Origin of the sequence: Duganella callida, from assembly GCF_004614165.1 — a bacterium.
Classification (GTDB): domain Bacteria; phylum Pseudomonadota; class Gammaproteobacteria; order Burkholderiales; family Burkholderiaceae_D; genus Rugamonas; species Rugamonas callida.
This window is the reverse complement of record NZ_SPVG01000237.1, coordinates 1-103,508: the sequence shown is the minus strand read 5'-3', so window position 1 is coordinate 103,508 and position 103,508 is coordinate 1. Positions and strand designations below refer to the sequence as shown.

The window sequence follows — 103,508 nt, the reverse complement described above, 5'->3', positions numbered from 1 at the left end:
GCCGGTACGCTGAGCATCGATGCCAGCGCGCCGACGCCGGCGCCCCTCAACGCCGCGCTGCGCCTCGGCACCGCTGTCGCCCCCAACGGCGACACGCTGGGCGCCAACGCGCGCTACCTGACCCGCAACGGCGCCCCGTGGCTGCCGGTGATGGGCGAATTCCACTACAGCCGCACGCCGGCGTCGATGTGGGAAGCGGAGCTGCGCAAAATGAAGGCGGCCGGCATCGACATCGTCGCCAGCTACGTGATGTGGAACCACCACGAGGAAGTCGAGGGCAGGTTCGACTGGTCCGGCAACCGCGACCTGCGCCACTTCATCCAGCTGGCGCGCAAGGCGGGGCTGGACGTGGTGGTGCGCGTCGGTCCGTGGGCGCACGCGGAAGTGCGCTACGGCGGCATCCCGGACTGGGTGGTCAACGCCATGCCCACCCGCTCCAACGATCCGCAGTACATGGTGTTCGTCGAACGCCTGTACCAGCAGATCGGCGCGCAGCTGAAAGGCCAGCTGTGGAAGGATGGCGGCAACGTCATCGGCATCCAGCTGGAAAACGAATACAACATCGATGGTCCCGGCAAGGGCGTGGCCCACATCGCCGCGCTTAAAAAGCTGGCGCTGAAGGCGGGCATGGATGTGCCCTACTACACCGTCACCGGCTGGGACGGCACCATCTATCCGAGCGGCGAAGTGACGCCGGTGTTCGGCGGCTATCCCGACGAGCCGTGGGGCGTCAGCACCAAAGAACTGCCGCCCAAAGAGACCTACGCGTTCCGTTTCGACACCCGCGTCAGCGGCGACCTGGGTGCGCAGACCGCCGCCCACGCGCCCGGCACGGCGGAGACGGACAAGGAAGTCACCCCATTCCTCGGCGCCGAATATGGCGCCGGCCTGCCCTTCATGTACCGCCGCCGCACGGTGGTGTCGGCCGACGATATCGCCGCCATGCTGCCGGTGCAGCTGGGCTCCGGCGTCAACCTGATGGGCTACTACATGTTCCATGGCGGCCGCAATCCGCTGAGCCTCGGCGGCAGCGGCATGGAGGAAAGCACCCTCAGCGGCGGCTACAACGACACCACCATGATCAGCTACGACTTCCAGGCCCCGCTCGGCCCGGACGGCCAGCAGCGCAAGGTGCTGGAAAAGCTGCGTCCTTATCATTTGTTCGTGCACGCCTTCGGTTCGCGCCTGGCACCGATGACCGTGCGTAAGCCGGCCGTTTCGCCGGCCAAGCCGGACGATCTGGCCAGCGCGCGTTTTGCCGTGCGCAGCGAGGGCGAGCGTGGCTTCCTGTTCGTGAACAACCACGTGCGCCAGTATCCGATGGCGGCGCAGAAGGCCACCCAGTTCGCCGTCAGGCTGCCTGGCCAGAACATCACCTTGCCGAGCAAACCGGTGGACATTGCCGATGGCGCCTATTTCATCTGGCCGCTGAACCTGGATCTGGACGGCACCAATCTGCACTACGCCACCGCCCAGCCGGTGACGATGCTGGATCAGGGCAAGGCTGGCGTGGTGGCGGTGTTCGCCGCCAGCGCCGGCGTGCCGGTCGAACTGTCGTTCGACGCCGGCGCACGCGTGGCCGGTCCGGGCGCACAGATCGCGTCGGCCGATGGCCATACGCTGGTCACCGGCATCCAGCCTGGCAGCGGCGCGGCACTGACCGTGCAGCGCGATGGCAGGCGCCCGCTGACCATCGTGGTGCTGAGGCCTGAACAATCGCAGCAACTGAGCGTGGTCACGCTGGGCGGCCAGCAACGCCTGCTGCTCAGCGGCGAACAAGCCTATGTCGATGGCAACGCGCTGCAACTGCGCTCGGTCGGCGACAACAAGTTCCGCTTCGCCGTCTACCCGGCGTTGGCGACTCCGCCGAAGGCCACCACCACCGGCGCGGCCTGGACCGCCATTGCAGCCCACGCGGCGGAGACGAAGGGCAAGCCTGGCGGCGCGGCCGCTGGCGGCGGCGCCGTAACAGCCACGGTCGCCCTGCAGTCGGCAGGCAACGACGGCATGTTCCAGGTTTTTGAAGCCACGCTGCCCGCGCACACGCTGCAAGCCTCCGTCACGCGGACGCGCAATGCCCAGGACGCGGCGCCCATCGTCATCGGCGGCACCGCCAAGGCGGCGATCCAGCCGCTGCCCGAAAACTTCAAGGCCGCCGCCGCATGGCAGATCAACGTCCCGCGCGAGCAGCTGAAAGGCCTGGACGACGCCCTGCTGCAGATCGACTTCGTCGGCGACATCGGCCGCCTTTATTCCGGCACGCGCATGCTGGACGACTGGTACTACAGCGGCTATCAATGGCAGTTCGGCCTGAAACAGCAGGCCGCATCGCTGGACCAGCCGCTGACCGTGTCCGTGCTGCCGTTGCGCGCCGATGCGCCCATCTACCTGCCGAAAGAAGCGCGCCCCGACTTTCAGGGTAATCGGCAGATCGCTACCGTGCGCGGCGTCAGCCTGATTCCAGTGTATCAATTACGTATCACCCCATAAAAAAACATGCATACCATGATGGAGACTCATAATGAAACGTACTTTGATCGCAGCAGCGGCGCTGTGTGCCGCTGCCTTGGCACATGCGGCTGATCCGGTAAAAATCGGCTTCCTCGTCAAGCAGGCGGAGGAGCCGTGGTTCCAGGACGAATGGCGCTATGCGGAAGTCGCCGCCAAGGAGAAAGGCTTCACGCTGGTGAAGATCGGCATCCCCAACGGCGAAAAGACCATGGCCGCCATCGACAATCTGGCGGCGCAGAAGGCGCAAGGTTTCGTCATCTGCGCGCCGGACGTCAAACTGGGCAAGGCGATCGAGCGCGCCGCCAAACGCAACAACCTGAAAGTGGTTTCAGTCGATGACCGTCTGCTGGACGGCAGCGGCAAACCGATCGAGTCCATCCCGCACATGGGCATTTCGGGCTACCAGATCGGCAAGCAGGTCGGCGAAGGCATCATCGCCGAAATCAAGGCGCGTAAATGGAATATGGCGGAAGTGGGCGCGATCCGCGTCGCCTACGACCAGCTGCCGACCGGTAAGGAACGCACCACCGGCGCGATCGATGCGCTGAAGGCCGGCGGCTTCCCGGCCGCGAACATCATCGATGCGCCGCAAGCCAAGACCGATACTGAAAATGCCTTCAACGCCGCCAATATCGCGCTGACCAAGAACGCCAGGTTCAAACACTGGGTGGCGGTTGGCCTCAACGACGAAGCGGTACTGGGCGCCGTGCGCGCCGCCGAGGGACGCGGCATCAAGGCCGACAGCATGATCGGCATCGGCATCGGCGGCGCCAAGGCAGCCGAAAATGAACTGAACAAACCCCAGCCGACCGGCTTCTTCGGCACCGTGATGATCAGCGCGAAGGAACACGGCTACCAGACTTCCGTCAATCTGTACAACTGGATCACCGGCAAAGCCACACCGCCGGCTGAAGTCCTCACCAAAGGGATGTTGATGACCCGCGCCAATCAGGCCGAGGTCCGCAAAGCGATGGGCCAGTGATCATGGCCGCATATCTGGAGTTCGACCAGGTCTGCAAATTCTTCCCCGGCGTGAAGGCGCTGAACGGCGTGAGCTTTTCTGCCCACGCCGGCCAGGTGCACGGCCTGCTGGGCGAGAATGGGGCCGGCAAATCGACGCTGCTGAAAATTCTTGGCGGCCAATACAAGCCGGATGGCGGGCGGTTGCTGGTCGATGGCAGGGAGCGTCATTTCCACAGTTCCAAGGAAGCCATCGCCGCCGGCATCGCCATCATTCACCAGGAACTGCAGTATGTGCCCGAGCTGACCGTGGCGGAAAACGTGCTGCTGGGCCGCATGCCGACCCGCTTCGGCTTCCTGGACAAGCAGAAAGCGCACCGCATCGTGGCGGAGAAACTGGCCGCGATTGGCGTCGATCTGTCGCCGTCCGCCAAACTGGCCGACCTGTCGATCGCGCAGCGGCAGATGGTGGAGATCTGCAAGGCGATCATGCAGGATGCGCAGGTGATCGCCTTCGACGAACCCACGTCCTCGCTGTCGCACCGCGAAACGGAAATCCTGTTCCGCCTCGTAAAAGAGCTGCGCGACGACGGCCGCACGCTGATCTATATTTCGCACCGTCTCGAAGAACTGTATGAGCTGTGCGACGCCTGCACCATCTTCCGCGACGGCCGCAAGATCGTCACCCACGAGGTGATGGCCGACGTGCCGCGCGAACGCCTGATCAGCGACATGGTGGGCCGCGAGCTGACCGATATCTACGATTACCGCGAACGTCCACGCCGCGAAGCGCGACTGCAGGTGCAAGGTCTGAATGGCAAGCATGTCAAAGGGCCGCAAAGCTTTGTCGTGCATGGCGGCGAGGTGCTGGGTTTCTTTGGTCTGGTCGGCGCCGGACGCAGCGAGTTGATGCGATTGCTGTACAACGCCGATACGCGCAGCGGCGGCACCGTGCTGCTGGACGGCGTGCCGGTTCCCGCCGGCGCTCCGGCGGATGCGATTGCCGCCGGCATCGTGCTGTGTCCCGAGGACCGCAAGGAGCAAGGCATACTGGCTACGGCATCGGTGGCGGAGAACATCAACATCAGCGTGCGCCGCAACGATCTGCGCGGCGGCGTGTTCCTGCGCCACAAGCGCGAGGCGGCGCTGGCCGACGAATTCATCGCCCGCCTGCGCATCAAGACGCCCAACCGTCGGCAGGAAATCCGCCTGCTCTCGGGCGGTAATCAGCAGAAGGTGATCCTGGCGCGCTGGCTGGCGGAGCCGGGACTGAAGGTGCTGATACTCGATGAGCCCACGCGCGGCATCGACGTCGGCGCCAAGAACGACATCTACCGCATCATCCATGACGTGGCGGAACGCGGCTGCTGCGTGATCGTGATTTCCAGCGAGCTGCCGGAAGTGCTGGGCATCTCGGACCGGGTGATCGTCATGCGCGAAGGGACAATCTGCGGCGAACTGCCGCGCGCGCAGGCCACCGAAACGGAAGTGCTGCGCCTCGCCCTGCCCGATGCTGCCGTGCCTGCGCCCACTGCCGGCATCGCGCCCGCCACAGCGGCCGTGACTTCGCCGCCCGTTGCCGTGGGCACGCGAACCGCTGGCGCGCCGCCTGCTCCGTCAGCGGCCACCAACACAGAACCACCAGCCCAACCTACACGGAGCATCGCATGAGCGCCTCACAACTGAATCCTTCGGCCGCGCCGGCGGCGCCGCTGGTATCGCGTCAATGGCTGTCTGAATACAGCATGCCGCTGGCTTACTTGGTGCTGTTCGCCATCCTGTCGGCCACGGTGGAGAACTTCTTCTCCGTGACCAACGTCGTCGGCCTGATGCTGTCGGTGGCGCAGATCGGCATGGTCGCCTGCACCATGATGCTGTGCCTGGCCTCGCGCGACTTCGACCTGTCGGTCGGCTCGACCATCGCCTTCGCCGGCGTGCTGGGCGCCATCGTGCTGGAACAGAGCGGCAGCGTGCTGGTGGCCGTCGGCGCCGGCCTGGGCGCCGGTGCCCTGATCGGCGCGCTGAACGGCGTGCTGATCGCCTACCTGCGCGTGAACGCCCTGATCGCCACCCTGGCCACCATGCTGATGGTGCGCGGCCTCGCCTTCATCGTCTCCAAGGGCCAGGCGGTCGGCATCAACGACGACAGCTTCATCGACTTCGGCGACAGCCGCCTGTTCGGCCTGCCGCTGCCGGTGCTGGTGGCCGGCTGCTGCTTCATCGTGTTCGGCATCCTGCTGAACCAGACCGTCTTTGGCCGCAACACGCTGGCCATCGGCGGCAACCCGGAAGCGGCGCGCCTGGCCGGCGTGCGCGTCGAGCGTCTGCGGGTGTGGATCTTTCTGCTGCAGGGCGTGGTCACCGCGATGGCGGGCCTGATCCTGGCGTCGCGCATCACCAGCGGCCAGCCGAATGCCGCCCAGGGTTTTGAACTGGACGTGATCTCGGCCTGCGTGCTGGGCGGCGTCTCGCTCCAGGGCGGCAAGGCGCGCATCTTCGGTGTCCTGATCGGGGTACTGATCATGGGCACGGTGGAAAACGTCATGAACCTGCTGGACGTCGACGCCTTCTACCAGTACCTGATGCGCGGTGTGATCCTGCTGCTGGCGGTGCTGCTCGACCAGCTGAAAACCCGCGGCGAACGTCGCTAAGGCCGAGCGTCAGGCCTGGGCCGGCAGACGCCGCCGGCGCGTCCGGTTCGCGCGCAGCACGCGCGCATGTTCCTGGTGGCCGATGGCGAAATGCCTGAGCGTCGCCACCGCCGCCAGGGATCCCAGCGTCGGCACGCCGAACGCCAGCAACTTCATGCCGTGCACCACGGCTTCGGCTTGCGCGACACCGGGGACATAGCCGATCTGGCTCAGCCCCCAGCCGATCACCGCCGATGACGCCGCGCTGCCCGATTTCAGTATCACCAGCACCGTGGCGAAAGTGGCGGTCTCGCGTCGTTCGCGGTGCCGGAATTCGGCGAAGTCGACGACGTCGGCCAGTATTCCCCACGGCAGCATGAACACGCCGCCAAAACCGATGCCCGTCAGCGCCACCGCCACCGTCAACAGCAAGCTGTCCTGCCCGGCCATGGCAAACACCAGTATGCCGAAGACACCGAGTGTATGACTGGCCGCCAGCAAATGGGTCTTGTCGTGGAAACGAATCAGATACATCCACAGGCCCGCGCCGGCGAACTGGCCCAGCGTCAGCATGAACAGGGCCTGGCCGGCAAAGGCGGGCCGGTTCAGCGCGTAGGTGGCGATGTACAGCATCATCTTGCCGAAGATCGGCGTGGCAAAACCGGTCACCACGGCGATGACCGCCATGGCGGCAAACAGCCGATCCAGCCGGGGCAGGAACACGGCGCGCACCTTGCGCGGCGCGACAGCGCCTTCTTCCCTCGACGACCACGCGGCGAACAACATGGCCGCGCAGAACAGCAAGCCGCCTGTCATGGCCATTCTCGACAGCAGCGCCGGTTCGGCATGCTGGCCGGCCGTGCCGACAAACGGCACCACCACCGTCGCGATCACCACGCTGGCGCCGGAACTGAACACCGTGCGGTAGCCGGAAGCGCGTCCGCGCGCGCGGCTGTCGCTGGCCACGCGCGCCAGCAGGCTGTTATGCGGCACGTCGATCACCGCGTAAGCGGCGCGGAAAAACAGCACGGCCGCCGCGATCACCGCCAGGTTCGCCCGTCCCAGCAAGGGCAGGCTGTAGATCAGGGCAAACGCCAGCGCGCAGGGCAGCGCCCCCAGCGCGATCAGGCGGCGATAGGCGATGCCCCGGTTCAGGGCCCACGTCGCCAGCAGGCCGGCGCTCAGGTCGAGCAACAGGTCGCCGACGAACACTACGGCCATCAACACGCTGACCCTGTGCGCGGGGACGCCCAGCAGGTCGGTCAGCAGAAACAGCAACGTGACATCGATGCTGCCCAGTAACAGGTTCTTACCGAAATTCCCCGTCGAATAACCGATCAGATGGCGATCCTGTTTCAGCAGCTGGAGATAACGGGGCATGGCGACGCGCTACCAGAACGCGACCGCGGTGGACGCGTGGATCGGCAGCAGCGCCGCGCCCAGCGCGATCGAACTGCCGCCGAGCCGCGACACGCGAATGTCCGACGCCGGCCGGTGCTCGGGCCAGCGCAGCTGGCCACGGTTCAACCGCGCCGCCAGCCGTACCATGATCGATTCCGGCAGCGGACTGGAAAAAATGATCTCGCCCGGATCGAACCACGAGATGGCGCTGTTGACCACCGACTCCAGCTGCCCGGCGGCGCGCTCCAGCCAATGCTCGATCAGCGCTTCTTGGCCGACCGTGACTTCGTCGAAGTTGGCGACCGACTCGATGGCGCATCCCGCCGCGCGCAGCACCGACATGAGATCCATGGTCGTGGGACGCGGCTGGTCCATCGGATACAGGCCGCCGATGTCGCCGAAACCGCCGAATTCCCCTTTCAGCAAGCGGCCATCCTCGATCACGCCGGCACCGATGCCATAGCCGAGCAGCAGCACCACCACCGTCGAGGAACGGCGTACCGTGTCGTTCAGGTAGTACTCCGCCAAGGCGGAGACGTTGGCATCGTTCTCCAGCATGGTCGGCAGGCCGAGCGCCTCATCCAGTATCTGGCGCAGCGGCACATTGCGCCAGCCCGGCAGATCGTTGACGATGTTCCAGCGGTCGCCATCGCGTCCGCGCGGCGGTCCGGGCAAGCCGACGCCGACACCGAGAAAGCGTCCGCCCAGCAGCTTGTGCCTGACCGACAGTTCGGTGATGCGCTGCTCCAGCAAGCGCGCAAACGCCAGTGGATCGGGCGCGCCCACCTCCTCGCTGGTCAGCGAGATGATGCCGCCGGCGTAATCGACCAGGGCGATTTCCAGCACGCCCTTGTGCACCGTCGCCCCCACCGCGAAGCCGCCGTTGGCCGAAATCGCCAGCGGCACGATCGGCCGTCCGCGTCCGCCGGCATCGGTCGAGGCCTGTTCTTCCACCAGCCCGAGACTGATCAGGTTGCGCGACAGCTTGGTCAGCGCGGAATTGCTGACCTGTAGCGCCAACGATAGCTCGGTACGCGGCGTCGGCCCCTTGGTCCGCAAATGCCACAACAAACGTTTTTCTTCCGAAGAGAGTTTTAATCGCGCAATTTTCATACAAACGCTATCAAATAGACAATTCCTGTCACATAATTGTCATATTCTATTTATTTTTCAAGTAATAAATAATTATACGCAAATCCCGGCCATATACTCGCCGCCAGTTGCTTACCCTTATCCACACTGGAGAAATCGATGAGTACGAAAAAGCAGACGCTCGCCCACGCCATCGGCGTATTGTGCGCCGTGGCCAGCCCGGCGTTCGCCCAGCAAGCCGCCGCGCCGGCAGCACCCGTTGCCGAGAGCGGCGAGGTGGAAAGCGTGGTGGTGACCGGCTCGGCCCGTCCGCAGCGGCGCTTCGACGTGTCGTACGCGGTGAATGCGCTGTCGCAGAACGAGGTGCAGAAACTGGCGCCGCAGAACATTGCGGACCTGCTGGGCAAGCTGCCCGGCATCCAGGTCGAAGCCACTGGCGGCGAGGTGCAGAACATCACCCGCGTGCGCGGCATCCCGACCGACGACGGCCTGGCCCTGTTCCAGCAGGATGGCCTGCCGCTGTTCACCGAAATCAACGGCTTCTTCTTCCGTGGCGACAGCCTGAACCGCTATGACCTGATGACCAAAACCGTGGAAGTGGTGCGCGGCGGTCCGGCGCCGATCTACGCCAGCCAGGCGGCGGCCATCGTCAACAGCAGCACCGTCACCGGCACCGACCAGACCAGGGGCAAGGCCCAGGTCACGCTCGGCACCACCGGCCTGGCCCGGCTCGACCTCTACCAGTCCGGCAAGATCGATGACAAGACTTTCTACGCGATCGGCGGCTTCATCCGCCAGGACGACGGCCACCGCGACAACGGCTTCCCCAACGACAAGGGCGGCCAGATCCGCGGCAACATCAAGCGCGTGCTGGAGAACGGCACCCTGACCGTCAGCGGCAACTATCTCAACGACCACAACACGTTCTATCTGCCGATCCCGATTGCCGATCCGCGCAATCCCGCGCTCTCGCTGGACAAATACATCGATTATTTCGACGGCACCATGAATTCGCCGGCGCTGCGCAATGTACCGATGAAGTACCGCGACGGCAGCGGCAATCTCGTCACCGATACGCGCGACCTGGCCAATGGCCGCCATCTGGAATTCGGCAATCTCGGCGTCAGCTACGAAGGCGAGATCGGCAAGTGGCTGCTGTCGGCCAAGGCCGGCGCCACCAAGGGTTCGCTGGACTTCGACGCGTTCTATTCCACCTCCAACCCGGCCGACGCCACCACATTTGCCAACGGTTTTCTGGGCGCGGCGAAGGCGGCGTTCGGCGCGGTCGATCATTTCGGTTACGCCATCGCCGGCAGTAACGGCGCGCAGGTCTACCATCCGGCCACGGCGTCCGGCCTGGTGATGCAGGCGCAGTACCGCGCTGCCGGTTCGGATTTCTATTCGAATCAGGCCGACATCAACGTCACCCGCAACTTCGAGACCGGCATGGGCAACCACGACGTCAAGCTCGGCGTCTACCTGAGCGGCTACGGCCAGACCAGCAAGTCGGTCTACAACGACATGCTGATCGAAGTACAGGGCAAGCCGCGCACGCTGGACCTGATCGCCTATTCCGCCTCCGGCGCAGTGCTGGGCTCGGTCACCGACAACGGCGTACTGCGCTACACCACCACGCTGAACCAGGGCGACGTCGACGCGCGCATGGGCGCCTTCTACTTCAACGACACCTGGGAAGTCTCGGACCGCCTGCGCCTCGATGGCGGCGTGCGGCGCGAACGTTATCACTACGACGGCTATGCACTGCTGACCAACCAGGTCAACCTCGGCGACGCCAGGACGCTGGCCGACGACACCACCCGCGCCTTCACCGGCGGCGTGCAGGCGCACAGGTACAACGTCAGCACCGTCAACTGGACGCTGGGCGCCAACTACGATTTCACCAAACAGCTGGGCGCCTATGCGCGCGCCTCGCACCTGGAAGTGCCGCCGTCGATGCAGGTGGCGGCGTCGGTCGATCCGCTGGTGCTGAAGACCAAGGCCAACCAGTTCGAAGCGGGCTTCAAGGCCACCATGGGCCGCTCGTATTTGTACGTCACCGGTTTCTACACCCAGTTCAATCCGCTCAACGCCTCGTTTGTGGCTTTCAATCCGGCCACCGGCCGCAACGACCAGACCGTGCCCTTCTTCGGCAAGGCCATCGTGCGCGGCGCCGAGCTGGATGGCGCGATGTATCTGACAGAGCGCTTCTACATCAATGGTTCGCTGACGGTACAGGACCCCGAGTACCGCGATTTCGTCAACGCCACGGGCGCCGATCCGTCCAAGGTGGTGGGCAACCAGATCATCCGCGAGCCCAAGGTGTTCGGCAACCTGCGTCCCAACTACAACTTCAGCATCGGCAACAACCTGGTCGAGCTGTACGGCAGCTATGCCTACACCGGCAAGCGCTATGTCGACTTCTTCCAGGCCACCGCGCTGCCCGCCTATCATTCGATCGGCGCCGGCGTCTCGGTTACCCACGGCGACTGGAAGGTGCAGCTGAGCGGCGATAATCTGACCAACGCCAAGGGTCTGACCGAAGGCAATACCCGTACCGACACGCTGGCCGGCCAAGGCAGCCAGGAGGCCATCTATGGCCGTCCGGTGTTCGGCCGCAGCTTCCGACTGGTGGCAAGCAAAGCATGGTAAATCCTATGATCAAGAAAACGATAGTGGCACTGTCCCTCCTCGCCTCGCTGCCGGGCGGCGCCGCGCCGGTACGCGACCAGCATTGGTCGCTGATCGCCAACCAGCTGTTCCCGGCGCTGACCGACCTGGGCAATGCGCACGCCGCCGTCGGCATCCTGTCCGAACGCCGTGCCCGCATGGACGCCTGCAAGGAAGCGCCAGCCTGCGTGCTCAACGCCGGCCTGTGGAGCAACAAGGAAATCGACGACCTGGCGGCGGCCGCCGCCAAGGCGCCCGCCAACGCCTGGCGCAAAGCCGCGCTGGCCGACGACGGCGTCAAGGCGCAGGTCAGCCGCGAGCTGCGCGGCCTGAACAGCATCATCCAGGTGTATGGCCTCGGGGCGGCCCCGCGCTATCCGCTGATCGACGGTCCGGTCGATGCGGCCGGCAGTCAGCGCTTCCATGCCACCGTGACCGATGCGGTGTGGCTGGCCAGGGCCGGCGCCGACGATCCGGCGTTGGCGCTGGACGCCAGCCTGCCGCTGGCCGTGGCGCTGCTGGACGCCAACGACCGCGACGACGCGGTCGCCTTCGAGCCGCTCGACATGACCCACAACGGTGCTGCGCTCGGCCGCGCCGGCATCATCGACTGGAAGCTGTTCCCCTACACGGCCATCATCATTCCGGGCATCGGGCCGGAAGTGCCGGGCATGGCGCTGAGCGCGCGCGGCAAGCTCAATGTGCGCATGGCGGCCAAACGCTTTGCCGAAGGCGCGGCGCCGTTCATCATCTTCAGCGGCGCCTCGGTGCATCCGAAAGGCACGCGCTTCGTGGAGGCGGTGGAAATGCGCCGCGCCCTGATCGAACGCTACGGCGTACCGGCCGAGTCCATCATCATCGAGCCCTACGCCCGGCACACCACCACCAACCTGCGCAATGTGACGCGGCGACTGGCGGCGCTGGGCGCACCGCTGGAGCGCGACACGCTGATCATCACCAACACCAGCCAGAGCAGCTATATCGAAAGCGCGGAGTTCGCGGCGCGCAATCTGAAAGAGCTGGGCTATGCGCCCGGCGCGGTCGGCAAGCGCCTGTCGCCCACCGAGCTGACCTTCCGGCCATCCGCCAAATCGCTGCGCATCGACCCGGCCGACCCGCTGGACCCCTGATCGCGTCCCGCCGCCGGGCGCAAGCCGCCCGGCTGTAGTCATATCTGCATCATTTCCGCGCTTTTTGATGTTTCACAAGCTTGTGCTCCTTGAAATGCCCCAAGGTCGTCCCTATAATTGGCACTCGTTAGGGAAGAGTGCTAACAGCTCGCCCAACTACCAACATACTGTACCATTGTTAAAAAATTAAGGAGTTTTGTATGAACCTTCGCCCTTTGAACGATCGCGTAATCGTCAAACGCCTCGACCAGGAAACCAAAACTGCGTCCGGCCTGATCATCCCTGATGCGGCTGCCGAGAAGCCGGATCAAGGTGAGGTACTGGCGGTTGGCAATGGCAAGATCCTGGACGACGGCAAGGTCCGTCCTCTGGATGTCAAAGCAGGCGACCGCGTCCTGTTCGGCAAATACGCCGGCCAGACCGTCAAGATCGACGGCCAGGAACTGCTGGTCATGCGCGAAGAAGACATCATGGCGATCGTCACCCAGTAAGCACTGGCTGAACCGATCCCGACATAACACCCTCAAGGAGTAAATAACATGGCAGCTAAAGAAGTAATCTTCGGCGACGCAGCGCGCGCCAAAATGGTTGAAGGCGTCAACATCCTGGCCAACGCGGTTAAAGTCACCCTGGGCCCGAAAGGCCGCAACGTGGTGCTGGAGCGTTCGTTCGGCGCCCCGACCGTCACCAAGGACGGCGTCTCGGTCGCCAAGGAAGTCGAACTGAAAGACAAGCTGCAGAACATGGGCGCGCAGATGGTCAAGGAAGTCGCTTCCAAGACCTCGGACAACGCCGGTGACGGCACCACCACCGCAACCGTGCTGGCCCAGGCGCTGGTGCGCGAAGGCATGAAGTTCGTGGCCGCCGGCATGAACCCGATGGACCTGAAGCGCGGCATCGACAAGGCCGTGGCCGCTACCGTCGAGCAGATCGCCGCCATCGCCCGTCCATGCACCACCTCGAAAGAGATCGCCCAGGTTGGCTCGATCTCGGCCAACTCGGATTCGTCGATCGGCGACCGCATCGCTGAAGCGATGGAAAAGGTCGGCAAGGAAGGCGTGATCACCGTGGAAGACGGCAAGTCGCTGAACGACGAGCTGGACATCGTGGAAGGCATGCAGTTCGACCGCGGCTACCTGTCGCCGTACTTCATCAACAACCAGGACAAGCAGGTTGCCGCGCTGGACAACCCGTTCGTTCTGCTGTGCGACAAGAAAATCTCGAACATCCGCGACCTGCTGCCGATCCTGGAACAGATCGCCAAGTCGGGCCGTCCACTGCTGATCATCGCTGAAGACATCGAAGGCGAAGCGCTGGCCACCCTGGTGGTCAACAACATCCGCGGCATCCTGAAGACCGTGGCCGTGAAAGCCCCAGGCTTCGGCGACCGTCGCAAAGCCATGCTGGAAGACATCGCCATCCTGACCGGCGGCCAGGTTGTTGCTGAAGAAGTCGGCCTGACCCTGGAAAAAGTGACCCTGGAAGAACTGGGCCAAGCCAAGCGTATCGAAGTCGGCAAGGAAAACACCATCGTCATCGACGGCGCCGGCCAGGCTGCCGCGATCGAGGCGCGCGTCAAGCAGATCCGCGTGCAGATCGAAGAAGCGACCTCGGACTACGACCGTGAAAAACTGCAAGAGCGCGTGGCCAAGCTGGCCGGCGGCGTGGCAGTGATCAAGGTTGGCGCAGCCACCGAAGTCGAAATGAAGGAGAAGAAAGCCCGTGTCGAAGACGCCCTGCACGCTACCCGCGCCGCAGTGGAAGAAGGCATCGTGCCAGGCGGCGGCGTGGCCCTGCTGCGCGCCCGCGCCCAGATCAAGTCGCTGAAGGGCGACAACGCCGACCAGGACGCCGGCATCAAGATCGTGCTGCGCGCCATGGAAGAACCTCTGCGCATGATCGTGCAGAACGCCGGCGAAGAATCGTCGGTGGTGGTGAACGCGGTGCTGGCAGGCGAAGGCAACTTCGGCTACAACGCCTCGAACGGCACCTACGGCGACATGGTGGAAATGGGCGTGCTGGACCCAGCCAAAGTGACCCGTTCGGCGCTGCAAAACGCCGCGTCGATCGCCGGCCTGATGCTGACCACCGACTGCATGATCGCTGAAGTGGTCGAAGACAAGCCAGCCGGCGGTATGGGTGGCATGGGCGGTATGGGTGGCATGGGCGGCATGGACGGCATGATGTAATTCGCCGCGTCAGCTTCGCTGCCAGAAGAGCCAGCTTCCTCGGGAGCTGGCTTTTCTATTTCCGCCACCTACGGCAAAGCAGCGCCGGTCTCTGCCAACGCAGCCGTGAGGCCGGAGGTGTCGTGGCTCTTTTTCGCGGCATAGATTTCTCGGTCAATCCGGCCAAATAGAACTGTATAGCGATCGCGTGTCTGCTGAGGCAAATGATCAAGATCGGCCCGCTCCGTTTCTTCTATTTCCGCCAGAATTTTGCGGCCGAGAGCAATGACTTCCGGCTCCAGCCCACGAAAAAGATAGTCATAGTAAATCTGCCGTTTCCAGTGCTTGGGCAGCTCCGACTGCTCCAGCATCAGTACGCTATAGCCTAGCGCGTTCATCGCAATTTCGCTGGGGGCAGATTCAATGGCTTTGAAGATCTTCATCGCAAATCCTTTCATAGTTCGATCGCATCGAATAGTCTGCGCGGCAGGCGTTCGATGACGTATTCTTCGGACAGCAAACCCGCACGGTTTCGTACGTCGACTCGCTTCAATAACCCTGACACAGGTCCTACTGGTATGACCAGCAAAAGCGGACGAAATTCCCTGCAATGCGCCAGAATCGAAAAATCAATGATCTCATCGTATTCGTAATGATTAATCAATCCGGCATCGAAGTTTGATTTTGCTCCTACTCGAATTCCCAATCGATTCTTTTCGATCTTTGCGGAATGCAGGTCGCCGGCATCGACCTCCTTTTTGAGATTCCAGTAGATTTCGCGCGGACTGGCGGTCGGCGGGATGGCGTTCGGCAGGCTGAGCCGGGATGAGGGGTCGAAGTACGGCGCGCACCAGACGTAGTGGAGACCGCCATAGAAGCGCTGGCAGATTTCGTAGCACAACCAGGTGCAGCACGAATAGTAGATTTTCTTGGTGTTCATTTCTGCAGACCTCAGGGTACGCAGAAATCTTAGACCGCCCGGCTGCGCGCCCGGGCGGCTTTCAGTGACGAAGTTTGCGCGGGATCAAAGCGGATCAGGCGTCGTGATACTCCGCTTCAATTTCTTCGCGCCGCGGGGCATCGGCGATGTGCAGGATCAGGGTTTGCTGGAGCTCGTGCGCGGGGTGGGCGGCGCGGTGCCGGGCGAACCAGAACACTTCATCCAGGTCGTCATCCTCGTGCGAGGTGATCAGGACTTTCTGCTCGTCGGGTATGTCTTCGTAATTGACGGCTTCGAGCGCGGCATCGTCGATCGCTTCGCGCCACGCTTCGGCATCCTTGCCCCAGGCCAGCGCGTACTGGCAACCTTCGGCGATCAGCCAGCGGCTGATGTCCCACATCATGGTTTCGTGGACCTCGGCCTCGGCAATGATGATGGCTTTGAATTGACGCAATCCTTCCAGTGCGGGTAATTCGCTGTCGGGAGTCAGATGCAGGTATTTGAGATGGGACATGATCGGGGACGAGAATGCGTTGAATCACGCATTCTCGCCGGATCAGGCCGGATCGGCAAGTCAGCCGAAACGGGCGGCCGGCAGGCCAGGGACGTCGACGCGCACCGAGAACACGGCACCGGTCAGCGGATGGGCCGCCAGTTGCTCCGGCGTGTTGTCTTCGCGCGCGGTGGTGATGAACAGGGTTTTCAGATCGTCGCCGCCGAAGGTGCAGGAGGCGGGATTGCGCACCGGCACCGGGATGGTCTCCAGCAGCTCGCCGGCCGGCGAATAGCGGCAGACACGCGCGCCGCCCCATTGCGCGATCCAGACACAGCCTTCGCTGTCCACCGTCATGCCGTCCGGCGAGCCTTCGCCCTCGCCGAACTGGCGCCAGACGCGCGGCTCGCCCAGCTGACCATCGGCCGACAGCGGATAGGCGTAGGTGCGGCCCTCGAAACTGTCGGTGTGGTACATGGTCGCGCCGTCCAGGCTGAAGGTCGGGCCATTGCAGATGTGGTAGCCCTGGTCGGCCACGTGCAGCGAGTGATCGGTGTCCAGGCGGAACAGCTTGCCCACCGCCTGGGCGTAATCGGTGTTGTGCATGGAGCCGGCCCAGATGCGGCCGGCACTGTCGACCTTGGCATCGTTCATGCGCAGGCCGCTGCCGTCGGCAAACGGACGGTGCAGGTATTCGATGCGCAGCTCCGGTTCCAGCCACACGCGCGCGATGCCGTCGCGCAGGCCGGCCATGAAGCCGTCGCCGTCGCGGCGTGCGATCAGCCAGCAGATGTAGTCCGGCATCGCCCAGCTGCAGCGCTGGCCGCTCACCACATCCTGCGCGTGCAGGGTCTGGTTCTTCAGATCGACAAAGTACAGGCGGTTTTGTTCCGCCACCCACAGCGGGCCTTCGCCCAGCTGCGCGTTCACTTCCCACAGGCATTGCACGTCATATTTATTCATCTTGAGATTCCCCGGTTGCAGACGGCCGCTATCATACGGCCAAAGTGCGCCAGGTGCCGACGAAAGTGGCGGCGCGCTCGGCCAGCTCGTCCAGTGTCACGCCCGGCGTGTACAGGTTGCTGCCGATGCCGAAACCGGTCGCGCCCGCCTTGACCCAGCCGGCCATGGTGTCCGGCGTGACGCCGCCCACCGGCCACACCGGCGTGCCGGACGGCAGCACACTCTTCAGCGCCTTCAGGCCGCCGTGGCCGACCTGCTCGGCCGGGAACAGTTTCAGCGCGTGCGCGCCGGCATCCAGCGCGGCAAACGCTTCGGTCGGGGTGACGACGCCGGGCGCGCAATACATGCCGAGGTCGGCGGCGCGGCGGATCACGGCCGGCACGCAATTCGGCGACACCAGCAGGCGGCCGCCGGCTTCGAACACCGCATCGACGTGGTCGACGTTGAGCATGGTGCCGCCGCCCAGCAGCGTGCCGGGCAGCGCCAGCTGGTCGATCAGCGCGATCGCTTCCAGCGCGCCCGGACGGTTGAGCGGCACTTCCAGCGCGCGGAAACCGGCATGGTGCAGCACCTTGGCGACATCGACCGCCTCGGCGGGGTTCAGGCCGCGCAGGATGGCGACCAACGGTGTAGCGGGATGGGAAATAGTCATGATCAAGCCTGCTGAATGAATTGGGAAATCGCGGTGCAATACACGCGATGCGGATCGAGCACCTCGCACTTCAAGCCGAAATACCCGGCGGCGACGGCATAGCGCGCGGCCAGCGCCGGCGAGCCGATCACGGCGATGCCCTGCCCTTCGGCCGCGCGCGCGGCGGCGGCAAATTCGGCGCCGATCAGCAGGCCGCTGACGGTGGCCGCCGCCTGCTCGGCCGGGGCCGACTTCGACACCACGCCGGCGCGCACGCGGAACAAGGTGTTCGACAACGGTTCATGGCGGGCCGCCTGCTTCAGACCGGCAGCAAAGCCCTCCGCCTGCTTGCTGTCGCCGCTCATCATGGCCGACAGCGTGCCGCCGGCCGACAGCATGGCAAACAGCTCGCCGGTCATGAAGGTGGCGAACGACTGGATCACGCCATCGCGCAGCAGCACCCACTTGCTGTGCGTGCCGGGTAGCACCAGCCAGCCGTCGCGGTGGCCGAGCGCCACCGCTCCCAGCAATTGCGTCTCCTCGCCGCGCATGACATCGGCGCCCGCCTCGCCGCGGTAGCAATAGCCGGGCACGATGCGCGCGCGGCCGGCCCAGGCCGGATCGGCGACGCTGGCCAGGTGCCGCGGCAACTGCTCCAGCGGCACCGCGGCGTCCAGATACGGCACTTCCTGCCAGCCCGAGGCGCTGCCGACCATGCCGGACAGGATCACCGGCACCCCGGCGCCCAGTTGCATGGCGTCGAGCACGCCGGCCAGCGAGGCGCCGAACCGGTCGCGTCCGCCCACGGCCAGCATGCCCTGGTCATCGTCATGCTCGGCCAGGCAGGCGCCGTGTTGATCCACCAGATAGGCGCGCCGGTTGCTGGTGCCCCAATCCACTCCCAAAATATGCTTGTTCACTAGGCGGTTCCTTTGCTGAAGCTGCAACGATGGTAAGCAAAAGCCACTTCAACAGCCAATGAATTATCTCGTCCAATTAATATCAAAATAGTATAGGAACACCACAATCCCATACCGTTTCAACAATAAAACCCGGGTGAAAAGTTGCCCCGGGGTTGCCTTTGGTTTAGTATTGGCCGACACGAAAATCGTCCCCGACATCCCCCATGGAATCAAGCAAGCAGGCCCCCCGCAAACTGGTCATCGCCGGCCTCGCGCTGACCGTGATCGCGCTCGGTGCGGCCGCCTATTTAGCCACAACTTCGGCGCCGCAGGCGCAAAGAACGATCAAGGTGCCGGTGGCGTCGGCGCCGGCCAGCGCCAGTGCATCGGCCTCCGCCGTGAAAGCGCCGCCGCTCCAGGCCAGACACAAGGACGAGAAGATCACCGATCCGGCGCCGCCGGGCGAACCGCCAGCGGTACGCAGCAAGGAACAGGGCGCGGCCGCGCTGATGGCCCTGCCGGAACTGCAAGCCTGGTCGGCCATCATCGAAAAGAACTCCAACGGCAAGGCGCACGGCGGCCTGCTCGAATACGATCCGACGCCGCGCAAGCTCAACGGCAAGACCTATTGGCAGTTCAGCTTCGTGGAAAACACCGCCGAGTCGGCGATGCGCTGGGAAAGCTTCCTGGTCTCCGCCAACGATGACGAGATCCTGGTGGAAGATGCCAGCAGCGATGAAGTGATCAGCCTGGCGCGCTGGCGGCGCGAGAAGCATCCTTCCAAGCGCACCGCCATCGACAATTAAGCCGGCTTCACCGTACTGACGGGTATGGCCTTGGGCGCGGTGCCGCGTACCAGCCCTATCCACAACGCCGTCAGCACCGCCAGCGCGGCGGCGATCCAGCCGTTCAGGCCGTAGCCGTCGATGTGGCCGGACGCCTGCGTATGCAGCGTCAGCCCGCCCAGCAGCGCGCCGAGGCCGGTGCCGACCTGCTGGATCGCCGAGTTCGCGCTGAGGAAAGCGCCACGGCGCGCTGGGTCCGGCACCGTGGTCAGCAGCGCCTGCATCGGGATGGTGCGGCCCGAGGCCAGCACCATGAAGAACGGGAAGAACAGGATCACGCCCCACAGCGGGATCACCGGCATGTGGCTGATGAACAGCACCGGCAGGATGAACAGCAGCGACAGCAACCGATACACCTTATGTGCGCCGGCGCGGTCCGACCACTTGCCGATCATGCGCGCGGTGAAAAAGGTCGCGATGCCGCCGGCCAGGTACACATACGTGATCTGCGCCGGCTGCAGCCCGACATTGTTCACCAGCACGGGCGAGATGAATGGGATCACCAGCATGCCGGTCATCATGTTGATGGCCGACAGCAGGAAAGCTTTCAGATGATTCGGCACCTTGTACAGGCCGATCAGATTCGGCAGCACCGCCGACAGCGGCACGCGGTTGGCCAGATGTCCGTCCAGCGCCGGCAGCACGCGCGCGGCCAGCAGCAGGATAGGCAGCGAGCACAGCACCAGAATATAGAACGGCGACGCCCAGCCGTAATGCGCGGCCAGCATCACGCCGGTCGGCACGCCGGCCACCGAGGCCATGCTGAACGAGGTCATCACCACACCGGTGGCGGCGCCGCGGCGGTTGGCCGGGATCAGGTCGCCGATGATGGCCATGACGATGGCGCCAAGGATGCCGCCGGTCAGCCCGGCGAACGCACGCGACAGCACCAGCACATGGAAATTCGGCGCGGCCGCGCACGCCAGATTGGACAAGGTGAACAGCGCGAACACCGTCAGCAGCAGCTTGCGGCGGTCGAAGCGGTCGATGTACATGGCGGCGGCCAGGCCGGAAATGCCGGCGCACCAGGCATACGCCGACACCGCGCCCGACACCGCGGCCGGTTCGATGCCGAAGGCGCGCATCAGCTGCGGCGCCAGCGGCATCATCACCATGAAGTCCATGATCACCGTGAACTGCGTCAGCGCCAGCAGCCACAGCACCAGGCGCTCGCGCGCCGGCGTCAAGGGAAACGTGCCGCTCATTATTTCAGCGCCTGGATATCAGCGGCGGCCTGACGCAGGATGGCGCGGATCTGCTCCAGCCGTTGCGGATCGTGCTGGCTGGCGCGGGCCTGCTCGATGGCGGCCAGCTTCAGCTCATGCATCACGTTGCGCAGATCTTCGCGATACTCATCCGGATCGGCCAGGCGCGCCAGAATGGCATCGACGAACTGGCGGTTCTCGGCCAGGAAAGCCTCGCCCTCCGGCGTGATGGTGTGCAGTTTCTTGTTGCCGTCGGCCGACGCGGTGACGTGGCCCATGTCCAGCAGCAAGGCCAGCAGCGGATAGATGGCGCCGGGGCTGGGCGAATAGCCGCCGCCCGAGCGCTGCTCGAGGTCCTTGATGATCTCGTAACCGTGCCGCGGCTTTTCCGCGATCAGCTGCAGCACCACGTAGCGCATGGCGCCGGCATCGAACATTTTCGGCCCACGGCCGCGCGGACCGTGGCCCGGGCCGCCATGATGGTGATGATGGCCGTGCGGCCCGTGTGGATGATGATGACCAGGCATGACAAACTCCTTAAGATATATCGAATTAAGATATATCTTAAATCATTCCGCTCGGACTTCAAGTAGCGATTTGTAACAGCCTGGACATTCTTCAGCCGTCGAGATGGGAGATCAGCAGGCGGCGGCTGTCGGCGTCGCCTTTGGCGTTTTTATGTTCGACCACCAGTTGCGCGTTTTGCGCGTCCAGCGAGATGCCGACCGACAGGATGTCGATCAGCAGCAGCTGCAGGATGCGCGAGATCATCGACAGGAAGGTGGTGCTGTCTTCGGTGTGGTCCACCGCCAGGCAGACGCTGGCCTTCTTCGCCAGCGGCGAGTTGCTGGAGGTGATGGCGATGACGTCGGCGCCGGCCGCACGGGCCACGTCCACCGCGTCCAGCAGGTCCGGCAGCTTGCCGGAGTTGGAGATGGCGATCACCACGTCGCCCGGCTTCAGCAGCTCGGCCGCCAGATTCAGCAGGTGCGAATCGCCATACGCGGAAGTCGGGATGCGGAAGCGGAAGAATTTGTGCTGGCCGTCCAGCGCCACCACGCGCGAATTGCCCATCGCGTAGAACTCCACCCGCTTGGCCTTGGAGACCAGCGCGATGGCCTTGTCGAGCGAGCGCACATCGAGCTGGTCGCGGAATTTCAGGATCGCCGAGACGGTGTTGTCGATCACCTTGGCGCTCAGGTCGTGCGTGCTGTCGCTGACGCGCACCTGGCTGTGGCGTACCGGAATGGCGCCGGTCAGGCTGCTGGCGAATTTCAGCTTGAAGTCGGCCAGGCCCTGGAAGCCCAGCGAACGGCAGAAGCGGATCACGGTCGGCTGGCTGACTTCCGCCAGCCGCGCGATGTCGGCGATCGGCTCGTTCAGCACCAGGCGCGGCTGCTCCAGCACCAGCTGCGCCACGCGCTGCTCGGCCGGCGTCAGTTCGTGGCGCAGATGCTGTACGCGCTCCATCAGCGTGTTGGCGCCGCTGCGCCCGCGCAGGTGTTCGGACAGGATCGTCGCCACACCGTAGAACGCCGGATTCGGCGTGGTGATCACGTAAGTCGGGATCTCCGACAGGTAGCTGGTGAAACGACCCTTGGCCTCGAAGCGCGCGCGGAACGGCGAGCTGGCGAACCAGTCGCCCAGGCGCGGCACGATGCCGCCGCCGATGAACATGCCGCCGAAGGCGCCCAGCGTCACCGCCAGGTTGGCGGTGGCGCCGCCCAGCATGGCGCAGAAGCACTCCAGCACTTCCATGCACAGCGGGTCTTTGTCGGTCAGCGCGCCGGCGATGATTTCCTGCGACGTCAGGTCGCGCACCTGGCGGCCATTGCGCTTGGCGATGGCGCGGTAGATGATTTCCATGCCGGGCCCGGAGATCAGGCGCTCGGTCGAGACGTGCGACCAGGTCTGCCAGGCATACTGCAGGATCGCGTATTCGCGCTCGTCGGCCGGGGCGAAGTTGGTGTGGCCGCCTTCCGAGCCGAGGGTGACGAAACCGTCCACGGTCGGGATCACGCCGGAGACACCGAGGCCGGTGCCGGGACCGAGCACGCCGATCACCGAGTTGGTGGCCGGCTTGCCGCCGCCCACCTGCATCAGGTCCGCCGGCTTCAGACCGGGCAGCGACATCGCCAGCGCGGTGAAGTCGTTCACCACCAGCAGCGTGTGCAGGCCCAGCGCGCGGCGCACCTCGTCGGTGGAGAATTCCCAGTCGCGGTTGGTCATGCGGATGTAGTCGCCGCTGACCGGGTTGGCCACCGCCAGCGCCGCGTGATTCAGGTTCACGCCGGCGTGGTCGGCCAGATAGGAGCGCAGCATGGCCACGATGTCGGGGAAGTCGTCGCACTTCAGCACGCGCACGGCGCGGAACTCGCCGGGGGCGGTCTGCAAGGCGAAGCGGGCATGGGTGGCGCCAATGTCGGCCAGCAGGCGCGGGCCGTCGGCAAAGGCGGAACGATTCAGTTTGTGATCCACTTCAGCTTGTTTCATCGTCGGTTCAGTCAAAACAGTTGGCGGAAGCATACCCGAAATACGTGGTGCCCAGAAGAAGGAAACGATGCATATCGTTTCCTTCGTGCGGCATTTTTACGCCGCGTAGCCGAACCAGGCGCCGTAGGCAGGCAGCATCACCTTGCCATCGGCGGCGCTGCCCGGCAGGCCATAGCCTTGCAGCTGCTCGGCGCCGGCGCTGTGCGGCAGATCGACGGTCTGCGCTTCGCCACTCAGGTTGAACACGGCGATGATGCTGCGCACACCGGCCAGGTCGCGGCGCAGCGCCAGCACCTGGTCCTGCGTGTCGTAGAAGGCGATGTCGCCGCGCTGCAACTGCGGTTGCTGACGGCGCCAGGCGATGAAGCTGCGCGCAAACTGCAGCGACGATGCCGCGTCCCGTTCCTGCACCGATGCCGCTTTCGCCAGGTGGTCGGGCGATACCGGCAGCCACGGCTTGCCGCTGGTGAAGCCGCCGTTGGCGCCGTCGGTCCAGGCGATCGGCGTGCGGCAGCCATCGCGGCCCTTGAATTCCGGCCAGAAGGTGATGCCATACGGGTCCTGCAGCAGTTCGTAAGGCACGTCCGCCTCGGCGAACGCCAGCTCGTCGCCCTGGTACAGACACGGCGTGCCCTTCAGCGACAGCTGCATCGCCAGCACCAGCTTGGCGAACGCCTGCGGCGCCGTCGGGCCGCCCCAGCGCGACGCCACGCGCTGCACGTCGTGATTGCCGACCGACCAGGAGGCCCAGCCGCCCTTGACCCGTTCTTCGAAATTCTCGACCTGCTTGCGGATGTAGTGCGAGGAGCACTGCGGCACCAGCAGGTTGAAGCTGTAGGCCATGTGCAGCTTGTCGCCGTCGGCGGTGTATTCGGCCATGACGGCCAGCGAATCGTCGGCGCCGACCTCGCCGATCGACACCGCCTGATATTCGTTCAGCAGCGCGCGCAGCCTTTGCAGGAAGGCCAGGTTCTCCGGGCGGCTCTTGTCGTAGATGTGGGCCTGCATGCCGTACGGGTTCACATCCGACACGGTGGCGGTATCGCGCACGGTGGCCGGCGGATTGCTGCGCAGTTGCTGGTCGTGGAAGTGGAAGTTGCAGGCGTCCAGACGGATGCCGTCGACGCCACGCTCCAGCCAGAACCGCAGCGCATCGAGGTGCGCCTGCTGCACTTCCGGGTTATGGAAGTTGAGCTGCGGCTGGCTGACCAGGAAATTATGTAAATAGTATTGACGGCGGCGCGTGTCCCACTGCCACGACGAGCCGCCGAACACCGACATCCAGTTGTTCGGCGGGTTGCCGTCCGGCGCGGGATCGGACCAGACGTACCAGTCGGCCTTGGGGTTATCCCGGCTGGCGCGGCTCTCCTTGAACCAGGCATGATCTTCCGCAGTATGCGCCATCACCTGATCGATCATGATCTTCAGGCCCAGGCCGTGCGCCTTGGCGATCAGGGCGTCGAAGTCGGCCAGGGTGCCGAACAGCGGATCGACGTCGCAATAATCGGCAATGTCGTAGCCGAAGTCCTTCATCGGCGACTTGAAGAAAGGCGAAATCCAGACGATGTCCACGCCCAGCGATGCGATATAGTCCAGCTTGGCCGCAATCCCCGGCAAGTCGCCCACGCCGTCGCCGTTGCTGTCCATGTAGCTGCGCGGGTACACCTGGTAAATGATGGCGTCGCGGTACCAGTCGGGGGAATGCGGGGTCACTTGAGTAAGTTGCTTGGTCATAAGAAAATCCGGGGGTTGGCAGGTTTGTAGAGAATATACAATACGAAAACAGTTTTTTCAATCAAGTGCCAGTATAACGATTACGTCCAATTATCGTTAATAAACAAAGGCTTATGGATTTTTATCGAAATTCATCGGCCAAAAAATAGTAGTCAAACTACACACCACAGGAGTAGAACGAGTGAGCAACAACGGCAATGGGGCGATGCCCCGGCAAATCCCCTACATCATCGCCAACGAAGGCTGCGAACGCTTCAGCTTCTACGGCATGCGCAACATCCTGACGCCTTTCCTGCTCAGTACCCTGCTGCTGTTCATTCCCCAGGCCGACCGCGCGACCGAGGCCAAGCACGTGTTCCACACCTTCGTGATCGGCGTCTACTTCTTCCCGCTGCTGGGCGGCTGGATCGCCGACCGTTTCTGGGGCAAGTACAAGACCGTGTTCTGGTTCAGCCTGATCTATGTGGCCGGCCATGCCTGCCTGGCCATCTTCGAGCACAATCTCGAGGGCTTCTACCTGGGACTGGCGCTGATCGCCTTCGGCTCGGGCGGCATCAAGCCGCTGGTGGTGTCCTTCGTTGGCGACCAGTTCGACCAGACCAACAAGAACCGCGCCAAGGTGGTATTCGACGCCTTCTACTGGATCATCAATTTCGGCTCCTTCTTCGCCTCGCTGCTGATGCCGGTGTTCCTGCGCGATTACGGCCCGGCGGTGGCGTTCGGCATTCCGGGCGTGCTGATGGCGATTGCCACGCTGGTGTTCTGGCTGGGCCGCGACAAATACGTGCACGTGCCGCCGGCGGCGCCGAATCCCGATTCCTTCAGCAGCGTGGCCCGCAGCGCCCTGCTGGCGCGCGCGCCTGGCCAGGCGCGGCCCGGCCTGAGCGTGGCCGTGATCGGCGCCGTCGGCGCGCTGGCCTCGCTGTGCATGACGCCATCCTGGGGTTTCGTCATCGCCGCCTGCACGGCGCTGGTGCTGCTGCTGGCATTCGGCGGCATCGGCGTCGCGATGCAGCTGGAACGGGCGCGCGGCGCGCATACCGACGCGGCGGTGGAAGGCGTGCGCTCGGTACTGCGCGTGCTGATCGTGTTCGCGCTGATCACGCCATTCTGGTCGCTGTTCGACCAGAAGGCATCGACCTGGATCGTGCAGGCGAATTCGATGGAAAGCCCGCTGCTGTCGCTCTTCGGCTGGGATTTCAGGCTGCTGCCGGCGCAGATGCAGGCGGTGAATCCCATCCTGGTGATGCTGCTGATCCCCTTTAATAACTTCGCCCTGTTCCCGCTGATGCGCGCGGTCGGCATCACGCCAACGCCGCTGCGCCGCATGGGACTGGGCATCGCGTTGTCGGCATCGGCCTGGGTGGTGATCGGCATGATCCAGCTGTGGATGGACGGCGGCGACAAGGTATCCATCCTGTGGCAGCTGCTGCCCTACGTGCTGCTGACGCTGGGCGAAGTGCTGGTCTCGGCCACCGGCCTGGAATTCGCCTACAGCCAGGCGCCGGCCTCGATGAAAGGCATCATCCTGAGCTTCTGGTACCTGGCGGTCACCGTGGGCAACCTGTGGGTGCTGATCGTGAACTCAGGCGTGAAAAACGAGGTGGTGGTCGGCTGGATCGCCAACAGCGGACTGAGTGCGATCGCCTTCCAGATGTTCTTCTTCGCCGCCTTCGCCGCCGTGGTCGCAGCCGTCTTCGGGCTGTACGCCTTGCGCTACAAGATGGTGGATAACTACCGGAGCGCCGCTACCTGATCGCCTTTTCCCAATAGCCGACGTTCAGCCAGCGTTCGAACTTGTAGCCCACCTCGCGGAATTCGGCGACCTTTTCGAAGCCCATCTTTTCATGCAGGGCGACGCTGGCGGCATTGGGCAACGCGATGCCGCCGATGACCAGATGGTAGCCGCCGGCGGCCAGCCGTTCCAGCAACGCCGCGTACAGCGCCGTGCCGCGCCCCTTGCCCGCCGCATCGGGCGCCAGGTAGACGCTGCTCTCGACCGAAAAACGGTAGGCGTGGCGCACCCGCCACTTGGTGGCGTACGCATAGCCAAGCACCGCGCCATCCCGCTCCAGCACCAGCCAGGGCAGACCGCCGGCCTGCACGTCGGCGATGCGCTGCGCCATCTCGGCCGCGGTGACCGCGCTTTCCTCGAACGTGATGGTGGTGGTGAGGATGTAGTGGTTATAGATGGCCACGATGGCCCCGGCGTCGCCGGCGCCGGCTTCGCGTATCTGCATCTGTGCTCCTGTCGATCAGATTTTCCTGATGGTGCGGTCGATGGCTTTCATCTGCCGCTCATTGCGTTCGCTGTACCGGTCGGTCAGGTAATCGGCTCTGCCGCGCAGCAGTAACGTCATTTTGAACAACTCCTCCATGACATCGACCACGCGGTCGTAGTAAGCGGAAGCGCGCATGCGCCCGTGCTCGTCGAACTCCTTGTACGCCATCGGCACCGACGACTGATTGGGGATGGTGAACATGCGCATCCATCGCCCCAGCAGGCGCAGCGTGTTGACCACATTAAAGGACTGCGAGCCGCCGCATACCTGCATCACCGCCAGCGCGCGCCCCTGGCTGGGACGGATGGCGCCCATCTCCAGCGGAATCCAGTCGATCTGGTTCTTCATCACTGCCGTGATCGCGCCGTGACGCTCCGGACTGCACCAGACCTGGCCTTCCGACCACAGGCACAGCTCGCGCAGCTCGGCCACCTTGGGGTGATCCTCCGCCACGCTGCCGACCATGGGCAGCTCGGTGGGATCGAAGATCTTCACATCGGCGCCGAAGTGACGCAGGATGCGCGCCGCCTCCTCGGTCAGATAGCGGCTGAACGAGCGCTCGCGCAGGGAGCCGTACAGCATCAGGATGCGCGGCGGATGGTCCATGTCGCCGTTTTCCGCGAGCTTCGCCAGGGTAGGCAGGTCGAGTTGTGCGGGATCGATATTCGGTAGATCGGGAATCTGTTCCATCGCTTGTCGTCATTTCAAGAATAATTGAATCAATGCTAGCACGCGCTGCGCAAAGTATCAAAACTACAGTTTCTGGAGTACCATAGCCGGCAATTTCACCGCAAAAATGCGGCTTTGTGTAACTGCACTACTTTTCTGGAAGAAGATATGAGGGTCTGGCGCGCTGCTCGGCAGGTTTCTTTGGGGGGCGCGCTGGCGCTGACTTGTGTGGCCGCGGCGGCGGCGCCTTCACTGGCCGACTGCGATGGCGCCTACGCCACCGTCCTGCAGCCGGCGGATGCCGGCGCCGATGCCCGCGCGTACTGGCTGAATGGCCGCATCATCAAATGGCCGGGCGCCGGGGACGATGGCGTCTACAAGCTGTATTACTCCGCCAGTGCCCGGCTGCGCGCCGAAGTGGGCGCGCGCGTGGCCGGTGCGGACGGCTCGCTTGCGCTGGCGCGCTTCAGCGGCGCGCTGCCTGCGGAGGTGGCGCAGCGCTTCAGGTATGTCGCCAACGGCGCGCTGCTGGCGGTCGTTGACCCCGTCCGCGTCCCCGCCGCGTTGATGCGGCAGGTGCTGATCGTCCGCGAAGCAGAAGACGGCACGGTGCTGGACGCATCCGGGTTGCAGATCGCCGGCGCGCTGGACGACATCTATGCCGGCGCCGCGCGGACCGATGACCTGGGCGTCAGCGTCGGCGTACGCGATGCGGGCTTCAAACTGTGGGCGCCGACCGCGCAGCACGTCGCGCTGTGCACCTACGCCAGCGGCACCGGCAAGGCGGCCGCCATCACCCCGATGACACGCGACGACGCCACCGGCGTCTGGTCCGCGCGCGCCGGGCGGGACGGCCAGTATTATCAGTACCTGATCGACGTGGTCGCGCCGACTGCCGGCCTGGTACGCAACCTGGTCACCGATCCGTATTCGGTCAGCCTGACCACTGACTCGAAGCGCAGCTACATCGCTGATCTGGACGCGGCAAAACTCAAGCCGTCCGGCTGGGACAAGACGCCTTCGCCGGACAAGGTCGCCGCGCAAACCGACATGACGGTCTACGAACTGCACGTACGCGACTTCTCGATCAACGACAACACCGTCAGTCCGGCCCATCGCGGCAAATACAGCGCATTCACGGAAGCCGGTTCCAACGGCATGCGGCATCTGGCCGCGCTGAGCAAGGCCGGCATGACCGACATCCACCTGCTGCCGGTGTACGACATCGGCAGCGTGCCGGAACAAGGCTGCGTGGTCCCGCGGATCTCGGCGTCCGCGCCGGACAGCGAGCAACCGCAAGCGGCCGTGGAACAGACCCGGCTCACCGATTGCTACAACTGGGGCTACGACCCATTCCACTACAACGCACCGGAAGGCAGCTACAGCACCGATCCCGCCGATGGCGCGAAGCGCATCATCGAATTCCGCCAGATGGTACAGGCCCTGCACAAGACCGGCCTGCGCGTCGGCATGGACGTGGTCTACAACCACACCTTCATCGCCGGACAAAACGAGAAATCGGTGCTGGACCGCATCGTCCCCGGCTACTACCATCGCCTGAATGCCAAAGGCGATATCGAAAAATCCACCTGCTGCTACAACACCGCCACCGAAAACCTCATGATGGGCAAGCTGATGGTGGACTCGGTCGCGCAATGGGCGAAGCAATACAAGATCGACTCCTTCCGCTTCGACCTGATGGGCCACCAGCCGCGCGCGGTGATGGAGCAACTGCAGGCGCGAGCCGACCGCGCCGCCGGTAAACACATCAACCTGATCGGCGAAGGCTGGAACTTCGGCGAAGTGGCGGACGGCGCGCGCTTCGTACAGGCGTCGCAACTGTCGCTGAACGGCAGCGGCATCGGCACCTTCAGCGACCGCGCGCGCGACGCCGTGCGTGGCGGTGGCGCCGGCGACAGCGGCCGACAGCTGATCACCGAACAAGGCTACATCAATGGCCTGGTCTACGACGCCAACGAGCAGGCCGGCCAGCGTCCGTTGCAAGACCTGCTGCACGCCTCGGACATGGTGAAGGCCGGCCTGGCGGGCACCATCCGCAGCTACCCGCTGCCCACCGCCGACGGCCGCACCGTGCCATTGCAGGACATCGTCTACGGCGGCAACCAGCCGGCCGGCTATGCCAGCGAACCGGGTGAAGCGGTCAACTACGTCGAAAACCACGACAACCAGACCCTGTACGACATCAACGCCTTCAAACTGCCGCAGACCGCCAGCGCACGCGAACGCGCCCAGGTGCAGATGCTGGGCGCCGCGATCAACGCCTTCAGCCAGGGCGTGGCCTACTTCCACGCCGGCTTCGACATCCTGCGTTCCAAGTCGCTGGACCGCAACAGCTTCGAATCGGGCGACTGGTTCAACCGTCTGGACTGGAGCTATCAGGACAACTACTACGGCACCGGTCTGCCGCCAGCTGCCGACAACGGCAAGGACTACGGGCTGATCAAGCCACTGCTGACAAACGCCAACATCAAACCGGCGCCGGCGGACATCGCCTGGTCGCGCGACGTGTTCCGCGACCTGCTGGCGATCCGCGCCAGCAGCACCCTGTTCCGCCTGCGCACGGCGGAAGACATCCGCCAGCGCCTGCGCTTCTACAACAACGGGCCGCGGCAGGTGGCGACACTGATCGTCGCTCACATCGACGGCAAAGGCTACGCCGGCGCGCGCTTCAAATCGGTCACCTACCTGATCAACGTCGACAAGGCCATGCGGCGGATCACCGTGGCGGAAGAAAAAAACCGCAATTACCAGCTGCACCCGGTCCAGGCCAGCATGGCCGCAGCGGACAAACGCTTGACCCGCGAAGCCAGGTACGACAAAACCAGCGGAAGCTTCACCATTCCGGCACGGAGCGCGGTCGTTTTCGTCGAAAATTGATGCTATCTTTTTGGCTCCGGGTTTCCCGATGGAGCCAACATGAGAATATCGTTTATATCGATACTGCTGATACTGAGCGCCTGCGGCGGCGGCAACTACACTGCCCAGGCCAACCGCGCGCCGGTGGCGGACGCCGGCGCGGCGCAAAGCGTCGCCGCCGGCACCTCGATCCGGCTGGCCGGCAGCGGCAGCGATGCGGACCAGGACATCGTCAGCTATGCCTGGACCCTGAGCAAACCCACCGGCAGTGGCGCCTCCCTGCTCAACTACCACGTCGCCACCCCGACCTTCTTTGCCGACCTGCCGGGCGAGTACGTCGCCACGCTGATCGTCAACGACGGCAAACTCGATAGCGCGCCTTCTTCGGTCACCATCACCGCGCACTAATCCGGGGTCAGTTCTGCCAATCGCACACGAGCTCTGCCGTAAGCTCGCTTACGGCAGAGCTCGTGTGCGATTGGCAGAACTGACCCCGGATTTTGCTACACTGGGTGGTCGCCAGCCACCATCACTCAGGACATGAAACTGCACACGCTCGCACTACCGGCTTTGCTGATCGCCCTCGGCGCCTCGGCGCAACCGCTGAAAGATCCGGTCGAATGGATCAATCCCCTGATGGGTACCGCGAGCAAGCCCGATCTCTCCAACGGTAATACGTATCCCACCATCGCGCTGCCATGGGGGATGAATTTCTGGACGCCGCAGACCGGCAAGATGGGCAACGGCTGGGCCTATACCTACGACGCCGACAAGATCCGCGGCTTCAAACAGACCCACCAGCCTTCGCCATGGATGAACGACTACGGTCAGTTCGCCATCATGCCGGTCACCGGCAAGCTGCGCTTCACCCAGGACGAGCGCGCCAGCTGGTTCTCGCACAAGGCGGAAACCGCCAAACCTTACTATTACAGCGTCTACCTGGCCGATGCCGACGTCACCACCGAGATCGCGCCGACCGAACGCGCCGCGCAATTCCGCTTCACCTGGCCGAAAACCGATCAGGCGTATGTGGTGGTGGACGCCTACGACAAGGGTTCCTACATCAAGGTGCTGCCGGAGCAACGCAAGATCGTCGGTTACAGCACCCGCTATGCGCGCGGCCCGCTGCCGAAGAACTTCAAGAACTACTTCGTCATCACCTTCGACAAGCCGTTCGCCTCGGCACGGATCTGGAGCGGCGACAAGCTGGTGGAAGGCGTTACCGAACTGGCCAGCGACCATAGCGGCGCGGTGGTCGGCTTCAAGACCGAAAAGGGCGAACAGGTCGGGATGCGCGTGGCCTCTTCCTTCATCAGCGCGGAGCAGGCGGAACTCAACCTGCGGCGCGAGCTGGCCGACGACAGCTTCGACACCACCGCACGGAAGGGCAAGGACATCTGGAACAAGACGCTGAGCCGCATCAGCGTCGAAGGCGGCAGCGTCGATCAGACCCGCACCTTTTATTCGAGTCTGTACCGCATGCTGTTCTTCCCGAACAAGCTGTACGAGATCGACGCCGACAACCGGATCGTCCACTGGAGCCCCTACAACGGCCAGATCCTGCCCGGCTACATGTACGCCGGCACCGGCTTCTGGGACACCTTCCGCGCGCTGTATCCGTTCCTGAACCTGATGTACCCGTCGATCAACCGCGAGATGCAGGCTGGCCTGGTCAACGACTTCAAGGAAGGCGGCTGGCTGCCGGAATGGTCCAGCCCCGGCCTGGCCAATGTCATGATCGGCAATAACTCGGCCTCGGTGGTGGCGGAAGCTTACATCAAGGGCCTGCGCGGCTACGACATCGAGACGCTGTGGCAGGCGCTCAAGCACGGCGCCGACAACGAAGGGCCGATGGACGCCGTGGGCCGCAAGGGCGTCAAGTACTACAACGAACTTGGTTACGTCCCCTACGACGTCAAGATCAACGAGAACGCCGCACGCACGCTGGAATATGCCTATGACGATTTCGCCATCTACCAGCTGGGCACGGCGCTGGGCAAGCCGGAATCGGAAATCGCCATCTACCGGCAGCGTGCCATGAACTATAAAAACCTGTTCGATCCGGAGACTGGCCTGATGCGCGGCAAGAACCGGGACGGCAGCTTCCAGTCACCGTTCAATCCCTTCAAATGGGGCGACGCTTTCACGGAGGGGAACAGCTGGCATTACACCTGGTCCGTGTTCCATGACGTGCAGGGCCTGATCCAGCTGATGGGCGGCCGTGAACAATTCGTCGCCAAGCTGGATCAGGTGTTCACGCTGCCGCCGACCTTCGATGAAAGCTACTACGGTGAAGTGATCCACGAAATCCGCGAAATGCAGATCGCGAACATGGGGCAGTATGCGCACGGCAATCAGCCCATCCAGCACATGATCTACCTGTACGGCTACGCCGGCGCGCCGTGGAAGACCCAGTACTGGGTGCGCGAAACCATGAACCGGCTGTACAAGGCCACGCCGGACGGCTACTGCGGCGACGAGGACAACGGCCAGACCTCGGCCTGGTACGTATTCTCGGCGTTGGGCTTCTACCCGGTCACGCCGGCCGTGCCGCAATACGCGCTGGGCGCGCCGCTGTTCAAAAAAGCCACGCTGCACCTGGAGAACGGCAAGACCGTCACCATCAACGCGCCCGCCAACAGCGACAGCCAGCGCTATGTCGGCACGCTCAGGGTGAACGGCAAACCGTACGCGCACAACTGGCTCGATCACGCCGTGCTGCTGAAGGGTGCGGTGCTGGACTTTGGCATGCGCGATCAGCCCGACCGGCAGCGCGGCACGGCGCCGGCTGACGCGCCCTACTCGCTGTCGAAATAAGGCAATGACTATGAGCACGATTGGATTCATTATTCGCCAATGAATCCAGTCTCGTGGTATTATCGGATTTCCATTTGGAAACTAATTTAATTTTTCCACAACATAGCGAGCCCTGCCCCGCTCACTTCATTCGCCAGTGCCCCGCCCCGCATTGCACCCTGAACTGCTTTCGGACCGCACATGACGCACAGCCAACTCAAAGAAGCGCGCCGCCTCGACGCGCTATACAAGCTCAATCTGCTCGATACGCCGCCCAGCGAAGCGTTCGACCGCATCACGCGCATGGCGGCCAGTCTGTTCAAGCTGCCGATTGCCGCCGTCTCGCTGACCGATGCCAACCGCCAATGGTTCAAATCGCGCGTCGGTGTTGAACATGACACCATCCCGCGCATGCGTGCGCCCTGCGGCCAGGTGGCCGACAGCAGCGAGGTGCTGGTGATTCCCGATCTGCTGCGGGACGATAGCTACCGCGACAGCCTGCTGGCAGAAAGCGGCATCCGCTACTATGCCGGCGCTCCGCTGACCACCATCGACGGCCACTGCCTGGGGGCGATGTGCGTGCTGGGCACCGAGCCGCGCGACACCACGCCGGAGGAGCTGACCGCGCTGTGCGATCTGGCCGGCATGGTGATGGCGCAGATCGAACTGCAACACGCGCTGGGCCGCGTCGATGCGGTCAGCGGCCTGCCCAACCGCCTGCAATTCATCGAGGACTTCCAGGATCTCCAGCTGGACGCGGCCGATGGCGAACAGCGCCTGGCGGTGCTGATCAACCTGGCCTCGCTGGACCAGCTGGCCCATGCCGCGCGCGCGATGAAATCCTCTTATCTCGACGACTTGGTGACCGACGGCGCGCGCTGGCTGCGCGCCGAAATCGCACCGGCTCAACGCATCTATCACGTGGCGACCGCGCAGTTCATGCTGCTGTCGCCGGCGGGCGAATCGCTGGAGAGCTGGCTGCCGCGCGTGGAGGCGAAGATGCAGGTGGCGCTGGCCTTCGCCAAGACGCGCTACGTGGCCACGCCATCGGCCGGCGTGGTGCCGTTCGACGTCGGCCACGACGAGGCGCTGTCGGTGCTGCGCAAGGCGCGCAGCGCCGCGCAGGATGCGTTCGACAGTCCTACCCACGTGGCGGTGTATTCGCAGGTGGAAGACGTGCTGTATCAGCGCCGCTTCAACCTGCTCAACGATTTCGGCGAAGCGCTGGACAGTCCCGGGCAACTGCGCCTGGTGTTCCAGCCGCGCGTGGATGTCGCCAACGGCCGCTGCATCGGCGCCGAAGCGCTGCTGCGCTGGTGCCATCCGCTGCTGGGCGCCGTCGGCCCGGGGGAGTTCATTCCCATCGTCGAACGCTCCGGCCTGGCGCAAAAAACCACGGCCTGGGTACTGGACGAGGCGCTGCGCCACCAGCGCGCCTGGCGCGACGCCGGCCTGCAGCTGCAGATGTCGGTCAATGTCTCGGCGGCGAATCTGACCGAGCCTGGCTTCGTCGCCGGCGTGGCGGCCGCGCTGGCGCGCCACGAACTGCCCGCCGATTGCCTGGAGCTGGAAATCACCGAAAGCGCCATCATGGCCCATCCGGTCAGGGCCCATGCGACGTTGGCGGAAATCGCCAGGCTGGGCGTGGGCCTGGCGATCGACGATTTCGGCACCGGCTACAGCAGCCTGTCCTACCTGCAGAAGATGCCGGCCGACGTGGTGAAGATCGATCAATCCTTCATCCGCAACCTGGAGAGCGACACGCGCCAGCAGGCGCTGGTGACGGCCATGATCACACTGTCGCAGGACCTGGGGCACCGCGTGGTGGCCGAAGGGGTGGAGACCGCGGCGGTGCTGGACTTCCTGCGCCGCGCCGGCTGCGAGGAAGCGCAGGGCTACCTGTTCGCAGCCCCGCTGGAGGCGGACGCCTTCTCCGCTTACTCCTGCCCGATCAGCACCAGCGCATTGCGCGTGCCGAAGTTGACCGTGCCGCCGCGCACCACCGCCACCTTGCCGCTGTAGTAGTCCTTCACCTTCTGGCCGTTGGCGAACACGCCGTGCAGGTTGATGACGGTCGGCTTGTCGGTCGGCAGATCGAGCGCCACCACCACCTTGTCGTGGATGTCGCCCTGATCATAGGTGCGTTTGAAGACGTAAGGTTTGGCTTGCAATTGCTGGTGCACGCCGGCGCCCACCGAAACATGGGCCTTGCGGAACTGGCCCAGTCTGGCCCAGTGCGCGCGCACGTCGGCAATCTTGTAGCCGTCGCGTTCCGCATTGTCGGCCAGCTCGTTCCAGTTCATGAAAGAGCGTAGTTTGGCGTCGCCGCTGGCTTGCGCGATATCGAGCTTGCGCGCGGTTTCGTCGCCGTAGTAGATCTGCGCCGCGCCTGGCGCCAGCAGCAGCTTGGTGGCGCTTTCGAACGGCTTTCTGCGCGACGCATCGAAGGGCGCGCCATCGTCGTGCGAGTCCAGATAGTTCAGCACCGATACGCCGTTCAGACGGCCGCCGTGCAGGGCGTTGGAATAGCTGCTGAACAGCGTCTCGTAATCCTTCTCCGCATCCTTGACCAGGCCGAAGTTGATCATGCTGTTGAAGCCGGCCAGATAGTAGTTGACGCTCTGGCCGCCGCCCAGGTCATGGTACAGACCATCGCCGATGCGGTAGTTGTAGACTTCCGCGGTCGAATAGAACTTGTCGTCGCCGAGCTTCTTGTCCGGATTGGCCTTCTTCCAGTCCTCGTAGGCCAGCGCGGCTTCCTTCAGCAGTTCTTTCCACACCTTGGACTCCACGTGCTTGACAGTGTCGGCACGGAAGCCGTCCACGCCGTACTTGCGGATCCAGTCGGTGTGCCACTTGATCAGGTAGTAGCGCGGCGCACGCGGATAGCCGGTGCGGGCGAAGAAGTCGTTGAGGCTCTTGACCTCTTCCTCGAAACGGCCTTCGCGCTGCCATTTGGCCGCCAGCCGCTCCGGCAGCTCGACCGGCGTATCGCTCTCGGTCAGGAAGTCCGGCAGGTTCTTCACCAGCGTGCATTCGACCGTGGTTTTGGCGTCCTTGTAGGTGCATTGCGGCGCAGTGCGCACCCAGTCCTTGGGCCATACCGGGTCATCTTCGGTCACCGGGCCGGTGTGGTTCATCACCACGTCCAGCAGCACGCGGATGCCGTGCGCATGCGCGGCGTCGACCAGGTTGCGGAAATCGTTGGCGGTGCCGAGGTTGGCGTCGACGGCGGTGAAGTCGGACGCCCAGTAACCGTGGAAGCCGTAGGATCGGCCGGTGCCCTCGTCGGTGCCGTCGTGGATCTGCTCCACCGGTGGCGTGATCCACAATGCGGTCACGCCCAGGCTGTCGAAATAGCCGTCGTTGATCTTGTTGATCACGCCGGCCAGATCGCCGCCCATGAAACCGCGCAGCGGCGCCGCGTCGGCCTTGCGGTCGTAGGCCAGATCGTTGCCGGTGAATGCATTGTTGAAGCGGTCCGTCAGCAGGAAATAGACTGTCGCGTTCTCCCACAGGAAGGGCCTGGGTTTGTTTGCCGCCGGCGCCGCGGCCGGCGCCGCGCTTGCGCCGGCGGCCGTGCCCAGCGCCATCGCCAGGGTCAATGCGAGGGAAGTCAATTTCATGCTGTCGTCCTTATCGTTATGTGGTCACGGTGGGGTGGGCGCGGCCGGTCCAGTCGGCGATGCCCGCGACCTGTTCGGCGATCAGTATCAATGCCGACAGGGCCTGCTGGGTGGGCAGGTGATGGTACTTGGGATCCGGCTCGTAGCGCTCGAGGTAGACGCGCAGCGTCGCGCCCTCGGTGCCGGTGCCGGACAAACGGAACACGATGCGCGAACCGTTGGTCATCACGATGCGGATGCCCTGCTGCTTCGACACCGAGCCGTCGACCGGATCGGTGTATTCGAAATCGTCGGCGAAATCGACCACGTAGTGGCCCAGATCCTGGCCGGCCAGCGTCGCCAGCTTGATACGCAGGGAGGCCATCAGCTCGTTGGCGGCCTTGGTGTCCACCGCTTCGTAGTCGTGACGCGAGTAGTAGTTGCGGCCGAAGCGCTGCCAGTGGGCGCTGACCAGCTCCTCCACCGATTTGCCCGTCGCGGCCAGCAGGTTAAGCCAGAACAGCACCGCCCACACCCCATCCTTCTCGCGGATGTGGTCCGAGCCGGTGCCGTAGCTCTCCTCGCCGCACAGCGTGGCCTTGCCGGCGTCCAGCAGGTTGCCGAAGAACTTCCAGCCGGTCGGGGTTTCGAAGCACGGGATGCCCAGCGCCTCGGCCACGCGGTCGGCCGCGCGCGAGGTCGGCATGGAACGGGCGATGCCCGCCAGCCCCTTGCGGTAGCCCGGCGCCACGGTCGCATTCGCGGCCAGCACCGCCAGGCTGTCGGAAGGCGTGACGGCGAACTTGCGGCCGACGATCATGTTGCGGTCGCCATCGCCATCCGAAGCCGCGCCGAAGTCGGGCGCGTTGTCGGCGTCCATCAGCGCGATCAGCTCGGCGGCGTTGACCGGATTCGGGTCGGGATGATGACCGCCGAAATCCTCCAGCGGCACAGCGTTGATCACGGTGCCGGCCGGCGCGCCCAGCTGGCCTTCGATGATGGCCTTGGCGTAAGGACCGGAGACGGCGTGCATGCCGTCGAAGCACATGCGGAAGCCGCCGGCGAACAGCTTGCGGATGGCGTCGAAATCGAACAGTTCCTGCATCAGTTCCGCGTAGTCGGCCACGGAGTCGATCACTTCGACTTCCATCGCTTCGATGCGCGCGGCGCCGATGCGATTCAGGTCGATATCGGCGGCGTCGCTGATGCGGTACTGCTTGATGTTGCCGGTGTGCTGGTAGATCGCCTCGGTGATGCTCTCCGGCGCCGGGCCGCCGTTGGCGATGTTGTACTTGATGCCGAAATCGCCGTCCGCGCCGCCGGGATTATGGCTGGCCGACAGCACGATCCCACCCAGCGCACCGCGCTTGCGGATCACGCAGCTGACCGCCGGCGTGGACAAAATGCCGCCCTGCCCCACCAGCACCTTGGCAAAGCCGTGCGCCGCCGCCATGCGCAGGATGGTCTGCACGGCCACGCGGTTGTGATAGCGGCCATCGCCGCCGAGCACCAGCGTCTTGCCGCCGCAGTCGCCCAGCGTATCGAATACGCTCTGCACGAAATTCTCGAGGTAATGCGGCTGCTGGAAGACCGTGACCTTCTTGCGCAGCCCGGAAGTGCCCGGGCGCTGGCCCGGGAAGGGGGTGGTGCCGACCGTCTGAATGCTCATGTTCGCTCCGAAAATTAAAGATATGCTGCGACGTTTTTACCTGTTCCGGCAAATCCGCGTCGCACAAATAACTTGTCTCGCGAACAATCTTACATCAGCGCCCCGCTTCGTCCCGCACGGTCAGCGTCAGAACGCCGGCCACGATCATGCACAAGCCGCCCAGCATCAGGGTTTTCACGGTATGGCCGTCGAACCAGTGCCTGGTCACGAAGCCCAGCAGCAGGCCGCTGACGATCTGCGGGATGACGATGAAGAAGTTGAACACGCCCATGTAGTAGCCCATACGGTTGGCCGGCAGCGCACCGGCCAGGATCGCGTACGGCATGGTCAGGATCGAGGCCCAGGCGATGCCGACGCCGATCATCGGAATGTACAGGGTTTGCAGATCGTGGATCAGGTAGACGCTGAACAGGCTGACGCCACCGATCACCAGGCAGACCAGGTGCACGAACTTGCGGCTGGTGGCGCGCGCGAACACCGGCAGCACGAAGGCCGCCAGCGCCGAGACGCCGCTGTACACGGCGAACATCACACCGGTGTGGTTGCCCGCTTCCTGGAACGCCGCCGATTGCGCGTCGGTGGTGCCGAAGACGTTTTCGCCGATGGCGTTGGTGGTGTAGATCCACATTGCGAACAGCGCGATCCAGGTGAAGAACTGGACCACGGCCAGCTGCATCATGGTCTTCGGCATTTTGCCGAAGCCGCTGAAGATCTCCGTCAGCGCATGGCCGAGGCCCTTGCTGCGCTGCTGCTGGGCGCGGAAGGCTTCCAGATCGTCGGGCGGCGCCTCCTTCGCCGTCAGCACGGTCCACAGCACGGCGACGAAATAGATCGCGCCGCCGGCGTAGAAGGAATAACGCACGGTGTCCGGGATCGCGCCGGCCACCGGTACGTTGTTCACGCCCAGGTGGGCGAAAATGGTCGGCAGCAGCGAGGCGATCACCGCGCCCCAGCCGATGAAAAAGGTCTGCATCGCGAAGCCGGCGGTCTGCTGCGACGGTCCGAGCTTGTCGCCGACGAAGGCGCGGAATGGTTCCATCGACACGTTGATCGCGCCATCCATCAGCCACAGCACGGCAACCGCCATCCACAGCGCGGCGGAATTCGGCATCAGGAACAGCGCCAGCGACGCCAGCAGCGCGCCGACGAAGAAGAACGGGCGGCGGCGGCCCCAGGTCGGGTGCCAGGTGTTGTCGCTCAGGTAGCCGATGATCGGCTGCACCAGCAGGCCGGTGACCGGCGCCGCCAGCCAGAACAGGGACAGATCGTCGGGATTGGCGCCCAGCGTGGAAAAGATACGGCTGGTGTTGGCATTTTGCAGCGCGAAACCGAACTGGATGCCGAAGAAGCCAAAGCTCATATTCCACAACTGCCAGAACGACAGGAGGGGCTTGTTGCTGGAAGAGTGCATGCTGCGCGTCCCGAGTTATAAATTTGTAGCAAAATAACACGCGCCCCTGGACGTGTCAATCGTGGATCTTCCTAGTAAAATGAAGGAAAAAGGCGCCAGAGAACGCCATGAATGTAGTCAAATGTAGCCAAACAACAGAATTTAAAACGATCACTGAGACTCTTACCCACATGACAAGCAATTCCCTCCTGAAACTGGCGGCCCTGCCCCTGGCGCTGCTGGCAGTTTACCCGGCGCAGGCGCGCAAGTTTGAAGCCGTCAGCGAGCGTGACGGCCAGCTCGAAGTCCGCACCAGCGACGGCAGTTACCTGATCAAGCCCTACTCGGCCGGCATCATCGAGACCACCTTTGTGCCGAAGGGAGAAAGCGCCGATCCGGCCTCGCACGCCGTGGTGCTGGCACCGGCCGCCGTCAAGACCACGCTGAAGCAAAAGGCCGGGGCGATCGAATATGCCACACCGGGTCTCAGCGTCACCATCACCAAGTCGCCGTTCAGGATCGCGTATGCCTACAAAGGCAAACCGCTGATCGCCGAAAAGCGCGGCTACGTCCATGTGCAAGACGATCCCGCCGCCGGCAGCAAGGACATCAACAAAGGCGAGGCGCGCGAACTGGAAGCCATCGAGTTCGCGCTCGACAAGGACGAAGCCTTGTACGGCGCCGGCTCGCGCGCGGTCGGCATGAACCGCCGCGGCCACCGCTTCACCCTGTACAACAAGGCCAACTACGGCTACGGCGACCGTTCGGAACTGATGGGTTACACCATGCCGATCGCGCTGTCGTCCAAAATGTACGCCATCCATTTCGACAATCCGCAGACCGGCTACCTCGACTTCGACAGCCGCAAGGACAACAGCCTGACCTACGAAGCGATCGGCGGCCGCAAGACCTACCAGGTGATCGCCGGCGACAGCTGGGAAGATGTGATCGGCAACTACACCGCCCTCACCGGCAGACAACCCTTGCCGCCGCGCTGGGCCTTCGGCAATTTCGCCATGCGCTTCGGCTACCACAACGAAAAGGAAGCGCGCGACACCGTCAACAAATTCATCGCCGACGACATCCCGCTGGACGCGGTGGTGTTCGATCTGTACTGGTTCGGCAAAGAAGTCAAAGGCACCATGGGCAACCTGGCTTGGGACAAGGACAGCTTCCCCAACCCGGAAGCCATGATCGCCGACTTCAAGGCCAAAGGCGTGCAGACGGTGGTGATTACCGAGCCGTTTGTGGTCGACACCTCCAAACGCTGGCAGGAAGCGGTGGATAAAAAAGTGCTGGGCACCGACGCCGACGGCAAACCGCTGGCCTACGACTTCTTCTTCGGCCACACCGGCCTGATCGACATCTTCAGCCCGCAGGGAAAACGCTGGTTCTGGGACATCTACAAAGGCTTGCGCCAGCAGGGCGTGACCGGCGTCTGGGGCGATCTGGGCGAGCCCGAAGTGCACCCGACCGCGCTGCATCACGCGACCGGCACGGCGGACCAGGTACACAACATCTACGGCCACCAATGGGCGCGGCTGGTGGCGGAAGGCTACCGGCAGGACTTTCCGGCCGAACGCCCCTTCATCCTGATGCGCGCGGGCTATTCGGGCACGCAGCGTTACGGCATCATCCCATGGTCGGGCGACGTCGACCGCGGCTGGGGCGGACTGCAGTCGCAGCCGGAGATCGCGCTGCAGATGGGCATGCAGGGCGTCGGCTACATGCACTCCGACCTGGGCGGCTTCGCCAACCCGGTGCTGGACAATGAACTGTACCGGCGCTGGCTGCAGTATGGCGTATTCCAGCCGATCTTCCGTCCGCACGCGCAGGAAGAAGTGCCGTCCGAGCCGGTCTACCGCGAAGACCAGACCAAGGCCATGGCGCGCGCGGCGATCCGCCTGCGCTACCGCCTGCTGCCCTACAACTACACCCTCGGTTTCGACAACAACCAGCGCGGCTTGCCGCTGATGCGTCCCATGCTGTACGAAGAACCGGGCAACGCCAAGGTACGCGCGATGTCATCCACCTACTTGTGGGGCAAGGACTTCCTGGTGACGCCGGTGCTGAAGCAAGGCCAGACCACGGCGGAGGTCTACTTCCCGGCGCGCAGCGCATGGTTCGACTTCTACACCGGCGAACGTCAGGCGGGCGGCGCGACGCGCAGCGTGGCGCTGTCGCCGGATCACGTGCCGGTGTACGTCCGCGCGGGCGCCTTCATCCCGATGGTCAACGTGGTCCGGACCACGCGCGACTACAGCACCAAAAACCTGGAACTGCACTACTGGCACGACGCCTCGGTCGAAGCCGGCGCCGGCAAACTGTACGACGACGATGGCCTGACGGCGGGCGCCTACGAACAGGGCAAATACGAACTGCTGCGCTTCACCAGCAAGCTGCGGGACAAGACCCTGGCACTGCGGGTGGCATCGGAAATCGGCAAACAGTACCAGCGCCCCGAACGTGGTATTGCGCTCACGGTGCACAACATCGGCGCCGCGCCGTCATCGGTGCGCATCGACGGCAAGGTCGCCGTCTTCGGCTGGGACGAAAAAACCGGCCAGCTCACCATCGACCTGCCAGCCAGCGAACAAGCCAGCCGCAGCATCGACATCGCGCTGTAAAAGTCGGCTCTGACCCCGATCTTCAGATGCGGTCGAGCAGTTGCTGTTCGGCGCGGTCGCTGAGCACCAGTACCAGCTTGAGGCGCGCGCGCGTCATGCCGACAAAGAGTTTGCGCAGCACCAGCGGGCTCATTGCTTCGAAGTCGATTTCGGTGAAGATCACGGCCGGGGCGCTTTGGCCCTTGAAGCGGTAGACCGATTCCGCCAGCAGTCCGCCGTCGCGGTACTGCGGGTTGCCGAACAGGTCGTACTCGCCGGTGAACGATTTCAGCGTGTGTACGTCGCTCAGTTGGTCCAGGTGCAGGATCACCGACTTTTCGCGCCCGCGGAACGAGGCGATGGCGATGTCCTGCCGCGCGAAGCCGGCGCCCAGGCACAGCGTCACCGCGCGCCGCGTCTGCGCCAGCATGGCTTCGTCGTCGCCCTGCGGGTACACCAGTTCCTCGATGTCGGCGCCCTTGAACGGGCTACCCGCTTCCACCGGCGTCTGCGTGGCGCCGATCGCGGCCAGCATGCTGACGATCTGGCGCGGACTGCGGTAGTTGGTGTCCGAATGCAGTGTGACCCAGCCCGGCAGCGCGACGCTTTCGCGGCCGTACAGGTTCTGGTTCGGGTCTTCCAGCCAGATCGCGCGCCCGTCAGGCTTCAGCATGCGCAGCAGGATGTCGCGCCAGACTTCGGAAAAGTCCTGGCCTTCATCGACGATCAGCACGTCGCATGTCCAGTCGTCCGGCAACGGTGCGCTGCTCATCTGCGCTTCGATCCTTTCCCACACGTCCGGCGCGCCGTAGTTGGGCGTCTGTCCGCGCTGGCGCGCGTAGACGTCGCTCAGCATGTGGAAGCTGGTGACCCGGCCGCCCGGCGGCACCAGGCGTCCGATGTGGTCGGCCAACGGCCGGTTGTAGCAGACGTACAGCGGACTCAGACCCGCTTCGATGGCGGCCGTGTACTCGGCCAGCGCCAGTTGCGTCTTGCCGCTGCCGGCGGTGCCGATCACGCGCAGGCGGAACGGCGAAAATTCCAGCCGCCGCGCCCATGTCGCCAGGCCGCCGGACAGCCGCGCCACCATCTGCGCCGCGTTGCCGATCATCGAGCTGGGGTCGGGACGCAAGCTCAGCATGTTGCCGAGGAAGCGCGTCACCTTGTTGAACTGCTCGTCCGGCTTGGTATCGGCAATCGGCAGGATGTCGCGGATGATCTCGGCCAGCCGGTATTTGCTGGTGGCGTCGATGATGTGGCGCGGGTCGATGCCGGCCAGGTGCGGGTCGCGCACGATGTAGTCGGGGCAGTACAGCAGGTAGTCGATCGACAGCTCGCCGCCGAAGCGTTCGGTCAGTCCGCGGATCGAGCGCAGGATGTGGTTGGCCACCTTGACCGGCTTGCCGGCGTAGTTGCGCACCAGGCCATCCGGAGTCTCGTTGAGAAAGCCGGACTTCTGCTCGATCAGCAGCACGCGGCCGTTGGGCGCGACAATCACGAAGTCGATTTCGTCGAACACGGAGAAGCCGTTTTCGACATTGGTCCAGTGGACGCCGTGGTAGATGTGGTAAGGCGCCTCGGCCAGTGTGGCGCTTAAGTAGGCCAGCGTTTCGATCTCGCGCGCCGCGGTGCCGGTGGCGGACATCTCCCGCCAGCCGGAAGGGTGAAGATAAGCCATGAGTCCAATCTTTAGAGTGGCAGCGCATCCGCCCCGCATGAAGCAAGACCGGCGCTGCGCGAACGATAAGTAAACGTGGTGGCCGCATCGGACGACGCCACCTCCAGCGTGCCGCCATGCGAGACAGCGATTTCCGAAGCGATGAACAGGCCCAGGCCCAATCCCTGGCCGCCCTGCTCCGTGGCCGACCGCCAGAACGGCTGGAACAGCTGCGATTGGATTTCCGCCGGGATCGCCGGGCCGCTGTTGCTCACCGCCAGCTCGAACATGCCGCCGCCCTGGGTGACGCGCACCCGCACCGGCGCGCTGGCACTGCCGTGCACAATGGCGTTCTTGAGCAGATTGGATAATAACTGCACCAGGCGTGGCGCGTCGCACAACAGCTCCAGGTCGTCCGGCATCTCCTCGATGATCTGCCGGCCCGGATGCACGCTGCGCAACTCGTCGATGGCCTGCTTCAGCAGCAGTTCCAGCTTGTCTTCGCGGCGCAGCGCCAGCGCGATGCCGCCGCCCATGCGTCCGCGCGTAAAATCCGTGACGTCGTCGACCAGCGCGGCGATGCGCTGCCCGCTTCTGTACATCAAGTCCAGCAGCGGTGTCAGCGACGCCGGCGCCTTCAGCCGCAGGATCTCGACGCCATTGGTCATGGTGCTGAGTGGCGTGCGGATATCGTGGCCGAGCATGGCGATGAACTGCTCGCGCAGCCTGGCGGTTTCCGCCTGGTCGCGCAGCGCCTCCTGGCCAGCCAGCTGACGGCTGATCAGTTCCGCGAACAGCGTCAGGGTGTTGCTGGTGGCGCTGCGCGTCAGTTCGGCCTTGTCCGGGTCGAGGCCGCACAATGTGCCGAAGTACTCTCCGCCCGGCCGGTACAACGGAATCGAGAAATAGCTCTGAAAGCCGTAGATGCGCGGCGTGTGGTGATCGCAGTATTGCGTGCTGTCGCGCACCGAATCGATGATGATGGCCGCGTTGTTGTCGCGGACTTCCTCGCACAGCGTGGAGCTCACGTCCAGCGCGTCGCCGACCTTGAGGCCGAAATTCAGCTTGTCCAGCACCGCGCAGGAGTGCCAGGTATCGGCTGTCACGCGGGCGATGCACACGAAGCGCAGGCCGGTCAGCTCGGACACCGCTTGCAGTATGGTCGGCACGGCGCTGATCTTTTCGATCGCGGCGATGTCCTCGTCCAGCGTCAGTTGCATTTCATCCTCGCGATCGGCAGTTTTTACCTAGTCTACCGCAAGTTGCGCCCTAACCGAACAGGAAGCGCCGCCACCGGCTGTCGCCCGCGTGATCGGCGTAAGCCAGCCGCGCCGGCAGCGACAGCTGCCAGTGCGTCCCCCCGTCCGCGCTGGAACGGCAATCCAGCGCCGCCTGGATCTTCGCCGCGCGTTCCTTCATGCCCTTCAGGCCCCAGTGCCGTTCGCGGCCACCCGCGGCCAGCACATCGGCCGGAATGCCGCAGCCGTTGTCGCGGATGGCGATGCGCAGTCCGGCGGCGCCGTACGCCACCTCCAGCGTCACCCGCGTGGCCCGGGCGTGGCGGAAGGCGTTGGCCAGCGCTTCCCGGCCGATCGCGCTGCATTCTTCGGCGACGATGGGATGCAGCAGGCGCGGTTTGCCTACCAGGGTCGGCACAAATTCGCAGCCATGGCCCTGCAGGCGCTGCGCGCCCAGCTGCACCAGGGTGTCGAACAATTCGCCGGGATCGTCCTCCAGACGCAGCGCCTGCACCCGGTCGCGGCCTTCCTGGATGGCGGCATCGGCATGCACCAGCGCGCGCTCTATGTCGTCCTTTTCCGCCTGCGACGACAGGCGCTGGGCGGCATTGTTCACCACCAGAACCATGCCCTGCACCGATTGCAGCAGCGTGTCGTGCAGGTCGCGCGCAATGCGCTCGCGCTCATCGAGCCGTTCTTCGAACTTCGCCCGTGCCTGCCGGGTGGCGTGCAGCAGGCGCAGACGGTGCGCCAGCCAAAGCATCAGCAGCAGCAGCGCCACGATCGCGGCCTTGAACCACCAGGTCTGCACCAGTTTGGGCGCGATGTCGAAATCCAGGGTGGCGCCGGCATCGTTCCAGACGCCGTCGTTGTTCGAGGCCTGCACCTGAAAGCGATACCGGCCCGGCCCCAGGCCGGTGTAAAACGCCGCGCGCTGGTTGGTCACCTGCTGCCATTCCGCGTCGACGCCGTCCAGCCGGTAACGGAATTGCATCCGGTCGGGCATGGTCAGACTCAGCGCCGTGTAATCGATGCGGATCCGGCTGGTGCCCTTGGGCAGCGTCAGGCCGGCGGTGGCGCCGTACTCCTGATCATTCGCGCTCAGGCCGCGTATCGCCACGGGCGGCGCAAGGCGGTTGTGCAGCGGGTGTTTCGGGTCGAACCAGAAGACGCCGACGGTGGTCGTCACCCAGATTCTGCCGCGCGCGAAGACGATGTTGCGCGAGCCGCCGAATTGCGGCGCCGCACCACGCAAGCCGTCTTCATGATTCAGCGTCGCATACTGCACACGGTAGCCGGCATCTTTCAACAGCTGCCGGTGCTCCTTGTACGGAATGCGGAACACGCCGGAACCGCTGTTCAGCCAAAGGTCGCCATCGTCCGACTGGGCGATGCCGGAGGTGGCCTGGAACGGCTCGCCGCCATGCCCGACGACCTTGTGGAAACGGCCGCCGGCCAGGAAAGCCAGGCCGTTGTTACCGCCGGCCCACAGGGTTTTGCCGTCCCAGAAAAACTGGCTGACCGCCCCCAGCGAAATGCCGTCCTTCTCGTCGAACTGGCGCAGCGTGCGGCCGGTCAGTGAAAAGATGAGATTCTTGCGGGTGCCCACCCATAGCACCCCGTCGGGTGCCGTGTACATGGTGGTGTAGCCGATTTTCGGCAACTGATCGATGCCGCCGTTGAGCGTCCATTTGCCGTCCTTCAGGCGATATGGAGAGGAATGAAACACCGCCCACAGCCCGCCATCGCTGTCCATGCCCAGCGCCGGTCCCGGCGCCACGCCGGCTTTTTTTGAGGCTTCATCATCAGGCGGTGGGATCACGGTGCGCGTGAAGCCTCGCCCGCTCCGTTCGATACGCACCAGATTATCGAACGTATGCATCCAGAGCCGGCCATCACGGTCGACAAATTCGGCGGTGGAGAAACTGGTCGGCGTCGGCGTGGCGCGATCGTAGACCACCGGAGGCACGTCGGGGCCGTCGATCACCTGAAGCTCACTCCATATCTCCCCATTCTTGCCCACGGCGAGCGGCAGCGCTTCCCCCTGTGTGCTCAAGGCCGGGTACTGGGTCAGCTTGTTCTCGCGGAAGCGATCGAGACCACCGTTGGTGCCGACCCAGATGTTGCCCTCGCGATCAGCCAGAATGGCGGTGCCGGTTTCGCCACTCAAGCCGCGCTGGAAACTGAGCTGCCGCGACGGGACGTCGCCGGCGCCGGCCATCTCCACGCCGTCGCCGCGCAAGTTCCACATGCGCCCGGCGCGATCAAAAGCCATCTGGCCCGACGGCCCAGGCGCCGGACGCCATTGCTGCGCAGCCCCTCCCCGTGCCGGCGCCAGCAGCAGATGCGCGCCGCCCGCCATATGGTCGTTGGCCCAGATGCCGCCGTCAGGCGCTTCTGCCAGTCCTCCCCAGCCCCACGTCCCCGGCACCGGCTTGAAGCTGTCCGCGCCGGCGGCGCGCAGCAGGATACTGTCCGGACTGCGCAGCCAGAAACCGCCGTTGCGGTCGATCTGCATGCGGATCACGGCCGGCGGCGCGCCCAGTGCCGCCGGCGCGGCATGGAAGCCGTCCTGCTTCAGCAGGAACAGGCCGCGCGCGGTGGCGGCCCACAATTGACCGCAAGGGTCGCGGACGAAATCCCAGGTGGTGCCGTTCAGGCCACCCTTCTGCGCCGGATAGTGGCGCACCACGTGCCCCTGGCGCAACAAGGTGGCGCCGCCGTACCGGTAGCCCGCCCACAGCGAGCCGTCCGGCAGCGCCCTCAGCGCGCTGATGTCGGTGTACAACAGCTGGTCGACGCCGGCCCCGAACAGCTCGAAGCGCACGCCGTCAAAGCGATACAGACCGGTGGAGGAAGCCACCCACAGCCAGCCGTCCGGCGTTTGCGCCAGCGAGGTCACGTACGATGGCGCGCCGTCCTTGGCGAGGTAGCTGGTGTGATGCCAGGGGATCTTTTCCGCTTCCGCGGATTGCGCCTGCGACGACAGCACGCCAACAAACATCAGGAAACAAACTATCAGTCGCGTTGCGAACGGCATAAGGCTTACGGTCAAAGTAAAACTTCAATCTTAGCCGAAAACTCACTGTATCATTGTCGGCCATCGGCCCACCCGGTTCGATGAGAAGACCAAGTCCACCAAGGGAGATGTCTGTGACACCAAAAATTATCAGCACGCTGCTGGCCACCGCCCTCGCAGCCTCCAGTGCCACCGCGCTGGCCGCCCCTGTCGCCAAACCCACCGTCGCCGAGGCCGAAAAATTCCTGGCCGACGCCGACGCCCGCCTGTACAAGCTGAATACCGACAGCGCCCGCGCCGGCTGGGTGGGCTCCAACTTCATCACCGACGACACGGAAGCCATCGCCTCCTTCTTCGCCGAGCGCTATCTGGACGCCACCGGCGAACTGGCGCTGAAGGCGCGCCGCTACAACGGCCTGAAACTGTCGGCCGACGACGCGCGCAAACTCAAGCTGCTGCAGCTGTCGCTGGTATTCGCCGATCCGAAGGAACGCGAACAGTACGCCACCCTGCAGGCGGCCATGAACGGCGCCTACGGCAAGGCCAAATACTGCAGCAAGAAGGCCGACGGTTCCGACCAGTGCCTGGCGCTGGGCGAGATGGAAAAAGTCCTGGCCAACTCGCGCGACGAGGCCAAGCTGAAAGAGATGTGGCTGGGCTGGCACGCACAGTCGCCGGCGTACAAGCAGAAGTACGCCGAATACGTCGAACTGTCCAACAAGGGCGCGAAGCAGATGGGCTTCGCCGACACCGGCGCCATGTGGCGCTCGCTGTACGACATGCCGCCGGACGCTTTCGCCGCCGAGATGGAACGCCTGTGGCAGCAAGTCAAGCCGCTGTACGAATCGCTGCACACCTACACCCGCTACAAGCTGCGCCAGACCTACGGTCCGGACGTGGTGCCGCTGACCGGCCCGATCCCGTCCCACCTGTTCGGCAATATGTGGGCGCAGAACTGGAACAACCTGTATCCGCTCCTGAAGCCGGCCAGCGGCGCCAGCGCCTTCGACCTGACCAAAGTGCTGGAACAACGCAAGACCGACGCCAAACAGATGACGCAATACGCCGAGCGTTTCTACACCTCGCTGGGCATGCGCCAGCTGCCGGCATCGTTCTGGGAACGCTCGCTGCTGACCAAGCCGCGCGACCGCGACGTGGTGTGTCACGCCTCCGCCTGGACCATCGACGAGAAGGAAGATGTGCGCATCAAGATGTGCATCACGCCGACCGCCGAGGACTTCACCGTGATCCACCATGAGCTGGGGCACATCTACTACGACCTGGCCTACAGCAAGCAGCCGGCCTTCCTGTTCCACAACGGCGCCAACGACGGCTTCCATGAAGCCATCGGCGACACCATCGCGCTGTCGATCACGCCCGACTACCTGAAGAAGGTCGGCCTGATGGAGCAGGAACCGGAGAAGGATGCCGACATCGGCCAGCTGCTGGAACGCGCGCTGAGCAAGGTCGCCATCCTGCCGTTCTCGTACACCGTGGATAAATGGCGCTGGGACGTCTACGCCGGCAAGACCAAGCCGGCCGATTACGACAAGGCCTGGTGGGCGCTGCGCGAGCAGTATATGGGCGTGAAGCGTCCGGGTCCGGTGGACAGCGGCGGCTTCGACGCCGGCGCGAAATACCATGTGGCGGCCGACGTGCCGTACGCGCGCTACTTCCTGGCCGACATGCTGCAATTCCAGTTCCACCGCGCGCTGTGCCGCGAAGCCGGCTACACCGGTCCGCTGCACCGCTGCTCGATCTACGGCAACGCCAAGGCCGGCGCCAAGCTGCAGCAGATGCTGGAGATGGGCACCAGCAAGCCGTGGCCGGAAGCCTTGAAAGCCATCTCCGGCGAAGACAAGATCGACGGCAACGCGCTGCTCGAATACTTCGCGCCGCTGAAGACGTGGCTGGACCAGCAGAACGCCGCGTTCGCCGCCGCCGAGAAGAAATAACCCCCGGGGACAGACCACGATTTTGCAATTTATTGCGAAATCGTGGTCTGTCCCCAATCAGGGTGCCAATCAGGGCAGCAGGCCCGCCGCCCGGTACGCGGCCAGGGTGCTGTCGAACACCCCCACATCATCGCAGCCGCGCGCCACCAGTTGGGCGCCTTCGATTGCCGAAAATACGGCAAACGCCCATCCTTGCACTGCCTCCGCCTCCATCTTCGGCTTGCCGAGGGACAGCACACGCGCCAGCCAGCCGACGATCTGCCCGGTGAAGCGCTCCACCTCGGCCCGCACTTCCGGCGCCAAACCGGGACGCTCGGCCGCCATGATGCCTGCCATGCACATGCGGTTCTCACGCAGCAGCGTATCGCGAAACACGTCCGCATACTTCGCCACGCAGTCGCGCCAGTCGACGCCCTGCTCCAGCAGGCCGTTCAGGTATTCCATGAATTCGTCCGTGTACTGGCGCGCCAGCGCCGCGCCCAGGTCACCCTTGGTCGGAAAATAGTAATGGATGCTGGAACTCTTCACGCCCACGGCTTCCGCCAGATCGCGGAAGCTCAAGGCGTTGTAGCCCTGCGCCTGCACCATCAGCCTGGCGGCCATCATCACTTCCTGCTTCTTATCGCTTGCCATCCCGGCTCCTCAAAATTTTTACTTGACGCGGCAAATCCTCCAGACATATTATCTATCTACCGATAGATAGATAAATCCGGAAACGTCTGACTATCGGCCATTTTAATCTATCTACCGAGAGGTAGAATTTTCCAAGGCTACATATGAAGATTTACGACACCCCAGGTTTTCCCAATCCCGCCCGCATCCGCATCGTCCTGGCCGAAAAGGGACTGGAGCAACGGTTCGAATTCGTTCCCGTCGACCTGATCGCGGCGGAGCACAAGCAAGCGGCGTTTTTGGCGAAGAACCCGAGCGGCGTGGTGCCGGTGCTGGAGCTGGACGATGGCACCCACATCGCCGAATGCGTCGCCATCACCGAATACCTCGACAATCTGGATGGCGCGCCGACCCTGACCGGCAGCACGCCGCGCGAAAAAGCCCTGGTCCACATGATGCAGAAGCGCGCCGACGACTGGATGATCGATGGCATCGGCATCTACTTCCACTATGCCACACCGGGCCTGGGCGCCACGCTGCAGGCGTACAAGAGTCCCGAATGGGCGGGCCGCAAGGAATGGGGCGAGCGGCAGCTGGAAAAATTCACCAACGGCATGCGCTACTTCGACGGCGTGCTGGCCAGGACGCCCTACATCGCCGGCGACAGCTTCTCGATGGCCGACATCACCGTCTACTGCGCGCTGTTGCACGCGGCCTTCATCAACATCGGCGTCACCGACGACTACCCGGCGCTGAAAGCCTGGCAGGCAAAAGTCGCCGAACGCCCGAGCGTGAAAAACCGCAGCGGGCAATAAAGCGCTTGGCACCTCTGTCCTGGCGCAATATGGCCTGACAAAACATGGCTGACACTGGGCGGATGCCAAGAACCGCCCAACCCGCCCACTACGATTCTCCTTGGAAAACGGCATTGACGCATGCTTTCCGGGCATTTATATCGCTGTTCTTCCCAGCACTTTACACTCAGGTCGATTGCCTCGCAAAATCCATTTGCCTTGCTCACGTTGGCCCACCTGCGCACACAGCGGGCCAGGCATGCTGCTGATCGGCTCTACGCTGCGAAGCGGCAACTGACCGAATTACTGTATCAACGCGGCGGGCATAAAGAGCGCACAATCGTTATGTTCAAAGTGATCAACTGGATGATGGCCCTGCCTGAGCCCCATCAGCGGCGTTACTGGCGGGACGTCCTCAAGCTGGAGAAGGAGCGCAATATGGAATGGATCAGCCCGCCGGAACAATCGTTTATCGATGAGGGATGGCAGAAAGGCCTGAAGAAGGGTTTGAAAGAGGGTTGGGAGCAAGGATTGGAACAGGGCTTGGAACAGGGCTTGAAGCGCGGCTTGCAGTAAGGCCGGAGGGAAGGCGCGTTAACGCTGCTGGAACGGCAGCTCACACGTCGTTTCGGGCCGCTGTCGAAAACCGCCCACGACAAACTGGCCAAAGCCAGACTGGCACAGCTCGAACGCTGGAGCGATGCCCTGCCCGAAGCGCAATCGCTGACGCAGATGTTCAAATAAAAAAGGCGTCCCGCGGGACGCCTTTCCTTTCAAGCCTTAACGCTTAGAACTTGTAGTTCACGCCCGCCAGCACGGTGCGACCGTACTTCTGGTATTCCAGCTGCTGCGAACGGTCGCCGTTGTAAGTTTCGTAGGCGGCGTTGCGCAGGTTGTTCACCTGCACCAGGAAGCCCAGACCCTTCATCGGACCATTCTCGAAGGTGTAACCCAGCTGCAGGTCGATGATGTTTTCGCCGACGACATAACGCAGTGCGCGGTCGTTGGAGAAGTTGCCGATCTCGCCCACGAAGTTCGAACGACGACGCTGGCTCACGCGCGCCTCGAAACCAGCCTTCTCATAGTAAGCGGTGAAGTTGCTCACGCGCTTGGACAGGCCAGGCAGCGGGATGTTCTGTCCAATGCTGCCGCTCGGATCTTCGATGGTGATCTTGCTGTCGGTGTAAGTGGTGCTGCCGCTCACGCCGAAACCATCCAGTACCTTGCTGACCATGTTCAGCGGCAGCGATGCCGACAATTCCACACCCTTCAGGTTGCCGCCGTTGCCGTTGTATGGCGCGGTGTAGTTACCGATGGTGGTGTGCAGCGGGAAACTGGCGGCGCTGCCGACCGAACCCGGCGGGACGTAAGCGCTGAAGTCATACGACTGCGTCTGGGTGAAGATGTAGGTATCCAGCTTTTTGTAGAAACCTGCAATCGCAAAGTATGCCTTCTTGTCGAAGTATTTCTCGTACGAGATGTCGAAGGCCTTGGCGCGCCATGGGTCCAGACGGGCGTTGCCGCCGCTGCCGCCCGGCTCGCGCTTGGTGGTGTCGATGCCGAAGTCCAGCGCCGAACGCAACTGGTCCACACGCGGACGCGCCAACTGCTTGGCCAGCGCCACACGCACGGTCTGCTGGTTGTCGAAGCCGAACGCCAGGTTCATGCTTGGCAACACGTCGGTGTACTTCTTGCCGTCGTTGACCGGCTTGATGGCGCCGGTGGTGTTGTCGTACCAGCGCGATGCCGACGACTGGTCGGTGCGCTGCACCTGCACGCCGACGTTACCGCGCAGGCTGACGTCGCTGCCCAGCTCCGCTTCGATGTTGGCCTTGGCAAACGCGGTAGCGATCTTCTCGCTGACTTCCCAGGTCTTGGCAATCAGGTAGCCCTGGGTATCGGTCGGCTCGAACACCATGTACTTGTTCACCACCGCTGGCACGTTCCAGGTTGGAATGTAGCCGGCGCCGGCGAAGCCCAGATTGGCCGACTGGTAGAACAGGTCGGACGAAATCAGGGTCGGCGCACCTTTCAGGTTGATGTTGCCTTCAGGCTGGTGCTTGTTCTTGCTGCGGTCGCTGTAGTTGGCGCCGATATCGAAGCTCGAGAACGCCTTTTCCAGCATGCCCGAGGACGGGATGTTGGCGGTGATCTTCGCGCCCTTCAGCTCATCTTCCACGCTCGGCGTCTTGCCGTAACCGGAACCGTAGATGGTGTTGGTCACGTACAGGGCGTCGCGGTTGTTGTAGTCCAGGCCCGGGGTCAGCTGCGAGAAGCCGCCATTGCCATAGCCCAGCTTGACGTAATCCAGGAAGGGCGCGCCGGCGGCGTTGCTCATCTGCAGATTGTTTTCCAGGCTCAGCTCGGAGCGCTTGGCTTTCGAGTAGTTCAGGTCGGTGAACAGCGACCAGCCGTCCAGCTTGATCTCGTTGCTCCAGCCGGCAGCGCGGATATCATCCTTGCGCTTGTTGTACATGCCGCGCACCAGCGGGTAGATATTGTTGGCGGTGCCGCCGGCGATGGTGCCGCCGACCACCGTCACCGGATTGTAGATCGGATCAGGCTTGTTGCCGCCGTTCCAGCCGCTCAGGTTGATTTCGATCTGGTTCGCGGTTTCCTCATCCTTGAAGCGCGAAGCGTACACGTCGAAGGTGCTGGTCCACTGCTTGTTCGGACGGTATTGCAGCACGCCCATCAGACCATCGCGCTCGTTGCGGCCGCTCTTGGCCACGGCCTTGATGCCGTCCGAAGCGAAGGTGCCGCTCGGCAGGCCGGCGCGGTCGTCGCGCTTCCATGGCTCGTACAGGCCGGTTTCATTGTCCAGCACCGGGGTTTCCAGGTGGGCGTAGCCCAGCGCGATACCGATGGTGCGATTGGCGAACTGGTCGATATAGCTGGCGCTGAAGCGGTTGCCGGTGTCCTTGGCATTGCCGATCTTGCCCAGCGAATTCTTTTCACCGCGCGCGTTCAGCGCCACGGTGCGGCCGCTGAAGGCCAGCGGACGCACGGTCTGCAGGTCGATGGTGCCCGACAGGCCCTGGCCCACCAGGCCGGCGTCCGGGGTTTTGTACACGGTCACGGCGCCGATCAGTTCCGATGGATACTGGTCGAATTCGACGCTGCGGTTGTCGCCGGTCGAGACTTGCTCGCGGCCGTTCAGCAGGGTGGTGGAAAAGTCCGGCGACAGGCCGCGGATCGAAATCACTTGCGCGCGGCCGGCCACGCGCTGGGCGGCCAGACCTGGCAGACGGGCGATCGATTCGGCGATCGACACGTCCGGCAGCTTGCCGATATCCTCCGCCGAAATCGCTTCGACGATGGAGGTGGCGTCTTTTTTCACCGAGATCGCATCCTCGATGCCGCGGCGGATACCGGCCACGGTCACGGACATGACTTTCGGCTCATCAGCGGCGGCTGGCGCGTCGGCGCTGGTTTGCGCGAACGCAGGCACGGCGGCGGCGGCGACCAACAGGGCGCAACCGGCGGCAACCGGCTTTAACGGGAACGCAGTGTGGCTGCGCTTGCTGGCGAAGATATTCATTAATGTCCCCTCTCATGACACAAATATAAGTCCCGCTATCAGCACAACCTCATCTGGGCGCCGCGGGATCCAAGGATTACAACGTTCTAAAGACGTTCTAGAAAGAATTTTGTACTAAAACTAGATTGTGTGTCAATCAAACTTCCCCGCCACTACGTATAACTACATGCCGAGAGCGCGCCTCTCTCTACGATAAGTGCGTTCTCGTTGTATTTCGGCTACATCAAGGTGATGGAGGAAGTGTAGTAGAACTACAGTTTTGCCGTAAAAACCGCTAATTTATGTAGCGGTCCGGCATCCATCCGGCGTCCGCGGGGCCGCACAGAGCAAGGACTTTCTGGTATGAAACTGATTTTGAAGGAAAATGACAATGCCGCTGTATTTCAACTAAATTTCAAGCCGCCAGCCGGGTTTGATGCAACGGGCATTTCAGAGTATTCTCTCGCAAAATCAAAGCTCTACGCCGACCATCAAGAAAAATAAAACGGTGTAGTACGACTACCTGACTTGGAGACCACATGAATCACACCGCCGTCGCGGCGCTGCTCGCCGCCCTGCTACCCACGCTGGCCGGCGCCGCCGACTACCGCATCGATCACATGGACCCGCCGATGTGGTGGGCCGGCATGCACCATCGCGGACTGCAGCTGATGGTGCACGGCACGCGGATCGCCGACCTGGAGCCGGTGCTGGCCTACCCCGGCGTGCGCGTCGCCAGCGTCACGCGCGTCGCCAACCGCAACTACCTGTTCATCGACCTCGATATCGCGGCCGACACCCGGCCGGGCAAGCTTGACCTCGCGTTCCAGCGCAACGGCCAAACCGTCCTGCACTACGGCTACGAGCTGCTGGCCCGCGCGCCCGGCTCCGCCCAACGCGCCGGTTTCAACAGCAGCGACGCCATCTACCAGGTCATGCCCGACCGCTACGCCAACGGCGATCCGGCCAACGACAACGTCGGCGGCATGGCGGAACAGGCCGACCGCGCCGCAGCTTCGGGCCGTCACGGCGGCGACCTGCAGGGCATCGCCGATCACCTCGACTACGTGGCATCCATGGGTTTCACCATGTTGTGGCCTACGCCGCTGCTGGAATCGAATTCGCCGCGCGGTTCCTATCATGGCTACGCCACCACCGACCACTACCGCGTCGACCCGCGCTACGGCAGCAACGCCGCCTATCGCCAGTTGGTGGCGCAGGCGCGCGAAAAGCATATCGGCGTGATCCAGGACGTGGTGCTCAACCACATCGGCAGCCACCATTGGTGGATGCAGGACATGCCGATGCCGGACTGGCTGAGCTACCAGGGCAAGTTCGTGCCGACCCAGCATCACCGGGTGGCCGTGCAGGATCCATACGCAGCGCAAGAGGACAAGCGCAACTTCACCGCCGGCTGGTTCGCGCAGGGCATGCCGGACCTGAACCAGGCCAATCCCTTCGTCGCCACCTACCTGATTCAAAACAACGTCTGGTGGATAGAATACGCCGGCCTGTCCGGCCTGCGCGTGGACACCTACGGCTATTCCAACAACGACTTCCTCACGCGCTGGTCGGGCGCGCTGATGGCGGAATATCCGAAACTGAACCTGGTTGGCGAAGAATGGAGTCCGCTGATTCCGGTGGTGGCGCACTGGCAGGAGGGCAAGCGCAACACCGATGGCTATGTCTCGCACATGCCGAGCATGATGGACTTCCCGCTCAACGACGCCCTGCGCCGCGCACTGGTGGCGCCAGACGCCACGGACGCCGGACTGGTGACGCTGTACGAAACGCTGTCGCAGGATTACCTCTACCCCAATCCCGGCAACCTGGTTCTGTTCGAGGGCAACCACGATCTGTCGCGCATCTACAGCGCCCTGGAAGAAGACCAGGGCCTGTTCCGCATGGCGATGGCGGTGGTGGCGACACTGCCGCGCATCCCGCAGTTCTACGCCGGCACGGAGATCCAGATGACCAGCACCATCAAGGGTCGCGACGATGCCTCGTACCGCCGCGACTTCCCCGGCGGCTGGGCCGGCGACAAGGTCAACGCCTTCACCGGCGCCGGCCTGACGCCGAGGCAGGCCGACGCGCAGGCGTACATCCGCAAGCTGCTCAACTGGCGCAAAACCGCAACCGTCATCCATAACGGTAGACTGATGCACTACGGGCCGGAACAAAACACCTACGTCTACTTCCGCTACGGCGGCGGCAAAAAGGTGATGGTAGCCCTGAACAAAAACACCACCGACACCGTGCTGCCGACCGCGCGCTTCCACGAAATGCTGGAAGGCGTGCACGCGGGCGTGGATGTCATCACCGGACAGCGTATTTCGCTGGACGGCCAAGTCAAACTGCCGGCGCGGTCCGCGCTGATACTGGAGATCGAACCATGAAGCACCCGACCGCGCACGCGCCGCGCCGCGCCGACCGTCACCCTTCACCTCCCGCCCGCCGCGCCCTGTGCGCCGCGCTGCTGGCCATTCCCGCCCTCGGCGCGCAGGCGGCAAGCGCCAGCGCCAGTTATCCGACCTGGGACGGCAACAAGGAAACCGTCAGCTACACCACGCCCGACGCCACCGCGAAGCTGCGCAGCTACACCCAATCGACCACGCTGCGCGTGCGCGCCGAAGGAGACAAGCGCGGCAAGCAGGAAATCAGCTACCTCGAATCGTCCGGCCTGCCGACTGTCCGCAGCGGCAACCTCGCCTTCGACGCGCTGTTCGCGCTGGCGGGCAGCGAGATGAAACAGGATGCCGTCAGCGAAATCCGCGACGGCAGCTACAACGGCGGCAAGCCCATCCCCTGCGAGTGTTTCGAGACGGGTGAACTGTGGCACTACGTCTGGACCCGCGACCTGTCATACGCCGCCTCGCTGAGCCTCGGCATGCTCGATCCGCAGCGCGTGCGCAATTCGCTGGAGTTCAAACTCTCCGGCTACCGCGACGGCATCCAGCCCGGCGCCAACGTGATGGGCAGCGCGGATGGCCTGCAAATCGTACAGGACACCGGCAGCGGCGGCAGCTGGCCGGTCAGCACCGACCGCGTCACCTGGGCCTTCGGCGCGGACGAAGCACTGAAGGCACTGCCGTCCGCAGCGCGCCAGGCCTTCGCGCAGAAAACCCTGCGCGCCCTGTCGAACACGCTGGAAAACGACCGCATCGCCATCTGGGACGCGGCCGACGGTTTGTACCGGGGCGAAGAATCCTTCCTCGACTGGCGCGAACAGAGCTACGCGGCGTGGATGCCGGGCCAGCTGGCGTACATGGCCACCTCCAAAGCGCTGTCCACCAACGCCGCCCACTACAAGGCGCTGACGCTGGCCGCGCAGCTGGCGCGCGAACAAGGCGAGGCCGCGCTGGCGCAGCGCTACGCCGGCTGGGCGGCCGATCTCAAGGCCGCCATCAACCGGCGCTTCTGGCAGACCGACAGCGGCATGTACAGCAGCGTCACCGCCGGCCATTTCGACGGCGCGGCCGAGTACAAGTACGACTGGCTGGGCCAGTCGCTGGCCATCGTCACCGGCATCGCCGACCAGCGGCAGACGCAGAGCATCCTGGCGCACTATCCGCATGGTCCGCTCGGTGCGCCGGTGATCTGGCCGCAGCAGGCCGATACCGCCGTCTACCACAACCGCGCGATGTGGCCGTTCGTCACCGCGTTCGGCCTGAAGGCGGCGGCCATCGGCGCCAACGTCGCGGTGGCCGATGCGGCCTACGCCACGCTGATGCGCGGCGCGGCCACCAACCTGTCCAATATGGAGAACCTGGAGTGGCTGTCCGGCCAGCCGATGCTGGATGACGGCAAGCTGAGTGGCCCGGTGGTCAACTCGCGCCGCCAGCTGTGGTCCGTCGGCGGATATCTTGGCATGGTGGTGGGCAGCGTGTTCGGCGTGCAGACCACCAATGATGGTATCGCGCTGCGTCCCTTCATCACCGCCAGATTGCGCCGCGAAACCTTCGCCGGCAGCGACGCCATCACGCTCAACGACCTGACCCTGCGCGACAAGCGCCTGCAAGTGCGGGTGACGCTGCCCGCCGCCACCACAGGCGATGGCTATTACGCGGTCGATGGCGTTACGCTGAACGGCAGGCCGGCCGGCGCGACAATGAGCTGGGACGCGCTGAACGATGACAACGTGATTGAAATCCGTCTCGGCAAACTGCTGCCGGGCCAGCAGGACAAGCGCAGCGTCACCGCCAAACCGCTGGTGCGGGATGCCGCCGTCTACGCTCCGGCCGAGCCGCGCATCGCCAGCGCGGCGCGCGGCGCCTATGGCTATCCAACGCTGCAGATCGCGGCCGGCGGTGAGCAGGTCGGCGCGGGCGATGCGGGTCGCGCCCCCGGCGCCGGGGTCTACTACAACATCTACCGCAACGGCGTGCTGACCGGCGCCCGCATCACGACCGGCACCTGGTCCGACCGCCACGCTGGCGCCGACGGCAATCTGTGCTACGCGGTGGAAGCGGTGTACGCCCGCTCCGGCAACCGCAGTCACCACAGCATGCCGGTATGCCTGAACAGCGGTGAGGAAATCGCCGTCTCCAGCCCCGGCTGGGGCGCCCCGTCCGACGTCTTCACGCAGGACTTCAAGGTGGACCGCAATGGCGGTTACGCAGTGCAGATCCGATACCGCAACCTGGCGCACCAGATCAACCTGGGCATCAGCGGCGGCGTGAAATGGGCCGCGCTGAAAGACGCCACCGGCAATATCGTCGCCAACGGCGTGCTGCAACTGCCGCACTCCCCCGCCGATGCCGGACCGGTCTACTCGACGCCACTGCGCGCCAAGCTGAAGACCGGCAGCTACCGCCTGGAGCTCAGCGACTTCTACAACATGAGCTACATGCGCTCCAACACCAGCTACAGCGATGCGGGCGGTGTGCAGGGGCCATCGAACAAATTCGACATCCACGGCGTGCGCATCATGCCGCTGCCCGGGAGCGATGCCCCGGCCACCGCGATCGCCAGCGGCACGCTGCGCATCGTCGACAACTTCGCCTCGCCACAACTCGGCAACAGCCGCAAGCTGCGCATCTACCTCCCGCCCGGTTATGACACCAATCCGCGACAGCGCTATCCGGTGCTGTACATGCACGACGGTCAAAACCTGTTCGACGCCCGCAGCGCCGCCTACGGCGTGGCATGGGACATCAACGCCGCCATGGACAAACTGATCGCCGCCGGCGCCATCGCGCCCGCCATCGTGGTCGGTATCGACAACGCCGGCGAACAGCGCATCGCCGAATACACGCCCTGCTGCGACCCGAAATACGGCGGCGGCAAGCTCGATGCCTACGCCGCCTTCATCGTCGATACCGTCAAGCCCTGGGCCGACGCCAACCTGCGCACGCTGCCGGAGCGCGACCACACCGCGGTGATGGGTTCATCGCTGGGCGGCATCGCCTCGGTCTACATGGCGCAGAAATACCCGCAGGTGTTCTCCAAGGCCGGCGGCGTATCGAGTTCCTTCTGGTGGAACGAGCAGATGTTCATCAAACAGCCGCCGGCGCACCTGCCGGTCAGCTTGTACATCGACGCCGGCACCGACAACGACGGTCTGGAAGATACCCGCAAGATGCGCGACGCCCTGCTGGCGCAAGGCTTCAGGCTCGGCGAGGATCTGTACTACCACGAAGCGGCGGGCGGCAGCCACAACGAGAAATCGTGGGCCGCGCGCGCGCACCTGCCGCTGGAGTGGTTCTTCAGTCACTGAAAGCCGCGGTGCGCTGCTGGCGGTTGGCCAGCAGCGCCTCCACTTCCTCCGGCGACACCGCCGCGCTGAGGCAGAAGCCGAACGCCTCGTCGCAACCCAGCGCCGACAACTGCGCCAGCTGCTCGCCGGTCTCCACCCCGGCGGCGATCACCTTCATGTTCAGTCCATGCGCCATCTCGATGATGGAGCGCACCATGGCGCCGCCACGCTGCAGATCGTCGACGAACGCCTTGTCGATCTTCACCACGTCCACCGGGAAGCGCCGCAGATAGTTGAGCGACGCGTAACCGGTGCCGAAATCGCTGATCGCGATGCGCATCCCCATCTGCTTGAACTGGTTGAGTATCTCTTCCACGTTCTGGGTCTTATCGATCAGCATGGCCTCGGTGACTTCCAGCTCGATATGGCGTCCCGGCACGCCGGCCTGCTCCAGGATCGCGGCGAACACCTGCGCCACGTCCTTCTGGAAAAACTGGCGCGGCGACAGATGCACCGACACGATCAGCGGATGCCCCAGCGCCATCCAGTAGCGCGCCTGCGCGGCGGCGGTCGACATCACCCACGCGCCGACCGGCAGGATCAGCGTGCTCTGTTCCAGCACCGGCAGGAAGTCCAGCGGCATCACCAGCCCCAGTTCCGGGTGCTTCCAGCGCAGCAGCGCCTTGACGCCGGTGATGCGCTGCTGGCGCAGATCCAGCTTGGGCTGATAAGTCAGGATGAATTCGTCATGTTCCAGCGCGTGACGCAGCGCCGTCTCGAGGATCAGCCGCGAGTACGCCTTGGCCTGCATGGTGGGCAGGAAGCGCAGGCTGGCGCCCTTGCCGCGCTGCTTGACCGCGTACATCGCCAGGTCGGCCTTTTCGATCAGGGTTTCGAGATCTTCATCATCGTCGGGATACACCGAGACGCCGATGCTGGCGCCCACTTCCAGCGGTTCGCCGTGGATCAGGAACGGCTCGCCGATCGCCTTCATGATCTTGTCCGCCACCTGCTGCGCGTCGGCGCTGTTGTGCAGCTCGGTCAGCAGCACGATGAATTCGTCGCCGCCCTGGCGCGCCACCGTGTCCACCTCGCGCACGCACTGGCGCAGGCGCTGGCCGAACTGCACCAGCACCTGGTCGCCGGCATCGTGGCCCAGCGTGTCGTTGATCGATTTGAAGTGATCGATATCGACAAACAGCACCGCCAGCCGGCTGCCATGACGGCGCGCGTACGCCACGCCGTGCTCCAGCTGCAACTGGAACTGCAGCCGGTTCGGCAGCCCGGTCAGCGCATCGTGGTGGGCGATAAAATTCAGCCGCACTTCGTTGTCGCGCTGTTCCGCCAGCGCCGTCTGCAGTTGCGCGCAGCGCTGGCGCAAGGTACGCGCCTGCCACTCGCCGTACCACAGCGCCAGCAGGCAGGGCGCGACGCCTATCAGCGCGGGCAACAAGCTGTCCATGCTCTTCCCTCCTTCGGTGCGGAAGAGCAAATGATAGGGGAGAACCGGCAACAAAACAGACCGTTCCCGCTCACTATTGATGAGCGTCAAAACGGTCTGTGGTTTCGGCGTCCTGCTTGCTCAGGCCAGGCGCAGGGCGCGGCCGGCGGCGGCCGGCGCCAGGGCCGGCTGCTCGTCCAGCTTGAAGATGCTGACCGCCTCGCGCAGGCTGGCGGCCTGCTGCTCCAGCGACTCGGCCGCCGCCGCGGCCTGCTCCACCAGCGCGGCGTTCTGCTGGGTGACGCTGTCCATCTGGCTGATGGCGGTGCTGATCTGCTCGATGCCGTCGCGCTGCTCGCCGCTGGCCACCGAGATGTCGCCGATGATGGCCGTCACGCGCTGCACGCTGGCCACCACTTCGTTCATGGTCGCGCCGGCCTGGCCGACCAGCCGGCTGCCTTCCTCCGCCCGGCCGACCGAGGTGCCGATCAGCTCCTTGATTTCCCTGGCGGCCGCCGCGCTGCGCTGGGCCAATGTACGCACCTCGGACGCCACCACCGCGAACCCGCGGCCCTGCTCGCCGGCACGCGCCGCCTCCACCGCCGCGTTCAGCGCCAGGATATTGGTCTGGAAGGCGATGCCGTCGATCACGCCGATGATGTCGACGATGCGGTGCGAGCTGTCGTTGATCTCGCCCATGGTGCGCACCATCTGCGCCACCGCGTCGCCGCCGCGCGCCGCCACGCTGGACGCCGCTTCGGCCAGCCGGCTGGCCGCGCCGGCATTCTCATTGTTCTGCTTGACGGTGCTGGTCAGCTGCACCATGGCGGCCGCGGTTTCCTCGAGCGAACTGGCCTGCTCCTCGGTGCGGCCGGACAGGTCCAGGTTGCCGGAGGCGATCTCGGTGGCGGCCAGGTGGATGGTCTCGGTGCCGGCCCGCACGCGGCCGACGATGTTGCTCAGATTGTGCTGCATCGCCTTGAGCGCGCCCAGCAGCTGACCGATCTCGTCGCCGCGGTCGACCCGGACCTCGCTGCGCAAGTCCCCGGACGCCACCGTCCGCGCCACGCCGAGCGCCGCGTCCAGCGGCCGGGTGATGCCGCGTATCAGCGCGGTCACCGTGACCCAGCCGACCGCCAGCGTCACCAGCAGCGTCAGGCCCATGGTCCACAGGGTGCGGCGGTGGGCGCTGGCGTTTTCCTCGGCCATGGCCACGGTCAGGCGCCTGGCCTCGGCGCCGATGTACGCGACGATGTCGTCGATTTTGCGGGTCGGTTCGCGGTCCATGCCCTTGACCAGCGCATCGACCACCTGTGCGCTCTCAGGCCTGGCCGTATCGTACTGCTGCAACGCCTCGAGATAGCGCGCCACCAGCCCGTCCTGCGTGGCGATGGCCTCGCCGACCAGCGGCGTGCGCAAGCCCAGCTGGCCGAGCTGGCGCTCTAATTGCCGCAACGCATCGCGCGTGCTGGCGCCACCCTGCACGAAGGCCTGGCGGTAACGGTCGAACTGCGCGCGATCGTTGCCGCGGATCAGGATGTTCTTCCACTCCTGCACCTGGATCTTGAACTCGACCTGCGCGCCGCGCGCGGTATCGATGGCCTGGCTCAGCGCCACCGCGCGCGCCATGGCGTCGGCGCTGCGCTGGTTGCTGTCGTCCAGCGCCCGCCAGCCGGCGACGGCAACGATGGCCAGGGCGGCAAAGAAGAAGGCGCCCAGCAACCCCAGGCGCACGCCTATCTTGAGATTGGCAAGATTCATCGTTTCCTCCGTGGCAAGGGCTCTTGTCCATCATGCCCTTAAACCCACGGAGCAGCAAATGGAAAACCTAAGGGAATCTCACCGCTGCAACAGCTCCATGCTGTAGATATTGGTCGGCCGGCCGTCGGGCGGCATGATCTTGTGCTCGACGAAGCGCAAACCGAGCTTGGCCAGCAGATTGATGGAATTCAGGTTGGCCGGATTGGTGATGCCCATCAGCCGGGGCAGGCCCAGGGTATCGCGCGCATACGCCACCACGGCGGCGGCCGCCTCGTAGGTGTAGCCCTGGCCGAAATACGCCGGCCGGATGGCGTAACCGATATCGACCGCCGGCAGCGTGTCGCGCTTGATCAGGCCGCACAAGCCCAGCGGTGCGCCATCGCTCTTGCGCTCCATCACGTACAGCGAATGGCCGAGCTTTTGCTGCATCGCGCACGGACCTTCGAGTATCGCGGTGCGCGCACCCTCGATGCTGCGGATGCCCTTGTCGCCGATATGCTCGAGCCAGGTGGGGTCGTTGACCAGTTCGTAATAAAACGCCGCGTCGTCGGCGCTGATGGTGCGCAGGGTCAGGCGTTCGGTGTCGAGTATCTTCATGCGTCCGGCCAATGGGAGGGATCGGTCAGCAATTGGAACATCACATAGACGTCCACATAGCCGAGGTAGCGGTGGCAGTATGCGCGCGGCAGCGTGCCGACGATGGAAAAGCCCAGCTTTTTCCACAGCAGCACGGCCGGCTTGTTGGAACTGACCACGTAATTGAACTGCATCGCCAGGTAGCCCTGGGTGCGGGCGCGGTCCAGGCAATCGTTGCCGAGCAGGGTGCCGACACCGACGCCCTGCGCCGCCGGGCTGACCATGAACGCGGCGTTGGCGACGTGGGCGCCGCGGTCGCGCTGGTTCGGCATCAAGCGGTACATGCCGACCAGGCGCTCGTGGTTGAGGATGGCCACGTAGCTGTCGATGCCGGGGCCGAACCAGTAGGCGTGGCAGTCTTCGCGGCTGGTGTCTTCGGCAAAATAATAGGTGTCGCCGCTGGCGATCAACTCCTGGAAGATTTCCCACATGGCGCCGAAGTCGGCTTCCGTGGCGGGGCGGATGGCGATTTCTTTCAAGGCTGCTCCACGCAGATTGAACAATGTCCGATTGTCATGCATTTCCGCTATCAAGTCCAGCCTGACGGCCGAGGCGGAAATCGACGCTGGCCGGCCGGCCCGGCAGGTTCAGGCTGGCCCGCGCGCGCGGCGACTCGGCGATCACCTTACCCCGGCGCATCACCATGCGGCGCGCGGCGCGCAGGCGGATCGCCTCCACCGGATCGGCCGCGTCCAGCAGCACCAGGTCGGCGTGGCAGCCGGGCGCGACGCCATAACCTTCCAGGCCGAGGATGGCGGCCGGCGTCTCGGTGACGGCGCGGAAACAGTCGCGCATGGCGTCCTGTCCCGTCATCTGCGCCACGTGCAGGCCCATGTGCGCCACCTCCAGCATATCGCCCGAACCCAGGCCGTACCACGGGTCCATCACGCAGTCGTGGCCGAACGCGACCGGGATGCCCATCGCCAGCATTTCCGGCACGCGCGTCATGCCGCGCCGTTTCGGATAGCTGTCGTGGCGGCCCTGCAGCGTGATGTTGATCAGCGGGTTGGCGATGGCCGCCACGCCCGATTCGCGCATCAGCGGCAGCAGCTTGCTGACGTAATAATTGTCCATCGAATGCATGGAGGTCAGGTGCGAGCCGGTCACGCGGCCGTGCAGGCCCAGCCGGTGGCACTGGAACGCCAGCGTCTCGATATGGCGCGACAGCGGATCGTCCGACTCGTCGCAATGCATGTCCACCCGCAAGCCCTGGTCGGCGGCGAATTCGCACAGGATGCGCACCGACTCGGCGCCGTCGGCCATGGTGCGTTCGAAGTGCGGAATCCCGCCCACCACATCGACGCCCATGGCGATCGCCCGCTTCAGATTGATCAGCGCGTTCGGGCTGCGCAGCACGCCGTCCTGCGGAAACGCCACCAGTTGCAGATCCAGATACGGCGCCACCAGCCGCTTCACCTCCAGCAGCGCCTCCACCGCCAGCAGCCGGTCGTCGCAGACGTCGACGTGGGAACGGATCGCCAGCAGCCCGCGCGCGGCGGCCCAGTCGCAGTATTGCAGCGCGCGCTCGACCAGCGCCTGCTGGCTCAGTTGCGGCTTCAACTCGCCCCACAGCGCGATGCCCTCGAGCAGCGTGCCGGAGGCGTTGACGCGCGGCAGGCCGTAGCTGAGCGTGGCGTCCATGTGGAAATGCGCATCGACAAACGGTGCCGTCAGCAGATCGCCCTCGGCGTCGATGTCGCGCGCCGCCCGCAGCGGCAGGCGCGCACCGACGGCGGCGATGCGGCCGTCGGCGATGGCGACATCGATGCCGCGGCGGCCGTCGGCCAGCGTGGCGTTGCGTATGACTACATCCAACTGCGCATCCATCGGCACTCCTCTTGATTTTGAGTAAGGCCATTGTAGGCAGATTCACCAAAATACAGCAATTGTTGCGTCGCACTAATCAATTGTTGTGGCTGCGCGCGCATGGTATAAAAAATAACTTTCCAAGCCGCGCATTCGTGGCTAGAATGAACTTTATTGCGTTGCATCATAATCCAGGAGAAATTATGTCTTCGATCACCGAAACGTTTTCCGCTGCCACGAAATCGCAATTAGAAGCCCAGTTCCAGATCTTCGCCAACCTGTCCAAAGCGGCGGTCGACAGCGCTGAAAAAGTCATCGCGCTCAACCTCAACACCACCCGCGCCTCGGTGGAAAAATCGTCGGCCGCAGCCAAGAAACTGCTGGCCGCCAAAGACCCGAAAGAATTCTTCAGCCTGAGCGCGGCCGAGCCGATCGCGCTGGACAAACTGTTCGCCTACAGCCGCGAGCTGGTCAACATCGCCACGGCCGCGCAGAGCCAGCTGCTGCAAACGGCCCAGAGCGGCATCCGCAAGGCCGGCGCCGCCACCGTTGCCGCCGCCAAGCCCGCCGTCCTGCCGCCGGTGACAGCGCCAGCCGCGGCCCCGACCTCGCCGGCCGTGACCGCCGCCGTCCTCGCCGCCGTCCACGCGGTCAACGAACCGGTCCCTCCGGCGGAAATCACCACCCCGAAACCGGTCGCCGCGCAGCTCGACATCGAAGACGTCGAACCGATCGAAGTCAAGGCCGACGTACCGCACGTCTTCCCGGAACCGGCGGTGAAACCGATCGCGCTGTCGCCGAGCGAGGCCAAGCCGACCAAAACCAAGTCCGCCTCGGCCCCCAAGGCCAGGAAATAAAAGTCGGGGTCAGAGCGCTGACCCCGATCTTGGTTGGCATGTTGTATCCTAGCGGGCTACACGCTTTCCGAGGCAACATGCATGTCTAAACTTTCCCGGCTGATCGGCGCTTTTGTCCGCGAACACAGCCGTGCTTATTTCGTGTCCGGCGCCATGCTGGCCGGCGTGGCGACGCTCAGTATCCTGGTGCCGCGCAAGGTCGGCGCCATGATCGACGGGCTGGCCAACCATACACTGGCCGGCAACGCGCTGCTGATGCAGATCGGTCAGCTGCTGGCGATCGGCGCCGGCATTTATTTCCTGCGCGTCGGCTGGCGGCAGATTCTGTATGGCGCGGCGTATCAGCTCGGCGTGTCGCTGCGCATCCGCCTGTACACCCGCTTGACGCTGCAGTCGCCCGGCTTTTACCAGCGCCAGCGCACCGGCGATCTGATGGCGCTGGCCACCAACGATATCGACGCCATCGAGATGGCCGCCGGCGAGGCGATGCTGGCCGGCTTCGACGGCGCCCTCACCTTGGTGGTGGTGCTGGGCGTGATGCTGCTCGGCGTCGACTGGCGCCTGGCCTGCATCGCGCTGCTGCCGTTCCCGCTGATGGGCTGGGCTTTCTGGTATATCTCGGGCCATATTCATACGGCCTCCACCGATTCGCTCAAGCGCTTCAGCGCGCTGAACGGCCATGTGCAGGAAACCTTGTCCGGCGTGCGCACGCTGCGCGCGCTCGGCCTCGAGCAGCGCAGCGCGCGGCAGTTTGCCGAGCTGGCCGGCAAGGCCTCCGACGCCAGCCTGCGCGCCCAGGTGTGGGAAGCCGCCTATGAGCCGGCGGTCGGCCTGACGCTGACCGCCGCCAGCGGCCTGACCCTGGGCCTGGGCGGCTATCTGGTCTGGCAGAACCAGCTGACCATCGGCGCGCTGACCAGTTTCACCATGTATCTGGGCCAGCTGATCTGGCCGATGTTCGCCGCCGGCTGGGTGCTGTCGCTGATCGAACGCGGCCGCGCCGCCTGGCAGCGTTTGCAGCCGATGCTGGATGCGCCGCTGGCCATCGCCGACGCGGGCACGCTGAGCGCGGTGGCGCCCGGCCCGATTGTCCTGCGCGACCTCAGTTTCGCCTACGCCGAGCAGACCACGCCGGCCCTGTCCGATATTGCGCTGGAACTCAAGCCGGGCCAGACCCTGGGCCTGGTCGGCCCCACCGGCAGCGGCAAGTCGACGCTGCTGCGCCTGTTGCTGCGCCAGCTGACGCCGCAGCACGGCAGCGTGGAGTGGTCCGGCCACGCGCTCGACGCCTACCAGCTGCGGGCACTGCGCGCCGCCATCAGCTGGGTGCCGCAGGAGTCGTTCCTGTTCTCGGCCTCGATCGCCGACAACATCGCGCTGGCCCGTCCCGACGCCAGCCGCGCGCAGATCGAGCACGCCGCCAACCTGGCCGCGATCCATGACGATATCCTGCTGTTCCCCGACGGTTACGACACCCAGGTCGGCGAAAAAGGCATCACGCTGTCCGGCGGCCAGCGCCAGCGCGTGGCCATCGCCCGCGCGCTGCTGGCCGATAACGATCTGCTGCTGCTCGACGATGCGCTGTCCGCCGTCGACACCGGCACCGAAACCCACATCCTGCGGCATCTGGAACAACTGCGCCAGCAGCGCAGGGGCCGCAGCGCGGTCATCGCCAGCCATCGCCTGAGCTCCGTGGTCAGCGCCGATCTGATCATCGTGCTGCGCGATGGCCGCATCAGCGAAACCGGCAGCCACGAACAGCTGCTCGCCCAGGACGGCTGGTACGCCAGCCAGTGGCGCTATCAACAATTGGAAGCCAGTCTCGATGCTCTCTAAGCCCGACACCACCTCGACCCGCCGGCAGATGGCGCAAGCCCTGGCGCTGCTGCGCCGCGCCGCGCACCCGGACCGGCATCACCTGGCCTGGGCCATCCTGTGGCTGGCCGCCGCCGCGCTGCTGGAAGTGCTCGGCCCCATCATGGGCAAGGCGCTGATCGACGAGCACCTGCTGCCGCACCATCTCGACTGGCCGCGCATGGCCGGCCTGCTGGCCGGCGTGGTGCTGACCGGCTGGATCGCCAGCGGCCTGCGTTACCTGCAGCTGGTGCGCCTGTCCGGCCTGGCCATGCGCTCGGTGATGCGGCTGCGCGAGATGGTCTACAACCACGTGCTGTCGCTGCCGATGGCCTTCTTCGACCGCGCCATCACCGGCCAGCTGGTCTCGCGCGTGACCAACGACACCGAGGCGGTGAAAAACCTGTACATCCAGGTGCTGTTCGTGATGCTCGATTCGACCATCGTGCTGGTCGGCACCGTCTGCGCCATGGCCTGGCTGGACTGGCGCCTGATGCTGATCGTGCTGGCGCTGCTGCCGGCGGTGCTGCTGATCGTCTGGCTGTACCAGCGCTGGAGCGCGCCGGCCGTGACCCGCGCGCGCGCGCTGCGCAGCGAGATCAATGGCCAGATGGCCGAATCGATCGGCGGCATGAGCGTCCTGCAGGCCAACAATGCCGAGGCGCGCTTCGGCGCCCGCTTTGCCGCCACCAACCGCGAGCACTACAGCGCGCGCCTGTCCGAGCTGCGCGCCAACGCCTGGCTGCTGCGTCCCGCGCTGGACATGTTCAACATCATCCTGCTGGCGGCGGTGATCTTCATGTTCGGCCACCGCGAGATGACCGCCACCGAAGTCGGCGTGCTGTACGCCTTCATCAGCTACCTGGCGCGCGTGATCGAGCCGCTGATCCAGATCACCATGCAGTTCAGCCAATTGCAGCAATCGGTGGTGGCGGCCGCGCGCGTCGGCGCCCTGCTGGACGAGGCCGCGACGGCGCTCAACACCGAGGCCGGCCTGGCCGCCGACCGCAGCGCCGCCAACGACGCCAGCGTCCCCGCCGTCTCGATCCGCCACCTGGACTTCGCCTACAACCCCGGCCAGCCGGTGCTGCACGACCTGTCGCTCGACATCCCGCAAGGCTCGTTCACCGGCATCGTCGGCCACACCGGCAGCGGCAAATCGACTTTGCTGTCGCTGCTGCTGCGCTTCTACCCGGCGCGGCATGGCAGCATCATGATGCACGGCATGCCGCTGGACGCCATCGACAACGACCGCTTCCGCAACGAAGTCGGACTGGTGCCGCAAGACCCGTTCCTGCTGGCCGCCTCCGCGCGCGAGAACATCGACATGGGCCGCAATCTGCCGCAGGAACAGATCGAGGCGGCCGCGCGCGCCGCCCACGCCCACGATTTCATCCTGGCGCTGGACCAGGGCTACGACACCGCGCTGGGCGAAGGCGGCTCGCGCCTGTCGGTCGGCCAGAAGCAGCTGATCGCCATCGCCCGCGCGCTGGCCGGCACGCCGCGCATTCTGCTGCTGGACGAGGCCACCTCGCACATCGATTCGCAGACCGAGCAGATCGTGCAGGTGGCGCTGGACGAATTGCGCGGCAAGGTGACGGTGATCGCCATCGCGCACCGGCTGTCGACCATCCGCGACGCCGACCGCATCATCGTGCTGAACCACGGGCGCATCGCCGAAACCGGCCCGCACGAGCAACTGATGCAGATCGACGGCGGCCTGTACCAACGCCTGTATCTTTTGCAACAGCTGGCGGCCTGAGTAAGCACTTTATTTATGTTGCTGTTTTTCCGCCAACAAAAACTGTGCGATTTTGGAGAATAATCGCATCGTCCGGGACTTTCTACGTTGCAACGGCATATAATTGTCTAGACATTGCGTGGCATGCGGGGGCGTCAAGTTGGCAGGATCGAGAAATGGCGGATGGTGGCAGACGAAGCGGCGCACCCTGGTAGCAGCCGCCGCGCTGGCGCCGCTGTGGGCGCTGGCCCAGCCGACGCTGGATGAGCGCATCTTCGACATCCGCGAGCAAAGCCGCTTCGTGCCCGACAAGGCGCTGGCGCAGCTGCAAAAGCTGCAGCCCGAGCTGGCCGCCGCCCCTTCCTACACCCGCGCCGAATTCCTGACCCAGATGAGCGCCACGCGCATGCGCCTGGGCCAGAACGATGCCGCGCTGGCCGCCGCCGAACAGGTGATCGCCTTCGGCAAATCGCTGCGCGACGACGCCATCGTCGCCAAGGGCATGCTGGCCAAGACCTATGTGCTGTTCGCCCAGTCCGACTTCGAGGCCGCCCACACGCTGGCGTTTGCCGCCGAAAAGCTGGTGCTCACCACGCGCGACAATCCGCTCAAGGTGCAGGCCACCATCACTGCCGGCCAGTCGTACGCGGAACAGGGCAACTTCCCGTCGGCGCTGCTCAAGTTGCAGCACGCGGTGGACATGGCGCGTGCGCCGGAAGGCGATGCGATCAGCCTGGTGGCGGCGCTGAATGCGCTGGCCAAGCTGTACACGCAGGTGAAGGAATACGACAACGCTTCCGAGACGCTCAACGAGCTGCTGGCCGAAACCGAGAAACTCGATTCGCCGGGCCGCATGGCGATGGCAAAGAACACCGAGTACGGCCTGGCCATCGACTCCGGCCAGCCCAGGCGCGCCTTGCAGGCGCTGCTGAAAAGCCTGGAGCTCGAGCGCAACATGGGCGCCGAACGCATGGTGGGCATCACGCTGGTGAACCTGTCGGACAGCTATCTGAAGGAACACAACTACGGCCGCGCGGCGCAGTATGCGCAGGAGGCGCTGCGCTCCACCGACAACACCCGCGACCAATCGACCGAAGCGACGGCGCGCGTCAATCTCGGCCAGGCCTATCTCGGCATGGGGCGGCTGGCCGAGGGCAAGAAGCAGTTCGAGCTGGGACTGGTGCGCTACGAACAGGAAAACAACAAGCCCGACCTGCAATCGACGCTGCGCGAATATGGCATCGCGCTGGAACGCGTGGGCGACCTGGCCGGCGCGGTGGCCGCCTACCACCGCGAACGCGCGATTGCCGACGAGATGTTCGAAAAGCGCCGCCAAAAGGCCATGCTGGAGTTCCAGGAAAAATACGAGACCGAAAAGAAGCAGCGTCAGATCGAGCAGCTCAGCCACGAGAACAAGGTCAAGGGCGCCGAGATCGACAACCGCCGCCTGCAGCAGCGCGTCTGGTGGCTGCTGGCCCTGGTGTTCGCGCTGGCGGCGGCGGTGGTTGGCCTGTTATACCGCAAGGTGCGACACGCCAACGCCCAGCTGGAAGTCAAGAACATGGAGCTGAAGGCGCAGTCCACGCTGGACCCGCTGACCTCCCTGTACAACCGCCGCCACTTCCAGGACTTCATGCGCGGCCTGAATCTGCAAGCCAGGGACGGCGCGGACGACATCGTCGGCGCCCTGTTCCTGCTGGACGTCGACCACTTCAAGCACATCAACGACAACTATGGCCACGCGGCCGGCGACGCGGTGCTGAAGATGATCGCCGAGAACCTGCGCATCGCGCTGCGCGAGACCGACATGATCGTGCGCTGGGGCGGCGAGGAATTTCTGGCCTTCCTGCCGGCGATACCGCGCAGCGGCGTGGACGACATCGCGCGGCGCATCCTGCACAGCATCTCGTCGCAGGCGCTGCGTTACGGCGAACATGAGATTTCGGTCCACGTCTCGGTCGGCTTCTCGCCGTTCCCGCTGATGCCGGGCGGCGCGCCGCTGCCGTGGGAGCGCGCGGTGAACCTGGTCGACATGGCGCTGTACCTGGCCAAGGCCCACGGCCGCAACCGCGCCTACGGCGTGCGCGGCTTCGAGAATTTCCACCTGACCTCGATGGAAGCGATCGAACAGGACCTGGAGCGCGCGTGGCGCGCCGGCTTCGTCGACCTTAGCGTGGTGCTGGGCGACGGTCCCGACACGCCGACCACGCCGACCGAGCGCGACAACGTCGTCTCGATCCGGCACGCGCTGCAGAAGCACTGAACGGCCTAGTTCTTTTTAGCTTCGCGCTCGTCGGCGGTAGTCTGCATCTTCTCGCCGGCGCGTTCCAGCTTGCGGCCGGCTTCGCGGGTGGCGTCGTTCAGGGTCTGGCTGGCCTTGTCGGCGGCCTTGTCCAGCTGCTGGCTGGTTTCCTTGGCGGCATCGCTGAGCTGCTGGTTGGCGTCTTTGGCCGCGCTATCGAGTTTGGCGCCGGCCTGGTCCAGCTTCTGGCCAGCCTGTTCGGTGGCCTGATCGATCTTGCGTCCGGCGCGTTCGGCCGGGCCGGCGTCGCTCGGATCATCCTTCTTCTGGCAGCCGCCCAGCAGCGCCACAGCCGTCACGGCGACGGCCACCAAACGCATCTTCATGATCATCTCCTCAAGAATGATATCTTGCCAAGATGATACATCGCCACGTGCCGCCGCAGCGCACGACAGAACTCCGGGGGCGAACTCCGGGGTCAGGTCTTCCATTGCGTCACGAACCCAGCCGTAGCGACCGCTACGGCTGGGTTCGTGACGCAATGGAAGACCTGACCCCGGATTATTAGCTCGGATTAGAGGCTTTCGACGATTTTCTTCGGCGGCGGCGGCGGGGTGAAGGCGATGTTTTCGGACGCCGGCGCGCCGTCCAGCGCGTCGGATTTTTCCAGCCAGTTGCGCAGCTTTTCCATGCGGCGGATCAGGATGCCCTTGCTGCTGATGTAGCCGACCTGCTCGAAATTCTCCGCCTTGGTGACCATCTTGGACACCGTCGGCAAGTTCTCCACCAGCCGGTCGAAGGCCTTGCGCGCCTTCTGTTCCCACTTCACCAAGTTGGGCTCGTTGAAGCGGTTGCTTTCGAAGTAGATGGTCAGGGTGCGGTCATGATTGCCATAGCCGACGATCGCCGCCCCCATGCGCACCGCTTCCAGCACGTCGCCCTTGATCGCCGCCGTCGGCACGAACAACGCCGCGCGGCCGGTGGCATCCGGGCGCTCCAGCGGCAAATCCTGTCCCATCAATACAGTCATCATGCTTCCTGTTGTTATCGCCATGGAGTTGCTGCTAGGCTATTTTTTAATTCTAGCTCCCCCTTTTCGCCTTTACAAGAAGAAACTGCACCAGCGTGGCGCGGGCCGCAACTCCCTTATAATGGCGGGCTGATCCCTGAAACCCGCCGCACCATGACGTCCTCCTCCAGCCAATTCGGCGCCCTGCCCGCCCACGCCGTCGACAGCGCCGAGCGCCACCTGCGCGACACGCTGTCGATCGCCATCGGCCACCAGCCACCGCACGCGGCGCTGATCGTGTACGACAGCCGCACCGACCTCAGCCGCGTGCTGACCGCGGCCTACCGCCGTGTGGCGCCGGAAGCACAGTTTGTCGATTTCGACAGCGTCAGCGCCGATGCCATTCTGGCCATTTTTGAACGCATGCAAGCCGGCGACCTGGTGGTGCTGCTGCAATCGACCAGTTTCCGCCTCGAGGCCTACCGCATCCGCATCGAGCTGTTCAAGCGCGGGCTGAAAGTGATCGAGCACGTGCACCTGTCGCGCATGCCGGGCGAACAGGGCCTGGCCTACATCGACGCGCTGGCCTACGATCCGTCTTACTACCGCGACGTGGGCCACGCGCTGAAGGCGCGCATCGACCGTGCGCGCCACGGCGTGGTGGACAGCGGCGACGGCGCGCGTCTGGTGTTCGGCTCGCCGTTCGAAGCGGCCAAGCTGAATATCGGCGACTACAGCGGCATGACCAACGTCGGCGGCCAGTTCCCGCTGGGCGAGGTGTTCACCGAGGCGCAGGATCTGCAAGCGGTCAACGGCCGCGCGCGCATCTTCGTGTTCGGCGACACGCAATTTTTAGTCAACAAACCGGCCGCGCCGATCACCATCGTGGTCGAACAGGGCCGCGTAGTCGGCGCCGAAAACAGCACGCCGGAATTCGACAACATGCTGGCCATCATCCGCGAGCATGAAGGCGAAGTGTGGCTGCGCGAACTCGGTTTCGGCATGAACCGCGCCTTTTCGCGCGAACGCATGGTGGACGACATCGGCACCTATGAACGCATGTGCGGCATCCACCTGTCGCTGGGCGCCAAGCACGGCGTCTACACCAAGCCGCAACTGAAGCGCAAGGATGCGCGCTACCACATCGACGTCTTCGCCGTCACCGACGCGGTCTATCTCGACGATGAACGGGTCTACCGCGACGGCGCCTGGCAGCGCTAAAGCAGGCCGGCCGCGCCAAGCTCGCGGTCCCAAGGCGGCACCGGATGGTATTCGGCCACCAGGAAATCGATCAGCGCGCGCACCTTGGGCGATGGCTGCCGGCTGGCCGGATACAGCGCGCTCAGATGGTTGAGCGGCAGTTCCCAGTCGCTCAGCACCGGCACCAGCGCCCCTTCCAGCAGGCTGCGCCAGGCCAGGAAGGTGGTGTTGTAGACGATGCCCAGTCCGCGCTGCGCCGCCTGCTGCAGCACCAGCCCGTTATTGGCCGTGAACGCGGCCGCCACCCGCACCGACTGCTGCTCGTCGCCGCGCGTGAAATGCCATTGCGTGCCGTCGGTGAGATGGCTGAAGTGCAGGCACTTGTGCTGCTGCAGATCCTGCGGCGTCGACGGCACCCCATGCCGCGCCAGGTATGAAGGCGAGGCGCACAACACGCCGCGGCACGGCGCCAGCGGCCGCATGGCCAGCGCATGCACGTCCGGGATGCCGCCCACGCGGATGGTCAGGTCGAAGCCATGTTCGATCGGGTCGAGCAGCGCGTCGTCCACGTACAGCATCGGTTCCAGCGCCGGATGCAGCAGCGCGAAGCGCGCCAGCGCACCGGCCAGCCATTCGCTGCCGAAGCTGGACGGCGCCTGGATGCGCAGCGGTCCGGCCAGGTCGGCGCCGCTGTGCGCCACCACCCGCGCCGCCTCCTGCGCCTGCGCCACCGTCGCCATGCACGGCGCCAGGTAGGCCTGGCCGACGTCGGTCAGACTGACCTCGCGCGTGGAGCGGTGCAGCAGCCGCGCGCCGAGTTTGTCCTCCAGCTGCAGGATGTGCTTGCTGACCATGGCGCGCGTCAGACCCAGGCGGCGTCCAGCCTCGCTGAAGCTGCGCAACCTTGCCACCTCGACAAATATCTCCATCGCCCGTAATTGGTCCATGCCGCAATTGTCTTCATTTTGGCGACAATGTGTCAACCCTTTGCCGATTGTGACGTGCCGGCGCGCTCCGTACAATGGCAGCATTCAAAATTCCCGATGGAGCCGGACATGCTGACAGAAGCACAAAAAGAGCAATATCACCGCGATGGTTTCATCGTCATCCCCGGGTTTAAAAGTGCCGAGGAAATCGCCGTGCTGCGCGCCCGCGCCGCTCAGATTGTCAACGATTTCGACCCTTCCGAGCAATCCGGAATCTTCAGCACCGTCGAACAGGAAAAAACCACCGACGATTACTTCCTGCGCTCCGACAACACCGTGCGCTGTTTCTTCGAAGAGGAAGCCTTCGGCCCGGACGGCCAGCTGAAACAGGCCAAGGCGCTGTCGATCAACAAGATCGGTCACGCCATGCACGACCTCGACCCTGTGTTCCGCGCCTTCACCGCCGACGCCCGCCTGGAACAGCTGGCGCGCGACATCGGCCTGGTCGATCCGCAGGTATGGCAATCGATGTACATCTTCAAGCAGCCAGGCATCGGCGGCGAGGTGCGCTGGCACCAGGACGCCACCTATTTCGACACCGATCCGGTCAGCGTCACCACCTTCTGGTTCGCGCTCGAAGACGCCACGCTGGACAACGGCTGCATGTGGGCGGAACCGGGCGGCCACCGCGGCCCGATGCGCGAACGCTTCCTGCGCAACGGCGACGACGTGCGCATGGAAAAACTCAGCGACCTGCCATGGCCGGACAACAGCACCGCCGTGCCGCTGGAATGCAAGGCCGGCAGCCTGGTATGCTTCCACGGTCTGCTGCCGCACTACAGCGCGCCGAACCGCTCGCCGGTGTCGCGCCACGCCTACACCCTGCACGTGACCAGCGCCGCCACCCGCTACTCGCCGCGGAACTGGATACAACGCGACGACAAGCTGCCGGTGCGAGGCTTCCTGTAATGCAGATCCGGATTTTCGCCGCCCACTGGGGCAACAACGAGCTGGAAGCCCAGGTCTTCATCGACCGCGTGAAGGAAGCGGGCTTCGACGGCATCGAAATGTCGCTGCCGCTGGACGCCGCACAGCGCGACGACTGGACCCGCCGCATCGCCGACGCCGGCCTGGGCCTGATCGCGGCGCAGTGGGAAACCGTATTCCATCCGACCTTCGAGCCGCACAAGGCGGCGCTGGCCGAGCTGCTGCACAACTGCTGCGCCGCGCGGCCGCTGCACGTGAACTGCCACACCGGCAAGGATTACTTCACGCCCGAGCAGAACCTGGAACTGCTGCAGCTGGCGGACGACATCGCGCGCCAGCATGGCATCCCGATCTATCATGAGATCCACCGCAGCCGCTTTAGCGGCCACCCGATGCTGCTGCTGCCCTACCTGCGGCAGATGCCGCAATTGCAGCTGACCGCCGACCTGTCGCACTGGTGCTGCGCCTGCGAGTCGCTGCTGGAAGACCAGCCGCAAACGCTGGCCGCGACGCTGCCGCACGTGCGCCACATTCACGCGCGCGTCGGCCATCCGCAAGGCCCGCAGGTGGCGGACTTCCGCGCGCCGGAATCGCAGGCAGCGCTGGCGGCGCACCTGTCGTGGTGGGATGAAGTCATCCGTCTGCGCCGCGCCGCCGGCGCGGAAGGCATCACGCTGACGCCGGAATTCGGCCCGGTGCCCTACACCCAGACCCTGCCCTACAGCCAGCAGGAAGTCTCCAACGCCTGGGAACTCAACGTCGCCATGCTGCGGCTGCTGCGCGCCCGCTACGCCGCCTGAGTGTCCGCCACCGGCGTCTGCTCCGGCTTCAACGGCAGCACCAGCGTCACGCTGGTGCCGGCCGTGGGCACCGACTCCACCTGGATGGTGCCCTTCAACACGCCGCTCACAATGTTATAAACGATATTCATCCCCAGGCCGGACCCACCCTGCCCCATCTTGGTGGTGAAGAAGGGATCGAATATCTTGTGCAGCACCACCTCGCCCATGCCAACGCCGTTATCCCGGATTTGCACCTGCACCAGGTCGGCGCCCTCGCGGCGCGCACTGATGACGATGGCACCACACTCACGCCCGTCGAAACCGTGCAGCAGCGCGTTGGCGATCAGGTTGCTGAACACCTGGCTCAGGCTGCCCGGATAGGAATCGAATTCCAGATCGTCCGGCACCTCCACCGTCACCGTGCAGGCGGCGCGCCGCAGCTGCGCCGCGTAGGTGGCCAGCGTATCGCGCAGCACTTCGTCGAGGCGGAAGCGCCGCCGCTGGCCGCTGGCCTGGTCCACCGCCACCTGTTTGAAGGAGGTGATCAGATCGGCCGCGCGCAGCAATGAGTTGGTCATGATGTCGCAGGCGCGGCGCGCATCGGCAAGGTGGTTGTCCAGCATGGAGCGCTTGATGCCCGCGCTGTCCTTCAATTGCTGCTCGAAGTCGCGCACGCGATCGGACAGCGAGGTGGCCGTCAGCAGGCTGTTGCCGATCGGCGTATTCAGCTCATGCGCCACACCGGCCACCAGCGCGCCCAGGGACGCCATCTTCTCTGATGTCTGCAGATTGGTCTGCGCCTGCTTCAGCTTCGCCGCCACGCGCGCCAGATCGTGCCGGGCCGCCTCCACGTTCGCCTTCTGCAGTTCCAGTTCTTTCAGACTGACTTGCAGGCCCTGCCGCGCGAGGGACTCGCGCCGGTTCACCACCAGCAGCGCCGCGATCAGCGCGCTGATGATGACGCCCACGATAGCGATCAGCACCACCGGCAACTGCGAACGCCCATAGCGCGCGCCGGGCCGGCCTTCGAAGCTGACGATCCAGTTGCGCTGGCCCACGGGCAGCACGACGCGCGCTGTCAGTCCGGGCACCGTTCCGGCATGGCGCTGATGCGTCCACACCCGCAGGTCGCTGTCGTACAACAGCGTGTCGGCGCCCGGCCCCGGCGCTTTGCCGTCCTGAAAACCGCCGTCCTCGATACGTACATGCAGGTGCTCGAGCAGCGCCGGGTCCAGCACCTCGCGCATCAGCGAATTCATGCGAAACACGATGGCCACGAATCCCACCAGCGCCGCGCGCCGCTCCGCCGTGGTGGTGCGCGGCACGCCGTTGCGGTAGATCGCGGCGCGCGCCACGAAGCCCGGCTCGCCGCTGGCGTCCTGCACCAGCGTGATGCGTTCGGTGGCGACGATGGCGTCGCTGTCGCGGCCAAGCTCCAGCGCCTTCAGATGCGGCGGCAGCGCCGCCAGATCCAGGCCGAAGGCGTTCTCGTTCCCCTTCAAGGGCTCGGTGTATTCGATGATGTAATGCTGTGGGCGGCGCGTGGCCGGATGCACGCGGAAGGTCGGATAGCCGGCAGGGTCGATGCTGGTGTCGTGCCTGACCTGGTCGACGAACCGCTGCAGCTGCGCTTCCGGCACCGCGCGTACGAACTGCAGCGCCTGGAAACCTGGATAACGGCGGTCGATGTTCAGTTCCTCGACGAAGCGATGGAAGTGCTGGCGCTCGACGCGTTCATTCACCACGTACAGCCCGCGCATGGCGTACAGCGTGTCGAAATAAATCTGCAGGCGCACCTGGGTGTCGCGCGCCACCTTTTCCACATCGCGCCGGAAGCCGGAGCGCACCTGCCGCTGCTGCTGGTCTTCCATCACAAAATAACAGGTCCAGGCGGTCAGGCATATCCCGACGAAGAAAGCCAGGTAGCCGCGCCCGCGCATGCCGCTAGCCCGGATCGCTGTAACGTCCGGCGATGGCCATGAATTCCTCCTCCACCGTCAGCATCGCGTCGACCACGTCCGGATCGAAATGCTCGCCGCTGCCCTGGCGTATCATCTCCATCGCCGTCTCGTGGGTGAAGGCGGGCTTGTAGACGCGCTTCGAAATCAGCGCGTCGTACACGTCGGCCACCGCCATCAGCCGCGCCGACATCGGGATCTGCTCGCCCTTCAATCCCTGCGGATAGCCGGAACCGTCGTACTTCTCCTGGTGCGAATAGGTGATTTCGCGCGCGTAGCGCAAGAAGGTATTGCTGAAGCCCAGATGGTGCTCGACGCTGACGATGGCGTCGCGGCCGTATTCCGTGTGCCGCTTCATGACGGCGAATTCCTCGTCGGTCAGACGGTCCGGCTTGAGCAGGATCGCGTCCGGGATCTGCACCTTGCCGATGTCGTGCAGCGGCGCCGCCTTGAACAGCGCCTTGATGTTGGCGTCGCTGAGCTCCTCGGCAAAGCGCTTGTGGCCCTGCAGCTGGCGCGCCAGCGCCTGCACGTAGTGCTGCACGCGGCGCAGGTGGTTGGCGGTTTCGTATTCGCGCATCTCGGCCAGCGAGGCCATGGCCCAGATCATCGCGTCCAGCATCTGGCTCAGCTCCGTGGTGACTTCCTCCACCACGTGCTCGAGCAGATTGCGCTGCTGCTTGAGCAGTTCCTTCGAATGGCGCAGCTGCCAGTGGGTGTCGACGCGCGCGCGCAGCACGTCCGGCGACACCGGCTTGGACACCACCTCCGCCGCGCAATGCTCGAAGGCGCGCGGCTCGTCGCGTTCGCGCTGCAGGAAGATCACCGGCACATCGGCCGTATCGGGACTGGACTTGAGCTGGCGGCACACCTCATAGCCGTCGATGTCGGGCAAATCCACGTCGAGCACCACCAGATGCGGCCGCGGCACCTGCTGCATGATGTCGAGCGCCGCGCGGCCGCTGTTGGCCAGCTTGACCTCATACTGATCCTGCAGCACGCCGTTCATCAGAATCAGGTTGTTCGGAGCCTCGTCGACCACGAGCACGATGGCCTTTTTGACATTCATTCGCCGCTACCCTCCAATGTTCTTACCAACATCATAACCGAGCGCTTCAGCCGCCAAAAACTTATTTTGCCACGCTAGCTTGCAATTATATAGCACGCTACCTATACTGGGAACATGGACACCCAAACGACACCCCCATCCGCCGTACCGCAGCTCGATGCGCAGCTGTGCTTTGCGCTGTATTCGACCTCGCTGGCCATGAGCAAGCTGTATCGCAAGCTGCTGCGCGGCCTCGGCCTGACCTATTCCCAGTACCTGGTGATGATGGTGCTGTGGGAAAAAGATGAAATCACCGTCTCGGAAGTGGGCGAGCGCCTGTTCCTGGACTCGGCCACGCTGACGCCGCTGCTGAAGCGCATGGAAGCGGCCGACCTGCTGACCCGCACCCGCGCCGCCAGCGACGAGCGCCAGGTCATCATCAAGCTGACCGCGCACGGCGACGCGCTGCGCCACGAAGCGGCCAAGCTGCCGCCTTCGATCCTGCAAGCGACGCAATGCACGCTGGACCAGGTGGTCGGCATGAAGCAGCAGCTCGACCAACTGCGCAGCAGCCTGATGGCGTCCGCGGGTTGAACGCGATGACCGCCCCTCTCTATACGCCGCTGTCCGCCGCGGCCGACGCGCTGCGCGCGCAAGGCTACGCGCTGCTGCAACCGGCCGACGTCGCCGCGCTGGCCGGCGTGTCGCTGGACGCGCTGAACGCCATGGTGCCCAGCTGGGACACGCTGGAACTCGACAATTACCTGAAGGACGGCGGCCGTTACCGGCGCCGCCGCCACTCGTGCTTTGTCCAGGACGCGGCGCGCCTGACCCAGACCGCGCACCGCGCGCACTGGCAGCCGCTGGCCTACAACGCCCTGCATGGCGGCATGCACCGCCTGTTCGAACCGATGCTGGCGCAGACCGTGGCGCAGCCGGCCTGGCCGGCGCTGGTCACCGCCATCGGCCGACTGTGCAGCCAGGCCAGCGGCAACACCCATCCGTGGTACGTGGAGGCGCACCAGTTCCGCATCGACACCACCGACGGCATCGGTCGGCCGACGCCGGAGGGCGCGCACCGTGATGGCGTGAACTTCGTCGCCGTGCTGCTGATCGCGCGCGACCACATCAAGGGCGGCGAAACCCGCGTGTTCGAGGCCGATGGCCCCAATGGCAAACGGTTCACCATGACCGAACCGTGGACCCTGCTGCTGCTCAACGATGAAACTATCATCCATGAATCGACCCCGATCCAGCCGCTGTCGGCGGCCGGCGGCCACCGCGACACGCTGGTGCTGACCTGGCGCACCGGAGCCTTCCAGGGCGAGGAAACTTCCCCTCCCCCCGCTAATCCGATATAGTCTCTAAAGCCAACCAAGCACCAGGAGGGGGTCTGTGGACACCAGCTACGAAATTCAGCCTGATGAAGTCGAAATCCTCATCGTAGAAGACAGCCCGACCCAGGCCGAACGTCTGCGCCGTCTGATCCAGTCCATGCGCTACAACGCGCGCGTGGCGTCCAACGGCCGCCTGGCGCTGGAAGCGATCCGCGAACGCAAGCCGCACCTGGTGCTGTCCGATATCGTGATGCCGGAAATGGACGGCTACACCCTGTGCCGCGCCATCAAGGCCGACCCGGAACTGCGCGACATCCCGGTAATTCTGGTCACTTCGCTGATGGACCCGAAGGACATCATCCGCGGCATCGAGAGCGGCGCCGATAACTTCATCCGCAAACCGTATGCGGAAGATTATCTGCTCAACCGCATCGGCCACATTTTGATGAACCAGAAGCTGCGCAAGAACCAGAACATGGAGATCGGCATCGCTCTCTATCTGGGCGAGCAGAAGCACTTCATCAACGCCGACCGCCAGCAGATCCTCGACCTGCTGATCTCCACCTACGAGCAGGCGGTGCAGGTCAACAGCGAACTGCAGGCGCGCGAACGCCAGGTGATCGAATTGAACATGCGCCTGGCGCACCACGCCGGCGAACTGGAAACCATCAACCGCGAAATCGCGCTGAAGAACCTGGAACTGGCGGAAGCGAGCCGCATGAAATCGGCCTTCATCGCCAACATGTCGCACGAACTGCGCACGCCGCTGAACGCCATCATCGGCTTCACCGGCGCGCTGCTGATGAAGCTGCCCGGGCCGCTGACGCCGGAACAGGACAAGCAGCTCAACACCATCCGCACCAGCGCGCGCCACCTGCTGTCGCTGATCAACGACATCCTCGACGTGGCCAAGATCGAAGCCGGCAAGGTAACGCTGGAGCTGGAGAGCGTGCAGTGCCAGGACATCGTCAAGGACGTGGTGGACACGCTGCGCCCGCTGGCGGTGCAGAAAAACCTGGCGCTGGAAATGGAACTCAGCGGCGAGCCGATCGTGCTGGAAACCGACCGCCGCGCGCTGACGCAGATCCTGCTCAACCTGGGCAACAACGCCATCAAGTTCACCGAGACGGGCACCGTGCGCGTGACGCTGAGCGAGCGCCAGGGCGAAGGCCAGAACATGATCGAATTTTCGGTGGCCGACAGCGGCGCCGGCATCCGCGAGGAAGACCAGGCCAAGCTGTTCCAGGCATTTTCCCAGCTCGACTCGACCTCGACCCGGCACGCGGAAGGCGCCGGCCTGGGCCTGTACCTGTGCCAGAACCTGGCCAACCTGATCGGCGGCTCGCTATTCTTCAAGAGCGACTTCGGCCACGGCAGCACCTTCACCCTGGCCCTGCCGCGCCAGAAGTAATAGATGATTGATTAACGCAATGTGCGGTGCAGCACAAAGAAACTGAATTTTTATCACTTTAGAAGGATAAACATCGTAATTCTACGGTATTGCATCGCAACATAAACGAGCGTATAGTTGTACCTGTCTCCTCCAATCCGTTCGCTGAACATTGGAATTCAACCCGCTCTCGACAGCGGGTTTTTTTTTCGCCGTGAGAATTGGTGAGCCTTTCCAACACGCAAACACTTATACTGTAGGGCTACATCAACCCGACCGCGCCCCAACCCCGCGCGCAAGCAGAACTGATGGATTCCTACACCCTGGTCATCGTGTCCGCGCTGGCGAGCATCATCATGGCCGCCGCCATGTATCTGCTGTACCGCGCCAGCCCGCGCGCCGCCTGCCTGCTCGACTGGTCCCGGGCCGGGCTGTTCTTCCTCGCCTCCAACGGCATCGCCCTGCTCGCTCAGCATGGGGCGCAACTGCCGTTCGTGATCGTCCCCGGCGTTGCCAACGTCTGCTACATCGCCGGTCACTACATGATTTACGCCGGCGTGCGCCGCCACCTCGGCCTGCGTCCGCGCTTCGACTGGCTATTGCTGCTGATGCTGGCGGTGCTGGCCCTGCACGCCACCGGCTTCGCCCACGTGTCGGTCAGCCAGCGCCTGATCATGCTGACGCCTTTCGTCGCCGGCATCAATCTCGGCACCGTGTGGCTGCTGGCGCGCCAGTACGACCGCCCCGCCTACCTGCCGCTGATGATCGTGGAGGCGGTGTTCATGCTCCAGCTGTCGCTGCGCGCGCTGTTGCTGGCGCTGGGCCGGCCGGTGACGCTGACCTTGTTCGGCAACCAGATCCTGCAGACGGCCGGCTCGTTGGCGGTGCTGGCCTTTCTGTCGCTGGCGACCATGTGCTGCGCGCTGATCGTGATCCGCCAGCAGGAACTGGCGCTGCGCAGCGCTTCACTGACCGACAGCCTGACCGGGTGGCTGAACCGCCGCGCGCTGCTGGACATGGCCGACGGCGCGTTCCAGCGCCACCGGCGCCACCTCGGCAGCGGCGAGACGCTGCACTTCCTCATTTTCGATATCGACCATTTCAAATCCATCAACGACCAGCATGGCCATGCCGTCGGCGATGCGGCCATCCGTCACGTCACCACGGTGGCGGCGCAGGCGTTGCGCGGCTACGACGCGCGCTTCCGCATCGGCGGCGAGGAATTCGCGGTGCTGCTGGGCGGCGATGCACGTCTCGATCCGCGCGAGATCGCCGAGCGCCTGCGCGCGCTGATCGAAACCTCGCCGCTGCTGGTCGATGGCGCCCGCATCTCGCTCACTGCCAGCCTGGGCGTGGCCGCCTGCGCAGCCGACGACCGCCACTGGGACGACGCCCTGCGCCGCGCCGATCAGGCGCTGTACCACGCCAAGCGCTCGGGCCGCAACCGCCTGTGCGTCCACGGCGAAGACCTGCAACCGGCCATCCTGGCACGCAGCGCGTAAGCAGTTTTTCATCCTTTCAAAAAAAATTTTCAAATGCTGCAATAAGGCGGGGCGGCGTTCGTCTCCACATTGGTGAGATCATTCCAAAATAAATTAAACAAACGATTTAGTTATATCATTTGTTTGACTTATGTGCTGTAATGCCGGCCATGAACGCTAAACCTACGTCCCCAGAAATCAGTCCCGCCGACGAGGGCCGCAAGCCCCGCTCGGACGGCGAACAATCGCGCGAACGCCTGCTGCACGCGGCCATGCGCCTGTTCGGCGAGCAGGGCTTTTCCAAAACCTCGACGCGCGAGATAGCGCAGGCAGCCAACGCCAATGTGGCGGCGATCAGCTACTACTTCGGCGACAAGGCCGGCTTGTACCAGGCCTGCTTCACGGCGATCTGCACGCCGGCCGAGGACAACATCGCCATGTTCGACCAGCCGCACTTCACGCTGCGCGAGTCGCTGCGCGGCTACTACCAGCAGATGATCGCGCCGCTGCTGGCCGGCGCCGACGCGGAGGTGATGCTGCGCCTGTTCTATCGCGAGATGCTGGAGCCGACCGGCATCTGGCAGCGCGAGATCGAGGACAACATCAAGCCCGAGCACCTGGCGCTGGTGCGCGTGCTGTGCCGCCACCTCGGTCTGAAGAAGCCGAACGACGGCATCCATCTGCTGGCCTACGCCATCGCAGCCATGTGCGTGCAGATGCTGATCGGCCGCGACGTGGTCAACGCCGTCACGCCGCACATGATGGCCACGCCCGCGGCGATCGAACTGTGGGCCGGGCAGCTGACCAATTTTGCCGAGGCGCTGGTCAAGGCCGAAAAAACCAAACTTCAACAAGGGAAAAAATGAGAGTCTTATTGAACGTGATGGCCCTGGCCGTCGCGATGGCCTTGAGCGCCTGCGCGGTGCAGGGGCCGGCGCGGCAGGTCGATGCGGCGGCGCCCCGGCAATGGCAGGTGCCCTTGCCGCACAATGGCAGCCAGACCGACCTCGCGGCCTGGTGGCGCGGGCAGTCGGATGGTCTGCTGGCGGAGCTGATCGAGTCGGCGCAGCGGGTCAGTCCGACCGTGGCCTCGGCCGCGTCGCGCATTGCGCAATCGCGCGCCGAGCGCGTGGCGGCGGGCGCCGCGCTGGCGCCGTCGGTCGATGCCACTGCCAGCGTCAACCGCGCCAATCAGCAATCGCTGCTGCCCACCGGGACCACCTCGCAGGCAGCCCTGCAGGCATCGTGGGAGATCGACGTGTTCGGCGCCAATCGCGCGGCGCGCGATGCGGCGCAGGCGCGCCTGGAGAGCGCACACGCCGGCTGGCACGATGCGCGCGTGTCGGTGGCGGCCGAAGTGGCCAACCAATACTACGGCCTGCGCGCCTGCCAACAGCTGCTGGCGGTGGCGCAGCAGGATGCCGTCTCGCGCGCCGACACGGCCAGGCTGACCGACTTGAGCGCCAAGGCCGGCTTCCAGTCGCCCGCCAGCCTGGCGTTGTCGCGCGCCAGCGCCGCCGACGGCAACAACCGCTACATCGCCCAGCGCGCGCAGTGCGACGTCGACATCAAGGTGCTGTCCGCGCTGACGGCGATGCCGGAACCGGAGTTGCGCCACAAGCTGGCCGCCATGCCGCCGGCCGCGGCAGGCGCGCATCCAGCAGTGGCGGAACACGCCGCGGCGGTGGCGGTCGCGGACCACCACACGTCCGCCGTTGCGGCGGACTCCGGAGCAGCCGCGGGCGCAAGCGGCCATGGCGTGGCGGATGCTGTCGCCCGCGCCGAAGATCATGCCGCCTTTGCCGCGCCGCCGCTGGCCATCTCCGAACTGCCGGCGCGCATCCTGAGCCAGCGGCCGGACGTCTTCACCGCCGAACGCGAAGTGGCGGCAGCCAGCGCCGATGTCGGCAACGCCGAGGCGCAGCGCTACCCGCGCCTGGCCTTGTCCGGCTCCGTCGGCATCGCCAACTTCCGCTCCGCCGGCGAAAACACCAAGACCGACACCTGGACCATCGGTCCGCTGTCCATGTCGCTGCCGGTGTTCGACGCCGGCCGCCGCAAGGCCAACGTCGATGCCGCCGCCGCGCGCTACGACGCCGCCGTGGTCAGCTACCGCGCCACCGTGCGCCAGGCCGTCAGCGAAGTCGAACAGGCGCTGGTCAATCTGGACAGCACCTCGGCCCGCGCCGGCGACGCCCAGACCGCGCTGGAAGGCTACCGCACCAATTACAGCGCCGTCGAAGACCGCTACAAGAACGGCATGGCCAGCCTGTTCGAACTGGAAGACGCCCGCCGTACCCGCCTGGCCGCCGAGCAGACCGTCATCAACCTGCAGCGCGAACGCAGCGCCGCCTGGGTCGCCCTCTACCGCGCCGCCGGCGGCGGCTGGACCGGCGTGCCGGCCCTGGCCGTCAACTAATACAGACCACATACCATGACCACCAAACTGAAACCCATCGCCCTCGTCCTGCTGGCCGCCTGCATCGTCACCGGCGTCGGCATTGCCGCCTACCCGCCGTCCACCCAGGCGGCCGACGAGAAGAAGCCGGAAGCGGCCAAGCCCGCGCTCACCGTCACCGTCACCAAGCCGTCCAGCGCCAGCCTGCCGATCAAGCTGGCCGCCAACGGCAATGTCGCCGCCTGGCAGGAAGCGAGCGTCAGCAGCGAATCGACCGGCCTGCGCCTGACCGAAGTGCGCGTCAACGTCGGCGACGTCGTCAAGGCCGGCGACGTGCTGGCCGTGTTCTCGCAGGAGACCGTCAACGCCGACATCGCCCAGGCCCAAGCCGCGCTGCATGAAGCGGAAGCCAATGCCGCCGATGCCGCAGCCAACGCCGCGCGCGCCCGCACGCTGCAAAATTCCGGCGCCCTGAGCGCCCAGCAGATCAGCCAGTACAACACCGCCGAACAAACCGCCAACGCCCGCATCGCTTCCGCCAGGGCCGCGCTGGCGAGCCAGCAGCTGCGCCTCAAATACACCGGGGTGGTGGCGCCGGACAGCGGCATCATCTCCGCCCGCATGGCCACCGTGGGCGCGGTCTCCAACGCCGGCACGGAACTGTTCCGCATGATCCGCCAGGGCCGGCTCGAATGGCGCGCCGAAGTGGTGGCGGCCGATCTGCGCAACCTGAAGCCCGGCGTGAACGCCACCGTCAAAGCCGCCAACGGCAGCGAAGTCACCGGCAAGGTGCGCATGATCGCCCCCACCGTCGATCCGCAAACCCGCTCGGCGCTGGTCTACGTCGATCTGCCGCAAAGCGCCGGCAGCAAGGACGCGCCGTTCAAGGCCGGCATGTTCGCCAGCGGCCAGTTCGAGCTGGGCGCGTCGCAAGCCATCACCCTGCCGCAGCAGGCCATCGTGGTGCGCGACGGTTTCAGCTTCGTGTTCCGCCTGAACGCCGACAAGCACGTCAGCCAGCTCAAGGTGCAGCCGGGCCGCCGCCTCGGCGACCGCATCGAGGTGCTGGGTGGCCTGGATGCCGACACCCAGGTGGTGGTGCGCGGCGCCGGCTTCCTCAACGACGGTGACCTGGTCAGCGTCGCCGCGGACAATGCGCCGCCCAAACTGGCCGCCAACTAAGGAAGCGCCATGAACTTCTCCGCTCTTTCCATCCGCAACCCGATACCGGCGATCATGCTGTTCGCCCTGCTCACGCTGGCGGGCTTCATGGCCTACAAGGCCAATCCGGTACAGGATTTCCCCGATATCGAACTGCCCATCGTCACCGTCACCGCGACGCTGGACGGCAGCGCGCCGGCGCAGCTGGAAACCGAAGTCGCGCGCAAGATCGAGGACTCGGTCGCTACCCTGCAAGGCATCAAGAACATCCACACCACCGTGCTCGATGGCGTGGCCACGCTGACCATCGAATTCATCCTCGAGAAAAACATCTCCGACGCGGTCAACGACGTGCGCGACGCGGTGGCGCGGGTCAAGGCCGACATGCCGGCCGAGCTGCGCGACCCCACCGTCACCAAGGCCACCACCGCCGGCCGCGTGGTGCAGACCTTCACCGCCGCCGCCGCCGCCACGCCCGGCGACAAGCTGGACAAGCAGGAACTCAGCTGGTTCGTCGACAACACCGTCGCCAAGCGTTTGCTGTCGGTTCCGGGCGTCGGCTCGGTCAAGCGCGTCGGTGGCGTCAGCCGCGAGATCCGCGTGGAACTGGACGATGCGCGCATGGCCGCCCTGCGCGTCTCCGCGCTGGACGTCTCGCGCCAGCTGCACAACGTGCAGAAGGAAGCGCCGGGCGGACGCGGTGACGTCAGCGGCGCCGAACAATCGGTGCGCACCATCGCCACCGTGCAGACGGCGGCGGAACTGAGCGCGATGGAACTGCCGCTGCCGGACGGCCGCCGCGTGCGGCTCGACCAGGTGGCCACCGTCACCGACACCGTGGCCGAACCGCGCGCCCAGGCGCTGCAGGATGGCAGCCCGGTGGTCGGCTTCGAGATCTTCCGTACCAAGGGCGCCAGCGAAGTGGCGGTGGCCAAGGGCGTGCGCGCCGCCATCGCCGAACTGCAGAAGGCCAATCCCAAGGTCGAACTGAAACAGGTGATCGACAATACCGTGCCGGTCGAGGAAAACTTCGAAGGCTCGATGGAGCTGCTGTACGAAGGCGCGGCGCTGGCCGTGCTGGTGGTGTTCTGGTTCCTGCGCGACTGGCGCGCCACCCTGGTCGCGGCGGCGGCGCTGCCGCTGTCGGTGATGCCGGCCTTCCTCGGCATCTACCTGTTCGGCTACACGCTGAACACCGTCACCCTGCTGTCGCTGGCCCTGGTGGTGGGCGTGCTGGTGGACGACGCCATCGTCGAAATCGAAAACATCGAACGCCATCTGCGCATGGGTAAAACGCCGCTGGAAGCGGCCATGGAAGCGGCCGACGAAATCGGCATGGCGGTGATCGCCACCACCTTCGCGCTGGTCGCCGTGTTCCTGCCGACCGCCTTCATGGGCGGCATCCCCGGCCTGTTCTTCAAGCAGTTCGGCTGGACCGCCGTGATCGCGGTGCTGGCGTCGCTGGTGGTGGCGCGCCTGCTGACGCCGATGATGGCGGCCTACATCCTCAAGCCGACCGCGCACAAGGAAGACGTCGACGGCCCGCTGATGGCGCGCTACATCCGCGTCATGCGCTGGTGTCTGAGCCACCGCCTGATCACCGTGGCCGGCGCCGGCGTGTTCTTCGTCTGCTCGATGATGCTGGTCGGGCTGCTGCCGACCGGCTTCGTGCCGGCGGCCGACCGCGCGCAGACCCAGATCAACCTGGAACTGCCGCCCGGCGCCACCCTGGCCGAAACCAGCGTGGTGGCCGAGCGCGCGCGCCAGGCGGCGATGGAAGTCAAGGGCGTGAAACACATCTTCAGCTCCATCGGCGGCGGCTCCAGCGGCGACACCTTCGCGCCCGGCGCGGCGGCCGAAGCGCGCAGCGCCGTGCTGACGCTGAGCGTCGTGCACCGCAACGAGCGCAAGGAATCCATGGCCGACCTGGAAGCGGAAATCCGTCACAAGCTGGACGCCATCCCCGGCGCCCGCTTCAAGGTCGGCCCGCCGGACAACGGCGTCAAGATGCAGCTGGTGCTGCGCTCCGAAGATCCGGTGGCGCTGCAGGCAGCCGCACAAAAGGCCGAGCGCGAACTGCGTACCTTGAAGGGCGTCGGCAACGTGCGCTCGACCGCGTCGCTGGTGCGGCCGGAAATCATCGTCAAGCCGGACTTCGCCAAGGCGGCCGACCTGGGCGTGACCGCCGCGTCGATCGGCCAGACCGTGCGCGTGGCTACCGCCGGCGACTACGACACCGACCTGACCAAAATGAACCTGCCGGAACGCCAGGTGCCGATCCGCGTCAAGCTGCCGGACGCCGTGCGCGCCGACCTGGACGCCATCGGCCGCCTGACCGTGCCGGGCAAGAACGGGCCGGTGCTGCTGGCCACCGTGGCCGACATCAGCATGCAGAGCGGCCCGGCGCAAATCAACCGCTTGAACCGCAGCCGCAACGTCACGCTGGAAGTGGAACTGGGCAAGCGCACGCTGGGCGAGGTCAATGCCGAGGCGCGCGCGCTGCCGTCGCTGAAAAACCTGCCGGCGTCGGTGAAGATCGCGGAACTCGGCGACACCCAGGAAATGGCCGCGCTGTTCGCCAGCTTCGGCATCGCCATGCTGATCGGCGTGTTGTGCATCTACTGCGTGCTGGTGCTGCTGTTCAAGGACTTCATGCAGCCGGTGACGATTCTGGCGGCACTGCCGCTGTCGATCGGCGGCGCCTTCGTGCTGATGCTGATCACCCGCAGCGCGCTGTCGATGCCGTCAATGATCGGCCTGATCATGCTGATGGGCATCGTCACCAAGAACTCCATCCTGCTGGTCGATTATGCTATTCTGGCGCGCCGGGAAGGCATGGGCCGATTCGACGCGCTGGTCGACGCCTGCCACAAGCGTAGCCGTCCGATCCTGATGACCACCATCGCCATGGGCGCCGGCATGCTGCCGCTGGCGCTGGGCTGGGGCGCCGATCCGAGCTTCCGCTCGCCGATGGCGATCACCGTGATCGGCGGCCTGATCACCTCCACGCTGTTGAGCTTGCTGGTGGTGCCGGCCGTGTTCACCTACATCGACGACTTCGAACACTGGGTCGGCCGCATGGTGCGCAAACTGCGCCGTCAGCCGCCGGCCGCACACGATCAAGGAGACCTGCATGCAGTACGAGATCAAAGAGTTGCCTGAAGTCCGCGTCGCCTACCTGCGCTACAAGGGCGCGTTCGGCCCGGCCATCGGTGAATTCTGGAAAGAAGTATTCACGCCGTGGCAAAAAGCCTACGGCCTGCTCGGCAAAGTGACCTACGGCGTGGCGCAGGACGATCCGGCCACCACGCCGGCCGCCGACTGCCGCTACGACGCCTGCGTGGCGGTGTCACCGGACTACCCGATCCAGGCGCCGGCCAAGGAGGCCCACCTGCCGGCCGGGCGCTACGCGGTGGCCGCCTTCCGCGGTACCGGCGTCGAGGTAGCGGCGGCCTGGGGCGCGTTTTACCGCCAGCTGCAGGCCGACGGCGTGGCGGCCGACGGCGTCTGCTTCGAGCGCTACCCGGCCGATTACGCCATGGACCCGGCCAGCGGCATCTTCCAAGCCGAGCTCTGCGTCCCCGCCAGATAATCCGGGGTCAGGTCTTCCATTGCGTCACGGGCTCTACCGTGGCGGGCGCCACGGTAGAGCCCGTGACGCAATGGAAGACCTGACCCCGAAGTTTACCGCCCAAGTTGCCGATTACGCGCCGTTTCCCGCTTTCTCGCTGTATATTGAGCCACGCTCATTCCGGAAACGCTGCCTTGAAGCTCGACGATTTATCACCTTATCGCCATGCCATCGATCGCCGCCGCGCGGAATTCGAGGATGCGGCCTTCGAGGACCGCTTCCGGCGCCACCTGTTGCCGCAGCACAGCGCGCAGCTGAAGGCCAGCCTGCTGTTTGCGGCGTTTTTTTACGTGGTGTTTGGCGTCACCGATATCGCCACGCTGGGCTACACCCTCACCGCCTGGCTGCTGGTGGCGCTGCGCGTGCTGGTCGCGCTGATCGCGCTGGGCGGCCATGTCGCCCTGTCCAGATGGCCGGAGTCGCCGCGCACGCCGCCACTGGCCGCCAGCACCCTGCTGAGCGCCGCGTTGGCCGTGTTCATGCTGGTGGCCTGGTATCAGCCGGAGGCGCTGGCCTGGAACACCATGTCGCTGGCGCTGATCCTGATGGCGGTCTACGTCAATTTTCCCAACCGCTTCCTGTATGCGGTGGCGATCGGCATCGTCTCCAGCATGGTGTTTGCCGCCATGCTGGTCGTCCAGGGGCTGCGCCACGCCGACGACGTGCTGACGCTGATCCTGCTGCTTATCCTCGGCAACGCGCTCGGCTTCATCGCCGCCAAGCGCATCCACCTGGCGCAGCGCGAAGCGTTCCGCGCCGCCTTCATGCTGCAGCAGTTGGCGGACCGCGATCCGCTGACGGGCTGCTACAACCGCCGCGTGCTGCAGCGCGGCCTGCTGGACGCCGAGCTGGCGCGCTGCCGCCGCTACGGCACCGCGCTGTCGGTCGTCCTGTGCGACCTCGACCATTTCAAGCAAGTCAATGATACCCACGGCCACGCGGCCGGCGATCAGGTGCTGCAACGGTTTGCCGCCCTGCTGTTGGCGATGACGCGCGACACCATCGACAGCGTGATCCGCTATGGCGGCGAGGAATTCCTGGTAGTGCTGCCGCAGACCGAACTCGATGGCGCCCGCGCGCTGGCCGAGCGCATCCGCCAGGCCTTTGCCGGCACGCCCATCCAGACCGGCGCCGCGACCGTCACCGCCACGGCCAGCTTTGGCATCGGCTCGGTGGCGATCCGCTATCCGCACGCGGCGCCCTCGGCCGAGGCGCTGATCGGCTGCGCCGACAGCCAGCTGTACGCGGTCAAGCGCCACGGCCGCAACGCCGTCCGCGCCGCCCTCATTTAAGATCGGGGTCCGAATGTCGGCTCTGACCCCGATCCTACCGGCCGGTCCAGCCGCCGCCCATGGCGCGGTAGAGGTCGACCGAGGCGGTGAGGATGCGCGTGCGCAGCTGCAATCGGTTCACGTCGGCCGCGAACAGGGTGCGCTGCGCGTCCAGTTCTTCCAGGTAGGAGGCGTAGCCGTTGCGGTAGCGGTTGTGGGCGATGCGCAGCGTTTCGGCCGCCGTCGCCCGGCGCGCGTCGTTCTGCACCGCCTGCTCTTTCAGGCGGACGATGGCGCCCAGGCTGTTGTCGGTCTCGGAAAACGCGGTGCGCACGGCGTTTTCATACGCATAGATGGCCTGGTCGCGCTGGGCCGCGGCGGCGTCGGTCTGGTGCTGGATGCGGTCGCCCTCGAAGACCGGGGCGGCCACCGCGCCGGTCAGCCGCCACAACGCCGTCGGCGCGTTGACGAAGTCGTGCCACTTCAGATTCTGCACGCCGCCCACGGCGGTCAGTTTGAACGACGGCAGCATCTGGTCGCGCGTGGCCCGCAGGTTGGCGTTGATGGCGACCAGGTTGTATTCGGCACGGGCGATGTCGGGCCGGCGCCGCAGCAGTTCGGAGGGCAGGCCGGCCGGCACCGCCGGCGGCTGCAGCGCTTCCAGTTCCACGCCGCGCGCGACCGGGCCGGGATTGCCGCCGCTGAGTATCGACAGCGCATTTTCCTGTTCGAAGATGGCGCGCTTGAGCTGCGGGATCTGCTCGGCCGTGGTCTGGTATTCAGCCTGCGCCTGCAGCCATTCCAGCCGCGAGCTGTAGCCGACTTCGAACTGTTTCTGCGCCAGGTTGCGCGATTCCTCACGCAGCTTGAGCGTGGCCTCAGTCAGCGCCAGCTGCGCGTCCAGTCCGCGCAGGTTGAGGTAGCCCGAGGCGACGGTGGCGGCGATCGACAGCGCCGCCGCATCGGCGTTGGCCTGCTCCGATTGGTAGGTGGCGACGGCGGCGTCGGTCAGCGCGGCCAACCGCCCCCACACGTCGACCTCGTAATTGGCCTGGAATTCGGCCTGGTAGACATTGGTCACGTACGGCACGCCGTTGTAGGCCAGCTGGCGCGTGCGCGTCGGCGCGCTGTCGACGATGACGTTGGCCTTCTGCCCCGCCTCGGCGACGCCGACCAGCGCGCGGTACTGCGCCACGCGCGCGCGGGCCACGCGCAGGTCGCCATTGTTCTGCAGCGCTTGGGCGACCAAAGCGGTCAGCGCCGGATCGCCGAAGCTTTGCCACCATTCGCGCGCCACCGGTTCGCTGCTCTGGCCTTCGACCGCGGTGCGCCAGGCGGCCGGCGTGCGCAGGCTGGAGGCGGGCGGTGGCGGCACCGTGGCCGCGCAGCCGGCCAGCAGCACGGCCAGCGCCATGGCATGCATCCTCATGGCTGTTCTCCGCCGCGTTTCACCTTGGTGCGGTGGCCTTCCTCATCCACCTGCACCGAGGTGTCGATGCTGACGATCACCGACATGCCCGGCGCCAGCCGCCGCGTGTTGGCCTGGCCCTGGTCGATGCGGATGCGCACCGGGATGCGCTGCGCGATCTTGACGAAATTGCCGGTGGCGTTATCGGCCGGCAGCACGCTGAATTCGGAGCCGGTGGCCGGCGAGATGCGTTCCACCACGCCGGTCAGCGCCGCGCCGTCCAGCGCATCGACCTTGAAGGTGGCCGGCTGGCCGACCCGCACGTTGTTCATCTGCGTCTCTTTCAGGTTGGCGATCACCCACAGCTGCTTCGGCACCAGGCCCATCAGCTGCGCACCGGTGTTCACATACGCGCCCTTGCGCACCGTGACCTGGCCCAGCTGGCCGTCTTCCGGCGCCGTGATGCGCGTATTGTCGAGATCGACCTTGGCCGCCTTCAGCGCCGCTTCGGCATTGGCCACCGCCGCTTCCAGCGACAGCTTGTTGACCGTCACCGCGCGCACCTGCTGCTTCGAGATTTCCAGGTTGGCGCGCGCCTGGTCCACCGCCGCCACGGTCTGCGTGCGCGCCGCCTTGGACGCGTCCTGCTCGCGCAGCGACAGCGAGCCGTCGGCCGCCAGCGCGTCGACGCGCCGCAGGTCGGCCGCCGACTTGGCCGCCTGCGCCTGGGCATTGGCGACGGTCGCCTCGTTCAGCAGCACGCCGGCCTGCGCGGAACGCAGCGACTGTTCCCAGTTCTGCAGCGCCGCCTTCTGCGCCGCCAGCTGCGCCACGGCCTGCTCGTAGCGCTGCTGGTAGGTGCGGTCGTCGATCTGCGCCAGCAGGTCGCCCTGCTTCACGTACTGGAAATCCTGCACCCTGACGTCCACCACATAGCCCGGGATCTGGGTGCCGATCAGCGTCACCTGCCCGCGCACCAGCGCATTCTCGGTCGAGACGATGGCGCTGGTGAACGGCGGCAGCCGCCACGCATACAGCACGATCAGCACCCCCACCAGGGCCACCAGCGAAAAGATCACGGCCGAGATGATCTGGCCGCGCCGGTCCGGCGCCGGCGCGGTGGGCGCGGCTGCCGCCACTGCGGCCGCCGCCGCGGCCGCGGCCACCGCCGCCACGCGGTTGTCGGAAGGGTCTTTGTTGTCTGAGGTGTCGTTAGCCATGTGCTCTAGCGGGATCCGGAATTGTTAAGGGAGACGTTGGCGATGCCGGTCTGCGCGTTGTGCGCCGGCGACGGCTGACACACCACGCATTGCGTCCACAGGTAGCGCGCCAGCAGCCAGGCCATGGTCAGCAGCGCCAGCACGGTGATCGCCAGGAACACGTCGTTGTATGCCAGAATATTCGCCTCGCGCGTGGCCGCGCCGCCCAGGTTGGCCAGCCCGCCCGACTGCAGGCGCGACACCACCTGCGGGTTGAGCAGGGTCAGGTTATCGACCAGCACACTGGAATGGTATTTTTCGCGCACCACCTGGAAGGTCGTGGTCAGCGCGGTGCCCAGCAGGCTGCCCAGGGTCTGGGTGATGCTGAACATGACCGAGAAGCTGACCAGGTTGTTCGGCGCCGCGATCACCGCGCCGAAACCGGAAATAAACGTCGGACCGACGAACATGCCGCCGCCAAAGCCGAGCAGGAACTGGCTCACGTACAGATCCTGCGGCCGCGTCAGATTGGTGGCATCGGAATCCAGGTAGGCGCCCAGCGCCATCACCCCCAGCGAAAACAGCAGCATCATCGGGATGCGCGGCGGCGCGATCAGCAGTGCGCTGGCCACCATGCCGGCCACCGAGGCCAGCATCACGATCCACCACAAGGTCAGCATCTGGTCGTTGTTCAGGCCCAGCGCCTGCAGGAAACCGACGGTGCCGCTGGCCTCCGACTGCACCACGCGGATCAGCAGCACCGACAGCGCCAGCCGCGCCATGTTGCCGTTGCTGAGCCAGCGCGTGTTGATCAGCGGCCGCGCGCGGTTATGCTCGATGGTCAGGGCGGCGGCGATCAGCACGATGGCGCCGGCCAGGCTGTAGCCGACCCACGGCGCCTCCAGCCACCACACGGCGCGGCCCAGCGCCAGCACCGCCGACAGCAGCGCGACGCCGGGCGCGAACAGGAAGAAGGTGAGGAAATCCATTTTTTCGAACACGCGGATACGGTCGCCCGGCGGCAGTTTCAGGCCCAGCACGCAGCCCAGCGACACCAGCGCCAGCCCCAGTTCGAAAAAGTACAGGCCGCGCCACTCGGCGATTTCCAGCAGCTCGGACGAGAACAAGCGCGCCATCGGCACCGCCAGCTGCGAGAAGCCGATGCCCAGCACCGCGCCCTTCAGCCGGTGCGCGGCCGGAAACGCCTGCAGCGTGTAGTACAGGCTCAAACTGGTCAGCGCCGCCCCGCTCATGCCGTGCGCGGCGCGCACCGCGATGGCCGATCCCAGTCCGTGCACGAACAGGTGGGCCACGGTGACGGTCGCGTACAGGATCAGAAACAGCTCGGTGAACAGACGCAGGCCGTACTGCTGGCGGAACTTCACCAGCAGCAGGTTCATCGACACGTTGGCCATCACGTAGGCCGCCGGCAGCCACTGGATTTCGGTCGAGTACACGCCCAGCGAACCTTGCAGGTAGGGCAGGTTGACCGATACCAGCGCGTTCCCCAGGCCACCGGTGATGCCGATGATCAGGCCGACGATCAGGAACGCCACCCGCGTGGCAAACGGATGATCGGGATTGGACGGCGAGCCGGGCAAGGTAGGCCGCTCGTGCGGCTTCCAGGTCTGGGGGGCGTAAACGTCCATGTGTCGGTGTCCGGATTCTTTCTTTCGAGGGAGGAGGCAACAGCGTTATGGCGAGCATACCTCATGCCCGCCACAGGGGGAATACTACTATGGAGATAAGCGGCAGCCCCCGGGACCGGGGGCGTGCCGTTACAGCGGCGCGGCGTCGAACTCGCGCTGGAAGTTGCGGTGCCCGGCCAGCGCCTGCTTGAACGCCTGCAGACCGGCATCGGCTCCGCCGGCGGCGGCCACAAACAGCCCGGCGTCGGCGTCGCCGTTATCCATCGCGGTGGGGATGCCGACCTTTTCCAGCAGATCCTTGCCCTCGCCCAGCGCCAGCACCGGCTTGCAGTGGCGGTACTGCTGGCGGATGAAGTCGCGCGCGTCGGGGTCGCGCATCAGCATCGCCACGCTGGCGGCGCCGTCGGCGATCACCACCGCGTCGTACAGCACGGCGGGGGTGGCCTCGATCGAGACTTCGACGTCGACGCGGCTGCCGTCATACGCCACCAGTTGTCCCAGTTGCGGCGACACCACGCGCGGCGCCGCGCCCTCGGCCAGCAGGTCGGCATACACCGCCTGCAGGCTGGCCGCGTCGACGCCGTGGCCGGCCAGGATCGCCACCTTGCGCGTCTTGATGCCGGTCGCCCCCGGCCGCGCCAGCAGCGACAGCGCCGGCGACGGATGGTAATGCGGCGGCGGCGCCTGGGTCGCCAGCGGCATCGGCGCGGGCACCTCGATGCCCAGTCCCTGGGCCACGCCCTCGGCCAGGATAGGATCGACATTGGCCAGCATGGACACCAGCCGCACGCGGATGGCCGGGGTCTGCACCTTGCTCAATTCGAAGCGGAAGGCGTTGACGATGTGGGCCTGCTCGGCCGGCGTCTGGCTGATCCAGAACAGGCGCGCCTGCGAATAGTGGTCGGCGAACAGCTCCGGTTTGCCGCGCACCTTGTCCTCCGGCGGCTGCGGCATCTTGAACACGGTCTGGAAGCCGGCCATGCCGGCCTGGAACGGACAGCCGCCGCCCAGCGAATTCGGCTCGTACGCCACCCGGCCGCGGGCGATGGCCTGGCGGTGCATGCCGTCGCGCTGGTTGTTGTGCAGCGGCGCCACCGGCGCATTGATCGGAATTTCGTGGAAATTCGGTCCGCCCAGGCGGCTGATCTGGGTGTCCACGTAGGAGTGGATGCGGCCCTGCAGCAGCGGGTCGTTGGTGAAGTCGATGCCGGGGATGATGTGCGCCGTGCAAAACGCCACCTGCTCGGTCTCGGCAAAGAAATTGTCCGGATTGCGGTTCAGCGTCATTTTGCCGACCACCTGCACCGGCACCAGTTCCTCCGGCACGATCTTGGTCGGATCGAGGATATCGAAGGGGAACTGGTCGGCCTGTTCTTCGGTGAAGATCTGCAGGCCCAGTTCCCATTCGGGATAGGCACCCGCCTCGATCGCTTCCCACAGGTCGCGGCGGTGGAAGTCGGGATCGGCGCCGGCGATCTTCGCCGCCTCGTCCCACACCAGCGAGTGGGTGCCCTGCACCGGTTGCCAGTGGAATTTGCAAAACACCGCTTCGCCGTTGGCGTTCACCAGCTGGAAGGTGTGCACGCCGAAGCCCTGCATGGTACGGTAGCTGCGCGGAATGGCGCGGTCGGAGGTGTGCCACATCAGCATGTGGGTCGATTCCGGCATCAGCGTGACGAAGTCCCAGAAGGTGTCGTGCGCGCTGGCCGCCTGCGGGATGGCGTTGTTCGGCTCCGGCTTGACGGCATGGATCAGGTCCGGGAATTTCATCGCGTCCTGGATGAAGAACACCGGGATGTTGTTGCCCACCAGGTCCCAGTTGCCCTCGTCGGTGTAGAACTTGACGGCGAAGCCGCGCACGTCGCGCACGGTGTCGGCCGAGCCGCGCTCGCCGGCCACGGTGGAGAAACGCACGAACACCGGGGTGCGCTTGCCGGCCGCCGCGAACGGCGCGGCGCGGGTGATGGCGCTCAGGTCCTGGTAGCTCTCGAAGTAGCCGTGGGCGGCCGAACCGCGCGCGTGCACCACCCGCTCAGGGATGCGCTCGTGGTCGAAGTGGGTGATCTTTTCGCGCAGGATGAAGTCTTCCATCGCGGTCGGGCCGCGCAGGCCGACCTTGAGCGAATTCTGGTTGTCCGCCACCGGCACGCCCTGATTGGTGGTCAGGCGCTGTCCGCTGCCGTCGGCGCGCACGCGGTCCAGATGGCCGGCCGGGCACACGCCCACCGGCGGCACGCCGCCGCCGGTCTTGGGCGAGGCGCTGGTCTCGCCGACGGTGCTGGCGGTGGCGACAGGATGGGATACGGGGCAAGTCTTGCCGGCCTGCGGCGAACGCGACGCGTCGCCGTGCTCGCCCGGCTTGTTGGCGTTGAACGGCATGCCCGCCGCCGCCTGCTGGCCGCCGGCGACTTTGTCCAGCAGGGCCTGCTCTTGGGTGCTGGCGCCGCCCAGGTTATCGGGTGGCGTCGCGGACGATGGGCCGGATACGGTGCTCAATATGGAACCGGCCCCCATTACGGAGGCCGGTGCTTGCTTGCTCTTGGTCATAAGTCATCCTTGGCGTATGGCGGGGGTGGAGGCTGCCGGCCATGCCGGCAGCCGCATGGCGTAACGATTACTGCTTGCTGCTGCGCGCGCCCAGCAGCTTGGAGATGCCGTAACCGGCGGCAGCGGCGACCAGCACCGACAGCATCGGCTTGGCGCGCACCTGGTTGCGGCTCGACTCGGTGAAGTTCTTGTAGGTTTCCAGCGCCTGCTTGCCGCGTGCGGCCAGGCGTTCCGAGGTGGATTCCACGCCGTCGGCCACCTTGTCGACGCCGGTGTGGGCCTGGGCGGCCAGACGGTCGGTTGCCGGTGGCACTTTTTCCGCCACTTTGTCGATGGTGGCATGGGCGTCGGCGCGCAGATCCTTGCCGATCTGGGTGACGCCGTCGCGGGTATTGTTGATTTTGGTGTCGATGCTCTGATCCATGGTGATGTCCTCTCTTGTGTGTTGGGCTGCATAGGGAACTGTCACGATAGGCCGATCAACCGCGCTTGACCGTGCGCAAGCTAACAATGTAAAAAATACCTGCTAATGTGAATTAACACACGGACGGGCCCGGCAGCCAGGCGCATGCTATCGATGACGCAAATCTACCCAGGAGCGCGGCAATGTTTCCCATCTCATCCCTGACGCCGTCGGCAGCGACGGAATTGCAGCCGGTATCGCGCGCCAGCGAGGCGGCCGCCGTCAACAATGCCACCATTAATAGCGTCGGCTCCGCCACCGATGCGCCGCCGGCGGCGTCGGTCACGGTGGACTTGTCGCCGGTGGCCAGCTTCCTGCTCACGGTCACCAATTCCCAGGAGCAACTGTCGCAACTCCCGGGCAACGCCGATGCGGCCGCGCGCGCCGACACGGTGAACACCGCGGTGCAGAACGTGGTCGATGCGTTCAACCTGTTGCCGACCGTGGACTTCGACCAGGGCCAGCCGCTGCAGGCGTCGCTGCTGAACGACCTGGTCAACAGTCTCAACCAGCAGCCCAATGACGGCGCCAACACGCTGGCGCAGAACCTGGCGCGGGTGGGCGTGACGCTGCAGCCGGCGCTGCTGTCGGACCTGACCGGCGGCCTGTCGCTCGATCCGGAACTGTTGCGCGCGGCGCTCAACGCCAACAACCAGCAGACCACTTCCACGCTGGACAACACCCTGAATACTTTCCGCGCTCTGGCGCAGCGCTTTGCCGAGCGGCTGAGCGCGGCGGGCAGCGCGCAGATTCCCGAACTGTCCAGCAACCCGTTCCAGGTGCTGACCTCGTCGCAGCAGCCGGCCCTGACGCCGGCCGACCTGGCCGCCAACACGCGGCTGGACCTGGCGCGCGCGGAACTCGATCAGTTGTCGCAGAATCCGCTGCCGGAAACGGCGGCCGACCGCCTGGCGGCGCAGCGCGCCAACCTCGAACAACAGACCAACACGCAACTGGGCTTGACGCCCTCGCCGATCGTGAATCCGCAGGCACAGGCCGCCCAGCAAGCCAACCTGCAACAGGCCCAGACCACCCAGCAACAACTGGCGGCGCAGCAGGTGAACGACCAGCAGCTGCAGGCCAACCAGAGCGCCGCGCAGCAGGCGCAAGCGGCCCAGCAGGCCAACCTGCAGCAGAACCAGACGGCACAAGCGCTGGACCAGCAGCAGGCGCAGGCGGCGCAGCAGCGCAACGATCAGCAGCTACAGGCCAATCAGAGCGCCGCGCAACAGCAGGCTGCGCAACAACTGCAGACCAACCAGACGGCAGCACAGCAGCAGGCCCGGGCCGTGCAGCAGGCGCAGACCGACCGCCTGCAAGCCGCGCAACTGGCGGTCGCCGATCAGGCCGCGGACGCCCAGCGCGCGCAGGCCATCCAGGCCGCCACCGAGGCCGCCGATGCGCAGCAAGCCCGGCAGACCCAAGCGCTCCAGCTACAACAGACGCAGCTGGAACAGCAGCAGGCCGCGCAACAGCTGCAGGCGCGGCAGACCGCCACGCTGCAGGCCAATGCACAGCAGGCGCAGGCGGCACAGGTGGCGGGCCTGCAGCAGACGCTGGCCGCGAACCAGGCGGCCCAACAGCAGCTGACGCAAGCGCAGCAGACCCAGGCCGCGCAGCAGCAGCAAAACCAGGCCGATCAGGCGCAAACCTTGCAGACACAAGCGGCGAACCAGGCCGCACAGACGCAACAGAACGCGCAGACCCTGGCGGCCAACCAGGCCCAAGCGCAGCAGAACGCGCAAACGCAGGCCGCCAACCAGGCCGCACAGACGCAGCAGAACCAACAGACCCTGGCGGCCAACCAGACGCAGGCGCAGCAGAACGCGCAAACGCAGGCCGCCAACCTGGATCAAGCGCGGCAGGCGGCACAGACCCAGGCGGCCAATCAGACCGCGCAGACGCAACAGGAAGCCCAGACGCAGCAGGCCAACCAGACCGCGCGCACCCAGGCCGCCGATCAGGCACAGGAAACCGCCACCCAGAACGCCGCCGAGCAGGCGCGCGTCACCCAGCAGGCCCAGACCGCGCGCCAGCAGGCCAGCGCCACCGTGAACGCCGCCACCGTGGCCGCCCAACAGGCCCAGCAGCAGGCGCTGGCGGCACAGACGGCGGCGCAGAGCGTCAACCTCCCGGCCAACGCCACGGCGGCGCAGCAGGAGCAGGCACAACAGGC

At 65.2% G+C, this 103,508-nt stretch carries 75 protein-coding genes and 2 pseudogenes; 40 read left to right on the top strand and 37 right to left on the bottom strand.

Annotated elements, in window-relative coordinates; translation table 11 throughout:
• From E4L98_RS24140 to araH, 4 genes are all read left to right on the top strand, one after another.
• Positions 1 to 2,490, top strand: a 2,490-nt coding sequence (locus tag E4L98_RS24140) for a beta-galactosidase (protein ID WP_135204080.1), incomplete at its 5' end; no start/stop codon positions are given.
• Between the two features lie 31 nt (positions 2,491 to 2,521).
• Positions 2,522 to 3,493 carry an arabinose ABC transporter substrate-binding protein gene (locus E4L98_RS24135; RefSeq protein WP_135204079.1) on the top strand — a complete coding sequence of 324 codons (972 nt, stop codon included), beginning with the start codon at positions 2,522 to 2,524 and terminating at the stop codon, positions 3,491 to 3,493.
• A gap of 2 nt (positions 3,494 to 3,495) precedes the next feature.
• The gene (araG, locus tag E4L98_RS24130; protein WP_135204078.1) at positions 3,496 to 5,142 is read left to right on the top strand and encodes an L-arabinose ABC transporter ATP-binding protein AraG; all 1,647 of its coding nucleotides are present in this window, start codon (positions 3,496 to 3,498) and stop codon (positions 5,140 to 5,142) included.
• Positions 5,139 to 6,122 (top strand): L-arabinose ABC transporter permease AraH, encoded by a 984-nt coding sequence (araH, locus tag E4L98_RS24125; RefSeq protein WP_135204077.1) that lies wholly within the window; start codon positions 5,139 to 5,141, stop codon positions 6,120 to 6,122. The genes araG and araH overlap by 4 nt, the downstream gene beginning before the upstream one ends.
• Before the next feature lie 9 nt (positions 6,123 to 6,131).
• Here araH and E4L98_RS24120 read toward each other — a convergent pair whose 3' ends face one another.
• Both E4L98_RS24120 and E4L98_RS24115 read right to left on the bottom strand, forming a co-directional pair.
• Positions 6,132 to 7,481, bottom strand: a complete 1,350-nt coding sequence (locus E4L98_RS24120) for an MFS transporter (protein WP_135204076.1) — start codon at positions 7,479 to 7,481, stop codon at positions 6,132 to 6,134.
• A gap of 9 nt (positions 7,482 to 7,490) precedes the next feature.
• Positions 7,491 to 8,573 carry an ROK family protein gene (locus E4L98_RS24115; protein WP_205746823.1) on the bottom strand — a complete coding sequence of 361 codons (1,083 nt, stop codon included), beginning with the start codon at positions 8,571 to 8,573 and terminating at the stop codon, positions 7,491 to 7,493.
• A gap of 180 nt (positions 8,574 to 8,753) precedes the next feature.
• On the opposite strand from E4L98_RS24115, the gene E4L98_RS24110 reads away from it, so the two are divergent.
• From E4L98_RS24110 to groL, 4 genes are all read left to right on the top strand, one after another.
• A complete protein-coding gene (locus E4L98_RS24110; RefSeq protein ID WP_135204074.1) occupies positions 8,754 to 11,243 on the top strand; it encodes a TonB-dependent receptor in 2,490 nt (829 codons plus the stop codon).
• A 23-nt stretch (positions 11,244 to 11,266) separates the two neighbouring features.
• Positions 11,267 to 12,391 (top strand): YdcF family protein, encoded by a 1,125-nt coding sequence (locus E4L98_RS24105; protein WP_205746822.1) that lies wholly within the window; start codon positions 11,267 to 11,269, stop codon positions 12,389 to 12,391.
• 200 nt (positions 12,392 to 12,591) lie between these two features.
• Complete coding sequence (groES, locus tag E4L98_RS24100) at positions 12,592 to 12,882, top strand: co-chaperone GroES (protein WP_135204072.1); 291 nt, start codon at positions 12,592 to 12,594, stop codon at positions 12,880 to 12,882.
• A 48-nt stretch (positions 12,883 to 12,930) separates the two neighbouring features.
• Entirely contained in the window at positions 12,931 to 14,580 is a 1,650-nt protein-coding gene (gene groL, locus E4L98_RS24095) for a chaperonin GroEL (protein WP_135204071.1), read from the top strand.
• A gap of 68 nt (positions 14,581 to 14,648) precedes the next feature.
• Here the strand turns inward: groL and E4L98_RS24090 are convergent, their stop codons facing one another.
• From E4L98_RS24090 to E4L98_RS24065, 6 genes are all read right to left on the bottom strand, one after another.
• Positions 14,649 to 15,002: a hypothetical protein gene (locus E4L98_RS24090; protein WP_135204070.1), complete on the bottom strand. Its 354-nt coding sequence runs from the start codon at positions 15,000 to 15,002 to the stop codon at positions 14,649 to 14,651.
• An 11-nt stretch (positions 15,003 to 15,013) separates the two neighbouring features.
• Complete coding sequence (locus tag E4L98_RS24085) at positions 15,014 to 15,499, bottom strand: hypothetical protein (RefSeq protein WP_135204069.1); 486 nt, start codon at positions 15,497 to 15,499, stop codon at positions 15,014 to 15,016.
• 94 nt (positions 15,500 to 15,593) lie between these two features.
• On the bottom strand, positions 15,594 to 16,013 hold the full coding sequence (locus E4L98_RS24080) for a DUF7684 family protein (protein ID WP_135204068.1): 420 nt from the start codon (positions 16,011 to 16,013) through the stop codon (positions 15,594 to 15,596).
• 60 nt (positions 16,014 to 16,073) lie between these two features.
• Entirely contained in the window at positions 16,074 to 16,955 is an 882-nt protein-coding gene (locus E4L98_RS24075; protein WP_135204067.1) for an SMP-30/gluconolactonase/LRE family protein, read from the bottom strand.
• A 31-nt stretch (positions 16,956 to 16,986) separates the two neighbouring features.
• The gene (locus E4L98_RS24070) at positions 16,987 to 17,607 is read right to left on the bottom strand and encodes a 2-dehydro-3-deoxy-6-phosphogalactonate aldolase (RefSeq protein WP_135204066.1); all 621 of its coding nucleotides are present in this window, start codon (positions 17,605 to 17,607) and stop codon (positions 16,987 to 16,989) included.
• Between the two features lie 2 nt (positions 17,608 to 17,609).
• A complete protein-coding gene (locus E4L98_RS24065; RefSeq protein ID WP_135204065.1) occupies positions 17,610 to 18,506 on the bottom strand; it encodes a 2-dehydro-3-deoxygalactonokinase in 897 nt (298 codons plus the stop codon).
• Positions 18,507 to 18,712: 206 nt separating this feature from the next.
• On the opposite strand from E4L98_RS24065, the gene E4L98_RS30870 reads away from it, so the two are divergent.
• Positions 18,713 to 19,294 carry a hypothetical protein gene (locus E4L98_RS30870; protein ID WP_229257543.1) on the top strand — a complete coding sequence of 194 codons (582 nt, stop codon included), beginning with the start codon at positions 18,713 to 18,715 and terminating at the stop codon, positions 19,292 to 19,294.
• Here E4L98_RS30870 and E4L98_RS24055 read toward each other — a convergent pair.
• The 4 genes from E4L98_RS24055 to E4L98_RS24040 form a co-directional block, all read right to left on the bottom strand.
• Complete coding sequence (locus tag E4L98_RS24055) at positions 19,291 to 20,538, bottom strand: MFS transporter (protein WP_135204064.1); 1,248 nt, start codon at positions 20,536 to 20,538, stop codon at positions 19,291 to 19,293. The two genes, E4L98_RS30870 and E4L98_RS24055, sit on opposite strands and share 4 nt — an antisense overlap.
• Positions 20,538 to 21,065, bottom strand: a complete 528-nt coding sequence (locus E4L98_RS24050) for a PadR family transcriptional regulator (RefSeq protein WP_135204063.1) — start codon at positions 21,063 to 21,065, stop codon at positions 20,538 to 20,540. The genes E4L98_RS24055 and E4L98_RS24050 overlap by 1 nt, the downstream gene beginning before the upstream one ends.
• 91 nt (positions 21,066 to 21,156) lie before the next feature.
• Positions 21,157 to 23,031, bottom strand: coding sequence for a glucokinase (locus E4L98_RS24045; protein WP_135204062.1), 1,875 nt, complete (start codon positions 23,029 to 23,031; stop codon positions 21,157 to 21,159).
• A 96-nt stretch (positions 23,032 to 23,127) separates the two neighbouring features.
• A complete protein-coding gene (locus tag E4L98_RS24040; protein ID WP_135204061.1) occupies positions 23,128 to 24,765 on the bottom strand; it encodes an alpha-glucosidase in 1,638 nt (545 codons plus the stop codon).
• Between the two features lie 205 nt (positions 24,766 to 24,970).
• Here E4L98_RS24040 and E4L98_RS24035 point away from each other — a divergent pair, with 205 nt between their 5' ends.
• Positions 24,971 to 26,521: a POT-type proton-dependent oligopeptide transporter gene (locus tag E4L98_RS24035; protein ID WP_135204060.1), complete on the top strand. Its 1,551-nt coding sequence runs from the start codon at positions 24,971 to 24,973 to the stop codon at positions 26,519 to 26,521.
• Here the strand turns inward: E4L98_RS24035 and E4L98_RS24030 are convergent.
• Both E4L98_RS24030 and arsH read right to left on the bottom strand, forming a co-directional pair.
• Complete coding sequence (locus E4L98_RS24030; protein WP_135204059.1) at positions 26,514 to 27,005, bottom strand: arsinothricin resistance N-acetyltransferase ArsN1 family B; 492 nt, start codon at positions 27,003 to 27,005, stop codon at positions 26,514 to 26,516. The two genes, E4L98_RS24035 and E4L98_RS24030, sit on opposite strands and share 8 nt — an antisense overlap.
• Positions 27,006 to 27,020: 15 nt before the next feature.
• Entirely contained in the window at positions 27,021 to 27,737 is a 717-nt protein-coding gene (gene arsH, locus E4L98_RS24025) for an arsenical resistance protein ArsH (protein ID WP_135204058.1), read from the bottom strand.
• Between the two features lie 147 nt (positions 27,738 to 27,884).
• Between arsH and pulA the strand changes: the two genes are divergently transcribed.
• The 4 genes from pulA to E4L98_RS24005 all read left to right on the top strand — a co-directional run bounded on the left by pulA (position 27,885) and on the right by E4L98_RS24005 (position 35,411).
• Positions 27,885 to 30,614, top strand: coding sequence for a pullulanase-type alpha-1,6-glucosidase (pulA, locus tag E4L98_RS24020; RefSeq protein ID WP_135204057.1), 2,730 nt, complete (start codon positions 27,885 to 27,887; stop codon positions 30,612 to 30,614).
• Between the two features lie 39 nt (positions 30,615 to 30,653).
• A complete protein-coding gene (locus E4L98_RS24015; RefSeq protein ID WP_135204056.1) occupies positions 30,654 to 31,001 on the top strand; it encodes a PKD domain-containing protein in 348 nt (115 codons plus the stop codon).
• Positions 31,002 to 31,133: 132 nt separating this feature from the next.
• Positions 31,134 to 33,410, top strand: coding sequence for a GH92 family glycosyl hydrolase (locus E4L98_RS24010; protein ID WP_135204055.1), 2,277 nt, complete (start codon positions 31,134 to 31,136; stop codon positions 33,408 to 33,410).
• 180 nt (positions 33,411 to 33,590) lie between these two features.
• Positions 33,591 to 35,411: a sensor domain-containing phosphodiesterase gene (locus tag E4L98_RS24005; RefSeq protein ID WP_135204054.1), complete on the top strand. Its 1,821-nt coding sequence runs from the start codon at positions 33,591 to 33,593 to the stop codon at positions 35,409 to 35,411.
• Here the strand turns inward: E4L98_RS24005 and E4L98_RS24000 are convergent.
• The 3 genes from E4L98_RS24000 to E4L98_RS23990 form a co-directional block, all read right to left on the bottom strand.
• Positions 35,327 to 37,015 carry an alpha-amylase family glycosyl hydrolase gene (locus tag E4L98_RS24000; protein ID WP_135204053.1) on the bottom strand — a complete coding sequence of 563 codons (1,689 nt, stop codon included), beginning with the start codon at positions 37,013 to 37,015 and terminating at the stop codon, positions 35,327 to 35,329. The genes E4L98_RS24005 and E4L98_RS24000 overlap by 85 nt on opposite strands.
• A 16-nt stretch (positions 37,016 to 37,031) precedes the next feature.
• A complete protein-coding gene (locus tag E4L98_RS23995; RefSeq protein WP_135204052.1) occupies positions 37,032 to 38,663 on the bottom strand; it encodes an alpha-D-glucose phosphate-specific phosphoglucomutase in 1,632 nt (543 codons plus the stop codon).
• A 94-nt stretch (positions 38,664 to 38,757) separates the two neighbouring features.
• The gene (locus tag E4L98_RS23990; protein WP_135204051.1) at positions 38,758 to 40,074 is read right to left on the bottom strand and encodes an MFS transporter; all 1,317 of its coding nucleotides are present in this window, start codon (positions 40,072 to 40,074) and stop codon (positions 38,758 to 38,760) included.
• Positions 40,075 to 40,244: 170 nt separating this feature from the next.
• Between E4L98_RS23990 and E4L98_RS23985 the strand changes: the two genes are divergently transcribed.
• Entirely contained in the window at positions 40,245 to 42,680 is a 2,436-nt protein-coding gene (locus E4L98_RS23985) for a TIM-barrel domain-containing protein (protein ID WP_135204050.1), read from the top strand.
• 22 nt (positions 42,681 to 42,702) lie between these two features.
• Here E4L98_RS23985 and E4L98_RS23980 read toward each other — a convergent pair whose 3' ends face one another.
• From E4L98_RS23980 to E4L98_RS23970, 3 genes are read right to left on the bottom strand one after another with little or no spacing between them, the layout of a single operon-like run.
• The gene (locus E4L98_RS23980) at positions 42,703 to 44,337 is read right to left on the bottom strand and encodes an ATP-binding domain-containing protein (RefSeq protein WP_135204049.1); all 1,635 of its coding nucleotides are present in this window, start codon (positions 44,335 to 44,337) and stop codon (positions 42,703 to 42,705) included.
• Positions 44,338 to 44,348: 11 nt separating this feature from the next.
• Positions 44,349 to 45,536 carry a sensor histidine kinase gene (locus tag E4L98_RS23975; RefSeq protein ID WP_135204048.1) on the bottom strand — a complete coding sequence of 396 codons (1,188 nt, stop codon included), beginning with the start codon at positions 45,534 to 45,536 and terminating at the stop codon, positions 44,349 to 44,351.
• Between the two features lie 49 nt (positions 45,537 to 45,585).
• Positions 45,586 to 48,558 carry a sensor histidine kinase gene (locus E4L98_RS23970; protein ID WP_167761431.1) on the bottom strand — a complete coding sequence of 991 codons (2,973 nt, stop codon included), beginning with the start codon at positions 48,556 to 48,558 and terminating at the stop codon, positions 45,586 to 45,588.
• A 143-nt stretch (positions 48,559 to 48,701) separates the two neighbouring features.
• Here E4L98_RS23970 and E4L98_RS23965 point away from each other — a divergent pair, with 143 nt between their 5' ends.
• Positions 48,702 to 50,528 (top strand): M2 family metallopeptidase, encoded by a 1,827-nt coding sequence (locus E4L98_RS23965; RefSeq protein WP_135204046.1) that lies wholly within the window; start codon positions 48,702 to 48,704, stop codon positions 50,526 to 50,528.
• A gap of 69 nt (positions 50,529 to 50,597) precedes the next feature.
• Here E4L98_RS23965 and E4L98_RS23960 read toward each other — a convergent pair whose 3' ends face one another.
• Entirely contained in the window at positions 50,598 to 51,161 is a 564-nt protein-coding gene (locus E4L98_RS23960) for a TetR/AcrR family transcriptional regulator (RefSeq protein WP_135204045.1), read from the bottom strand.
• 143 nt (positions 51,162 to 51,304) lie between these two features.
• Between E4L98_RS23960 and E4L98_RS23955 the strand changes: the two genes are divergently transcribed.
• The 3 genes and pseudogenes from E4L98_RS23955 to E4L98_RS31340 all read left to right on the top strand — a co-directional run.
• Positions 51,305 to 51,955 (top strand): glutathione S-transferase family protein, encoded by a 651-nt coding sequence (locus tag E4L98_RS23955; RefSeq protein WP_135204044.1) that lies wholly within the window; start codon positions 51,305 to 51,307, stop codon positions 51,953 to 51,955.
• 120 nt (positions 51,956 to 52,075) lie between these two features.
• The gene (locus E4L98_RS23950) at positions 52,076 to 52,510 is read left to right on the top strand and encodes a hypothetical protein (RefSeq protein ID WP_135204043.1); all 435 of its coding nucleotides are present in this window, start codon (positions 52,076 to 52,078) and stop codon (positions 52,508 to 52,510) included.
• A 12-nt stretch (positions 52,511 to 52,522) separates the two neighbouring features.
• Positions 52,523 to 52,678, top strand: a pseudogene (locus E4L98_RS31340) (DUF4351 domain-containing protein); the annotation flags it as partial.
• A 43-nt stretch (positions 52,679 to 52,721) separates the two neighbouring features.
• Here the strand turns inward: E4L98_RS31340 and E4L98_RS23940 are convergent.
• Positions 52,722 to 55,475: a TonB-dependent receptor gene (locus tag E4L98_RS23940; protein WP_135204042.1), complete on the bottom strand. Its 2,754-nt coding sequence runs from the start codon at positions 55,473 to 55,475 to the stop codon at positions 52,722 to 52,724.
• Between the two features lie 342 nt (positions 55,476 to 55,817).
• Between E4L98_RS23940 and E4L98_RS30165 the strand changes: the two genes are divergently transcribed.
• From E4L98_RS30165 to E4L98_RS23930, 3 genes are read left to right on the top strand one after another with little or no spacing between them, the layout of a single operon-like run.
• Complete coding sequence (locus tag E4L98_RS30165; RefSeq protein ID WP_167761430.1) at positions 55,818 to 55,958, top strand: hypothetical protein; 141 nt, start codon at positions 55,818 to 55,820, stop codon at positions 55,956 to 55,958.
• A 35-nt stretch (positions 55,959 to 55,993) separates the two neighbouring features.
• Positions 55,994 to 57,850 carry a glycoside hydrolase family 13 protein gene (locus E4L98_RS23935; RefSeq protein ID WP_135204041.1) on the top strand — a complete coding sequence of 619 codons (1,857 nt, stop codon included), beginning with the start codon at positions 55,994 to 55,996 and terminating at the stop codon, positions 57,848 to 57,850.
• On the top strand, positions 57,847 to 61,170 hold the full coding sequence (locus E4L98_RS23930; protein WP_135204040.1) for an alpha/beta hydrolase-fold protein: 3,324 nt from the start codon (positions 57,847 to 57,849) through the stop codon (positions 61,168 to 61,170). The genes E4L98_RS23935 and E4L98_RS23930 overlap by 4 nt, the downstream gene beginning before the upstream one ends.
• Here E4L98_RS23930 and E4L98_RS23925 read toward each other — a convergent pair.
• From E4L98_RS23925 to E4L98_RS23905, 5 genes are all read right to left on the bottom strand, one after another.
• Entirely contained in the window at positions 61,160 to 62,611 is a 1,452-nt protein-coding gene (locus E4L98_RS23925) for a putative bifunctional diguanylate cyclase/phosphodiesterase (protein WP_135204039.1), read from the bottom strand. The genes E4L98_RS23930 and E4L98_RS23925 overlap by 11 nt on opposite strands.
• Positions 62,612 to 62,731: 120 nt before the next feature.
• Positions 62,732 to 64,351: a methyl-accepting chemotaxis protein gene (locus tag E4L98_RS23920; RefSeq protein WP_135204038.1), complete on the bottom strand. Its 1,620-nt coding sequence runs from the start codon at positions 64,349 to 64,351 to the stop codon at positions 62,732 to 62,734.
• A 78-nt stretch (positions 64,352 to 64,429) separates the two neighbouring features.
• Positions 64,430 to 64,948 (bottom strand): GNAT family N-acetyltransferase, encoded by a 519-nt coding sequence (locus E4L98_RS23915; protein ID WP_135204037.1) that lies wholly within the window; start codon positions 64,946 to 64,948, stop codon positions 64,430 to 64,432.
• Entirely contained in the window at positions 64,945 to 65,466 is a 522-nt protein-coding gene (locus E4L98_RS23910) for a GNAT family N-acetyltransferase (RefSeq protein ID WP_135204036.1), read from the bottom strand. Before E4L98_RS23910 ends, E4L98_RS23915 begins: the two co-directional genes overlap by 4 nt.
• A 34-nt stretch (positions 65,467 to 65,500) precedes the next feature.
• A complete protein-coding gene (locus tag E4L98_RS23905) occupies positions 65,501 to 66,802 on the bottom strand; it encodes an amidohydrolase family protein (protein WP_135204084.1) in 1,302 nt (433 codons plus the stop codon).
• A gap of 194 nt (positions 66,803 to 66,996) precedes the next feature.
• On the opposite strand from E4L98_RS23905, the gene E4L98_RS23900 reads away from it, so the two are divergent.
• The 4 genes from E4L98_RS23900 to E4L98_RS23885 all read left to right on the top strand — a co-directional run bounded on the left by E4L98_RS23900 (position 66,997) and on the right by E4L98_RS23885 (position 73,508).
• A complete protein-coding gene (locus tag E4L98_RS23900; protein ID WP_167761429.1) occupies positions 66,997 to 67,650 on the top strand; it encodes a phasin family protein in 654 nt (217 codons plus the stop codon).
• 81 nt (positions 67,651 to 67,731) lie between these two features.
• Positions 67,732 to 69,486: an ABC transporter transmembrane domain-containing protein gene (locus tag E4L98_RS23895; protein WP_135204034.1), complete on the top strand. Its 1,755-nt coding sequence runs from the start codon at positions 67,732 to 67,734 to the stop codon at positions 69,484 to 69,486.
• Positions 69,476 to 71,266, top strand: a complete 1,791-nt coding sequence (locus E4L98_RS23890; RefSeq protein ID WP_135204033.1) for an ABC transporter ATP-binding protein — start codon at positions 69,476 to 69,478, stop codon at positions 71,264 to 71,266. Before E4L98_RS23895 ends, E4L98_RS23890 begins: the two co-directional genes overlap by 11 nt.
• Before the next feature lie 139 nt (positions 71,267 to 71,405).
• Positions 71,406 to 73,508 carry a GGDEF domain-containing protein gene (locus E4L98_RS23885; protein WP_135204032.1) on the top strand — a complete coding sequence of 701 codons (2,103 nt, stop codon included), beginning with the start codon at positions 71,406 to 71,408 and terminating at the stop codon, positions 73,506 to 73,508.
• 5 nt (positions 73,509 to 73,513) lie between these two features.
• Here E4L98_RS23885 and E4L98_RS23880 read toward each other — a convergent pair whose 3' ends face one another.
• Both E4L98_RS23880 and E4L98_RS23875 read right to left on the bottom strand, forming a co-directional pair.
• Positions 73,514 to 73,873, bottom strand: coding sequence for an apolipophorin (locus tag E4L98_RS23880; RefSeq protein WP_229257542.1), 360 nt, complete (start codon positions 73,871 to 73,873; stop codon positions 73,514 to 73,516).
• Between the two features lie 188 nt (positions 73,874 to 74,061).
• A complete protein-coding gene (locus E4L98_RS23875) occupies positions 74,062 to 74,517 on the bottom strand; it encodes a hypothetical protein (RefSeq protein ID WP_167761432.1) in 456 nt (151 codons plus the stop codon).
• 153 nt (positions 74,518 to 74,670) lie between these two features.
• Between E4L98_RS23875 and E4L98_RS23870 the strand changes: the two genes are divergently transcribed.
• Positions 74,671 to 75,717, top strand: coding sequence for a M29 family metallopeptidase (locus E4L98_RS23870; RefSeq protein WP_135204030.1), 1,047 nt, complete (start codon positions 74,671 to 74,673; stop codon positions 75,715 to 75,717).
• On the opposite strand, the gene E4L98_RS23865 is transcribed toward E4L98_RS23870, so the two are convergent.
• Complete coding sequence (locus E4L98_RS23865; protein WP_229257541.1) at positions 75,714 to 76,643, bottom strand: LysR family transcriptional regulator; 930 nt, start codon at positions 76,641 to 76,643, stop codon at positions 75,714 to 75,716. The genes E4L98_RS23870 and E4L98_RS23865 overlap by 4 nt on opposite strands.
• Before the next feature lie 108 nt (positions 76,644 to 76,751).
• On the opposite strand from E4L98_RS23865, the gene E4L98_RS23860 reads away from it, so the two are divergent.
• Both E4L98_RS23860 and E4L98_RS23855 read left to right on the top strand, forming a co-directional pair.
• On the top strand, positions 76,752 to 77,591 hold the full coding sequence (locus E4L98_RS23860) for a phytanoyl-CoA dioxygenase family protein (protein WP_135204029.1): 840 nt from the start codon (positions 76,752 to 76,754) through the stop codon (positions 77,589 to 77,591).
• Positions 77,591 to 78,409, top strand: coding sequence for a sugar phosphate isomerase/epimerase family protein (locus tag E4L98_RS23855; RefSeq protein WP_135204028.1), 819 nt, complete (start codon positions 77,591 to 77,593; stop codon positions 78,407 to 78,409). The genes E4L98_RS23860 and E4L98_RS23855 overlap by 1 nt, the downstream gene beginning before the upstream one ends.
• On the opposite strand, the gene E4L98_RS23850 is transcribed toward E4L98_RS23855, so the two are convergent.
• Together E4L98_RS23850 and E4L98_RS23845 are read right to left on the bottom strand one after the other, a co-directional pair.
• Positions 78,397 to 80,331 carry a CHASE domain-containing protein gene (locus E4L98_RS23850; protein ID WP_135204027.1) on the bottom strand — a complete coding sequence of 645 codons (1,935 nt, stop codon included), beginning with the start codon at positions 80,329 to 80,331 and terminating at the stop codon, positions 78,397 to 78,399. The genes E4L98_RS23855 and E4L98_RS23850 overlap by 13 nt on opposite strands.
• Positions 80,332 to 80,335: 4 nt before the next feature.
• The gene (locus E4L98_RS23845; RefSeq protein WP_135204026.1) at positions 80,336 to 81,418 is read right to left on the bottom strand and encodes an HD-GYP domain-containing protein; all 1,083 of its coding nucleotides are present in this window, start codon (positions 81,416 to 81,418) and stop codon (positions 80,336 to 80,338) included.
• 114 nt (positions 81,419 to 81,532) lie between these two features.
• Here E4L98_RS23845 and E4L98_RS23840 point away from each other — a divergent pair, with 114 nt between their 5' ends.
• From E4L98_RS23840 to E4L98_RS23795, 10 genes are all read left to right on the top strand, one after another.
• The gene (locus tag E4L98_RS23840) at positions 81,533 to 81,991 is read left to right on the top strand and encodes a MarR family winged helix-turn-helix transcriptional regulator (protein WP_135204025.1); all 459 of its coding nucleotides are present in this window, start codon (positions 81,533 to 81,535) and stop codon (positions 81,989 to 81,991) included.
• 5 nt (positions 81,992 to 81,996) lie between these two features.
• On the top strand, positions 81,997 to 82,758 hold the full coding sequence (locus E4L98_RS23835) for a 2OG-Fe dioxygenase family protein (RefSeq protein WP_135204024.1): 762 nt from the start codon (positions 81,997 to 81,999) through the stop codon (positions 82,756 to 82,758).
• A gap of 34 nt (positions 82,759 to 82,792) precedes the next feature.
• The gene (locus E4L98_RS23830) at positions 82,793 to 84,145 is read left to right on the top strand and encodes a hybrid sensor histidine kinase/response regulator (RefSeq protein ID WP_135204023.1); all 1,353 of its coding nucleotides are present in this window, start codon (positions 82,793 to 82,795) and stop codon (positions 84,143 to 84,145) included.
• A gap of 287 nt (positions 84,146 to 84,432) precedes the next feature.
• A complete protein-coding gene (locus E4L98_RS23825; protein WP_135204022.1) occupies positions 84,433 to 85,626 on the top strand; it encodes a GGDEF domain-containing protein in 1,194 nt (397 codons plus the stop codon).
• A gap of 149 nt (positions 85,627 to 85,775) precedes the next feature.
• Complete coding sequence (locus tag E4L98_RS23820; protein WP_135204021.1) at positions 85,776 to 86,471, top strand: CerR family C-terminal domain-containing protein; 696 nt, start codon at positions 85,776 to 85,778, stop codon at positions 86,469 to 86,471.
• On the top strand, positions 86,468 to 88,024 hold the full coding sequence (locus E4L98_RS23815) for a TolC family protein (RefSeq protein WP_229257540.1): 1,557 nt from the start codon (positions 86,468 to 86,470) through the stop codon (positions 88,022 to 88,024). The genes E4L98_RS23820 and E4L98_RS23815 overlap by 4 nt, the downstream gene beginning before the upstream one ends.
• Positions 88,025 to 88,039: 15 nt before the next feature.
• Positions 88,040 to 89,185: an efflux RND transporter periplasmic adaptor subunit gene (locus tag E4L98_RS23810; protein WP_135204020.1), complete on the top strand. Its 1,146-nt coding sequence runs from the start codon at positions 88,040 to 88,042 to the stop codon at positions 89,183 to 89,185.
• A 9-nt stretch (positions 89,186 to 89,194) separates the two neighbouring features.
• On the top strand, positions 89,195 to 92,326 hold the full coding sequence (locus tag E4L98_RS23805; RefSeq protein WP_135204019.1) for an efflux RND transporter permease subunit: 3,132 nt from the start codon (positions 89,195 to 89,197) through the stop codon (positions 92,324 to 92,326).
• The gene (locus tag E4L98_RS23800; RefSeq protein WP_135204018.1) at positions 92,298 to 92,756 is read left to right on the top strand and encodes an AraC family transcriptional regulator; all 459 of its coding nucleotides are present in this window, start codon (positions 92,298 to 92,300) and stop codon (positions 92,754 to 92,756) included. The genes E4L98_RS23805 and E4L98_RS23800 overlap by 29 nt, the downstream gene beginning before the upstream one ends.
• Positions 92,757 to 92,929: 173 nt before the next feature.
• Entirely contained in the window at positions 92,930 to 94,087 is a 1,158-nt protein-coding gene (locus tag E4L98_RS23795) for a GGDEF domain-containing protein (protein ID WP_135204017.1), read from the top strand.
• Between the two features lie 34 nt (positions 94,088 to 94,121).
• Here the strand turns inward: E4L98_RS23795 and E4L98_RS23790 are convergent, their stop codons facing one another.
• The 5 genes from E4L98_RS23790 to E4L98_RS23770 all read right to left on the bottom strand — a co-directional run bounded on the left by E4L98_RS23790 (position 94,122) and on the right by E4L98_RS23770 (position 101,293).
• The gene (locus E4L98_RS23790) at positions 94,122 to 95,495 is read right to left on the bottom strand and encodes an efflux transporter outer membrane subunit (protein ID WP_135204016.1); all 1,374 of its coding nucleotides are present in this window, start codon (positions 95,493 to 95,495) and stop codon (positions 94,122 to 94,124) included.
• A complete protein-coding gene (locus E4L98_RS23785) occupies positions 95,492 to 96,694 on the bottom strand; it encodes an HlyD family secretion protein (protein ID WP_135204015.1) in 1,203 nt (400 codons plus the stop codon). The genes E4L98_RS23790 and E4L98_RS23785 overlap by 4 nt, the downstream gene beginning before the upstream one ends.
• A gap of 5 nt (positions 96,695 to 96,699) precedes the next feature.
• On the bottom strand, positions 96,700 to 98,322 hold the full coding sequence (locus tag E4L98_RS23780) for an MFS transporter (RefSeq protein ID WP_135204014.1): 1,623 nt from the start codon (positions 98,320 to 98,322) through the stop codon (positions 96,700 to 96,702).
• 129 nt (positions 98,323 to 98,451) lie between these two features.
• Complete coding sequence (locus E4L98_RS23775; protein WP_135204013.1) at positions 98,452 to 100,869, bottom strand: catalase; 2,418 nt, start codon at positions 100,867 to 100,869, stop codon at positions 98,452 to 98,454.
• Between the two features lie 67 nt (positions 100,870 to 100,936).
• Complete coding sequence (locus E4L98_RS23770; RefSeq protein ID WP_135204012.1) at positions 100,937 to 101,293, bottom strand: hypothetical protein; 357 nt, start codon at positions 101,291 to 101,293, stop codon at positions 100,937 to 100,939.
• Between the two features lie 182 nt (positions 101,294 to 101,475).
• Here E4L98_RS23770 and E4L98_RS23765 point away from each other — a divergent pair.
• A pseudogene (locus E4L98_RS23765) lies at positions 101,476 to 103,508 on the top strand (hypothetical protein); the annotation flags it as partial.

What these genes read in the sequence shown, in the direction of transcription:
- E4L98_RS24135 (WP_135204079.1), top strand. Translation starts at nt 2,522, where the DNA reads ATGAAACGTACTTTGATCGCAGCAGCGGCGCTGTGTGCCGCTGCCTTG.
- araG (WP_135204078.1), top strand. Translation starts at nt 3,496, where the DNA reads ATGGCCGCATATCTGGAGTTCGACCAGGTCTGCAAATTCTTCCCCGGC.
- araH (WP_135204077.1), top strand. Translation starts at nt 5,139, where the DNA reads ATGAGCGCCTCACAACTGAATCCTTCGGCCGCGCCGGCGGCGCCGCTG.
- E4L98_RS24120 (WP_135204076.1), bottom strand. Translation starts at nt 7,481, where the DNA reads ATGCCCCGTTATCTCCAGCTGCTGAAACAGGATCGCCATCTGATCGGT.
- E4L98_RS24110 (WP_135204074.1), top strand. Translation starts at nt 8,754, where the DNA reads ATGAGTACGAAAAAGCAGACGCTCGCCCACGCCATCGGCGTATTGTGC.
- groES (WP_135204072.1), top strand. Translation starts at nt 12,592, where the DNA reads ATGAACCTTCGCCCTTTGAACGATCGCGTAATCGTCAAACGCCTCGAC.
- groL (WP_135204071.1), top strand. Translation starts at nt 12,931, where the DNA reads ATGGCAGCTAAAGAAGTAATCTTCGGCGACGCAGCGCGCGCCAAAATG.
- E4L98_RS24090 (WP_135204070.1), bottom strand. Translation starts at nt 15,002, where the DNA reads ATGAAGATCTTCAAAGCCATTGAATCTGCCCCCAGCGAAATTGCGATG.
- E4L98_RS24085 (WP_135204069.1), bottom strand. Translation starts at nt 15,499, where the DNA reads ATGAACACCAAGAAAATCTACTATTCGTGCTGCACCTGGTTGTGCTAC.
- E4L98_RS24080 (WP_135204068.1), bottom strand. Translation starts at nt 16,013, where the DNA reads ATGTCCCATCTCAAATACCTGCATCTGACTCCCGACAGCGAATTACCC.
- E4L98_RS24075 (WP_135204067.1), bottom strand. Translation starts at nt 16,955, where the DNA reads ATGAATAAATATGACGTGCAATGCCTGTGGGAAGTGAACGCGCAGCTG.
- E4L98_RS24070 (WP_135204066.1), bottom strand. Translation starts at nt 17,607, where the DNA reads ATGACTATTTCCCATCCCGCTACACCGTTGGTCGCCATCCTGCGCGGC.
- E4L98_RS30870 (WP_229257543.1), top strand. Translation starts at nt 18,713, where the DNA reads ATGGAATCAAGCAAGCAGGCCCCCCGCAAACTGGTCATCGCCGGCCTC.
- E4L98_RS24055 (WP_135204064.1), bottom strand. Translation starts at nt 20,538, where the DNA reads ATGAGCGGCACGTTTCCCTTGACGCCGGCGCGCGAGCGCCTGGTGCTG.
- E4L98_RS24050 (WP_135204063.1), bottom strand. Translation starts at nt 21,065, where the DNA reads ATGCCTGGTCATCATCATCCACACGGGCCGCACGGCCATCATCACCAT.
- E4L98_RS24045 (WP_135204062.1), bottom strand. Translation starts at nt 23,031, where the DNA reads ATGAAACAAGCTGAAGTGGATCACAAACTGAATCGTTCCGCCTTTGCC.
- E4L98_RS24040 (WP_135204061.1), bottom strand. Translation starts at nt 24,765, where the DNA reads ATGACCAAGCAACTTACTCAAGTGACCCCGCATTCCCCCGACTGGTAC.
- E4L98_RS24035 (WP_135204060.1), top strand. Translation starts at nt 24,971, where the DNA reads ATGCCCCGGCAAATCCCCTACATCATCGCCAACGAAGGCTGCGAACGC.
- E4L98_RS24030 (WP_135204059.1), bottom strand. Translation starts at nt 27,005, where the DNA reads ATGCAGATACGCGAAGCCGGCGCCGGCGACGCCGGGGCCATCGTGGCC.
- arsH (WP_135204058.1), bottom strand. Translation starts at nt 27,737, where the DNA reads ATGGAACAGATTCCCGATCTACCGAATATCGATCCCGCACAACTCGAC.
- pulA (WP_135204057.1), top strand. Translation starts at nt 27,885, where the DNA reads ATGAGGGTCTGGCGCGCTGCTCGGCAGGTTTCTTTGGGGGGCGCGCTG.
- E4L98_RS24015 (WP_135204056.1), top strand. Translation starts at nt 30,654, where the DNA reads ATGAGAATATCGTTTATATCGATACTGCTGATACTGAGCGCCTGCGGC.
- E4L98_RS24010 (WP_135204055.1), top strand. Translation starts at nt 31,134, where the DNA reads ATGAAACTGCACACGCTCGCACTACCGGCTTTGCTGATCGCCCTCGGC.
- E4L98_RS24005 (WP_135204054.1), top strand. Translation starts at nt 33,591, where the DNA reads ATGACGCACAGCCAACTCAAAGAAGCGCGCCGCCTCGACGCGCTATAC.
- E4L98_RS24000 (WP_135204053.1), bottom strand. Translation starts at nt 37,015, where the DNA reads ATGAAATTGACTTCCCTCGCATTGACCCTGGCGATGGCGCTGGGCACG.
- E4L98_RS23995 (WP_135204052.1), bottom strand. Translation starts at nt 38,663, where the DNA reads ATGAGCATTCAGACGGTCGGCACCACCCCCTTCCCGGGCCAGCGCCCG.
- E4L98_RS23990 (WP_135204051.1), bottom strand. Translation starts at nt 40,074, where the DNA reads ATGCACTCTTCCAGCAACAAGCCCCTCCTGTCGTTCTGGCAGTTGTGG.
- E4L98_RS23985 (WP_135204050.1), top strand. Translation starts at nt 40,245, where the DNA reads ATGACAAGCAATTCCCTCCTGAAACTGGCGGCCCTGCCCCTGGCGCTG.
- E4L98_RS23980 (WP_135204049.1), bottom strand. Translation starts at nt 44,337, where the DNA reads ATGGCTTATCTTCACCCTTCCGGCTGGCGGGAGATGTCCGCCACCGGC.
- E4L98_RS23975 (WP_135204048.1), bottom strand. Translation starts at nt 45,536, where the DNA reads ATGCAACTGACGCTGGACGAGGACATCGCCGCGATCGAAAAGATCAGC.
- E4L98_RS23970 (WP_167761431.1), bottom strand. Translation starts at nt 48,558, where the DNA reads ATGTTTGTTGGCGTGCTGTCGTCGCAGGCGCAATCCGCGGAAGCGGAA.
- E4L98_RS23965 (WP_135204046.1), top strand. Translation starts at nt 48,702, where the DNA reads ATGTCTGTGACACCAAAAATTATCAGCACGCTGCTGGCCACCGCCCTC.
- E4L98_RS23960 (WP_135204045.1), bottom strand. Translation starts at nt 51,161, where the DNA reads ATGGCAAGCGATAAGAAGCAGGAAGTGATGATGGCCGCCAGGCTGATG.
- E4L98_RS23955 (WP_135204044.1), top strand. Translation starts at nt 51,305, where the DNA reads ATGAAGATTTACGACACCCCAGGTTTTCCCAATCCCGCCCGCATCCGC.
- E4L98_RS23950 (WP_135204043.1), top strand. Translation starts at nt 52,076, where the DNA reads ATGCTTTCCGGGCATTTATATCGCTGTTCTTCCCAGCACTTTACACTC.
- E4L98_RS23940 (WP_135204042.1), bottom strand. Translation starts at nt 55,475, where the DNA reads ATGAATATCTTCGCCAGCAAGCGCAGCCACACTGCGTTCCCGTTAAAG.
- E4L98_RS30165 (WP_167761430.1), top strand. Translation starts at nt 55,818, where the DNA reads ATGAAACTGATTTTGAAGGAAAATGACAATGCCGCTGTATTTCAACTA.
- E4L98_RS23935 (WP_135204041.1), top strand. Translation starts at nt 55,994, where the DNA reads ATGAATCACACCGCCGTCGCGGCGCTGCTCGCCGCCCTGCTACCCACG.
- E4L98_RS23930 (WP_135204040.1), top strand. Translation starts at nt 57,847, where the DNA reads ATGAAGCACCCGACCGCGCACGCGCCGCGCCGCGCCGACCGTCACCCT.
- E4L98_RS23925 (WP_135204039.1), bottom strand. Translation starts at nt 62,611, where the DNA reads ATGGACAGCTTGTTGCCCGCGCTGATAGGCGTCGCGCCCTGCCTGCTG.
- E4L98_RS23920 (WP_135204038.1), bottom strand. Translation starts at nt 64,351, where the DNA reads ATGAATCTTGCCAATCTCAAGATAGGCGTGCGCCTGGGGTTGCTGGGC.
- E4L98_RS23915 (WP_135204037.1), bottom strand. Translation starts at nt 64,948, where the DNA reads ATGAAGATACTCGACACCGAACGCCTGACCCTGCGCACCATCAGCGCC.
- E4L98_RS23900 (WP_167761429.1), top strand. Translation starts at nt 66,997, where the DNA reads ATGTCTTCGATCACCGAAACGTTTTCCGCTGCCACGAAATCGCAATTA.
- E4L98_RS23895 (WP_135204034.1), top strand. Translation starts at nt 67,732, where the DNA reads ATGTCTAAACTTTCCCGGCTGATCGGCGCTTTTGTCCGCGAACACAGC.
- E4L98_RS23890 (WP_135204033.1), top strand. Translation starts at nt 69,476, where the DNA reads ATGCTCTCTAAGCCCGACACCACCTCGACCCGCCGGCAGATGGCGCAA.
- E4L98_RS23880 (WP_229257542.1), bottom strand. Translation starts at nt 73,873, where the DNA reads ATGAAGATGCGTTTGGTGGCCGTCGCCGTGACGGCTGTGGCGCTGCTG.
- E4L98_RS23875 (WP_167761432.1), bottom strand. Translation starts at nt 74,517, where the DNA reads ATGACTGTATTGATGGGACAGGATTTGCCGCTGGAGCGCCCGGATGCC.
- E4L98_RS23870 (WP_135204030.1), top strand. Translation starts at nt 74,671, where the DNA reads ATGACGTCCTCCTCCAGCCAATTCGGCGCCCTGCCCGCCCACGCCGTC.
- E4L98_RS23865 (WP_229257541.1), bottom strand. Translation starts at nt 76,643, where the DNA reads ATGGACCAATTACGGGCGATGGAGATATTTGTCGAGGTGGCAAGGTTG.
- E4L98_RS23860 (WP_135204029.1), top strand. Translation starts at nt 76,752, where the DNA reads ATGCTGACAGAAGCACAAAAAGAGCAATATCACCGCGATGGTTTCATC.
- E4L98_RS23855 (WP_135204028.1), top strand. Translation starts at nt 77,591, where the DNA reads ATGCAGATCCGGATTTTCGCCGCCCACTGGGGCAACAACGAGCTGGAA.
- E4L98_RS23850 (WP_135204027.1), bottom strand. Translation starts at nt 80,331, where the DNA reads ATGCGCGGGCGCGGCTACCTGGCTTTCTTCGTCGGGATATGCCTGACC.
- E4L98_RS23845 (WP_135204026.1), bottom strand. Translation starts at nt 81,418, where the DNA reads ATGAATGTCAAAAAGGCCATCGTGCTCGTGGTCGACGAGGCTCCGAAC.
- E4L98_RS23840 (WP_135204025.1), top strand. Translation starts at nt 81,533, where the DNA reads ATGGACACCCAAACGACACCCCCATCCGCCGTACCGCAGCTCGATGCG.
- E4L98_RS23835 (WP_135204024.1), top strand. Translation starts at nt 81,997, where the DNA reads ATGACCGCCCCTCTCTATACGCCGCTGTCCGCCGCGGCCGACGCGCTG.
- E4L98_RS23825 (WP_135204022.1), top strand. Translation starts at nt 84,433, where the DNA reads ATGGATTCCTACACCCTGGTCATCGTGTCCGCGCTGGCGAGCATCATC.
- E4L98_RS23820 (WP_135204021.1), top strand. Translation starts at nt 85,776, where the DNA reads ATGAACGCTAAACCTACGTCCCCAGAAATCAGTCCCGCCGACGAGGGC.
- E4L98_RS23815 (WP_229257540.1), top strand. Translation starts at nt 86,468, where the DNA reads ATGAGAGTCTTATTGAACGTGATGGCCCTGGCCGTCGCGATGGCCTTG.
- E4L98_RS23810 (WP_135204020.1), top strand. Translation starts at nt 88,040, where the DNA reads ATGACCACCAAACTGAAACCCATCGCCCTCGTCCTGCTGGCCGCCTGC.
- E4L98_RS23805 (WP_135204019.1), top strand. Translation starts at nt 89,195, where the DNA reads ATGAACTTCTCCGCTCTTTCCATCCGCAACCCGATACCGGCGATCATG.
- E4L98_RS23800 (WP_135204018.1), top strand. Translation starts at nt 92,298, where the DNA reads ATGCAGTACGAGATCAAAGAGTTGCCTGAAGTCCGCGTCGCCTACCTG.
- E4L98_RS23790 (WP_135204016.1), bottom strand. Translation starts at nt 95,495, where the DNA reads ATGAGGATGCATGCCATGGCGCTGGCCGTGCTGCTGGCCGGCTGCGCG.
- E4L98_RS23785 (WP_135204015.1), bottom strand. Translation starts at nt 96,694, where the DNA reads ATGGCTAACGACACCTCAGACAACAAAGACCCTTCCGACAACCGCGTG.
- E4L98_RS23780 (WP_135204014.1), bottom strand. Translation starts at nt 98,322, where the DNA reads ATGGACGTTTACGCCCCCCAGACCTGGAAGCCGCACGAGCGGCCTACC.
- E4L98_RS23775 (WP_135204013.1), bottom strand. Translation starts at nt 100,869, where the DNA reads ATGACCAAGAGCAAGCAAGCACCGGCCTCCGTAATGGGGGCCGGTTCC.
- E4L98_RS23770 (WP_135204012.1), bottom strand. Translation starts at nt 101,293, where the DNA reads ATGGATCAGAGCATCGACACCAAAATCAACAATACCCGCGACGGCGTC.